The organism is Alloprevotella tannerae ATCC 51259 (assembly GCF_000159995.1).
Classification (GTDB): Bacteria; Bacteroidota; Bacteroidia; order Bacteroidales; family Bacteroidaceae; genus Alloprevotella; species Alloprevotella tannerae.
This window is the reverse complement of record NZ_GG700642.1, coordinates 752,746-865,158: the sequence shown is the minus strand read 5'-3', so window position 1 is coordinate 865,158 and position 112,413 is coordinate 752,746. Positions and strand designations below refer to the sequence as shown.

The window sequence follows — 112,413 nt, the reverse complement described above, 5'->3', positions numbered from 1 at the left end:
CCCACGCGAAGTAATCGCCGAAGTCTGTAGAAGATGTTGCACCAATATTGCAGGTTGCCCATAAAGTTCCGCTAGGCAATCCCATATCCACATATTCATGACCATCTATGACGTTTGTCTGCGCGTAAGAGGTTGAGATAAATATGGTACTTAGAATAAATGATAGATAAGATCTCATATCGTAATAAATTATTTATTGTACATTGTCAGACTAAAGTACACAACTGCAAATATAGTTGTTTTGATTGATATTTCATCATTTTATTTTGATATATTCTATTCTTTCTGACTTTTACTTTCCGGTTCTAGACGGTCTTCTGCTCCACTTTGAGGATCAAGTCAAGCCTAAACTCTCCGAGGAAATTTTAAAAGACCAACCCTAAGGGGTTGCAAAACGGCGTGGTCCACTAAACATGGTTAAAGCGTTACTCGCTTTAACCATGCTCTGCCAAAGGACCAACCTTAAAGAGTTGTTACTGTGTACATTGCCACGTATATCATTATAAATGAGAAACGAAGTAGGGACAATATGATATTGGTTTTATTAAATTACTATGTTGTCCGCTATCTCGCAGCGATAAGTACGCGACATTTGCAACCTCAAAATTCATCAATTACACCAAAATCTACCCGGAAATAGCCCACCTCTACCGACCACAATTGATTAAAGAGCATTTTACCACATTATTACGCCTCATTTCAACGCAATTTTACCCATAAACAACCCACTTTTTACGCCTCGCGTCTATAAAAATGACAACATCCCGCCCAAATTTCCATAACTTTCGACTAAATTCATTCACAAATATCCCTATTCTACACCTCTCGCCTGTGATAATGTCAATAACTCACCTAATTTCACGCAACTTCCGCCCAATTTATTCCGCCAATAACCCCATTGGGGTTAGTCTTTTGGCAGGGCAGTGTTGACGCACAGCGTCAACGCTGCCACGAATCAAGGGCTCAATGACAACCCCGTAGGGTTGGTCTTTCAAAACATCCCAATTCATACACGCAGCAAACCTTGAAAGACCAACCCTAAGGGGTTGCCCTCTCGCGACACACTATGGCAGGGTTGTCGCTCCGCTCCAACACCTGCCCTGCCAAATGACCAAGCCTAAGGGCTTGTTTTTGTACATTTTTCCTTACCGCTCAACTCTCTATACTTGCTATGGAATATGGCCAATTCTCCGCCCAAAATCACAATAATATCGTATAATCTTGCCCACCAATACCGCATCACCGTCCAAGTTACAGTGTCAAAATCCCCGATTCCATCGATGAAATCCAGATAATCCTTATACAATATCGCCCACAAATAACTTTATCGCAACCGGACACACCTATGAACGCGCCAATCTCCCGATTGAAACAACATAATCCTCGCGCATTCTCACCCGCCAATAACCCCATCGGGGTTAGTCTTTTGGCAGGGCAGTGTTGACGCACAGCGTCAATGCTGCCACGAATCAAGGGTTCAATGACAACCCCATAGGGTTGGTCTCTCAAGATACCCCAACTCATATACGCGTCAAACTTGAAAGACCAACCCTATGGGGTTGCAAAACGGCGTGCCTCATTAAACAGGGTTAAAGCACTACGCACTTTAACCCTGCTCTACCAAAAGACCAAGCCTAAGGGCTTGTTTGCATGTTTTTTCCGCACTCCCATATAAACTCGCAACGGAATATGGCCGATATTCCGCCTAAAATCACATAATCCTCGCGCATTCTCACCCGCCGATAACCCCATCGGGGTTAGTCTCTTGGTAGGGCAGTGTTGACGCACAGCGTCAACACTGCCTCGAAGCCCCGTAAAAATGCCAACCCCATAGGGTTGGTCTTTCATAAACACGCGAAAATGTATCAATACGAAAATAAAATTATTCAAAAAAACCGCGGTTTCATCGCATATTCGGCTATAAAAATGCCGAATAAACCACCCCGCCGCAACCCACTACGCACCTCCGCCAAACTATCACCTATGATCGAAAAAACTCTCCTATAAGACAATTTTAATTTGCTTATAAGAAAGTTCAAACTTTCACCTAAGAAACTTTTTCCGATCATAGGTGAAAGTTTCAACAAACCCTATCCCCGAACCACCGAAAAACGACCCATTTTCGACAAGATACGAAAAAACCGCGCTTTCATCGGTTGAAAACGCGGCCTTTGCTAAATGTAAATTGTTGCCGGCACTAAGCTGTGCCTCAATCCTCACCTACTTCGCATTCCGGATATCGTCCTGCGCACCGAAGATTAAGTTGCGCTTGTCGAGTGCCATACGCATCGTACTGCTTTTCGTGAACCTCACGCTCACGCGCTTAATGAGATTTGCCCCTTTTTCCTTTGCCTCTTTCGCCGTCGTTACGCCCTCGCCGTGCATCGTCAGGCGAAAAGAACCGAGGTCTCCTAAGCGAACCGAATTACCATCCGCAAGTGTTTGGAGAATTTCATATTGCAGGGCATCCAATACCGCCTTGACGGAGGCAGAAGATACGCCCGAACGCTTCTCGATGCGCCCGACAATCGTGCGCAACATCACGGGCACGCCCGGCGCCATCTGGGGATAAAATTTCACTTGATCTCTCTTGAGCGGATTTTTCTTCGCTCTGATAACAAATTTAATCATTGTGGTATAGATTTAATTGGTGAATAATTGAACCAAGAGCGCTCCTCGCCCTTGCGCATGCAAAGGTAAGCATTTCCGTTGAGCCGACAAAACGCGATATAATCCATTGATAATAAGCAAATCCACGGATGATTTTGAAAGACCAACCCTAAGAGGTTGCACATTGCGGCGAACTATGGCAGGGTTGTCGCTTCGCCCCAACGCCTGCCCTGCCAAAAGACCAAGCCTAAGGGCTTGTGTTGCGGGCGTAGGCATTGGTAGTTTGATTTATCAGCATATACAAACGGCTATATGCGGACGATTTTGAAAGACCAACCCTAAGGGGTTGCCCATTGCGGCGGATTGTGGCAGGGTTGTCGCTTCGCTCCAACGCCTGCCCTGCCAAAAGGCCAACCCTAGGGGGTTGTGGTGCGGGCGTGGGCATTGGCGGTTTTGTTTGGTATTACATTTGATATAATATAAATATGCGGCTAAAAATTGCCCGCCTAAAATCGCCAACTATCGCGCGTTGTCCGTCACAAATAACCCCTTAGGGGTTAGTTTTTTGGTAGGGCAGTGTTGATGCACAGCGTCAACGCTGTCTCGGAGCATAGTAAAATTGTCAATCTCTTAGGATTGGTCTTTCAAAACGACCCAACGCCCGCCGGAAGAAAGTGTAAACGACCAACCCTAAGGGGTTGTTTTGCGGGGGTGAGCTTTGGCAAATTGATTTATTAGCATATATAATCGGCGAAATGCAGTCGTAAACAAAGACCAACCCTAAGGGGTTGCACTTCGCGCTGGACTTAGGCAGGGTTAAGCCGCTTCGCATCTTAACCCTGCCCTGCCAAAGGACCAACCCTAAGGGGTTGTTTTTGAGGGTGTAGTTTTGTCGGTTTAATTTTGTGTTACCTTTGACATAAATAAATATGAGGCTAACATTTGCACGCCTAAAATCGTCAACTATCGCGCACTTTCGTTCACAAATAACCCCATCGGGGTTAGTCTTTTGGTAGGGCAGTGTTGACGTGTAACGTCAACGCTGCCTCGGAGCATAGGTTAATTGACAACCCCATAGGGTTGGTCTTTCAAAAACATGCCAATGCCCGCCAGTAGAAAGGGTTAACGGCCAAGCCTAAGAGCTTGCGTTGCCAGGGGGAGCCTTGTCAGATGAAGTTAGCAATTGCCTTGCGATCATTGACCTGAATGATAGTAAACTTTTTGGCCTAATAACTTATAAACCTATCGCAAGTTTGGTTGCACATTACTGATCATATCACGATTTACTACAATTCTTCGATAAAAAGTTTAGGTATTCGTGATGCGAATCTTCTGTTAAAGGAATTTTTAATGTGCGGTGAGGGGTTAAAGTCATTTTAATTTCTTTTTTTTGCAGGTAAAATTTCTTGTTTTACGGAGGGAGCTGTCGGGTTGCCTCTCTTTGTCGGCTTGAACTTATGTAGAAGTATGTGGTAAGTCGGCTGCTAAATATTGAAGAACTTACATGAAACAAAAGAAACGATTCGTGGCTTTCGCTTGGGGCTTATGCGCCCTGGCGGCCGCTTATGCACAGAGCAATGAGTTTGACCTAAGTAGTCAGCGCTTGGAGGTGCAGTGGGTCAATCCGGCTCCGGGAGAGAAGATGGACCATCACGGACTTGTGGTCAATCCCACGCCGCGTTATATGAAGCTGACGAATGAGGGAACGATCGATATTAGTGGCGGCGTAAAGTTGGAGTCGCCTCTACCGACGCTTAAAGAGGCTTGGGACTATCGGGGCGATATTGACTTCCTCGTTCATACGCCCAAGGGCTTCCCGCTGCGGCTGCAATTTGCAAAGATACCGGTGATTATAGAGAAAGGCTATGAGGGTAGTTCGGTTGCAGATGGTGCCTATTCGTTGCGCATTACGAAGAAGGGTATCAGCATTATGGCTGAGAACGATTTAGGACTCTTCTATGGCATCCAGACTTTGCGACAATTGATGGAGAGTCCGGCTGTGGAGGGTGGAAAGAAGCTTCCTTGCCTCGAGATTAGTGACGCGCCGGTTTTTCCTTATCGTGGCGTCGTGGAGGGCTTTTATGGGCCACCTTGGTCGCACGCTGTGCGTTTGTCGCTGATTGATTGGTATGGTAAGTATAAACTTAACACCTATATCTATGGCCCTAAAGATGATCCTTATCATAGTGCTCCGAATTGGCGACTGCCTTATCCCGTGAAGGAGCAACAGCAGATTAAGGAACTGGTTGAGGCCTGCCAAAAGAATCGGGTAGACTTCGTTTGGGCTGTGCATCCGGGAAAGGATATTAAATGGAACGAAGAAGATTATCAGAACCTCGTGCATAAGTTTGAGCTTATGTATGCTGACGGTGTGCGCTCGTTTGCCATCTTCTTTGATGATATTGAAGGCGAGGGCACTAATCCGAACCGACAAGTAGAACTGCTGAATCGTCTGACCAAGGAGTTTGTGAAAGCGAAAGGTGACGTGTCGCCACTTATTGTTTGCCCTACGGACTATTCCAAGTTGTGGGCAAAGGCCGGCGAAGATGGACCTTTGAGTATCTATGGCCGAACGCTCGACCCCTCTATTCGCGTGTTTTGGACGGGCGATGTGGTTTGCAGTGACGTGACAAAGGAGACGCTCGATTGGGTCGATAGTCGCATCAAGCGTCCGGCTTTCTTCTGGTGGAACTATGCGGTAACCGACTATGCCCGACATATTATCTTGCAAGGGCCGGTCTATGGCTTGGACAATTCGCTTAGGAACAATGATATGTGCGGACTTGTGAGCAATCCGATGGAGCACGGCGCGGCTTCAAAGCTGTCGCTTTATAGCGTTGCCGATTATACTTGGAATCCGAAGGACTACAATCCGATTGACAGCTGGGAGCGTGGCTTGGAGGTGATGATGCCGCGGGCTAAGGAGGCTTATCGCACCTTTGCGATTCACTCGGCCGATACGGAGACGGGCTATCGGCGCGATGAGTCGTGGGAGACGGTCATTTTCAGATTATCCAACTACACGCGCGGGAAACGTGACGATCTGTATCAAGAATTTGAGCGCGTGGCGAAAGCGCCGGCTGAGATCGAGGCCGGCTGCACGGACCCACAATTGCTGAAAGAGTTGAGGCCGTGGCTCATAGAATGTGGCAAACTCGGCGAGCGAGGTAAGAAGGCTATCGAACTTATGGATCTCTATCGCGCAGGACATACGCAGAATTTCTGGCAAGATTATCTGAAGAATTGTATGCGTTCGGAGGATAAGAAAGCCTACGAGGCGCACAAGTTGGGCACGATGAAGTTGCAACCCTTCTATGACTTTGCGATGGAGGATCTGGCTGATGTCTTCTACGAACAGCTTTCGGGGCAAAAAGCATTCAGGCTGCGCGGCATAGGAACATATAAAAGTATCAAGACGATGCAAAGCCGATTGATGTTTGATGCGGATAGCGTGACCCACTACACTTCAGGCGTGTCTCAGAAAGACGGCGACTGGATGGGCGTAGCGCTTCCTGAACTGACAGCCGTGAGCGATATACACATTTTGCAAGGTAGAAATTCGAAAGACGATTGCGACTTCTACGACCACGCGACTTTGGAATATTCTGTTGATGGCTATGCTTGGCAGCCGCTGTTGGCTGATTTGAAGAATTGCTATGATATTCTGTGGCAGGGTGAGCCGGTTATGGCGCGTTATATACGTTTGCGCCGATTGGATTCTGCGCGCAAGAATTGGGCGGCTATACGCTCTTTCGTTGTGACGCCGGCCGATGGTGCTTCCGTGGTATTGAGTGATAGCAAGGCTACGGCTGAGCGGGTCGTAAATGCCTTTGATCGCCAATTGAACACAGCTTATAAGAGTACGCACGTCGTTTTGTTTGAAGTGCCGCGTGCTACGAGTGCTTACACCTTCCTGCTTGATTTGCCCAAAGGTGGTTCTGTGCGCGTGTGTCAGTATGATAAGCGCAAACGGCTGAAGGCTGAGATGACTACTGATAAGTCGTTTTTCACCGTAGACGTAGCAAAGGGCGTGGATCATATCGAACTGGTCGGCAAGGCTGACGTCTATGAGATCATTCCAAAGCGTATGTAAGTAATAGGCAAGGTCCGCGCGTCGCCTTCGTCTGCGGCTACCTTTGCCGCTTAGCCTCGCCGGCTGCCTTTATGGCAGATGGCGCTAAAACGAAAAAATAGGGCTGACACCGTTCATAAGTGTCAGCCCTTTATTATATCCTTAAGACTTTTATTGGGTTGCCATAAAAGCCTTAGCAAGAGGGCAGTGGCCGAGCATTTGGCGACAGCCCCTTATGGTAGCGTTACTTCACAATCTTCTGCGAAACCTTAGAGCCATCCGTATAGAACGTTGTTTGCACGTAGATGCCTCTTTCCGGACAACTTACGCTGCGGCCGGATAGATCGTAGAACTCAACACGCTCGATGCGCTTTGTCGTAGCGGGCTTGAGGCCTGTATCAGATACGACATATTCCGTGATGCCTGAGCGGAGGCGCTGGTCGCCGTCAATGTAGACCGCTTCCATTCCGACTTTCTCCTTCGCGTCTTTATAGAAATAAATTGCGCGCGCATTGTCGTCATACTTGTAGAAGTGATATTGATCAGAGAAGGCGTAGGGAACGTCGGTCATCTCTTCCGTTAAACTCTTGTATGTGTCGGGTTTGAACGTAAATAGTTCGCCGTCGATGTAGAGATTGTAGTAGAGATGTGAGGGGTCAAGATAGTTGAAGTCGGCTGAGTAGTAGCTCAAGGTGAACTGCAAACCGCCGGGACCACCCCAAGGATTCGGATCGTAAGGCTGATAAGCCGTGAGTTTCGGCGGCATAGGCGCAGCCGGCTTCTTATCCCATTGATTGATGAGCGCATAACGATACACGTCGAAGATGTGCGTGCTGCGATCATCCTCCATACTCTTGTGAATCATTAAGATGCCCTTCGTGCTGAGCGCGTTTTTCTCTTCATCGTAAGTGAAGACGAGCGGATCCGGACTGATGCAAGCTTTCGCAAACTCTTCGCCCGATTCGCTCTTGCCCTTGCCCATATAGCCGGAAGAAGCATAGACGTAGCAAGCCGTCGTAGTGTCGATACCAACATAGGAGGTAGAGGGGAAAGTGACGGTCGTGCCTTCCTTCTTTCCCTTGATCCACAAGCCTTTCACGTTAGCCGACAGGTCGCCAATATAGACATCTTCACCATCCATAGCGTATTTCACGGGATACAACTGCGATTTGCCCTCCATATCCATATAGAGTATCAGTCCGTCCCAAGTCTTCGCCGAAGCTGACGGCGCTTCCGTGTTGTTGTCCTTGCGCACGCCCTCGTAAGTGGCTTCTGCATAGCTGGTCCAAGCACCCGTTTCGCGGCACATACCGATCATTTCTTCTCGACCAAGCACCATTATGAGCGAGTCGTTGCGCCATACGTATTTCAACACCTGATTGGCTTCGCCTTCGTTAGGCATATACGTTTGCTTACCATCTTTAGTTGCCGGATGAATGCGATAGAGATAGCCATACTTGTAATCGCCCGTAGAGAAGTCTTTCTCGGCAAAGATTGCTTGCGGAAGTTGGAAACTGATCGTGTCTCCCTCCGTGCGTTTACCTTTAATCCAAGTCTTCGTATAGAGCGAGTTGAGCGGGTTTTCGAGGTACACAGCGCCGTCGTCGCCAAAGACGATTCGATGCCAGTCGCCCGTGCTTTGATGGGGTACGCCATAGTAGTAGATCGACTCAAAGCCCGTCGTCGTACGGTAAAGGTTGATCGTTTCGCCCGCAGCCGGCTGCGTAATGACCGTCGGAGCGTCCTGTGCTACCGCCATACCTGCAAAGAGGGCGGAGAACAGGAAAGTTGCGAAAAATTTCTTCATAAGTAAATAGCGGTTTTTAGTTATACAAATACAGCTTTTCGCTGCCTGTGGTTACAAAATAGAAGGGTGCGCGCGTATGGATTATAGATTTGTTTAATTTTTGCACTTTTCCTCTTCAAGGCAAAGATACGAGGTCGAATCGACAATTGCAAAGAATACGATAGAAAACTTTCGCTATTTTTCTTTGTTGAGTCGGCGTAGCTTTCGTTTTCGAAGATTTGCGATAGTCTTTCCGACACTATCTCTACAACAAGCATCGCCCGTGATAACTGCAGACGGCCGCAAATGAAAGCGCCGGCAATGAGAAATCATAATCTCATTGCCGGCGCGTTATGTTAAGCGGGGCTTCAACCTCGTCGGTTTATTTTACCAACACCTTAAAGATTGTGCCATCAGAGAGTTTCACGATGTTTACGCCCTTTTGCGGCTGACTGATGCGGCGGCCATCGATCGTGTAGCGAGCTACTTCTGTGAGCTTCTGCGAACTTTCAATATCGTGGATGCCTGCGATCGGCGTTACCTGCGACTTCGCTGCATTCTCAATGCGGCCGTCGGGGGCGATAACCATTGCCACCACGTAGAGTTTGTTCGTCTGAACAGCAGAGAGCAGTTCCGCATCCGTCGGCATATCGATCGTGAAGGAGTGCTTCAAGGTTTTGCCGGCTTCGAGTGTGCCAATCTGCACTTGGTTCTTGCCGTTGTTGTCGTAAGAACTGCTGATCGCTACGTCATCGTAGTGCCACTCAAAGAATTTCGTGCCCTGCGCACCGCCCATGCAGAATTGCGCCATCTCTTCAGGCTGCGTCTCTCTGCGGCGTGCAGAGTAGTAGTTCATTTGGCGCCAGTTGTCTTTCGGGCAGAAAACCTCATCAGCTATCAAAACATAAGCCAACTTGAAGTTGCCGCTAACGAGCGGATTGATGTTAGCCGTAGCATAGACGTGCGTTTTTGCATCATCTATGGCGCCGGATACGCTCACTTCGATAGCCGAAGTGCGCTCCATTTCCTCCTGGAAGTCTTTCACAATGCCTTCGCCAGAGCCCTTGAAGGGGTCGATCTGCTTACCGCGATCAAGCATACATTTGGGTGCGCCCTCCCAAGCTAAGCGCTCATATTTCGTGATAAACATCGGGTCGCTGTCGTTATAGCGGTGGATGCCGATGCCGATAAAGCGGTCGCCGAAAGTATCGCGGAGCTTCATCATTCCGGCAATGCCGCGCGGGCAGTAGCCACAGCCTGTGCCTGTGTATTCTTCTACGACAACGTTGCGCACAATCTCTTTCTCCAGCACGACAAAGGCACCTTTACCCGTGGGGTGGATAGAACCATTGGCTTCTCCGTTAACCTTTGTGATCGTCACTTCTACGGGGAATTCGCCGGACTGCATAGGCGCGTTGACGGGAATATTTAAGAGTAACTCTTGGCCAAACAATGTGAGCGGCTGCGGCAGGTCCACCGTTTGCTCTTTCGATGGTTCGTGGTTGCCCACTTTCATCGTAAAGGCCAAGCTATTTACTTGCTTCGTGCCGGCCATCGTTGCCGTTACGGGCACGATCGCACGCTTGCCCGGCTTCATATATACCGGATCGAAGTCTTTTGTGTCGAGCGCGTTTTCAGGAATAGCGCCTTCACTCAACACTTGAATAGTTGCGCGGCCGAAGCCTTTGTTGGCTGCGTCTGCCCAGTTAGGTATGCGGACAGCCGTGCGTACCCAAAGCGAATTGTCAATGTCAGTGCCTCTGCCGGTCGTTACGATGGGCGAAGCGTTGATCGGATCAGAGAGCGCTTCGATCTCGAAAGTAACGCCAACGAATACGCCTTCAGCCGGAACCTCAAATGGTTGCGTCAGAACGATGTCGTTTGCAATACCCAGGTGGTTTTGATCTTGATCGCCGGCTTGTAGTTGGGTCAGGTCGCAAGTGACAGACACGTCAGCCTGCTTTGTATTGGCGGGCGGTTGTCCTGCTGCGTTGGGCTTTGCGAGCCATACGCGAACTTCGGAAACGTCCTTGAGCGAACGGAGGAAGAAGCGGATAGCCTGAATCTTCTTGCCGGCCATAAAGGGGTCGTTGCCTTTGATAAAGATAGCTTGCTCTACCGTTTCGGCGGTCTGCGTTCCGATGGCATCACGCATCATTCCATCGGTGTAATAGCCCCACCAAACTTGATTTGCACCGGGTTTGATTGTGCCTTTTGTTGTCGGTGTGAGAACCTTCACAAAAGGCGCTTCCATTGTTGGCTGTAAAGATTGTGCCTGAATGTTGCAGCAGCAAGTCAGGACAAGCGCCAATACGAGTAAAATCCTTTTCATTTTTAGACAATTTAGATTAGAATCAGTTGGAATAACATATTTGCCTCGCAAAAATAGGGCGTAATTTTGATTCCACAATACTTTTTTGGCTTTAAAAAGCATTGCGCCGAGCTTTTAACGTTTTAGGCCTTCATCGCCGCGGTCTGTTGCAGCCGATAATCGTCGCTGCCGCCGCCGCGCTGCAAAAGCGCGGCGGCGGTGTATAAAAAACGAGGCGGCAACTTCGATAAGCGTTGCGAGAGCGCTTACGAAATTGCCGCCATTCTCTGAATATTGAAAAGAGTGTCGTGCGAATTTTATTTGTTGTTGTCCGTTTCGGGCGCTTTGTCAATCAAGTCCATAAACTGATCCAACTTCGGCGTGATGATGATCTGCGTGCGGCGGTTGCGCTGCTTGCCCACTTCCGTTTCGTTCGTAGTAACGGGGTTATATTCTCCGCGTCCGGCGGCCGTCAAGCGTGCAGGGTTTACGCCATAATCGTTTTGCAGTGCCAATACAACGCTCGAAGCACGCAGACACGACAAGTCCCAGTTGTTGCGAATGTTTGTACGCGTAATGGGCACAGGGTCTGTGTTACCTTCGACCAAAACATCGTAGTCGCGATAGTCTTTTATGATCTTCGCAATCTTGCTTAGCGTCTCTTTGGCGCGACTATTGATCTCGTAGCTACCCGATTTGTAGAGCATATTATCGGCCAGCGAAATGTAGACTACGCCTTTGAGAACCTTAACATCGACTTCCCTTAACTCGTCGTTACTTAGTGAGCGCGTTAAGTTGTTTGTGAGCACCATATTCAAAGAGTCCGACTTCGACTTGGCTTCTACCAGTTGCTTAATAAATCTATTCGACGCGTTGATCTCATCTACCAGTTTGGAGATGTTGATACTGCCTTGCGAGTTCTGTTGCAGCGATTTGTCGAGTGAGCCTTGCAGAAGCTGGTAATCTTTTCTGAGATCGTCCACTCGGCGTTGCTCGTCAGAAAGTCGGTTGCGGAGGTTGTCCGTATTTGCATTGCATTCGGCCAATTGGATGCGGCCCTCCTCGTTGGCTTGACGCAGCGCCGCATTCTCGTTGCGTAGTGTTTCCAATTGTTTTTTGCTTGCACAACCCGTTGTCAGGAGCGCTCCACAAAGGAGCAGTGCAAAAAGAGATCCTTTGTTCATATCGTTATCATTGGTTTTTTATTGGTTCTTATGAGGTATAACGTCTAAAGCAGGGCGAAAGTTACGCAAAAGGGCCGATTTTTCTGTGTTTTTTGGAATGTTTAAGGCTTCCAGGCGTCGATATTCCTTTTCAGTCCTTCATATTTGGCTCTTTTAACGGCCGATCCTTTGAAAAGGCGGCGGTAAGTTTCTACGTCCAGCGCCCGCCAATCCTCGGTCTTCATTCGGAGCAATTCCGCTGAAGGCGCAAAGGCGGCTTCCTGCGTCGGACGGGCAAAACGGTTCCACGGGCAAACTTCCGCACAACGATCGCAGCCGTAGAAGCAATCGCCCATCTGCTCACCCGCCTCTTCGGGCAGCGGTCCGCGATGTTCGATGGTCAGATAAGAAAGACACTTGCGCGCGTCCATACTGCCGTCTCCGCAGAGTGCGCCGGCGGGACAGGCGTCGACGCAGGCCCGACAATTACCGCAAAGGTTGCGCTTCGGACTGTCATAAGCGTCAGCCGGATGCACCAAGATCAGTTCGCCGAGAAAAAAGTACGACCCCGCACGCGGTATGATCAGTTGGCCGTTGCGACCGGTCCATCCCAAGCCGGCTTTGACGGCCCAATAACGCTCATCGACGGGCGCCGTATCGACAAAGGCGCGGCCGTCTTCATACGGCTTCAGGTTTAAGCTTTGCATCAAGGCAAGCAGGCGTTCGCGCACCACGTCATGATAGTCCTTTCCATAAGCATAGCGCGCCAAAGGCGGCTTTTCGGGTAGATGAGCCGGCAGATAATTCATCGCCACTGCGACAATCGTCTGCGCACCTTCTACCAATAAGCGCGGATCCATGCGTTTTTCGATGTTGCGCGCCAAGTAATCCATCTCTCCGTGCTTACCCTCGGCTATCCACTTCCTAAAGCGCGCTTCCTGCGTCTGATCCACTCGCTCCGCACGCGCCAGTCCACACGCCGAAAAGCCGAGGCGGGCAGCCTCGGCTTTAATAGTTTGCGCTTGAAGTACTTTTTTGTCCAATGGTTACTTTAACTTTCGTCCAGGATACTATACCATTCGTCCTTTTCCTGCAAGCGTCGTCTGCGCGTGTATGCTGTAGGTCGAGCGAGCGTATAGATCTCCTGCTCGAATTCCTCGCGCTCCGCCGTCTCTCTTAGGCGAAAATCGTCTGAAAAGTCCTGTCTCATAACTCGTGCTCTTTAAATGGTAAGTATTGTTTGGAAGCAAAGTTATGAAATTTCTTATTTAATGGCAAGTTTATCGCTATTATTTTATTGTATTTTGGATAAAAAGAGTGATTTTAATATACTAACAGCTATTTTTGGCTTGATAGCACAAGCGAAAAGTACGTGCGGCGGTGATGAAGTCGGGCATAGCGCTTGCTTTCGATGCCATAAGCTGCAGCTTTCGCGCCCTTGGTTTTCGTTTGGTGGCAGCAAACTATTGTTTGGTGGGAGCATACTATCGTTTGGTGGGAGCAAACTATGGTTTGGCGGCAGCAAACGAAACGATGGCCCGCATCTGAAGGTGGGTAAAGCGAATGATCGGGCTGATTATTCAGCTTCAATTCGCTCATAATCAAAAGAAAATAAAAGGCTCTTCAATCGGCCTCGTTCGCTATCGGCCGCTCCGCCTTTTAAGTTGCCGCTTGGTGCAGCCGGTTTGCTGCTTTGGTATCAAAACTATGCGCCGTCAGGAAGAAAAATCAAGTCGAAGTCTGCCGGAAAATCTCATTTTTTTACGCTCCAATGGGCGAACTCGTATTATATAATGTGTAGCCCTCATTTTTTTTTTCTATCTTCGCGGCCGAAAAGTGAGCATCGGCAGAATCCGCTTGCGCCGTTGTCGCTGCCGGATAGATTCTTTCGGCCTATTTTGTCGGTGTAGTGGAAATAAGAAGAGGAATACGTAACATGACGGAAAGACAAAAAAACTTGGTCATTGTGGAGTCGCCCGCAAAAGCCAAAACCATTGAGAAATTTTTAGGACAGGACTACAAAGTAATGTCCTCTTATGGTCATATACGCGACCTGAAGAAGAAAGATTTCGGGATCGACTTAAAAACGTTTGAGCCTCAGTATGAAATACCCGACGACAAGAAGAAAGTTGTAGCCGACTTGCGGGCCGCAGCCAAGAAGGCCGAGACCGTATGGCTGGCTTCCGATGAAGACCGCGAGGGAGAAGCCATCAGTTGGCACCTTGCGAAAGTCTTAAAGTTAGACCCCGAGGCTACAAACCGCATCGTCTTCCACGAAATTACGAAGCCGGCTATCCTGTCGGCTATCCAAGCGCCGCGCCATATTGACCTGCGACTCGTAGATGCGCAGCAAGCGCGCCGCGTATTAGACCGTTTGGTCGGTTTCAAACTTTCGCCGATTCTGTGGCGCAAGGTGAGACCCAGCCTTTCAGCCGGTCGCGTGCAGAGCGTGGCCGTTCGCCTCGTCGTGGAGCGAGAGCGCGAAATCGCAGCCTTTCAGTCGGAGGCATCTTTCCACGTTGTCGCACTTTTTACCTTGCCCGAGGCGCAAGGCGAATCTGTCCTGCTGAAAGCGGAATTGCGCAAAAACTTCAAAACAAAAGCCGAAGCTCAAGCTTATCTCGAAGCTTGCAAGCAGGCCGTTTTTACGGTGGAGACCGTAACCAAGACGCCGGCAAAGCGGAAGCCGGCGCCGCCATTCACAACCTCGACCTTGCAGCAGGAAGCCGCACGCAAGTTGGGCTATCCCGTGGCGCTGACGATGCGACTCGCGCAGACCTTGTACGAAGCCGGACTCATTACTTACATGCGTACCGACTCGATGAACTTGTCGGGCCTTTGCTTGTCGGCTTGCAAGGAAGTTATCAATGCGTCGATGGGGCAAGGCTACCATAAAAGCCGACAGTATCATACGAATGCGCTGGGTGCGCAGGAGGCACACGAAGCTATTCGCCCGACGGATATGACGGCGCGGGAAATAGGCGGCACAAAACAAGCACAACGCTTGTATGAATTGATCTGGAAGCGGACTATCGCCTGCCAAATGGCTGACGCGGAACTCGAACGGACGACGATCGAAATCGCCGGCACGGGCTTGGCAGAACCATTTATTGCCACGGGCGAAGTCGTTAAGTTTGACGGTTTCCTAAAAGTATATCGCGAAAGCAGCCATGAGGATGAAGAGCGCGCAGAGAGTGGTCTGCTGCCCCCAATAGAGAAAGGAGCTACGCTGCAGCGCACGGAAATAACGGCCACAGAACGCTTTACGCAGCATCCGGCCCGCTATAATGAGGCGTCGCTGGTGCATAAACTTGAAGAATTGGGCATCGGTCGCCCGTCGACCTATGCGCCTACCATCTCCACCATACAGCAGCGCGAATATGTGGTAAAGGAGGATCGGCCGGGAAGCAAGCGTAAATATAATGTGCTCGCTTTGCGCGGCGAAAAACTGTCGGACACGACTAAAACGGAGACTTACGGCGCGGAGAAGAATAAATTGTTCCCGACGGATGTGGGCCTCGTCGTCAACGACTTTCTCTTGCACGCGTTTCCGGAGATTATGGATTATAATTTCACCGCGAAAGTTGAGAAGGACTTTGACCAAGTGGCTGAAGGAAACGAAGATTGGCAGGAATTGCTGCGTCGCTTCTATAGCCATTTCGATCCGCAGGTGGAAAAAATCTTGCAGGAAAAAACGTCGCATAAGGCCGGCGAACGAGAACTTGGCACTGATCCGGCCACAGGACAGCCCATCTGCGTCAAAATAGGGCGCTTCGGGCCGATGGCCCAACTCGGCGCAGCGGGAGAAGAGGAAAAACCGCGCTTCGCACGCCTTAAACCGGGGCAAAGTATAGAGACAATTACGCTCGAAGAGGCTTTGGACTTATTCAAACTGCCGCGCACGCTGGGCGATTTTGAGGGGTCGGCGGTCGTAATCAATGTGGGGCGCTTCGGACCTTATGTGATGCACGAGAAAAAGTATGTTTCCATTCCTAAAGATCAAGACCCAATGACGATCACGCTGGAGGAAGCGGAAGCATTGATTGTCGAAAAACGCAAAGAAGAGGCCGAACGACACATAAAGTCGTTTGAAGAGGAACCGGACTTGGAGGTACTTAAAGGACGCTTTGGCCCGTATATCGCCTTTCAAAAGAAAAACTATCGCTTGCCGAAAGCCGTGGCTGAGCGCGCCGCTGAATTGACGCTGGAAGAGTGTCGTAAGATTATCGCAGAAGAAAATAAGAAACCGGCGCGGGCAACGCGTCGGCGAACTACCAAAAAGACTTGATCAGAAAGACGTCTGTATGAGTAAGAGTATTGCTCTCATCGGCTATATGTGCGCCGGAAAGACCATCATAGGTCGCGATTTGGCGAAGGCAATAGGACGTCGCTTCTACGATCTCGATTGGTATATCGAAGAACGTTACCACAAGAAGATCACAGCGATGTTCGAGGATGAGGGAGAAGCCTACTTTCGCGACGTGGAATCGCGTATGCTGCGCGAAGCTGCGGCCTTTGAAGATATCGTACTCAGTTGCGGTGGCGGGACGCCTTGTTTTAATGAGAATATGCGCTTTCTGAATGAGGTCTCAGAAACGGTTTACTTGAAGGCATCTCCGCGCACGTTGTGCGATCACGTGAAGATGAGTCGCGGAAGGCGTCCCTTGCTGGAGGGGAAACCGACTGAAGAACTCGAAGCGCACATCGCCGCGCAATTAGAACAGCGTTCGCCCTTTTACGAACAGGCACAACACATTATCAATATAGACGTTTTAGACAGTTTCAGTAAGGTCAATTTCGTCGTAAACGAGATTCAACGATGTCTGGGTACGACTGAAGAGGCTGTTGATTTGAACTGCTGAGAGGAAAACGGCTCCGCGCCGCACGAAGTTGCGCCGGCACAGGCATCGCAACGTATAAACAAAAAGCTAAAAGCAAATATCTACACCGATTGTAGGCAATGAAGAAATGGAAAATTGATGATTCCGAGGAACTCTACGGAATAAAAGGTTGGGGCGTTAGTTACTTTGGTATAAATGAACAAGGCCACGTCTACGTGTCTCCGCGCAAGGATGGCGTAAAGGTTGACTTGCAGGACGTCGTTGAAGAACTTGCGAAGCAGGATATCACGGCTCCGATGCTCTTGCGCTTCCCTGATATCTTGGATAACCGCATTGAGAAGACGGCACAATGCTTTAACAACGCCGCAAAAGAATATAATTTCCAAGCAGAGCATTTTATTATTTACCCCATCAAGGTAAATCAGATGCGTCCGGTTGTTGAAGAGATTATTAGTCATGGCAAGCGTTATAATTTGGGGCTTGAAGCGGGTTCAAAACCTGAACTTCACGCCGTGATTGCCACGAATATGGATAGCGACAGCCCGATTATTTGCAACGGCCATAAGGATCAAAACTTCATTGAGCTGGCTTTGTTGGCGCAAAAGATGGGTAAGCGCGTCTTTCTTGTGATCGAAAAGTTGCCGGAGTTGGCTATTATCGCTCGCACAGCCGAGAAACTTGGCGTCCGTCCCAACTTAGGCATCCGAATAAAGCTTGCTTCCAGCGGCGCAGGCAAATGGGAGGAAAGCGGCGGCGATGCTTCAAAGTTTGGTCTCAACTCCAGTGAACTCCTAAAGGCACTGCAGTTGCTCAACGAGATGAATATGCGCGACTGCCTCAAACTTATCCATTTCCACATCGGCAGTCAGATTACCAAAATTCGCAGAATCTCCACAGCCTTGCGCGAGGCGGCACAGTTTTATGTGCAGCTGCGCTCATTGGGTTTCGACATACAATTTGTCGACTGCGGCGGCGGTTTAGGCGTGGACTATGACGGGACGCGCTCATCCAATTCTGCGAGCAGCGTCAACTATTCTATACAAGAATATGTCAACGACTGCGTTTATACTTTCGTAGATGCGGCCAACAAGAACAATATCCCCCATCCGAACCTCATAACCGAAGGCGGCCGATCACTTACCGCGCACCATTCCGTTTTGATTCTCGACGTTTTGGAAAGCGTGCGCCCCGCTCGGATGCCCGAAGATTTTGAGCCATCGCCCGATGATCACCAACTTGTAAAAGATTTGAGTGAGATTTGGGACAAGACTTCGCCGCGCTCAATGCTTGAAGACTGGCACGACGCCGAAGATATCCGCGAAGAAGCCCTCGATTTATTCCGTATGGGTATGCTTGACCTCAAGACGCGTGCACAGATCGAAGCCCTCTATTGGAGCGTTACCCACGAAGTCAGTGCAATGGTTCACCACCAAAAGCACGTGCCCGACGAGCTACGCGACATCGACAAGCGAATGGCAGATAAATATTTCTGCAACTTCTCTCTCTTTCAATCGCTCCCCGATTCCTGGGCCATTGATCAGATTTTCCCCATTATGCCTATTGCCCATCTCGACGAGCGGCCTACGCAATCGGCTACGATTCAAGATATCACCTGCGATAGCGACGGAAAAATCATCGGCTATGTTAACAACGGACATCAGACGAGCTACATCCCGCTCCACGATGTGCGGCAAGGCGAGCATTATTATATAGGTGTCTTCCTCGTTGGTGCATATCAGGAAATCTTGGGCAATATGCACAACCTCTTTGGCGATACTAATGCCATCCATATCTCGGTAAATGCCGAAGGATATACGATTGATAAGACCATCGATGGCGAAACCGTGGCCGACGTTTTGGAGTACGTCCAATACGACCCCAAGAGTTTGGTGCGCCGTCTCGAATCCTGGGTCCATAAGGCCGTGGGCGAAGGCCGCATCACCATCGAAGAGGGCAAAGAGTTTATCAGCAATTACCGCGCAGGCCTTTACGGCTACACCTATTTAGAATAAGGCGACCGATGGAAGTAAAGATAGAATCCGGATGGCAAGCCTGCTTAGCCGAAGAGTTTGCCAGCGATTATTTTGCGCAGTTGACCGACTTCGTGCGTGCCGAGTATCAATCCGGTCCTTGCTATCCGCCGGGGTCGCAGATCTTTAATGCTTTCGACTTGTGCCCTTTCGATCGCGTCCGCGTCGTACTTTTAGGCCAGGATCCTTATCACGAGCCCGGCCAAGCCGAAGGCCTTTGCTTTAGTGTGCGCGACGGCGTCCCCTTTCCTCCTTCTTTGCAAAATATTTTCAAGGAAATACAAGCCGACGTCGGTCATGCCATTCCCGCGAGCGGGAGTTTGCGCCGCTGGGCTGCCCAAGGCGTTCTTTTACTCAATGCTACGTTGACCGTGCGTGCCCACGCCGCCGGCAGCCATCAAGGGCATGGCTGGGAAACATTTACCGACGCCGTCATACGTCGGCTTAGTGCCGCTCGAGAGCACCTCGTTTTTCTCTTATGGGGCAGTTATGCGGGGCGAAAAGCCGAACTCATTGACGCTTCGCGCCATCTTATTCTGCGATCGGCCCATCCATCGCCACTTTCCGCCTACCGCGGCTTCTTTGGCAACCATCATTTTACCCTTTGCAACGATTATCTGCGCGCTCACGGCTTGGAGCCTATCAATTGGTAAAGGGATGCTGCTTTTCCACACGACATATTAGTATAAGATGCACACTTCTCGTCGAGAAATACCCATTTTGCAAGTAGGCAAAGTCTTATTGTCTACTGAAATCGTTACGGAATATTTCTGTTGCGACCTTTCTGCCTGCCACGGCCAATGCTGCGTAGATGGTGAGAGTGGGGCGCCGCTTACGCTCGACGAAGCCGCAGAGCTGGAGCGTCTGTTGCCGACGATTGAGGATAGTTTGTCGGCCGAGGCGCGCAAAGTCATTGCTGATCAAGGCGTAGCTTATGTTGACGTTGAGGGAGATTTGGTGACGAGCATCGTGAATGGGCAAGACTGCGTTTTCACCTGCTACGAAGCCGGTTGTTGCCTCTGCGCTGCTGAGCGTGCTTATCGTGAACAGCTAACGGATTGGTGCAAGCCTATCTCCTGCGCCTTGTATCCCATTCGCGAAAAGCGATTGAGCAATGGCTATATAGGACTCAATTATCACCGCTGGAGCGTCTGCGATCCTGCTCGCCGCAAAGGCCAAGAACTGCGTTTGCCCCTCTATCGCTTTTTGAAAGTCCCCTTGACTCGCCGTTTTGGCGAAGCGTGGTATAAAGAGTTGGAGGCTACCGTCGACGCACTTCAAGCGATGAAGCGATAAAGTCGCACGCAAGCATCGTTTGAGTATGCTTATTCTTACAGACTGCCGTGTCATATCCGACGCCGCAGTCTTTTTTAGTTCAAAGTTGAGGGTAGTTGCAGTTGCTTATCATAATAAAGCGTACAATTGGGATGCAGTTAGCCGCACTTAGAAAAGGCCGGACATTTCTATTACAATGCCCGGCCTCTTCGAGGAGAATATCACTTACTTCACTACTTTCTTTCCATTCACAATATACACACCCTTCGGCAAGTCTTTCACCTCACCGCCGAGCTTCACGCCGCTGAGCGTATAGATGCCACTGCGGGCTGTGGTGTCGATGGTCGGCGTGTTGATGCCGTCCGAACCTCTTGTGATTACAACCTCGCTCTTTACAATCTCTCCGTTGAGTACGACAGCACCTTGCGAGTTATCGACCACCGCTCCGGCAGGTTGCGTGATAGCGCAGTCTTCCAGTGTGATTTCCTTGAAGTTGCGGATAGAACCTTCTCTTCCCTCTGCTGTTACCGTAGCTTTGCTGATAAATAACTTCTCTTTTGAATCATTATATCCTGCAATGCCCCATTTTCCTTTGGCATTTACGATACAGTCCTTAATGGTAAGGTTTGTTCTCGCTGCGTAGATCGCAGCGTATTTCTCGCTCTTCATATTGAGCGTGCCACCGCCGGTAATCGTCGTTGGAGCGTCGACGATGGCGGCCGCGTCTACTGCATTCAGCTCGTTGGTGCCGCTCACCTTTATCGTTAGGCCGTCGATCTCTGACTCGATGCAATCAACCTCTCCTTCAATATTCAGTTTAGCATCCTCAAGCGTAAGCGTCTTGCTGTCCGGATCGTACTTTACCGTTCCCTCTACGCCGTCAATTACGGAAAGGTCTCCGCAATTGCCGGAAGTTACCTGTGTGCCGCAAATCTTGAGGTCGTACTTGGTTATAGGTTCAATCTTCACCTCGCTCGTTACTGTCTCTCCGTTGAGAACGACAGCACCTTGTGAGTTATCGACCACCGCTCCGGCGGGTTGCGTGATAGCGCAGTCTTCCAGCGTGATTTCCTTGAAGTCGCAGATAGAACCGGCTCGCCCCTCTGCTGTTACCGTAGCATTGCTGATAAGTAACTTCTCTTTTGAACCAACCTGTCCTGTAATGCCGTATTTTCCCTTGGCATTCACGATACAGTCCTTAATGGTAAGGTTTGTTTCCAGTGCGTAGATCCCACAGGATTCCTCGCTCTCCGCATTGAGCGTGCCACCGCCGGTAATCGTAGCTGGAGCGCCGATGGTGACGGCCGCCGAGTTTTCTGCTTTCAGCTCGTTAGTGCCGCCCACCTTTATCGTTAGGCCGTCGATCTCTGACTCGATACCACTATGATCCCCTTCAACATTCAGTTTAGCATTCTCAAGCGTGAGGGTCTTGTTGTAGGGGTCGTAGCTTACCGAACCCTTTACGCCGGGAATCACGGAAAGGTCGCCGCAGTGGTCGGAAGTTACCTGCGTGCCGCAAATAAAGAGATCGTACTTGGTTGGCACAATCTTCACCTCGCTCTCTACGATCTCTCCGTTGAGTACTATAGCATGCTTTGATTCATCAAATCTCGCTCCGGCGGGCTGCGTGATAGCGCAGTCTTCCAGCGTGATTTCCTTGAAGTCGCAGATAGATCCCCCCCATTTCAATTTCCCCTCTGCTGTTACCGTAGCTTTGCTAATAAGTAACTTCTCAGAACCATACTTTCCCTTAATGCCGTATTCTCCTTTGGCATTCACAATGCAGTCCTTAATGGTAAGGTTTGTATTCCATATCAAGATCACACAGTCTGCCAGGCTCTTCCCATTGAGCGTTCCACCGCCGGTAATCGTCATCGGAGCTCTGACGGAGATAGCCACCGCGCTTCTTGCATCCAGCTCGTTGGCGCCGCTCACCTTTATTGTTAGGCCGTCGATCTTTGACCAGATACAAATACTAGCAGTCAGTTTAGCACCCTCAAGTGTAAGCGTCTTGCTGTCCGGGTCGTACTTTACCGTTCCCTCTACGCCGTAAATCCCGGAAAGGTCGCTGCAGTTGTCGGAAGTTACCCACGTGCCGCAAATCTCGAGGTCGTACTTGGTCTGCGCCTGCGCCGTGGTGGGCAGGGCCATCATTGCAATGAACAGCGCGACGATCGCCGCGTAAGTGTTCTTAAGTAAATGTTGTTTCATAATTATAATGCCTCCCTGTTGAAACTCCTTTCGGAGCAATGCCGTATCGAAGGCCCGGGCGTTAGGATTGAATTGTTTTTATGTATTGACTTTCACCAATTGAGTTAAATGTCTTTTGTCGTTCTTGGGGAGACTCATCTTGTCGCTTGCCTTGCCTCGAAGAAGATTCCGACTGCGGTGTATCACTGTTCTCACATCTTATATAAATAATCTTGTAACTGCCGCGTGATTTTTCAGCCTGCCTCCCATTTTTTTCGCACTTCGCCTCTTGAAGTATTGTTTCTTTTTGCAAAGTTCGGACGATTTACCCCAAACCGACTTGCTCTAATCGGACAAAAAGTTGCTCTAATCGGACATTTTTCATTTTCCCGACTTGCTCTAATCGGACATGGGCATTTTCGTAAATCGCTGATAATGAACAAAAGTAGTTGAAAATATGGCTCATTCCCCAAAATATGTAAACAGTTGACAATTTCCCCTACATCGGTTTTTTGGATACTTATTTTCAATTTTCCTCCCTGCCGTTTTCAGTGCAAAGCAATCAACGAAACCGCCGCCGGAAAACCTACATTTTTTAGTTCTTACCCACATTCGCCCACGACCAACCGCATTGTCGCCCGAATTGCGTCTAAATATACGCAATTTACCGCATATATTCACATAAATAGCTCACAAATTATATAAAAACATCCACATTTCCACCAAAATTACATATTACAATTCAAAATTCTATCGTTTAGCTCGCACAAACGCCGCGCAGATTCGCTCGTCAATCCCTCCATCTCCACCCAAGAAACATATTAAAAACACCCGATTTCATCGATGAAATCGGCAAAAATAACGTACAATATCATTCACAAATAAGCTTATCACCATTACCTGCACCTGTTCATGCACCCACTCTCCGCCTAAAATCACATAATCTCCGCGCACTTTCACCCACCAATAACCCTCATTCTACGCTCTCTACTATAAAAATGTCAATAACTCGTCCAACTTTACGTAACTTTCGCCCAATTTACTCCGCCAATAACCCCATCGGGGTTAGTCTCTTGGCAGGGCAGGTGTTGGAGCAAAGCGACAACCCTGCCTCGGGACATCGGTTCATTGACAACCCCATAGGGTTGGTCTCTCAAAACTCCCCAACTCATATATGCAACAAACCTTAAAAGACCAACCCTAAGGGGTTGCCCTCTTGCGACACACTATGGCAGGGTTGTCGCTTCACTCCAACACCTGCCCTGCCAAATGACCAAGCCTAAGGGCTTGTTTTTGTACATTTTTCCTTACCGCTCAACTCTCTATACTTGCTATGGAATATGGCCGATTCTCCGCCCAAAACCACATAATCATCGCACACTTTCACCCACCAATAACCCTCATTCTATGCTCTTTACTATAAAAGTGTCAATAACTCGTCCAACTTTACGTAACTTTCGCCCAATTTACCCCGCCAATAACCCCATCGGGGTTAGTCTTTTGGCAGGGCAGTGTTGACGCCTGGCGTCAACACTGCATCAGCATATAGCGGTAATGACAACCCCATAGGGTTGGTCTCTCAAAACTCCCCAATTCATATACGCGACAAACTTGAAAGACCAACCCTAAGGGGTTGCAAAACGGCGTGCCTCATTAAACAGGGTTAAAGCACTACGCACTTTAACCCTGCTCTACCAAAAGACCAAGCCTAAGGGCTTGTTTGCATGTATTTTTCCCGTACACCCATATAAACTCGCTGCGGAATATGACCGATATACCGCCTAAAATCACAAAAACTCTGCACAATCTTGCCCGCAAATAACCGCATCACCGCCCAATGTATATCTCAAAAACACCCGATTTCATCGAATAAATCCGCAAAAACGTCGTACAATGGCGCCCGTAAATAACCCCTCGCAACCGTCCACACCTATGAACGTACTAACCTCCCACCTGAAACAACATAATCTCCGCGCACTTTCACCCACCAATAACCCTCATTCTACGCTCTCTACTATAAAAATGTCAATAACTCATCCAACTTTACGTAACTTTCGCCCAATTTACTCCGCCAATAACCCCATCGGGGTTAGTCTTTTGGTAGGGCAGGGTTGACGCATCGCGTCAACCCTGCATCAGCATATAGCGGTAATGACAACCCCATAGGGTTGGTCTCTCAAAACGCCCCAATTCATATACGCGACAAACTTGAAAGACCAACCCTATGGGCTTGCAAAACGGCGTTCCCCATTAAACAGGGTTAAAGCACTCCGCACTTTAACCCTGCTCTACCAAAAGACCAAGCCTAAGGGCTTGTTTGCATGTTTTTTCCGCACTCCGATATAAACTCGCTGCGGAATATGACCGATATTCCGCCTAAAATCACATAATCCTCGCGCATTCTCACCTGCCGATAACCCCATCGGGGTTAGTCTTTTGGCAGGGCAGTGTTGACGCTTTGCGTCAACGCTGCCTCGGATCAAGGGTTTAATGACAACCCCATAGGGTTGGTCTCTCAAAACGGCCCAATGGTTATATAGATAATACTTTATTTCCAATAGTGATGATCCGAATCAATACCGGCATTTCTTAATAAAGCTTCAAGTTCACTATATGTTGATCGCTTCTGATGATGTTCTTTTTGAGTAATAATATATTGATACACGGATTTTTTGAATTTACGGGAGACGGAGAAGCCGGCATAACCTGATTGCCAGTAAAAGTTGTGATAATATATGCTATCACATTCTTTGAGAAAACGAGATGAAAGACGTTTAATCTCTTTTATAAATGTCGATAAGGATATTTCCGGTGATAAAGTTGTAAGTAAATGAAGATGATCGCCCGGACCGTTTGCAATAATACAAGAACATCCATAGTTCTCACAGGTATCCTTTATAAATATGTTGAGTCGTCGTTGATCTATATCTCTAATGGTTGGAGCAGATACTTTTTTGTGAAATACACAATGGATAAGTAGATGACAAAGAGTTTGTGGCATAGTTATTTTTATGGTATGCTGCAAAAATACGTATCTTTAATTAAATAACAATTGGATATTAGGTGGTTTTATTCTCTAACTTATAAAAACAATGTAGTCTCATATATTTACTACGGCGAGAGCTAAAAGACCAACCCTAAGGGGTTGCCCTCTTGCGACACACTATGGCAGGGTTGTCGCTTCGCTCCAACACCTGCCCTGCCAAATGACCAAGCCTAAGGGCTTGCCTTTATGTGTTTTACCTTATCTCCGATCTTATAAACTTACTGTAGAGAAAGGCCGATTGTCCGCCTAAAATCACATCATCCTTGCGCACTTTCACTTGCTAATAACCCCATCGGGGTTAGTCTTTTGGCAGGGCAGTGTTGACGCAAAGCGTCAACGCTGTCACGAATCAAGGGTTCAATGACAACCCCATAGGGTTGGTCTTTCAAACACACGCCGATTTACGAGTAAAGGGCGCCTCATGCTTTTACGGGAATGCGCAAAAAGTAATGTAAAAACGGAGGAAATGTTCAAAAAAGCACGGTTTCATCGAAGATTCAGCTACAAAACAACACCGCCTTATGCACCCTGATCCACCCATCTCCGCACCCCGATTCACCCATCTCCGCACCCTCGCCAAACTTTCACCTATGATCGTTGAAACTTTCTTATAAGACAATTTTAATTCTCCTATAAGACTCTTCAAACTTTCACCTAAGAAACTTTTTCCGATCATAGGTGAAAGTTTGAACAATCCTTATCCCCGCACACCTGATCAACGGCCCATTTTCGACAAAGTACGAAAAAGCCGCGCTTTCATCGGGTGAAAACGCGGCCTTTGCTAAATGTAATTTTTTGCCGGCACTACGCTGTGCCTCCTCTTCACTTACTTCGCATTCCGGATATCGTCCTGCGCACCGAAGATTAAGTTGCGCTTGTCAAGTGCCATACGCATCGTACTGCTTTTCGTGAATCGCACGCTCACGCGCTTAATGAGATTTGCCCCTTTTTCCTTTGCCTCTTTCGCCGTCGTTACGCCCTCGCCGTGCATTGTCAGGCGAAAAGAACCGAGATCACCTAAGCGAACCGAATTACCATCGGAGAGTGTTTGGAGAATCTCATATTGCAGGGCATCCAACACCGCCTTGACGGAGGCAGAAGATACGCCCGAACGCTTCTCGATGCGCCCGACAATCGTGCGCAACATCACGGGCACGCCCGGCGCCATCTGGGGATAAAATTTAATTTGTGTACGGTTGAGCGGATTTTTCTTCGCTCTGATAACGAACTTAATCATTGTGGTATAGATTTATTTGGTGGATAATTGAACCAAGAGCGCTCCTCGCCCTTGCGCTTGCAAAGGTAAGCATTTCCGCCGAGCCTGCCAAAGGACCTTGAATACGTTGCTGTTACAGCGTAGTGTTGCTATCAAGCTTATTGAGAAGCGCTTCCTTTTCAACAAATATTGTTTGGGATTTTTCGCGTGTAAGTTCTTTAACTACTTGATGCTGATTGTTGACTAATCGGAAAGTTGAAAAGATGAATTTTGTTGTAAGTAAATATTTTCTCCTCATATCTTAAAAGACGATAAGTGCTTTAGGATAGTTGGCCTTCGCGTACAATGACTACTTTGTAATATTTGTGATTGCTCAGGGAATAGCTTGTCGAGGTTGGAGTTTCCTAAACAGTTTTTCAAGCAATCGTTTGAAAAATTAAATACGCTTAAAGTAGCTTAATCATAATGCTTGTTGTGTACTGAATATGAACACTATTTCGTACTATATGTTTCCTGCTTAATTTCAATTAAAAGCATATTTATGAAAATATTGCACCAAAACACGCAGAATATATTTGTGTTTTTAATATATTTAGAAAGGTTGGGGTTCCGGTGGCGTCTTTTCTAATTGTCTATATCTGTAAATATATTTTTGGCGGCGCAGGGGGTTTCTTGTATTTTCGCGCCCAAATACTCAATCTCTGCATGGCCTTGTGGTGAGCAGATTGGGGTGAAATTTTTGAGATATATGAAGAAGTTTTACAATTCAACGTTTGTTGTCTTCTTGCTATTATGCGGATTGATGACTACTTTGGCAGCTTGCAACCATGACGGAGGCGAGGATGGCCTTGATGTGCCTCAGCAGAAAGATGCCTCAGTCATAGTGAAAATTTCACCAGCGACAGGCGTGCGCATCGGGCAAGATATGAATGGCTTAAAGGTTGGTGATTCCATTTATTATAATCTTACGATTGAAGACCCCAAAGGACCTAAGTCGGCCACGTATGCGCTTGACCTCGAAGGCGTAGGTAGTACGAAGAATCACAGACGCTTCAATCAAGATTTTACGCTTCAGGTTGCTAAAATAGAAGAAGACGGTTCGACGAATGATTGGCATCAGATAACGGAATTTCCATATACTTTGCCGGAAAAGGGGCGCTATCGTCTAATGTATGTTGCTAAGTCGGATGGTACATTTATTCACGAATTCAAACTTCAACGGCAAGTAAATAATAAGCCTAATAGCAAGGTTACAAACTTTTCTGTTGTATTTAATGTCTTGGATGTGGATCTTGTTTATAACCTTGACATCTCGCGATTTGGTACTATAGCTTATTTTTTCCGGTATTCCTTCGGTATAAGTATAAAGTGTGGCGATTTTGCGACAGATAAGCTACTTGAAAAGTCGAATGGCAGTTCCTATGCTTATAGGCTCATTTATGATGGGAAGGAGTATAGTAGTTCTTTTGAACCCGGAGTTAAACAGGATTTTACGTATGGCAAAGATTATGTATACGATATAGGGCCGTATTTAAATGATAAGTATGTTTCAGAACTTGTTATTACAATTAAGCCATCTAATGGTGCGCCTCCTACCTACTTCCAATACAAGAATCTAAAGATGCGAAAAGTGGTTAATTGGAGAGGTGCATAGTATAAATACGCGCAAAAACACTATAACAAAAATTTAGTAACTCAAAAGAGCAACAAATGAAGAAGCTTTACAAATCTATATTTTCAGTAGCCCTACTATTGTGCGGCTTGACCGTGAGTTTGACGGCTTGCAGCCACGATGGGAGCGAAACACCTGAAAAGCCCAATACTGAAGATCCTTCTTCAGGTGGGACTAACCCCAATGAGCCTAATCCCGATACGCCTCAACAGAAAGGCGATTCCATCTTGGCGCAACTCGTGCCGACACCGGCAGCTAAGTCCGGTCAAGACTTGGAGGGGTTTTTGGTAGGCGATAAAATTTATTATGATCTTAAGATTACGGACGCTAAAGGTGCTGAGTCGAGTACTTATACGCTTGACCTCGAAGGGGCAGGTCGCGTCGAAAATCATAGGCAAATCGGAAAAGATTTTGCCCTTTTTGTTGCTAAAGTAAAAGCAGATGGCTCGGCAAAAGATTGGAATGAGGTGAAGAGCTTCCCTTATACGCTGCCGTCAAAGGGTGATTATCGCTTGATGTACAAGTCTAAGACTGATGGAACGTTTGATCATAAATACCAGCTTAAGCGTCAATCGAAGAGCAAATCTGATAGCAAGATCACAAACCTCCCGATCGTTTTTTATGTGTTGGACGTGGATATTGCTTATGCTGTTGAAACATCAACTATGTTCAAAGATGATGTAGTGAGATATTTGATGGGCATCAAAGTAAAGTGTGGCAGTTTACCGACAGATAAATTGTTAGAAACGTTCGATCCTAACTTCCCTAAAGGTCGCTCCTATACGTTTAAGCTTGTTTATAAGGATGAAGATTATACCGACTCTTTCCAGCCAAATGTTTATCAGCGGTTCTATCATAGCGGATATGTGGTCTATGATAAGAGAAAAGGAGAACCAGACCTTGATTATTTGTCTAGGGATATTAAAGATCTTATTATTACGATTAAGACAGCAGCCGATGCCGCTCCTCTCAAATTTCGATATAAGAAGCTGAGAGTACGAAGAGATGATAATTGGAGAAGAAAATAAAGAAATAGTATTAAAGCGCTTAATCTCGCTACGGCGCGTGGACGTCTTGGCGTAGTTTAGATTTCAAAATAATATATGAAGAAGTTTTTCAGTTCAATATTTTCAGTCAGTCTATTGTTGTGTGGCTTAATGGTGACGTTGTCGGCGTGTAGTCGGGATGGGGGCGATAACATTCCTGAAAAGCCTGCGACTGATGAGCCTACTCCGGATGATTCTAATTCGGGCGAAGCGCAACAGAAAGGTGACTCTATCTTTGCAAAGATTTCGCAGGCTACTGGTGTGCGTATAGGTCAAGATCTTAATGGCTTGTTAGTAGGCGATTCTATCTATTATAATCTTACGATAGAGGACCCAAAAGCTTCTAAGTTGACCGACTATACACTTGATCTTGAAGGTGTAAATAGTACGTATAATCATAGACGCTTCAATAAAGACTTTATACTTAAGATTGCTAAAATAGAAAGCGATGGCTCGACGAAAGATTGGCATCAAGTGAATAGTTTCCCTTATGTTTTGCCGGAGAAGGGTCGTTATCGACTGATGTACGTGGCTAATTCAGATGGTACGTTTATTCACGAATTCAAACTTCAGCGTAGGTTAAATAAAGAACCCCATAGCAAGGTTACAAACCTCTCTGTTGTATTTAATGTCCTAGCAATAAATCTCCTCTATGCTGTAGAATCGACGGAAGCTATGTATGGTGCTAATAACTATTTGGTGAGGTATTCTTTAAGTATAAGTATAAAGTGTGGCGACTTCGCGACAGATAAATTGTTTGAAAAAACTCCCGGACGCTCTTACTCTTACAAAATTGTGTGTGATGGGGTCGAATATAACGATACCTTTGAGCCCGGTGTATGGCAGACTTTTTATAATCAGTCTAAGTCTCATTATTATGGTAAAAATAGTGGACCGGAATTTCAAGACAAGTATATCTCAGAACTTGTAATTACCGTTAAGCCTTCAAACGATACGCCACCGACGCTCTTTCAGTACAAGAATCTGAGAATGGTGAGAGAAGTTAATGGGCGTAGAAAGTCACGCTGCTAAGCGTAATGTGATATAAACAAAATTGATTCTCAAAATATCCGATTATGAAAAAAATCTACAAATCAGGCCTTTCGCTCTTTCTGCTGATGTGCGGATTGATTATTAGCTTAACTGCCTGCAACAATAATAAAGGCGAAAACATGCCAGACGATTCTGAGCCAAGTGTGAGTACAAGTAGTGACTCTGTAATTGTGCGGCTCACTCCTGCTTCCGGTGTTCACGTCAATCAAGATCTTAACGGGATCTTATTGGGCGATACGATCTATTACGACTTTAGAATTGTTGATACCAAAGCACCAAAGAATACAACCTATGCCTTGACCTTTGAGGGAGAAGGTTCTATGGACTATCATCGGCGAATCAATCAAGACTTTAAGCTTATGATAGGTAAGGTTGAAGATGGAGATTCAGTTAAGGACTGGCAGACCATCAACGAGTTTCCTTATATATTGCCCTCTAGCGGCCTCTATCAAATTAAATACATAACGATGTCAGATGGAACGTTTATCCACGATCTGAAAATCCAACGTCGCGTAGATGGGAAACCCAAGGGTAAGATTACGCATCAACCTGTCTTGTTTAATGTCTTGCGTATCGAGCTGTGGTTCCAAGAGAATAAATACAAGAGAAAGCGCTACCGAAATGATTTCTATTTCAAAGTAAGATGTGGCGAATTTAATACAGACCAATTATTTAAGAATTCTGGCTCATCTTCTAATGGGCGATCTTATGGTTATCGGATTATTTATGACGAGAAAGAGCATAGTGGAACATTCCAAGGTGGGGAGGCGCAGTGCTTTCTTGAAGGCCCTGGACAAAAAAGGCGTGCTCCGGAGGTTAAGAATCTTTTTGTGTCCAACTTTGTCTTGAACATAACTTCAAAAGATAACCCGACACCGACATCATTCCAATACAAGAAGTTGAAATTAGAAAAACGATAAACAACATTAAGTATAACTCAACCAAACAAAACAATGAAAAGTATGAAATTATTTGGTAATGCAGCTTGCGCTCTGTTCTTGGGCCTTTTAGCTGCAAGTTGTAACAACAATGACACGCCCGATTCGCCTAGCTTGCCGGATATGAAGAAGGTCGAGTTCAAAACGCTAAAAGACGTCGTAGAAAGCGAAACGCCGACCGATAATGTGCAAGGCGACAAGCGCGAGTATATTCAAGTTGTTAGAAAACAGCAATCGCTTGACCCTGCTGAACTCATCCAGTCGAGATCAGAAATCTTCCCTGGTAGTGTACTGCGTGGAGGAGCACTTTTGAATGATGAATATACACCGCTCGTACTCAAAGAACCGAAAGAGATAACACTGTCTATGTCGTTGCCCGGAAAAGGTTTGACTGTGCACACTAAGAGTTTGCCGGTGATGAGTCAAGTGCGTCAGAAAGTCAACGATCTTGTTAATGATAATAGTGATCGTATTGACTATGAAAACGTGCCTACTTATCTAACCTATGTTTCGCACGAGGTAAATACAGAAGAGAGTTTTAATAAGACTTTCCGCTCTCACTTGAAGGCTAACATATTGGCTGGATTGATTAAGGCTAACTTTAATTATAGTTGGAGTAAGAATACGAGCCAAAAAAAGAAATATATATTGATCAAAGTGCGTCAGTTGTTTTATAGCATTAATGTCGATCCGGTAGCTGTCGAAGATTGGGGTACTTTTGTTAAACCCGGCGAGTATGAACCCGTTTATGTCAGCAGTGTAGATTATGGTCGCGTAGCCAATTTGCTTATCCAAACTGAGGAGAGTGCTGAAGAAGTTAAAAAAATGATAGAAGGAAGTATTAACTTTGCTTTTAAAAAGCTTGGTGGAGAAGCAGGTGCCTCTTATCAAAAGGAAACAAAACGCCTCTTCTCAGAAAATAAAATACAAGTGATGATAGCCGGTGGGCCGTTGAGCTTAGGTAAAAATATCACGAATTACGATGAATTTATTAACTTCCTCAAAGCGCCGAGCCCGGCTGACTTAATTCATTCTGCAGCGCCTATAGGTTATAAGATCCGTTCTGCTGTAGATGGCCACGATGTGGAAATTAAGGTAACTTACACTGAGGCTAATAAGATCTTTAAGTAATAAAGGATTCAATCCAAAAAGCGTTTGGGTATTGCAGCCACGTTTTGCTCCTGCCGTTCTTATCGGCTTGAAGCAGTGGGGGTGCACGGGAGTACTATAAGGAACTTGAGCAGGTAAAATTACCGCAAGAGAAGAGCACGGCTTTGTAAACGATTTCAACAGACTTCGTAGCGGACGAATACAATCAGTTGCTCGAAATCTATTCCGTGTAAGAAACGCTTGCTCCCATCCCAACCATAGACCTCGAAACGAGGATGTGTCAAAATGACGCATCCTCGTTTTTTTTGTACGCGTCGGGTCTTTTTCGATTTAGTTGTCTTAGGCCATAATGATTGCTGTTTTTCTTCCATTCACAAATACCCCCATCGGGGTTAGTCTTTTGGCAGGGCAGGGTTGACGCTGTGCGTCAACCCTGCATCAGAAAGTAGCACAATGACAACCCCATAGGGTTGGTCTTTAAATATTACGCGAAAATGTATTGATGCGAAAATGAAAAAAACTCAAAAAAACGGCGATTTTATCGCAGATTTAGGGATAAAACACCGCCCGGACCTCCCCGCCGCAACACACTCCGCGCCTCCGCCAAACTTTCTCCTATGACCCGAAAAATTCTCCTATAAGACAATTTAAATTCTCTTATAAGACTCTTCAAACTTTCACCTAAGACAATTTTTACGATCATAGGAGAAAGTTGGAATGATCCTTAGCCTTGTGTGAAAGATCAACCGCCCATTTTCGACAAAGCACGAAAAACCGCGCTTTCATCGGTTGAAAACGCGGCATTTATTAAATGTGATTTTCTGCCGGCACTACATTGCGCCGATTCTTCGCTTACTTCGCATTCCGGATATCTTCCTGCGCACCGAATGTTATGTTGCGTTTGTCGAGGGCCAAGCGCATCGCACTGCTTTTTGTGAACCGCACGCTCACACGCTTAATGAGATTCGCACCTTTTTCCTTGGCTTGTTTTGCCGTCGACGCGCCCTCGCCGTGCATCGTGAGGCGAAACGAACCGAGATCTCCTAAGCGAACCGAATTACCATCGGAGAGTGTTTGGAGAACCTCATATTGCAGGGCATCCAATACCGCCTTGACGGAGGCAGAAGATACGCCCGAACGCTTCTCGATGCGCCCGACAATCGTGCGCAACATCACGGGCACGCCCGGCGCCATCTGCGGATAAAATTTCACTTGATCTCTCTTGAGCGGATTTTTCTTCGCTCTAATAACGAATTTAATCATTGTTGGTATAGATTTATTTGGTGAATAATTGAATCAAGAGCGCTCCCCGCCCTTGCGTATGCAAAGATAAGCATATCCGCCGAGCTGACAAAACGACTCTGAAACCATTGATATCCCAGCGTAATACTGCCGTCAAGATCATTAAAAAGTTCTTTCTTTCAAAACAACCATCGTCTGTACCTCTTCACGTACAGATTCTTTACCATTTAAGACTAATTGTTATGTGACTGGAAAATTGTAAAACAGACTTTTTCATAAAGAAATATTTTCTATACGCTTTAAAAGTGACGACAAGAACTTTATAAATAATAGAAAACTGCATAGAATAGCTTTTCTGTACTATTTGTAGTTGTCCACGGAGTTGTTCGTCGAATTAAAAGTTTTCTAAATGATTTTTCGAGTGATTGCTTGAAAGATTAAATACGCTTAAAGTAGCTTAAGCGGAATGCTTATATCGTAGTAAATAAGTATATCACATTTTGTCATCTGTTTTCCGGTTTATTTTAATTTAAGGCATATTTGCGAAGATATTACATTAAAATGCGCGGGACTTGTTTATAAACTTTTGTATAATTAGAGGTGTAGATTTTTAACAGATTCCTCTTAATTGTCTATATCTGTAAATATATTTTTGGCGGCGCAAAGACTTTCTTGTATTTTTGCGCCCGAACGCAGTATTGCCGCATAGCTTGTAGCGATCAGAGATTGTTGAAGTTTTTATATATAACATAATGAAGAAGTTTTACAATTCAACGTTTTCAATTCTATTACTCTTGTGTGGATTGGTAAGCTTTATTGCTTGTAGCAATGACGGGGGCGACGATCCTGATGGCCCTCAGCTGAAAGGTGATTCAATCTTGGTGAGTCTGACGCAGGCATCTCGAGCAAAAGTGGGGCAGGATCTGAATGGCTTGTTGGTGGGTGATACCATCTATTATAATCTTGTAATAGAGGATCCCAAAGCTCCTGCCGAGGCTGATTATACGATTGCCCTCAAAGGAGCAGGCGAAGCGAGTTATCATAGGAGGCTCAATCGAGATTTCACGCTCTTGATAGGTAAGGTAGAGGAGGGCGATACGGTCAAAGATTGGCAGCAAATCAATGAATTCCCTTATACCATACCGAGTCAGGGAAAGTTTCTGCTGAAGTATGTAACAAAGATGGACGGAACGTTTATTCATGACTTCGATTTCCAGCGCCGGGTAAATGGAAAGCCAAACAGTAAGATTACGCACCAATTCTTAGGGTTTAATGTTTTGTTTATAGAAATGTGGTTTGAGGATTGTACGGTTCGAAAACCGAGCGGAGGCAACCATTCGATCCACCGAAATGACTTCTATTTCAGAATAAAATGTGGCGATTTCCCTACAGATAAGTTGTTTGAGAAGAATAGACCCGATTCTCCTAACAAGCGGACTTATTCTTATAAGATAGGCTATGATGGTAGAGTGTGTCCGGGTACATTTCAGGGTGGAGAACCGTGCTGCTTCTTTGAAGGCCCGCAAAAAAAGATAACGGCACCTGATGTGGAGAACTTAGTCGTGTCTAGTCTCGTGATTAACATTAATACGACAGATAATTCTATGTCTACTTCATTTCAATATAAGGATTTGAAGTTAGAGAATCGGAGGCCGGATGCACCCAAAAAGAAATCAACAAAACAATGAAAAGTATGAAATTAATTGCTAATGCGGCCTGCGCTCTGTTTGTGGGCATCTTAGCCGCAAGTTGTAACAACAACGACACGCCCGACGGACCTAACAAAGGCGATATGAAGCGGGTAGAGTTTAAAACGCTGAAAGACGTCGTAGAAAGCGAAACGCCGACCGGGAACATACAAGGCGACAAGCGCGAGTATTTGCAAGTTGTTAGAAAGCAGCAAACGCTTGACCCAGCTGAGCTCATCCAATCGAGAGTAGAGATCTTCCCTGGTAGTGTGTTGCGTGGAGGGGCACTGCTGAACGATGAATATACACCGCTCGTACTCAAAGAACCGAAAGAGATTACGCTTTCGATGACACTACAAGGAAAAGGCTTGAAGGTGCAGACTGCAACTTTGCCAATTATGAGTCAGGTTCGTCAGAAAGTCAATGACCTCGTGAATGAGAACAGAGAGAATATTGATTATGAGAACGTGCCTACTTATCTGACCTATACTTCGCATGAGGTAGATACAGAAGAGAGTTTTAATAAGACTTTCCGCACGCACTTGAAGGTTAATGTGCTGGCCGGATTGATTAAGGCGAACTTTAATTATAAGTGGAGCAAGAACACAAGCAACAATAAGAAGTATGTATTGGTTAAAGTTCGTCAGTTGTTCTATAGTATCAATGTCGATCCGGTAACTGCTGAAGATTGGGGTACTTTTGTAAAGCCCGGCGAGTATGAGCCTGTGTATGTCAGCAGTGTAGATTACGGCCGCGTAGCCAATTTGCTCATCCAGACAGAGGAGAGTGCCGAAGAAGTGAAAAGAATGATTAATGCAAGTATCAGCTTTGCCTTGAAAAAGTTTGGCGGAGAAGCAGGTGCCTCTTATGAAAAGGAAATGAAACGCCTCTTCAAAGAGAAGAAAGTACAAATAATGATAGCCGGCGGACCGCTGAGTATGGGTAAAGACATTACGACTTATGAGGAATTTATTAATTTCCTCAAGAAGCCGGACGCGTCTGACTTAGTTCAATCAGCAGCGCCTATCGGCTATACGCTTCGTTCTGCAATAGACGGACGTGAAATAGAAATAAAGACAACTTATACAGAATCTCGTAAAATTTTTAAATGATGAAGAAGTTAATAAACAAAGTGGCAGGCTATTGCAGCCTTGCCCTGTTCTTTCCGCTTTTAGCGGCTTGTAGCAGTGACACTCCTTCCGGACTGTACAAGGATCTCAAACAGGTAAATTTCCCGCAAGAGAAGAGTACGGTTTTGTTAACGAAGCCTACAGGTCACATTGTTGATGGCTATCATCAGTTGCTCCAAGTCTATACGGTGCAAGAGACGCTTGATCCCATTTCTACCATAGAGCGCACGTCGTACGGTGTCTATCCCGGAAAGCTATTGAACGGAGAAGACTTTATGAAAGCTAATCTGACGGAAGTTTCCAGAGCTACGCCTTATTCATCATTTACGTTCACCTTACAGCTTCCTGCCAATAAGTATGATAAAATACAGCTGCTTACCCCGAATGATAGGGATCTGGATGACAGTTTGCGCGTGATACTGCAAGCGAAAGCCGAAGACATATATAAAGAAAATGAGGCCATGAACTATATCGATCTCTTCGCGACAGATGTGACCACGGCTGAGAGTTGCAATAAGGTCTTCTATTACTTCTGTTCTAAAACAGTCTTAGACGACTGGTTAATGAGCGCTTTCGGACTTAATGAGAGTTTATACCATGCCGAAGGGCCACATTATGTAGCGCTCAAAGTACGTCAGAAATTCTTTAGCGTTTCGCTCCAGCCTGTGCGTCCTGCTGATTGGGGCACGGTGAAGAAGGATCTTGGCGCTTACGAACCCCTTTACGTGAGCGATGTAGACTACGGACGTGAGCTGAACCTCGTTGCTCGTACGGATATGAGCGCCGAACAATTCAAAGACTTGTTCCAAAAGGCTCTGCAGGCGAGTATGGATCCTAAATCGGGCCGCAAATACGATCAAGAAAGAAAGAAGCTCGACAAGATGTTGACAGAGAAAAAGATCTCTGTCGTCATCAATCAAACCTCAAAAAATCCTTTTAGCAGTATTCCAGACTATACAGCGCTTTTGGACTTCTTACGAATTCCTTCGGCGACCGATTTCTATAACTATTGCGCGCCTATTGCTTACAAAGTGAAGGCTGTGCGCGATAATCGTCCCATCGTCGTACGCGTAACCCGCACTGAGCAGCGATTGATCAAAGGCTCAAAGGCGAAATAAAGAGCTGTTTCAAAGTTTTTGTGTAATAGGAGTGATACAGGCAAGAATTTCCTCGCCTGTATCACTCTTTTTAGTAAAGACGCTCCGATCGTTAGGACAATGTCAACTTATTCAAAGACAACCTGCCCACGCCCGACAGGTTGTCTGCTTATAGTTCTGTGAGTGAGGGCGCGTTTTCATTCCTTACTGATCGGGCGTCTTTATTTTTTAATAAATCTCTTGCCTCCGGTGAGTCGTTGCTCTTGCTAAGTTCTCAGTCCCTGTTTTCACTTTGTCGTTATCGAGTTGTAGGCTGATGCGATGTGCGATTCTATGAAATGCGAAGTGAACGACTGTAAGGCTGCTGTCGTTCTATTAGGTCTTTTGGCAAATATATGGCGATTAAATATAAATCGCAACTAATTGGATGATTATTTCGTGTAAAATTGATGTTTTTCAACCTTTGATAGTCTTTAAGCCTAAAAGTAGGGCATTCTGATTGAGTTGTAAGTAAATCGGGAGACAATTCAACGATCGCATAGCTTTTCGCACGTTTTACGATGAGACGTAAAATGCTGCGTTTCACAATTCGCCCTCCAATTATTGCATTCATCGCTTTTGGGTTCTCCACGTTTCAAGCCTTCATTTAGATCGCTTCTGTAAAGACTTTTATCGCATCCTATCCCCCTTAAAATTTGCTTAGGCCGACTGATAATCAGGTGTTTACAAAATCAATTTTATCCCTTATGGGTGCTCATGCTGTCTGCATTGTGTGTTTTGTGAGTAAATATTTTTCATCTTTAAGCGTTAAGCGCCGATAGCGCCTTGCATAGAGTTTTCAGCCAAGCAAGCGAGTGCACTTTATGCGGTGTGTAGCTTGAAAATAGTTTTTCGCCCTGCAAAGGTATTTTCTTTGTTGTATTTTTTGGCGGTAACAATATCTTGTCGTGCATCCTTCCGCAAGTTGCGGCCGGAGAATTGCGGCGGTCGATTTGCAGATGCAGATGTATGATAAGCTTTGGCAATGAACGCCTTGCAATAGGATCATTTTCGGTGAGTTCAGTATAGGCGTGCGATTGCAGTTGTAGGGGATTGTCCTTGGTTGAGGATAGGGGGAATTTATTCTTTATATTTTGCCTTTTGCGGTTTTCGGCGTACATTTGCATGTTAAATAACGAATTGATGTCTATCCAGCTTAAGAAAGTTACTACTAAAAAAGAATTAAAGCAATTTATCCGCTTTAATTACGAACTTTATAAAGACAATCCTTATTCCGTCCCCGACCTCTACGAGGATATGCTGAAGACCTTCTCGTCGAAGAAGAATGCGGCTTTCGATTTCTGCGAAGCCGATTATTTTTTGGCTTATCAAGATGGAAAACTCGTAGGACGCGTGGCGGCCATCATCAATCATCGCGCCAACGAAACTTGGCAGTCGAAGACCGTGCGCTTTGGCTGGATAGATTTTATCGACGATAAAGCCGTTAGCCGCGCTTTGATCGATGCCGTAATTGCCTGGGGGCGCGAGCGAGGAATGACTACGCTGGAGGGACCTTTGGGATTTACCGATATGGATGCCGAAGGTATGCTGATCGAAGGCTTCGACCAACTCTCTACGATGGCGACCATTTACAATTATCCTTATTATCCGGAGCATATCGAGGCTTTAGGGATGGAGAAAAGCGCCGACTGGGTGGAGCGCAAACTGTTTGTTCCCGATGAAGTGCCTGAGAAGCACCTGCGCATTGCGAATATTGTCAAAGAGAAATATCATCTGCAGGTACGCAAATTGCATTCCGGCAAGGATGCTTATGCGGACGACACGGCACGACGGATTTTTCAATTGATCAACGAGGCTTATGCGCCCCTCTTCAATTATTCGCAGATGACGGAGCGACAGATTGATCAATATGTTAAGATGTTTATCCCGCTGCTCGATTTCCGCATGGTGACGCTTGTAGAGAATGAGGCCAAAGAACTCGTGGCTGTCGGCATCTCTATGCCCTCTATTGCCCGCGCATTGCAAAAGGCGCACGGCAAATTGTTCCCCTTCGGCTGGTATCACCTTTTGCGCGCCTTGAAATGGAAGCACAACGAGATTCTCGACTTGCTGCTCATCGCTGTGCGGCCGGACTATCAGGGGAAAGGCGTCAACGCTTTGCTCTTTACGGATCTTATCCCCATTTATCAAAAGATGGGCTTCAAATATGCAGAGAGCAATCCTGAACTCGAACTGAACGAGAAGGTACAAAACCAGTGGCAATACTTTGATCACGAAATTCATAAGCGTCGCCGCTGCTTCAAAATGAACATTGCCGACAAGTAGGCCTTAATAAATATGGCAGAAGAACTCAAGCAAACGATGTATAAGCGGGGGACGTATGACGAAAGCAAGATACGCCACCTCGATGATACGGAACATATCCGCACGCGGCCCGGTATGTATATCGGACGCTTAGGCGATGGCTCGCATGCAGAAGATGGTATTTATGTCTTGCTCAAAGAATCGATAGACAATAGTATCGACGAGTTTAACGAAGGCTTTGGCAAGCGGATTGAAGTAAGCATCGACAACGATCGCGCTGCCACGATCCGCGACTATGGCCGCGGCATCCCTTTGGGCTCATTGGTTGATGCGGTCTCGAAGTTGAACACCGGAGCGAAATACGATACTTCGGTCTTCACGGCCAGCGTGGGTCTTAACGGCGTCGGCCTGAAAGCCGTCAATGCATTGAGCTTGAAGTTTGTCGTGCGCAGTTATCGCGAAGGGCGGATGCACGAGGCAACGTTTGAACGCGGGCGTTTGCAAGAAGATCATTACGAAGACACGCACGAAGAGGACGGCACCTATGTTTACTTTGAACCCGACCCCGAACTCTTCCTCCACTTCCACTTTGAAGATGAGACGGTCGACACGATGCTGCGCAACTATACCTACCTCAACACTGGCTTGGCAATCTTCCTCAACGGCCGGCGCATTATCAGTAGGAACGGTTTGGAAGATCTGCTCAATGATAATATGACGGCTCCCGGACTCTATCCGATTATCCATCTGAAAGGAGACAATATAGATATAGCCTTTACGCATACTTCGCAATATGGTGAAGAGTATTATTCTTTCGTCAACGGGCAGCATACGACCTTAGGCGGCACGCATCAGAGCGCCTTTAAGGAGCACATTGCGCGGACGATCAAAGAGCATTTTGGCAAGAACTTCGACGTGCAAGACGTTAGAAACGGACTCGTTGCCGCCATCTCCGTGCGCGTCATTGAGCCTATGTTTGAAAGTCAGACGAAGATCAAACTCGGCTCGCTGATGATGGCGCCGACCAAGGATAAAGACGGCCATCCTTTCCCGCTGAGCGGCGTAAGCGTAAATAAGTTTGTAGGCGATTTCATCAAAGAACAGGTCGACAACTACCTGCATAAGAATCTCGATACGGCAGAAGTGATGCTGCAAAAGATTCAAGACAGCGAGCGCGACCGCAAAGCGATGGCCGGCGTCACGAAGTTAGCCCGCGAAAGAGCAAAAAAAGCCAACCTGCACAACGCTAAGTTGCGCGACTGCCGCATTCATCTTAACGAGGCACCCAAGAAGGGCTACAATAAAGACAACGACCCGCGCTTCGACTCCTCACTCTTCATCACCGAGGGCAACTCTGCCAGCGGATCTATCACGAAGAGTCGCGACGCCAACACGCAAGCCGTCTTTTCGCTTCGCGGAAAGCCGCTCAATTGCTTTGGTAAGACCAAGGAAGTCGTTTACAAGAACGAGGAATTTTCGCTCTTGCAGTCGGCGCTCAACATAGAAGACGGCTTAGACGGCCTGCGCTACAATAAAGTGATCGTAGCGACCGACGCCGACGTCGACGGGATGCACATCCGCCTGTTAATGATCACCTTCTTCTTACAATTCTTTCCCGAACTCATTAAAAAAGGTCACGTCTACATACTGCAAACGCCTTTGTTTCGCGTTAGAAACAAGGTGAAATCAGCAGGGCGCCGGAAACAACAGAAGCAAGTCAGCGACGACGCGGCCGGAGCCGCTATCCTCAAGAAGCAGAAAAGCGATAGTCGCTCCGATTACGAGACCATCTATTGTTATACCGAAGAGGAGCGCCTGAGCGCTATCGAGCGTTTAGGCCCTGATCCGGAGATTACTCGTTTCAAAGGCTTGGGTGAGATTTCGCCCGATGAGTTTAAGCATTTTATCGGCCCTGAGATCCGTTTGGAGCAAGTGACGTTGCACAAAAGCGACCAAGTAGGCGCTTTGCTCGAATATTATATGGGTAAAAATACGATGGAGCGCCAAGAGTTTATTATCGACAATCTCGTTGTCGAAGAAGACTTGCCCGATGAGGCCGACGAAACGGTGAGCAGCGAAGAATAAATCTCCATTTCCCCGCTTAGCATTCAACGTGAGCCTCCAAAGCTCTCTCTCTTGCAAACCATCAACGCTTATATTTAACACACCAAGGCTATGCCGACCGATAATAACGCAATAGCAACAGCCCATAAGGCGAACGACACAAAGAAGATCGCCATCTTCCCCGGTTCTTTCGACCCTTTTACCAAGGGCCACGCAAGCATCGTGGAGCGCGCCCTGCCTATGTTCGACCATATTGTGATAGGCGTAGGCGTCAACGAACGCAAGAAGCCGCTCTACCCACCTGCGGAGCGCGTTGCCTACATTCGTACGCTCTATGCCGAAGAACCGAAAATCAGTGTCGAGAGTTATACCGACCTGACGATTGATTTAGCCCGCCGCGTAGGCGCCCGCTTTATCGTACGCGGCCTGCGCAGCGTAAAAGATTTTGAGTACGAGCGCGATACGGCGGCAATGAATCAGCTTTTGGGTAACATCGAGACCGTTATGCTCTTCTGTGAGGCCCGCTTTGCCTCGCTTTCGTCGAGCGTTGTCCGCGAACTGATCGCCTTCGGCAAGGATGTTACCGAGTTTTTACCTGAAAAGAAACAATTATAATGAAACGATTACTGACTTTACTCGCGCTATCGTACGCTTTAGCGCTGACTGCCACGGCACAACTTCGGCAGGAGTTTCAAGATATAGACGTAAACCAATTGCGCAAACTGCAAATGGTGCACGTGGCCGTCACAGAATTGTACGTAGATACGGTTAATCAAGGCAAACTGACTGAAGCGGGCATACGCGGAATACTGAACAGCCTCGATCCGCACTCAAGTTATTCGGACGCCAAAGAGACGAAAGCGATCAACGAACCTCTGCAGGGCAACTTCGAGGGAATCGGCGTGCAGTTTAATATGCTTGAAGATACGCTGGTTGTGATTCAGACGATCCGCAAAGGGCCCAGCGAAAAGGTCGGCATACTGGCCGGCGACCGCATCGTAAAAGTCAACGATCAAGTTATTGCCGGCGTCAAAATGGAGCGCGATAGCATTATGCGAGTCCTCCGCGGTCCGAAGGGAACAGTTGTAAAACTGGGTATTATTCGCCGCGGCGTGCCCGACATGATCTGGTTCAACGTCACGCGCGACAAGATTCCGATGAACACGCTCGATGCGGCTTACATCATTCGTCCGGGTGTGGGCTACATCCACTTGGATCGCTTCGGTGCAACGAGCGGTGCGGAGGTGAAAGAGGCCATTGAAAAGCTGAAAGGGCAGGGTATGAAAGACCTTATCTTCGACTTAGAGTCCAACGGCGGTGGCTATTTGGGCGCCGCAGTCGAAGTGGCCAATCAGTTTCTCAATGCCGGCGACCTGATTGTCTATACTGAGGGGCGCGCAACGCCTAAAGAGCAACTTAAAGCTCAGGGCGGCGGACTCTTCCGCAAAGGAAAACTCATCGTTTTGGTTGACGAATTTACGGCCTCGGCCGCAGAAATTGTTTCCGGCGCTGTGCAAGATTACGACCGCGGTACGATCGTCGGCCGACGCACCTTTGGTAAGGGACTCGTACAACGCCCCATTCCGCTTCTTGATGGCTCTATGATCCGCCTAACCGTGGCTCATTATTATACGCCCTCCGGACGCTGCATTCAGAAACCTTATACGAAGGGCCGCAAGTCGGAATATGAAGAAGACTTTGAGAATCGCTTTAAGCACGGAGAGTTGATTTCGATCGACAGCATCCGTCTCGATTCGACGAAGGTCTATCATACGCTCAACAAGCGCCGTCCCGTCTATGGCGGTGGTGGGATTATGCCTGACGTATTCGTGCCTTTGGACACGACCACTTATACAAAATATTATATGGCTTTGCGCCGCGGCAACTATATCAACGATCAATCGCTGCGCTATATAGACCGCCACCGCGCCGACTTGAAAGCGAAGTATAAGGATATTAAAGCGTTTATCAAAAACTATGAAGTGCCGGCCGAACTTACGGATACGATCGTGGCCGTCGCCGGACGCAAAGGCGTAAAACCCAAAGATGACGCCGAACTTCAGAAGACGCTCAAAGACCTGCGCTTTACGCTCAAATCGCTTATTATTTATGATATTTGGGATCGCAACGAATACTTCCAATTCATCAATTCGCGCAGCGACATCGTCAAGAAAGCGCTCGAGATCTTAGGAACAAGCTGATCGCCGATTGCCGTGCGCACGCTGCTCACCTAAAAGCTGCCGGCTCGCGCTGAAAAAATGGGGCAGGAAGTGCGATGTGCTTCGCCCAATAACTTGTTTATGTTCTCAGATCAATGATAACATCCAAGCGGCAACGCTCCCTTGAGCCTCTTGCTGCTTGGATGTTTTCTCGTATCTGCGCTTGCGAAGAGCCGCGCCCCGATTGCGTCCTGCGATGGCTATGCTGTGCCCGCGGCGCATCGTATAACCTCCTTTCTTTGCTCTCTTTTTTACAGAATATGCCGCACTTGCGCGTTGCCGCGAGAGCACTATTTCGCATCTTCACAGTGCTCGCTTATGGTTTGCTGCCGCCAAACAATGGTTTGCCGGGAACAAACGATAGTTTGGTGGGAGCAAACGATGGTTTGCCGCCGGCAAACGACAATAATGCCGTATGCCGGTTGCGGCGAACCAACTGTGTGCGTCGATCCGTCAGGCGATCGTTTTCCGCCGGCTTATGAGATGCATCGCAGAATGCGCTTTACGCTTGCCAACGAAAGGGCTTGATCAGGCAATCCTTAGGGTCGGCGCGTAGATTTTGCAAGGAATATTTGGAAGAAAAGAAAAAAAACGCTACATTTGCAGCGTTCTTTTCACGAAGAGCAATGAGTTTGTTCCATGGTGTAATGGTTAGCACTAGAGTTTTTGGTTCTCTCAGTCCCCGTTCGAATCGGAGTGGAACAACGATGTAAGTCCTGTGTTATTGAAAAACATAGGACTTTTTTGTACATAAATATCTCGGCTGCGCCGTTAGCTGCTTTTGCTCCGATGACCGCCGTCCTGATTTAAAGCATAGATGTATGCGGCTAAACGCCGAATGTCGGGCGCAACAGACTTATATTTGCCGGTCGAGAACCGATTACAGATACTTCCGGGTCGCTTCAAAAGACGCATCACAGGACACATTATATAAAGTTAAGACCCGGCAAAAACTTAGCAGCCGCTATCGGCACAGTCGTAGAACAGAACTTTTCGCCCAAGAATAAGCAGCGCGCAACTTGCAGGCTGCTCAAGATTTGAAAAAACGTATTGTATTTATTTTTAATTCCGATTGCTTATGCGCATCGCAGGACTACCTCTAAAAATAACGCCCGACTTCAGGATCGCGACCGACGTTTGGCAGTTTCAATTTGAGCGCCGCGAACTGCCGCAAGCGCGCTTGCGGCGTGCAGATAAGCAGGTCACCGTCTTTTTGCCTAACGACGAAGGCTACACTTCGCTCGAAGGGCAAATGTGGCTGCGCAAAGTAGTCGTCGAAACCTTACGTAGGCAGGCGCATGCCTACCTTGCGCCGCGCTTGGCCTACCTTGCGCAGACTTATGGCTTTACGTATCATCGCCTAACCATTAAGAATCTTGGGGGACGCTGGGGGAGTTGCTCATCGTTGGGCAATATTAACCTCTCGCTTTGGCTTATGCTTGCGCCATCACATTTGATTGATTATGTCATCAAACACGAATTGGCCCATTTGCGAGAAATGAACCACGGGCCGCGCTTTTGGCGGGAAGTAGACCGACTCACTGATGGCCGCGGCCATCAGTTGGAATTGGAAATGAAAGCTTTCGCGCGTTCGTTAGGTGCGCCGAGTGAAAACGCCGCGCTTCCCCTTGCCGACTATTAGACCGGCCTATTCCCGAAATGCGTTGTTAGAAAGTGCGTGTTAAGTGTTGTCGGCTACGTCTTCAGCCTCTTGCGTCTGCTCGATGGTGCGCTGAATCTCCATCTGCATCGTTGGCGTAACGCTGCGCCCTTTGCTGATCTTCTGCTGCATATCTTTGATACGAAATGCCAGATATTCTTCTAATTCGGGCGAATCGAAGACGTCGATATCATCATATAGTCCTAACACAAATCGTCCAACGCCTTTCAAGCTGCACACGTCAGTCTCCAAAAAGTAGCGCCCATCGTCCAATACCACCATCAAGTCTTTCGCTTTAGGTGTCGACTGCACTAATAAGTCGGCCGCCAAGGGACCGAGAATCAACTTGACGCGCCACAGACGCTCACCTGAAAAGTGGAAGAGGTCGGTATAGAAGGCCGCATGCCGATCTTTGTGAGACCATTGCAAGTCGAGCAGCTCCACACTGCGTGCGCGGCTGATTTTAAACGTCTTGTTCGTGCCCGTAGCCAGTTCGTAGCATCTCACTTCGTTGTTGCCATTCAAGAAAAGAAAGGGTTCGACGATGCGGTCGCTCGTCTGCTTACTATTAGGCGAATAATAATCATGTAAAATGCAGACGCGCTCGGTCTGTACGCCCTCATAAAGGACGCTCAAATTCTTAGCTAATAATTCGTCGGTCTCAACGCGTGCGATGAAGTTCACATCGTAGTAGCGCGCCAACTTCTCTCGCAGATGTCGAATGCGCGGCGAATCGTCGTAGATCGTATTGAGGATTTGGTTCATCGTGACTGCTTCGTCGTCGGTGAAGTGTACGAACTGCGTCACTTGAGCAAAAAAGGGCGAATGATGGTCGATGAAATAGCGCGTGCCTGATTTTTTCAATATAAATCCGGCTTTGCGCAATTCTTCTATGTATCTGTAAGTCGAACGGCGGCTCATATGCAGCTGCCGACTGATTTCGTCGACCGAGAGTGGAGCATTGGTGGTTAAGAGTACAATTAAGCGCAACTGTTTCTTAAACTTCTCGGCATCTGAAAGGGTTTCTGTCATTGTTTACTCGATCTCTTTGGGGGATAATAAAGACGTAGGCAAAGTTACACCATTCCGCGTGCTTTTAGATTTTGATCCTCTTTTTCTTTGTTAAAAGCGTGATGAATTTAAACGATTTTTCTTTCGTTTGGAGCAAGACCTGCTTTCCGTTTTTCCTCTTATCGCTCAACAAAAATGCGTCTGCCGGCGCCGAGTATTTGTTAAAGTTTTCCGACCTTCAGTATAGGCGAGAAGCCCTGCTTTTATCGTGGAAATGAGACCAAAACAAGGCCCTTCCGGAAAAGTTAAAAGGGGAAAAAGGACAAAGAAAGGTTTGGCTAAACACAATAAAAGCCTTACCTTTGCGCCCATAAACATCACGCAGACCCGGCTCTCGTAGCCTGCTACAGCCTTCTCGCTGTAGGAAAACCTATAGTCTGTAAGCGCTCCAATTGCTTTAGGAGTGCTCATTTGAAAGAACAGCAGTCGACATCCTTTTTTGATATCCTCGTTCTTCTCTCTGTAGGCAGCGTCTCGTGAGAAATAATAGAGCATGTATATAAAAAAAGTAACAAAATTCACAATCGGCCTGCTCTTAGCCTTGACTGCTTTTACGCAAATCAACGCACAGAAGAGAGGCATTGCAAGTTATTACAGTAACAACGCGCACGGTCATCGTACAAGCGATGGATCGCGCTATCACAAAGACAGTTTGACGTGTGCACACCGCACGCTCCCTTTCGGAACGCTGCTTAAAGTGCGCAACCTTAACAACGATCGCGAGGTGGTTGTCCGTGTGACGGACCGTGGACCTTTCCGCCGTGGCGGTATCGTCGACCTTTCGATGGCAGCAGCCAAAGAGATTGGTATGGTGGCCTCAGGTTTGGCGCAGGTAGAGGTTACGAATGTAGGCTTTTCCGCCGGTCCTAACGGCGATGGCAATGGCAAGCTTACGCTGCCTGAACTTCAGTTGATTGACCCTGCATCCGGCGAATACTATTCCGTCTCTGAGTGGGCTGAAATCAGCCGTCAGAATCGTGAGCAGTTGCGAAAGAAAGAGGCAGATCGCCGCCGCGAAGCGCAGTTGGCTAAAGCGAAGCAGAATAAGCCCCGCTGGCGTATTCTTAACGACCGCTTAACGGCTAAGGTAAGCAAGAAATAAGAGTAATCTCTTCTTTATTTATAGAACACACCCGTTGAAATCTTCACGTTTCAACGGGTGTGTTGCTTTGTTTCGGATAGTGTGAATTCTCGCAATCGATTTGCCGGAAGATACGCGGCGTGTATGTTAAACGCAAAGGCCGACAGAAACCATAGAATCTATTATGCTTGCGTACAAGAGTTACTTCGGGCATCTTGGACGCTTATATATATGTCTATGCGACGAACCGGTCAATTCTAAGGGAAGACCGTTTGCAGCAACTATTTGATGAGAGTATAACAAATCCCGAAAGGCACAGAAAAGATAAGCGGGGCGAACGAATGCTGCGGCGTTTGCTGACCGATAATACTTAAGCATCCGTTCGCCCCGCAAAGGGGGAGGGGCGGTTAGAAGTTGATAACGCCGCCCGGTTCAGTGGTGGCCGACTCCGGCACGATGGCAACATTGCCCAGCGCCTTTGTCTTGATCTCGTTTAAGACCTCTTTGCTGCGCTTAAACGTCGGCGTGATCTCTACCATAGAGATAATTTCTTCATTGTCTAAATCGTCAGCACTAAAACAGAAAATTTTGGGACGCCGGCGCAGGCCGCCTTTCTTCTCGTCAGAGCCATAGAAGGCGTTGCGGCGCTCTTCGTTTTCTTCTTGCTTGTCGGCCTCGCGTTGGCGGCGAATTTCTTCTTCTGCATCCAATTTTTGCTTGACCTCTGTCACGTCTTTTACGCCAAAGCCTGTGGCAAGAATCGTGATTTTTACGCGCTTATCGAGCGAAGGATCGGTGGAGAGTCCCCACTTTGTCTCTACGTCACTGCCGAATTTAGACATAAATTCGTGTACCTCATTCATCTCTTCCATCATCAGCGTGTCGCCTTCTTTTTCCGCACAGAAAGAGATGGCTAACAATACCTTTTTGCTGCGGAAAATGTCGGTGTTGTTCAGCAGCGGACTGTTGAGTGCATCGTTGATGGCTTTTGTGACGCGGCCTTCGCCTTCTCCGAAGCCGGTAGACATAATGGCTACACCGCCATTGCGCAAGACGGTGCAGACATCGCGAAAGTCGAGGTTGATAATGCCGTGCATCGTGATAATTTCAGCAATGCTGCGTGCCGCCACACTCAGCGTGTTGTCAGCCTTTTCAAAGGCACTCAGGACGTTGAGGTCAGGATAGATCTCACGGAGGCGCTCGTTGTTGATCACGAGGAGCGCATCGACGTGGCGCGACATCTCATCTACGCCGTCGAGGGCTTGATCTATCTTTCTATTGCCCTCAAACTTGAACGGGATCGTTACGATACCGACGGTGAGGATTCCCATATTCTTCGCTTCACGAGCGATGACGGGCGCTGCACCTGTACCCGTTCCGCCACCCATACCGGCGGTAATGAAAGCCATCTTGGTGCCGTCTTGCAGCATACCGCGAATATCATCTACGCTTTCTTCGGCTGCTTCGCGCGCTCTTTCGGGGCGATTGCCTGCGCCGAGGCCTTCTTTTCCTAATTGAAGACGATGAGGAACGGGCGAGTCGCAAAGCGCTTTGCTATCCGTATTGCAAAGTACGAAATTGACGTCGTGAATACCTTCACGATACATATGATTGACCGCATTGCCGCCGCCACCGCCCACGCCGATGACTTTAATGATGGAGGGTGTCGTCTGCGGAGTGCCCATACCGACGTCGATTAGTAGGCCGTTGTTCGTATTGTTGTCTTCGTTCATTGTCTTTGTTTTGTTAGCAGGGCTTTTGCCTTGTAGTTGAACCTTGTTTTTCTATAGCTTATTCTTCTTCGCGATCGTCGTTGACCAAACTGCCGATCATATTCTTTATTTTACCAAAGAATCGGCTGCGTTTTTCGCGCGCTTCACGCTTCTTGCGCTCACGCTCTTCTTGTTTACGCTGCCGTTCAGCTTCTTCTGCCTCTTGCTGCTTACGCTCTTCTTCAAGACGAAGTTTTTCCTCTTCCAGTCTTTGTTTTTCAGCAGCATCAGCTGCAGTGCGCGTCTCCTGTTCGCGTCGGCGTTTCTCTTCCTCTTCTCTATTAAAGATTGTTGGTGCTTCCGCTCCAAGTTCCCCGCCGCAGCAGTTTATTTCACCCTTGTCTATGAGCGCAATAGTCGCATTGTAGTCACCTTCCTTGTTGAAGTTTTGCAAATGCTGAGCTAAGCGGAGTTGCGTACTGACACGCTTAATGAAACTAATCTTTTCGATGTTCGTCACCTTCCGGAAGGCTTCTTCCATACCTTTTAGGCGAGAAGCGCCTCCCGTAATGATGAGGCCACCGATGAGTTGCGACTTGTCGAGTTTTGAACATTTGATTTGCTCGTTGACGTTTTCAATGATTTCCTCCAAGCGAGCTTGCACGAGTCCACTAAAGTCGTCGTATTTAACGCTACGGCCGTCTTCCAAACTAATCGGTGCGTGGCTCTCATCGTCAGCTTCGTAGTAAGCTTTGCCATATTCGCGTTTTAACTGCTCTGCTTCGCGGTGCTCAATTTGGAGAGAGGCAATGTCGCGCGTGATGTTGTCGCCACCGAGCGGAATAACGGCGAGATGGCGCAATAGATTATTCTTAAATACGGCCACAGAAGTCGTTTCAGCACCCATATCGACAAATACGCAACCTGAGCGCTTTTCCGGGCCTGTCAGCATCTGATCTGCCAATGCCAAGAAGGTGATCGGGAGGTCAATAACCTGCAGGCCGGCTTCTCTAAAGCAGGTGTAGATATCTTCGCGTACGCGGCGATTGGTCACGATGTTGAGGAAATGTCCCTCTATCCCTTCAGCCTGAATGCCTACCGGATCGAGTTGCGTTTGTGCGCCGAGTTTGTATTCTTGCTGTACAGCTTCGAGGATCTCGCGCTCGCCGGGTTGCGACTGTAAGTTGTTGTCGCGAATCCCATCTACGACCTCGTTGGTGATTAGCATTTTGTCGGGGAAATGGCGCACAACAGTATTTTCTACCGTGTGCATTCCCATACCGCCAACCCCAACGTAGCAGCCGCTGATGGTTTTCTTCAGCGTCTTTTCTAATTTTTCTTTGATGAGCGTTGCACAAGACGTCATCTTATTTAGATTGTTAATGCGTCCTTTGCGAATAAAGCTGGCCGAAGGCTCTTGTATGCTGGCTAAAATCTGAATGGCGCCGTCGGGTTGCTTGCGCCCGACGAGCCCGGTCACTTTGGAAGAGCCCAACTCTATCGCTACGATGAAATTGTCTTCTGTTGCCATATCGTTTATCTTTTATTGTGCGTGTGAATGTCAGTCGTTCTTGTGCCTCGAAGCGCTTATTTCTTATTTGCTGTTCGCTTCGTGCAGACAATCTGATTCGTATTCTCAAGATTGATCCGACTATATTTATTCCAACCGACCTTAGGCATTACCTTCTCATAGAAAGCCCGAAGGTTATTGAATTTTTGTGCTATGTTGTCAGGCGAGCCAAAGAGGATAATTTGATCGCCGAGGCGTGGGATGAGCGTCAGTTTATGGTCTTCACTCACGTTGATTTGTTCTATTTGTTTATCCCAAAGCTCGTTGTCGCGCAAGAATATGCCGAGCGGAATCAAATGCTTTCTTATGAAGGCCGGATCTGCAAAACCCGTGACGACAACTAAGTCGGCCGCGTAGCCCATAGGTTTCATCATAAAACCGTGTTCATCGACGTAGCAGTTCATTCCATTGTTGCTTATGACCCGCATTAGCGGCAGGCGTTGTGCGATGAGAATATTGAGGCGCCCGTCAGGTGTTTTGTAGCAGGTAGCCTCTTTGATGAAAGGATTCTTTATCAAGAGCGTCTCAATTTTTCTGCTGTTGATAGCGTTCATCTCTTGTCCGATGGGATAATATCGAGCTTTGCGCAAGATATGTTCGACATCGGTTGAGGTCATAAAGGCTGCACGCGCACTGTCTGTGACAGCGATGTTCATTCCGACGCACTTCGTCCCGTAGCTCTCGCCCGTAAAGTGGGTGAAAGCAAAGACGAGGTAAACGATCAGCCCTATTAGTAGGAGCAACTTAAACAGCGTTTTCACCAGAGCAGTGGTTTTGTTCTCCTTTGCGCGGCGCACCGCACAGTGGATTGTGTCAGTCTTCTTATATAATATTGTATTTCTCTTTCAGCATTTGTGCTATCTGAGGCACCATTGCATCCACATCGCCTGCACCTAAGACCATTACGACGTCTGTTTCCTCCTGCTTGAGCAAAGGTAGAAGCGCCGACTTATCACATAAGTGCTTCTTCATATCCGCCCGGAGATGATCATAAATGAGTTTCGAACTGACGCCTTCAATAGGGAGTTCGCGCGCCGGATAGATGTCGAGCAAGATTACTTCGTCCAGCAACGACAGACTTTCGGCAAACTCACGATAGAAGTCGCGTGTTCGCGTATATAAGTGGGGTTGGAATATGCCTGTGATGCGGCGGCCGTCAAAGACTTCGCGCACAGAGAGGATGCTTTGGCGCACCTCTGCGGGGTGGTGCGCATAATCGCTGAGCAGCACAACCTTGTCCGATTTCATCTTAAAGTCGAAGCGTCGATCTACGCCTTGAAAGGTCTTCATCCCTTCGCGTATCTCGTCAGGCGTGGCGCCGGCAATTTGCGCCAAGGCAATGGCTGCAATGCCATTTTCTATATTGATGCTGACAGGCACACCAAGCTCTATCTCACTGATGTTGCCAAGCGGTGAGATTAAGTCGAAGCAAACCCTGCCTCCACCGATGCGAATGTTTTCGGCGTGGAAGTCGCCCGCATCTCTACCATAATCAAAGCGGCGCGTGCCGGTCGGAGGGGCCTCTTTAAACTTCAAATTTTTGTGCACGATTAGAGCACCGTCGGGGCGGATAAGGCTGGTGTAGTGTGTGAAACTCTCAAGGTAAGCCTCTTTCGTGCCATAAATGTCCAAATGGTCAGGGTCCGTAGACGTAATGACCGAAGCATAGGGCTGCAAATGGTGGAAAGAACGATCAAACTCGTCGGCCTCTATGACGACGAAGTCGCTGTCATTGTCGAGCAAGTAATTTGTTGCATAATTCTTTGCGATGCCGCCTAAAAAGGCGTTGCAGCCTACGTGGCTCTCGTGGAGCAGATGCGCCGCCATAGCTGTTGTCGTCGTCTTGCCATGCGTACCGGCTACGCAGAGACCTTTCATTTGGCGCGTTAAATAACCTAAGACCTCTGCGCGCTTCTTTACTTCAAAGCCCGCTTGACGGAACCAAGTCAGTTCGCGATGATCTTTCGGGACGGCCGGCGTATAGACCACAAGCGTCGTCTGCGGATCGCGGCACGCTTGCGGAATAGCGTCTACATCGTCGGTATAATGAATGTCAGCACCTTCGCGTATAAGTTCTTTTGTCAGGGGCGTTTCCGTGCGGTCGTAGCCGCCGACAAAGAGCGATTGCGAGAGGAAATAGCGCTCCAAGGCGCTCATTCCTATGCCGCCTGCACCTATGAAATAGACTGATTTAATCGTCTGCATCTTAATGTCCTATATCGGTCCTGTACGGCCTGCCTGCGTGAGGCCGGCGCGTATGCATTATTGTCGTGTGTGTTGTTCTGCTAAGCGTATAACCTCATCGGCAATGTCTGACGCCGCATTGGGGCGTGCCAGTTGGCGGATGTTGTCGCTGAGTTGCGCTAAGCGTTGCCTCTCTTTGACCGTATTGATGGCCAGCGGCAGGAGCGTTCGGCTCACTTCTTCGTCTTTAACGTAGAGTGCAGCATCTTTCTGCACGAGAGCCAAGGCGTTTTTCGTTTGATGATCTTCGGCCACATTGGGCGAGGGCACGAGGATAACCGGCTTGCCCAGCAGGCAAAATTCGGAGATACTGCCGGCACCGGCGCGCGAGATGATCAGATCGGCGGCCGCATAAGCGTGGGCCATATCCGAGATAAAGTCCGTTACCTTCAGGTTGTCGGGACATTTACGGCGCGAAAGTTCGGCTTGGATGGCCGCACTATAATAATTGCCCGTCTGCCAGATGAATTGCACCTCTTGCTGTTGGCGGATGAGCGGCAGGTTACCCAGAATCGTATCGTTCAAACTGCGTGCGCCAAGCGAACCGCCTACAATCAGCACCGTTCGCTTTTCGGGAGCCAAACCAAACTGCTTGATGGCTTCCTCTTTCGTGCAATCAACGTAGAGCAATTGTTTGCGCACAGGATTACCTGTGAAGATGATTTTGTCAGCCGGAAAGAAGCGCTCCATACCGTCGTAGGCTACGCAGATGCTTGAGGCTTTTTTAGCCAGCAACTTATTCGTAACCCCGGCGTAAGAGTTCTGCTCTTGCAGCAAGGTCGGTATGTGCATTTTCTCGCATTCGCGGAGCGTAGGCCCACTGGCATAGCCTCCGACGCCGACACCTACCATCGGGCGAAACTCGCGGATGATTTGCTTGGCCAGTTTGCTGCTTTTCCAAATCTTTAGCAGTACGCCGGCGTTGCGCCAAAGGCGTTTACGGTCAAACCCTGCAATAGGCAGGCCCTTAATCTCATAGCCTGCAGCCGGGACGCGTTGCATTTCCATACGCCCCTCTGCTCCTACGAAGAGAATCTCGGCATCGGGCCGCTTCTCGCGCAGTGCATTGGCAATCGATATAGCCGGGAAAATATGTCCACCCGTACCGCCGCCGCTGATAATCACCCTAAGTCTTTCGCTCATCTTTTTATATGTGCATACAATCAAGGCAAAAGTAATAAATAATTTTCTTAGAGACTAACAATAGGTTGTAAAATGTGAAAAGAGACATTTAGCTTTTGCTTTTGTTGTCGAAGTAGGGGTAATAAAAGCATTCGATATAATAAAAGTCGAAAGATGTGAAAAGGCGTCGTTCTTATTGAAGTGCGCTACTTCGATGTCCTTTAGCGCGCAACGACTACTCGTAAATCGTGGCGAAAGGCAAGTATGTGGGGCGATAAAGCGTAGGATAGTATTCAACTGTTGCACACTAAGTTTGAACAATCTGCGCATTGTGGGCAACGCTGACTCATTTTCAGAAATACGATCAATGCAATGCTTCAGTAAGATTTCATATAAGAAAATATGGAATCTTACTTCCTTTTTAAACTAGAATCACGTCTCATTTTATTTAGTTCTAATATCTTCATTGTTAATTACCTCCCCCACACTTTGAATCTTAAAATCCTTGCCGAAGCGCCACGTCAGCGAGATCCCCAAAAAAGAGGAAGGGGAGTAAACTTTCGAAATCTGAGTAAGGCCTTTCAACTTATACCTTACGCGTTGTTTTCTAAACAATCCGAACATATCATTATAAGAAAGCGAAAGATCTAAACGATCATTGCACAGCGATTTAGTTACAGTAAGATCCAAACGAATCTTGTTATGCACTGTCGAGTTCAAAGTTCTCTCATTATTACGGTGCATTAACATCAATTCAAGGAACCATTGTTTTGGTGCCATATAAGATAAGTTCATCGTACTTGTTAAGCCCCAGCCCTCATTGCCCTCACTTAAAGCTATTGCGGCAAAGGCTGGCGCAATTTTATACGCAGTATGGTCGGCAGTAATATTTAAGTTAAGGTTCAACGCATGCTTAAACAGAGGTTTACTATAACCAATGTTCAAGTTTAGTATCCTTCCTTTACCCGCATTTTCATAAGTAGATGTACTATAATCTGTCATATACACACCGCCTATCATATCTCCGATACGTTCATACACGACATTAGAAGTCAAAAAACCACTACCGATTTGCCGGGAGTAGTTCAGCGTATAACGATCAGCGTATTGCGGGCGCAAATGCACGTTTCCCTGACTCTTCTCGTATTCATTGATATAAAAGACTTCCGGATTCAAAAAATCTACACTTGGTCTTTCGATATGTCGGTTATACACAAAGGAAAACGAACCTATTTTCCCGTTATAATTTACTGAAATTGTAGGTAGTACAGCCAAACGTCTCGTACTGCCGGTTCGTTGGAAATTAAAGCCATACCATTCTCCGCGCAAGAGTAAAAAAACATCAAACCACTTATTCAGAGAAAATTGATCTTTCATATATAATTGTTGTACATCACTGCGGTAAGGTAAGCGGCTGGCGGTCAACAACGTATTTCGATAAATGCTTTTTATCCCAATGGCAATATTATGATAATCCCTCAAAAAACGAATGCTATCGGCTTCCAGTAAGATTTCCCCTGTCCATTCATTCATTTTACCTTTATATAAGGTGTAAGGATGTGCCGTTTCATTATTTGTCGCATAATTAAAATAGCGTGCCTTGAAGAATAAACGTTTGTTGGCGTTGATATCGTGTGCGATTACAGCGTTGACGAAATGGCTGAAATATGACTCTTTATTGTATTGCGCTGTTTGGTTCACGCCTTTTGAACGCCAAACGACATCTGCCGGAGCCTTATACCCAAAAATAGAATAATTCAAAGCTGTTTCCCATTTTGGAGAGAGGCGGATATTTGTTTTTAAAGCTCCACTATATTGCTGTAAGCGATTTTTATATTCCGAGAAGAGGAATTCTTCTTCATCTCTATATAGTATATTTTTTCCTTTTTGTCGATCCTGTGTGTATGAGGACCAGAAGATTAGGTCAATCTTTCCGGAACGATAAGTAGCAGAAGGTGATAAGTTGAACCCTGCTCTGGATAGCTGTGTGCCTGCTGCTATTTCTCCTTTCAAAAGATTGGCTCTGTTTCTTTTAAGGATTACATTGATTTCTCCGGAACTTGCTTCATCATTCAGGCCGATACGTCTCACTTCAACTTTTGCAATATCTCCTGCCATTATTTTCTCTAATTCCGTTTCGGTCGTCTCGATGCCATCTATCAAGAGCTTGGCAGCTTTACCGTTGCCAGCCAATTGATAGCCTTTGTCTGTATATATTATTCCCGGCACTCGCTTTAGGGCCAAATTTGCTTTGGCTGATTGCAACAAACCACCAAGATCTATATTGAATACTTGCTTTTCTGCATTAGTCTTAACTATCTTTTTGTAACCCACGACGCTTACTTCCCGCAGATCAGCAGGAGATAAGGATAGTTCAATATCTTTCTCCGCCCTTATGGTCAATAAAGTGTCGATCGGAGCGTAAAAAGGGCTCTCGGTTAGCAATCTGATACGCAGAGAATCATTATAAATGGGCATCTTAAACTGACATACGCCGGTGTTATCTGTTTTTCCTTTCAGCCTTGTTTTATCTATCTGAATACTGACAGTGATTTTCCCCACGGAATATCCTTCGGGAGCAATCATTCTCACCTTAAATTCTCCAGCTGGTTGCGAGAAAGCAAATAAAGAGAAGAGAAAAGAAACGAATAAAAAAGCCATTCGCAAGGCTGTATTCCTACAGTATAGAGAAGGTTTACGATCAGGTTTATAAAATGTCATTCTTTCCATTTTTCAATTAGATATGTTCCATTCATAGTTACGCCACAATGGCCATAATTTCCATAACAGCCACCACGCGTTGTATCTGGATGAGTCGTAGAACCAATAATAACAGTATTATCGGTTTTACTCTCATTCACAGAATACGCAGTTGTCAATGCGGCTGCCCCAATAACCACAAATAGTTTAAATCCTCTTTCCATAAGATATTTAATAAGTTGCTAATTGATTTCTTTTTCAAGGATTCTTAGCTCTTTTCTTGGAATAATCCTTCGAGGAATAATATTGCCCGAATATACAGACTATAATATGTACAAGCAAGTGTTTTTGAATTTTTCTTTCATTATCACTCAAGAATCAGGCTCGAATATTTTAGAAGATCTGTTTTGTTTGCAACTTTCAATAGCCTTCGAAAAATTCCAAGCTTGCGGATAAAAATTCCTAGCCTTGGAACAAAAGTCCGCTGCGCTTGGGAATAAAGTCCCAAGCCTTGGGAGCAAATTGGGACAGGTATGGATGAAAAAAAGAAAGCATCTTTTGCCCGCTTTGTTTACTGCTCATGCAGACTTAGATGCTTTTTCTTTTATTTCTGCCTTCGTTAAGGATGACGATATAAGTGTTTGGGAATGAGCTTTCGTAGCAAAATAACCCGACGAAGGAGGATCGTAAAATGCGACTCGTGGCGGGATAAGTGGACTACAAGTCGGCTATGACGGCTTCTAACTCTTCGATCGAACCGACTACTTTTAAGTAGGCTTTCGGCTGCTTGTCGATCAATCTGCGCTGGTGAAGATCTTCTAAGAGTGCGAGCAGTAGATCCCAACAGCCCTCTACGTTGTAGAGAATGACGGGGCGATGCTCAAACTGCAAGGTTGCGGCTGCCAGCACGGTGAATACCTCGTCGAGCGTACCAAGTCCGCCAGGCAGCGCGATGAAGACATCGCTCTCTTGAATCATCGTGGCCTTGCGATCGGCAAGGTCGGCTGTGGGAAAGGTGACGTGCAACAAAGGACTGACGCAGCCCATATCAAACAAACGCTGCGGCACTACGCCAAAAATGCGACCGCCGGAGCGGTTGACGGCTTCGGCCAAATGACCCATCAAACCTGACGTGTTGCCGCCATAGACGAGGGTGCGACCCGTCGATCCAATCCAAGTGCCTAAAGCATCGGCAGCCTTTAAGCAGGCTGCCGACAAATGAGGTTTGGAGGAAAGAAATACGCCGATTTTTTCCAACATAGTTTGACGAATCTTAGCGAGCGGCGATACACTCAATTTCTACCAAAGCGTTCTTAGGCAGGGTCTTAACGGCATAAGCGCAGCGAGCGGGGTAGGGAGCTTCAAAGAACGTGGAATACACTTCGTTCATCGCGCCAAAGTCGCCCATATCCGCCAAAAAGACCGTAGTCTTTACGACGTCGTTCATCGTGAGTCCGGCCTCGGCTAAGATGGCTTTCATATTCTCTAACGACTGACGCGTTTGTGCTTGTACGCCGCCTTCGGCAAATTCGCCTTTTTCGGGGACGATAGGAAGTTGTCCGGATACAAAAATAAGTCCGTTGGCCTCAATAGCCTGACTGTAAGGACCGATAGCTGCGGGTGCAGCTGCTGTTGCAATAGCTTTCTTCATAGTGATATGATTTTATGGGTGCACGGCTTGGGTGAAAGTGCGTGGCGCCCGGAGTTTGTATAGATGATACCTTATATATAATGAGTGGCGAACAAGGGAGCATCTTCGCTTGCCCATTGTTCGCCATTCACTCGTTATTTCAGATAATCTTCAAAGTAGCGCGTGATGCGTTCGTGCAGGTGTACCATATCTTTTCCCATCATATTGTGGCCTTGGCCCGGATAGGTAAAGAAGTCGGGCTGCGTACCGGCGTCTTCGCAAGCGCGCAAGAAAGCCAAACTGTGCTGCGGCACGCAGACAGGATCGTTATAGCCAATGATGATTTGTAGACGTCCTTTCAGGTCTTTGGCCTTATTGAGCAGCGAACTTTGCGCGTAACCCTCAGGGTTTTCCTGCGGCGTGCCCATATAGCGCTCGCCATACATTACCTCGTAATACTTCCAGTCGATAACCGGACCGCCGGCTACGCCAACTTTGAAGACGTCGGGATAATTGGTGATCAGACTCGTCGTCATAAATCCGCCGTAGCTCCAGCCGTGCACACCGATGCGGTTCGCATCTACATAGGGGAGCGATTTGAGATAATCGACACCGCGCATCTGGTCTTTCATTTCCTCTTGTCCGAGTCGATGATAAGTGGCCGTTTCAAAGGCGAATCCGCGTTCGCTTGAGCCGCGGTTGTCGAGCACGAAGATGACATAGCCTTTCTGTGCCATATAAATCTCCCACGAACGTGCAGCATAATTCCAAGAAGCGTCGACATTGCGCACGCCAGGTCCGCCATAGACGTAAACGACGGTCGGATACTTTTTGTTAGGATCGAAGTTGATCGGCTTAACCAAGCGATAGAACAATTTTGTGTGCCCATCAGCAGCCGTGAGAGAACCGGAAGAGATTTCCGGCACATTATAAGCCTGCCAAGGTGAAGCATCGGTTTGCAGCAGCGTAGCGTTTGCCGTCGCCGTATTGCGCACAGCTATTTTGCGGAATACGTCGGGCTCGCTCCAGCGATCAAAGAGCATCGTTCCGTCCGGAGACAGCATTGCGCGGTGTGTGCCTTTACCGTTGTCGAGCAATGTGCGCTTGCCGTTGTCGATATTTACGGCATAGTAATTATGGTGTAGCGGATGCGCTTCGTTAGATTGAATGATGACGCTCTTTGTCTTTGTGTTGAATCCTACTAAATCGAGTACGACAAACTCGCCCTTCGTGATTTGCTTGAGTTGGTTGCCCTTTGTGTCGAAGAGATAAAGGTGATTGTAGCCGTCCTTTTCGCTTTGGTAAATAAACTTGCTGCTGTCCCAAGGCAAGAAAGTGAGCGGATGCATAGGATGCACATACTTTTCGTGCGTTTCTGTGTAGAGTACGCCCTTGCGTTGGCCCGTTGCTACGTCGTAAGCTACGAGTTCTGTTTTCTTCTGCGAGCGGGGCATCTCAATCATATAGATAGTCTTCTCATCGGGCGCCCAAGATATGTTTGTGAAGTAACGGTCAGTCGGGTCGCCGGCTTGCAGCCAAACCGTCTGCTCCGTCTTGGGATTGTAAACACCTACGGTCACTTTATGACTGGTCATACCGGCCATTGGATACTTGATGGCATCAAGTTTGGCTTCGCGCGTGAAAATATCGACGAGCGGATAGTCTTCGACCATACTTTGATCCATACGATAATAAGCCAAGAGTTGGCCTGACGGACTGAAATAAGCGCCCTTTTTAATGCCAAACTCATCGCGGTGAACGGCTTGCCCGTAGACGATATCTTTTGAACCATCAGTTGTGATGCGATGCGCTTTGCTGTCGGCCGTGCGCAGATACAGATCAAAGTCTTTTGCATAAACTTCGCTGCGAGAGGGGATGTTAAACTCTTCGTTCACTCTAACGCTGTCGCGTTCTGCCTGCCAAACGATGGCTTTCTTCTTCCAATCGTAGAGCAGATTGCTTCGATTGGTATGGAGCAAAGCTAAAGTCTTGTTCGGATAAGGAAATGAAGCTTGCATCAAGTTGAGGCCGCGGCCCTTTGTCTCGTCTGTAATGAGCGCTTTCACATCAGCCGCCGTGAATAAGGTTTGCGCCTTTACGCGTTTTCCTTTTTCATCTGTACAGGTTTTGACTGCCTCTACTTCTAATTGCATAAGCTTAGAGCCCCAAAACGCAGTGTAGAGATTCTTGGGCTGAAGATTCCAATAATTGGATCCGCCCCACATTAAGTCGTCCAGCGTAAAGCTTTTCTTTGTCTGTCCCATAAGGGTTCCTGTCAAGAGCAGCAGACCTATTAGTAAGGAACTGCGCAAATTCATCTGTTTCATAAATGTGTTTTTCGTAAAGTTTCGCAGCTCAACCTTTCGTTCGAGCTGCGTAGATAAACGTCGTCGTTATGATTTGTTGCCGCGGCGGTTTTCGCGCCGGCCGGGCCGATTGTTGTCTGTGCGGCGGGCATTGTTGCGCGGACGATCACTATCGAAACGCTTGCTGCCTGCCCATTTGTCGCTGCGCCTTGTTTCTCTTCGCGGGCCAAAAGTACGGCGTTCGCCGCCGAAGCCCTCATTGCCTTCTCTTTCTCTGCGTTGGTAAGGGCGCTCCAAGCTTTCCGGCCGCGGGCCAAAGTGGCGTACTTCGCGCGTATCTCGAGCCTCATCGTCGCCTTTATTGGCAAAATCAAAGTTTGGCTTGTGCGGACGTCGCTCCGGTCGCCGCGTTGTGTGGCGTTCGCCTTTTGCCTCGTACTCTTCGCGCGACTTTCTTTCCCGCTTATTATAGATTCGGTCAAACTCTCGGTGCTTATTGCGGAGCAGCGCATATTCCGGACTCCAATCCTCATCCTCTTCTTCTGAAATGCGCGCTTTGAAATCCTCGCGATGCTGTTTCGGGCGGCGCTTCTCCGTCATATAGCTACGCTCCTCTTCTGTCTTTACCTTTCCGCCGCCGGCGCGGAAGTCATCAAGACGCCCTTCGAAGAGTTGATACTTTCTAAATTCGCAATCGATAGGTCCGTTATTGACCTGTATCTTTACGCTCGGTCGCAAACCGATTGTGTCGAAAAGTTCCTCTTTCGAACTGATAATCCAAGCATCTCCGCCGCCAAATTCGTGCTTCAACCGCTCACCGATGGCGCGATATAAGCCCAGCAAGTCGGGCGGCGTGATTCGTTGGCCGTAAGGCGGGTTGGTGATGATGATGGCGCGCTCTGCCGGCTTCTCAAATTGGCGAAAATCTTTTTGCTCAAACGTAATGAGGTCTGCCACACCGGCTGCTTTTGCATTTTCCAATGCACCGTCGAGCGTAGGGCGGTTGATGTCGTAGCCGTAAAAGCGATGAGCAAACTCACGCTCTTGGCTGTCGTCGTTGTAGATTTTATCGAGCAATTCGCGATCAAAGTCTTTCCACTTTTCAAAGCCAAACGATTTGCGGAAAATGCCCGGATAGATATTGCGCGCCATCAATGCGGCTTCAATCAATATTGTGCCTGATCCGCAGAAGGGGTCGATAAAGTCAGTGTCGAAGTTCCATCCTGACAACTTTATCAAGCCTGCTGCCAAAACTTCATTGATCGGCGCCTCACACGATGCTGTGCGATAGCCGCGCAGGTGCAGACTTTCGCCTGAGGCGTCAAGCGATAAGGTGCAATCGTTGTCGGCAATATGAATATTGAGCTTAAGATCGGGGTTGGCAATGCTGATATTGGGGCGCTTGCCCTCTTTTTCGCGGAAATAGTCGACGATGGCGTCTTTTGTCTTGTAGGCGACAAATTTAGAATGCCTAAATTCTTGCGAATAAACGACAGCATCTACCGCAAAAGTAGTCTGCAGATCAAGGTATTCGTCCCAAGCGATGGTCTTCACAGCTTCATAGACCTGATCAGCGTCTTCAGCCTTAAAGTGTTTAAGAGGCTTGAGCACCCTTACGGCCGTTCGTAAGCAGAAATTGGCGCGATAAAGCATTTCTTGATCGCCCGTAAAGGAGACCATACGTCGGCCGGTTTTGATGTTTTTAGCACCTAATTCGGTGATTTCTTGCGCCAAGACTTCTTCTAATCCTTGGAAGGTTTTGGCTATGATTTCAAATTCTTGCATTGAGTGTGATAAGGCTTCTATCGCTGTGACTATCTATTTGTCTACGTTTCGCCTATAGGCTGAGTGGCGTCGACATGAGCCGCAAAATTAAAACATATTTCCAAACTATGATGGCCGACGACTTGATATTTTCGCCTTGCTACTTGATTTCCGTTACTTTGATGAATCTGTGGCCGAACTTATTGATAGCCCCATACGGTTTAAGCAAGGCTTTGCATTCAGTTGTCAGTAGTGCATACCTCCCCTTTCGACCTTCGTTTTAGACCGAGAGGGACAGCATTTCAAGAATTGTGTCTTAGCACAAAGTTCTTTGCCAACAAGCCTCTTTTTAGGTTTTGTTGAAGCTGTCTTAGGATAAAGACAGACATAGCTTATCTCAATACGCAGGAAAAGGCTGAAAAGCTGATCTGAGCTTTGCCTGCGAAGTATAGATAGGCGGATGTTGATAGAGGGGGTGTCAAAAGGCCAAGCCTAAGGGCTTATTTGCATGTTTTTTCCCGCACGCCCATATAAACTCGCTCCGAAATATGGCAGATTCTCCGCCTAAAATCACAATAATATCGCATAATCTCGCCCGCCAATAACCGCATCTCCACCCAAGAAACATCTCAAAAATCCCCGATTTCATCGAATAAATCCACAAAACACCATACAACTTCACCCACCCATCCCCTCATCGTCACCGGCCGTACCAATGAACGGACTAACCTCCCGCTTGAAATCACATAACCTCCGCACACTTTCACTCACCAATAACCCTCATTCTACGCTCTCTACTATAAAAATGTCAATAGCTCGTCCAACTTTACGCAACTTTCGCCCAATTTACTCCGCCACTAACCCCATCGGGGTTAGTCTTTTGGCAGGGCAGGGTTGACGCTTTGCGTCAACCCTGCATCAGCAAGCAATAAAAATGACAACCCCATAGGGTTGGTCTCTCAAAAACACGCGAAAATGCATCAATACAAAAATAAAATTATTCAAAAAAAACGGCGGTTTCATCGCATTTTCGGCTATAAAAATGCCGAATAAACCGCCCCGCCACAACTCCCTGCGCACCTCTGCCAAACTTTCACCTATGATCGGAAAAATTCTCTTATAAGACAATTTTAATTCTCCTATAAGACCGTTTCAACTTTCACCTAAGAAACTTTTTCCGATCATAGGTGAAAGTTTGACTAATCCCTATCCCCGCATCACCGAAAAACGGCCCTTTTTCGATAAGGTACGAAAAAACCGCGCTTTCATCGGTTGAAAACGCGGCCTTTGTTAAATGTAATTTTTTGCCGGCACTAAGCTGTGCCTTAATCCTCAACTACTTCGCATTCCGGATATCGTCCTGCGCACTGAAGATTAAGTTGCGCTTGTCGAGTGCCATACGCATCGTACTGCTTTTCGTAAACCGCACGTTCACGCGCTTAATGAGATTCGCCCCTTTTTCCTTAGCCTCTTTCGCCGTCGTTACGCCCTCGCCGTGCATCGTCAGGCGAAAAGAACCGAGGTCTCCTAAGCGAACCGAATTACCGTCCGCAAGCGTTTGGAGAATCTCATATTGCAGGGCATCCAACACCGCCTTGACGGAAGCAGAAGATACGCCCGAACGCTTCTCGATGCGCCCGACAATCGTGCGCAACATCACGGGCACGCCCGGCGCCATCTGCGGATAAAATTTCACTTGATCTCTCTTGAGCGGATTTTTCTTCGCTCTAATGACAAATTTAATCATTGTGGTATAGATTTAATAGATGAATAATATACGCAAGAGCGCTCCTCGCCCTTGCGAATGCAAAGGTAAGCATTTCCGGCGAGCCGACAAAACGCGATATAATCCATTGATAATAAGCGAATCCACGGATGATTTTGAAAGACCAACCCTAAGGGGTTGCCCTTTTGCGGCGAACTATGGCAGGGTTGTCGCTTCGCTCCAACTTCTGCCCTGCCAAAAGACCAAGCCTAAGGGCTTGTCGTTGCGGGTGTGGGCTTTGACGGTTTTGCCTTATCTGCATATTCTAACGACGATTAGCGGATGTTTTGAGAGACCAACCCTAAGGGGGTGCACCTTCGCGACACATCGTGGCAGGGTTGTTGCTTTGCTCCAACACCAGCCTTACCAAGAGACCAAGCCTAAGGGCTTGTTGGGCATGTTTTGTAGGTTGACGTGTGAGTTTATAACCGAATCACGATCGTTGGTGTGTATGTGTAGGGCGATTGGACTTATAAATCTGTTAATGTAATATCGATTTTACGTTAGTTGATGAGCAGAAATAGCATCTATTCAAAGCTGAAGAGTGCATTTATAGTTCTATTCAAATTCTCAACCTATGGATAATCTTTCGTTTATATAAGAGCGGAGGTAGACCTTATGTTTGAAAGAAAATCACCCGCATAAGCAGTTTGTCGCGTGCTTATCCTCTCTTTCCTATTCGCTTTAGAGTAGGAGAGAACTCTTCTTAGTAGTCAAAGTTGATATTTATATGGAGTTTGCGTTAATTTGCTAAATTTGCATCGCAGATACAATAAAAACAAGTGGAGGAAGCAGGCTCCCGACTACCCTTGTTGCACTCTATTGAAACGCACAGTGATAATGCTATGGTTAACATGCACTACATAATTATTTTATTTATTAAATCTCAAATCATTTATCCCTAAATTTCAATATGAAGAAAATCGTTTTTCTCATGCTTCTACTGCTTCTGCAGACAGTCTGCTTGCAGGTAGATGCACAAGAGGCTTATGGATGGAATCGCTACAACTCGCAGCAGCCGGAGCAAATCGGCCCATGCAAGTTTGACGTGACTAACCCATCAGAGCTCCAAGTTCTGCGAACCCACGACTATAGTATTCGTGCCGGCGCATTTGCGGGTAAGAAGTATTATGTGCAAACGTGTGTGAAGACGGGCGATGATCCCGCTCCCTTGGCCTTTGGACTGTACGACTTCGCTACGGGTACGTTTACGAAAGTTGCCGATGCTACCGGCGAAAAGCCCTTCTATGATATGGCGTATGACTACAAGAATGGTATTATGTATGCCTTGGGTAAGGCCGGCCGCGTGAGCACGCTGCTCAAAGTAGATCTCGGCAGTGGCACTGTGATGGAAGTGACAGAACTTGCTCAGGAGTTTGTTGCGCTCGCCGTTGACCTGCAAGGGCAAATCTATGCGGAAAATCCCTACAGCGAGCTTGTGAAGCTTGCACTTGACGGCAACGAGGAGACGCTGAACAGTTGCGAATATTCGGCCAAAAGCGATTTGCAATCTATGGGAATTGACCACAAAAGTGGTAAGCTATGGTGGGCGATCCCAACGACTCGTGAGGGCACACAGCTCCTTGATATTGACGTGAACAATGGCTACAACGACAGTAACGTTGAACTTGTCGGTGAAAAACAAATTGTCGGTCTTGATTTTCCATACTCCACGCTTAAGGATGGTGCGCCGAGTATGGTGGAGAATTTCTCAGTAGAACCTACGAGTGCCGGAGCAATGACGGTGGACATCCGACTGAATGCTCCGCGACAGACTGTAGCAGGCGGCGCGCTCGGCGCTTGTTCGATTCATCTGCTACGCGGAGGCCGGGAAGTCTTTTCCAAAGACAATGTTGCGGCAGGTGAACTTATTACCTTTAGTGAGACACTGACGGCTGATGATCTTTACACCTATAAAGTCTATGCTTCCAACAGTGAGGGTAATGGCGAGGAGACGGTAAAAATGCTTTACGTGGGCGAAGATATTCCCGATGCCGTCAGCGATATTCAGCTTGAGAAGCAGCTTGATGGTAAGAGTTGCAAAATTTCTTGGACAGCACCCACCAAGGGTATCAACGGCGGCTATGTCCCCGCTCGGCTTCGCTACAAAGTTGTGCGCTTACCTGACAATGTAGTTGCGGGCGAAGATGTCGACGCAACTACGATAATGGACAATACTATTCCTCGTCTCGCCAATTATCAATATCGCATTACTTCCATCGGGCGTCAAGAAGGCAGGTCTGCGCTGTCGTCAACTATCGTGCTCGGTACTGCGCATACTACGCCCTATTCTTGTCGTTTCACAACTGACGACCTGCCTCTCTGGACATTCATCGATCGCAATCACGATGGTATTACGTGGAAGCAACGTATGGCGAAAGAAGGCATTTATTGCAGTTATAGTGAAAAACAAGCCGGCGACGATTGGGCTGTGTCTCGCCCCATTGCCTTAAAGGCGGACACAAAGTATAAGATTGTGGTTACTGCCGCAGCCGCCAACCTTGAGCTTGTTGAGAAAATGAGTCTCCTCTTCGGGCAGGGCGATAGGGAAGAAGATCTTGCACAATATAGAGAGGTCGCTGCGTTTGAGGTGTCTAATGAAGAAGGTGCGCGCGTCGACTACGTGGCTTACTATACGCCTACGACTGAAGGTAACGAGAACTTTGCCATCCGAATGAACTCCGATGCTAATAAATTCCAGCTTGAGGTTTTCAGTATCCTTATCAAAGAAGCCTCGGAAGGTTCGCTTTATGGCGTGGTGAAGCACGAAGGTGCACCACTTGCTGACGTCAAACTTTCCCTCAAAGGGACAGACTTTACCGCTACGACTAATATGCTGGGTGAATGGAATATATCCCTTGTTCCTGAAGCTAATTATACACTTGAAGCTCGTAAGGAAGGCTATGCGCTGCATAGGCAGACTGTGCGCGTGTCGGCTGATGAAACCGTCGCGATAGAAATTGCCTTGAAGAAGTTGGAGAAACTTACTGTGGGTGGTCAAGTCACTTACGCCGGCGGAACGGCATTGAGTGACGCTCGCATTGTCATGACTGCCGAGAACTCCGATGCCCACTACGTGGCTTACACGAACGGTGAAGGTAAATATGCGATAGAGGACGTCTATGAGGGCGATTATCAGTTTGAAACCTCTCATCTTGGTTTGCTGCCCAACCGGCAACGTGTGAAGATTGAGGCCGGTGCAACCACGCTGCCCACCATCGCGCTCAAAGACAAAGTCGTTGCCCCGCGTCTCGTCAGTGCATCGGAGCAGAGCGATGCGGCCGTCGTGGCTTGGGAAGCGCCCATCGATACCGATTCTATCTCCTATTATAAAGGAAAAGGTGTTGCCCATATTGGTGTCTTTGCTTACACGCCTTACAGCATCGTCGGCACAGTGTTCCGTAAGGATATGGCTATCACGGCCGTCAAATGGCAGACCGACGAGTTTCGCGGGCCTCACAAGAAAGTGGACTTGGTGATATTTGCGCTCGATAGCGAAGGGAAACCTACCAACAATATTCTTTACGAGCAGGCTAATCTACTCAATACCGATAATCAGTGGTGTCGCTACGAACTGCCCGAGCCGCTCGTTGTTAAAGGTGGTGCACTCGTGGCTTTCCGTTATGACGGTTATCTCAGTATGCTGGCTGATGCAGGTGAGTCCGAAGGTATCGACTTTGAGCCTAACGTTCATGTGATAAATACCGACTATCGCACCGCTGCTTTTGAGTATCTCGATCAGCACGATATGAAGAAGAATCTACTCATCGGTATCGATTATGCAATGCTTGCTCCCGATGGCTCTAAGATTGCTACCACTGTGCAGCGGCAGACGAAATATAATGTCTATCGCAAGCTTGAACAAGGCGGTGAAGATTGGAAATTCCTTGCATCAACAACTACCGATGTGCGCACTTACCGTGATTCTGAATTCGCTACGCTCCCGATGGGTTATTACCGTTATGCCGTTGCCAGCGTACTCCCTACTGATAGTGAGTCTGCTAAGGCTGCGTCTGCCTGTGTAGGTAGGAATCTGATAGCCAACCTCACGTTTAAGGTTAAGGCCAACGCCTCGTTGCCTGCCACAGTTCCGACAATCCGCTTGCAAGCCGATGACGATAAAACAGAAGTCTATACCGCTACGCAAATAGACGAGACGACTTGGAATATTCCGCATCTGACAAAGAAAAAATACCACTTATATGCCGAGCTTGACGGCTTTGATGATCTCAGTGCCGCACTGACAATTGATGGTGAGGAAACAGAATTTCGTCATGAACTGGATTTTAAAGAACGACTGTTGGCTCCCTATAATCTCAAAGTGGCGCAGCAAGGTGCCGATGTCGCATTATCGTGGAACGAAGACAACTTTATTTTCGACGACTTCGAGTCCTATGAGCCATTTACCCTTGAACCGGCTACGCCTGATAAGAACTGGATATATTGGGATATGGACAAGGCTCCGACCGTGGAGTTTGACAATATCTCTTTCAAATATATGGGTTCTCCGATGAGTTATATGGTGTTTAATCCTTACGCCACTACGCCGGCGTTGGTTTACTTCGATGCCGGATCCTTACCTTATTCCGGACGGCAGTGTCTGGCCTCTTTCGGCAATCGTGGCAAGAGTAACAACGATTTCGTATTCTCGCCCGTTCTTCATTTCACGGGAAAGGCCACCTTCCGATGCGTCGTGAAAAGTTTTACCAACGTACTTGGAGCAGCTTCCATCCGCGTCGGTTATACAAAAACGGATTATCCAAAGACAACGGCTGATATCGTTTGGCTCAGTGAGCCCTTGACGGTTTCCGACAAGATTTGGCAAGAGTTGTCTGTAGAAGTACCCGTCGATGCTCGGCGTATGGTGTTGGTAAATGAAACGCCGCGCGGCTTCTTCCTGATGGTAGACAATCTGTTTGTGGGAGAAGAATGCCCCTATGTTGATGGGAAGATCAAAAAGCCCTTGGTTGATCGTGCGGCGTATGAGGTGATGATAGATGGCCGGTTGGCTGCTAACATTGACCAATCGGCAAAGCGGGTTCTGCTAACGGGGCTTTCTGCCGGGGAACACACGGCAGAAGTCGCGGCGGTTTATCAATCCGGGCGGTCAGAAGTGAAACGTATCACGTTTGACGTGCAAGGCGGCACGGGTATTGACAAAGCAACTGCCGCTCCCGACTTCTTGGCACATTTCTCTGCCGATGGCCGTTTGCTTACCGGTTCTGCGGTGGATCGTTGGGAAATATACGATACCGGTGGTCGTTTTGTTTTGAAGGGCATGGCCCACAATACTGATGTTTCAATGCTTTCTGTCGCTTACTATGTGGTGCGGCTGCATAATATGACCCGCACAAAGAGTCTGAAGTTAATGAAGAGATAACCAACGCAGGGTTATCTCCTAATTCACACCATATTATTTAATAAGGAGCAGGATGACCATTAGCGTCCTACTCCTTATTTTTGCAAATAGGATGATATATAGATGAGCCTTCGTGGGGCCGGTCGCTCTATAATCTCAATTTGGGGTAAGCCATGTCTGTTTCTAACTTAAAATGGTATCAATAATAGCCCAAAAGGTTTTCTGATGATCAATTAAATAACGAAAAAAGAATCCTTATAAAACTTGCAAGTGGATTTTCCGAAATTCATTGTATGGACGATAATTAAGAATGGCAAGCCTAAAGCGTTGCATTTGGCATTTTTCGCCTTTTAGCGTATGCCATCTCAGTAATGCTCATTCATTTTCAAAGCTACAAAATGGTGTCTCTACGGGGAGATACTATCGTCCCTACTTGTTGAGACTTGCATCTCTACTTGTTGATACGCTCGTCTCTACACGTAGAGACTCTGAATATCCGCCTATCTGTGCCCGAAAAGCTTAGCTCAGACCAAGCTTTTCCGCCTTTGCGTATGTATCAGGATAAGTCTTGTTTGTTTTTACCTTAAGACTGCTTCAAGAAGCCCGGAGAGCGGATTGTCTTTCGTGTATTTATTGTAGATCATCAGCCTGACTATCTGTTTTCATAGAATAGTGTTCGTATGTTATATTTTTCAAGAAATGAAGAACATTTTGTTGATTAACTTTGTTGCTTAACCGTGATTGTTATATCTTTGTCTGCATCGAAAATTTCCTCTAAAACATCACAACTATGAGAAAAAGCTATCTATTTACACTACTTGTATCTGTGTTGTTCTGTTGCACTTTAAACGCACAAACAACGAAAACCGTAGATGTTACTCAACCGGGAACTTTGTCGGCGATGCTTGGCGAGGACTTAAAGACCGTTAAAGACCTAACCGTTACCGGGAAAATCAACTCCGCCGACATTGACGCACTTATGCAGGCAGATGCGCTCGAGGCATTAAACCTTTTAGATGCTGCCATCGTAGACGCTGAAGGAAAGGAAACGACAGTATTTCCAGGCTACACCTTGCGTAAGCATCCATCGCTAACGACACTTACTTTCCCTAAGACGGTAACGTCAATTGGGGCCGGTGCATTCTTCAAATGTCTTAAATTGAAGAAGGTTGTATTGCCGGAAGCTATAAAGAAATTGAGCGAGAGTGTTTTTATGAGTTGCTCTGCCTTGTCCGAAATTAACTTTCCTAATGGTCTGGAAAGTATAGGAAGGAGCGCTCTCTATATGACTGCGATTACAGATTTTATCGCTCCGAAGTCGTTAAGAACATTAGGTGATAACGCTCTATATGGTACACAAATTACGAAAGCCGTACTGAACGATAAGTTGGAGAAGATTGGACAAGCCTCGTTTGCCGCTTGTAAGCAACTTGAAAAGATAGAAATTGAGAACAACCCCAACTTCAAACTTGTAGATGGTGTGCTTTATAGCGCTGACGAAACCACACTCGTGGCTTATCCGTTGGCAGACAAAAGACCATTGTATAAGACGCTGTCAACCGTTACAACCATCTGTCAAGGCATATTCGAAGGTGCTGTAAATCTCAAGGATATTTACATTAACGAAGGAGTTACGACTATTCCTGTCAGTTTGTGTTGTAATGCTGAGGCGTTGGAACGTATGTATTGGCCGGCTACCATTACTGATGTGAAGGTTGGAGCGATAGATGCTTGCAAGAAGTTACGCGAGCTACACGTTACGGCTACTAAGGCTCCTGCCGCAGATACGGGAGCCTTTGGTGTTATGTTTAAGAACTATACTGCTTATCTTTATGTCCCTTTTGGAGCAAAGGCAAGCTACGAAGCAAATGAGGAATGGAACGAAAACTTCTTAGGTATCAAGGAGGAAAGCACCGAACCCAATACGATTGTACTCAAGACCAATAGAGCTATAGGAGATATCTTTTCTTTGAAGGTTGGTGCAAAGGAAGGAGAAAAGATTGGAATAAAAGGTGCATCGTATAACGAACAAGACCAGTTGATATTTACAGATACCGAGGTTACGCTTTACGGAAAGATAACGAAGATAGATTGTAGCAGTAATAAGCTTGCCTCAATTGTCATTACTAATCAACCGCAACTGCGAGAAATCTACTGCGACGACAACGAACTTACAAAGTTGGAGGTAAACTATGTCCCCGTATTAGCTACGCTTTACTGTGGCAACAATAAGGATTTGGCAGACATAGATCTCAAGTCGATGCCTGCACTCGCCGATTTGAGCTGTTACAGCAATAGTATAAAGCAACTTGATCTTAGCCAAAATCCTAAGTTGACCTCGCTCATCTGTCGCGATAACCTTATTGAAGGAACGCTCGACCTTAGTAAGAACCCGAAGGTAGAGCAGGTAAACTGTTACAACAATAAGATTTCAGAAATTAAATTAGCGGCAGAATCAAGTTTGCGACACATAGAAATGCAACGCAATAACATACAGGGTGAAAGTATGACCGAGTTTATGAAGGCGCTCCCCGTATATGTTGCTTATGGTACAGACGAGTGGGATGATTACGGCGGACTAAACTTGCAAGGGCTCTATGTTACCGAAACATCGGCTACGTATGAAAAGAACGTGGCATTTACAAGCGATGTCAAGATTGCAACAGACAAGAAGTGGCCTGTGTTCGCTTTGGATCTTGACAATTATGGTTCAACTGCGCCGGAGCCTTACGAAGGGGCTGAGCCGACCGGCATTGCTACCACGGCCACAATCGGTGAAGTTAAAGTTTATGCTGTTCACAATACGATCAACGTAGAAGGCCTTGCAGAGGGTGAAACGCTTATGCTCTATACTGCTAAAGGAATGCTCGTTGATAAAGCGATGAGCTACAAAGGCGCAGCTCAACTCGCGGCACAAGGCGCAGGGATATATATCGTGAAGTGGGCAAACAATACCGTAAAAGTTGTAGTTGCTGCTAAATAACGATTAAAGAAGTTCATCTATATAAAAGGTGGGCGTACAAACCGCCAAAATATAGCTACGAGCCGACCCTTTCCATAGGCGTTGGCTCGTTTTCGTATTTGTTTTTATTGCGGCGTGGAAATAAAGAACCTCGGCTAATTACATCAGAAAAATCTAAAGTATCTCCATAATAAAAATGTACTGTTAGAAGACGCGTGTCTCTCAGCCCTTATTGCTACCTTTGCCTTGTTATTTTGACTTTTTCTTTTTTTATTTGTAACGTTAAGGGGGCTGGCAAGGTTTTGTGTAAAATAAAGTAGAGCGAGCTGTTGTGGCGTTATGAGAGAAAAATAAACGTGTTAGATATGAATAGCAGAATAAGATTTCATAGCATCTTTTATAGGTATATATTCTCTATCATCTTGCTTTTCGGCATGACTTTCTATGTGATCTCAGGCAGTGGAGCATTGGAAATAAGACTATGGGACGATAAGCTAATCATAGGATGGGAAGAGTTGACGTATATTATAATTGCAGCCTTTGCGCTTGTTGCTGTTTTTTCTTTTCTAAATTGGAAGTTTTACATCAGCAAAGAAGGTTTTTATTTGAGAAAGATAGATCTGTCTATACCTTGGGATGATGTTGTTGCTGTCAGCCACATTTGGATCAATGAGTGGTCTCACGTTCGCCTCGGGAGCTATTTTTTATATAATCGCAGAACATTGGTGATATACAGGGAAAAATATAAACCGGTTTGTATTTACAATATTTCCTTATGGGCTTTATATGTAGCCAAATGCTATCATCCGACCATTAAAACCAATCTGGTATCTGCTACTTTAGCCACTGTTTTCAGTCTCACTTTAAGCGGATGGATTCTCTATGAACTTTGGTTTAATCATTTGAGGAATGTAACGCTTACTACTCTGTTTGTTTGGGCTTTTCTATATGCCCTAAAGTGGTTGTTACCACTGGTTATGGTTAAATATCAGAATAAAAGGTATGGAGACTATCTATTTCATGATACGATTTATAAGAAGAATGCCTCAAATGTGATTCATGTGTAAGGTGTTGGGCTCGCTGCAACTTTGCGGGGCACTTCAATTTTGGCACACCCTTAGGTGTTTTTGTGCGATTTTGAAGTTTACCTGACAGCAATAATTTCAAACTTTGATGGGGGTGTACTCGATTGAAAATAACGTGAGTTTGACAAATTCTGCGCAAAGCAAGCTGTGTATCGACAGTCCTTTGTACATAGCTACACGATTTCTTTGGAAATAGGCAATAGGTTGCAATGGCCCCTAATAAGTTGATAATGAAATCGTCGAAGGCATCTATATCTCAAGTGCTTCACTTGTGCAATTTTCTTTTCATAGCGTAAAAATAGCGTGTGTCCTCCCATCGCTTCCCGCCCTTGGTGACTGCGTGGCAAGGAGGCATCTTCGTTTAAATCTTTAGCCCTCTCGCGTCTTTGATTGACTGGCATCTAACGCATTAGCACGCAAGAGGACGATCCGCACTTCGCCTTGTAGGGCGTGGCGCATCGGTCATTGTTTTCCGTCCGTCTGTAGCGTCCCAAAATAAGCTTAGGAGAGTGCCAAAACTTTCTTAGGTGATCGCAAAAATTGTCTTAGGTGATCGCAAAAATTGTCTTATAGGATCGGAAAAATTCTCTTATAAGACAATTTTTCTTCTCTTATAGGAAAGTTTTGCGGCTCTATATAATGCTGATTATCAACTATGTATTCGGTTAGTTTTTTTATGCGTCATCAGCCTCGCTTCAACAGAATTGGGGCTATTTCGTTCTATCTTTTATTCCTTCGACCTTTTCAGTTAAAGTAAACCTGCCTTGATCATTAATATGGTAGGTACATTTTCCCTCAAATGTAGTTTCTAACTCATCAGAATAAAAGTTGGCCAATATAATATTTTTGTTGTTATCGATATAAAAATAACGTTCTGCTGACTCGTAAAGTCGATACACATAATAGTAACATACCAGATAGTCTATAATTCGCTGTTTCGTATCTAATGTAACAAGAACGATATAGTCAACAGGGTCAAACTTTTCATCAACTTTCCAGCTTTGGTATTTTGAACCATTCTTGTATATACTGAGCGTGTATGTCTTTGTGGAATACAAGGTCTTGCAATAGTAGGCAGAATCCACGAGATAGTAAGGGTCTGTAAATTCTTCCTGAGGTAATATGTCTAACTTTTGTTGAGGCGTACTTGAAAGAGATTCATAGTACCGAAAATTAGAAATGGATGTAAACCAATAAATAAAATCAATTGCGTTCTGCTCCCATTTTTGTGGGAAGGTGTGTCTCGTAAAGTCGAACAGACAAGTATCCGTTTCATCTGCTTTTACCGACGGGTTAATGGTCTGACAGTAGGCAGACATACAGATGAATGTGATTACAATAAAAGATGATAAATACTTCATAGCTTCTTGACGGTTACTTTACACGCTGGAATGTTTTTGTAAAATGGAAATGTATGCAAGCATTCGCTTCCTTTTTCCCATAAAAATGATTCTGCCAAGAGATTAAAGGATGCTGTTATCCGGCAGCTTCAGCAATTCTTTGAATATTTCCCGACTATAGGCTATAAACCGCTTGCCGATTTTTACGTCCGTAACATCGACTACGATAATGCTGTCGTCGAACTCAAAACGGAAGGATTGACTGGTAAGAGTTGCCGCTCGACAACCATTGTAGCAGACATCGCCATTACATTCAGCATATAATCCGTTGCTGTCGGCTTCCGGATCATCGTCTTTGTCCAATTTGATGGGCCGCTGAAACAGAATATACTTTTCGTAGTTGTATTCGTCATCGGCCAACCCTACCATATAATAGTTGTCTTTGCTGCTTTTTGTGGCCGTTATAACCTTGGCTTTAAACGCTATTTCTTCCATCGTCTTTTATTGTTTTAAGCGCACAATGCTATTGCGCTTTCGGAATGTGGCTCACCACGCTACTCGTTCTACCAATATCGACTGCTCGCTTTGCCAAAACAAATCGTCCGTAATATCAAGACCTAAGCGTGCGCAATAAGCTATGAGGATGCGCTTATCCATTCTTTTCCGAATCAATTTCTGTTGATACAAGTGCGCTTCTTCAAAGAATTGCTCGGCGCCCTGACTGTAAAATGTCCACTTGGGATCCTTCATAGTATAGACCGTTCGCAGGTTCTGCCCACGCTCTATGCAGCAAAAGGCATTCATCGTATCAGCTTGTTTGTCCTTCGCCAAACAGAAGCTGTACGCTTTTCCTCTTAAAGCCTCCGTTATTCGGTAGACCCACGAGGTCAGGCCGTCGGCATAATTAGAAACCATTATGCACTTGTCACGATGACGCTTAGGCACGAAGAAGTAGGCTTTCTCGAAATGGGCGCCGCCCTTTTGTGGGCTTTTATCGAAGAGGTCGAGCTTGAACGGCGTCTGCTTGAGTCGATATTTCTCGTTGTTTCCCCATTGTTGCTGCAAGAAGGCTGCGATCTGCTCGAAAGGGATGCAGAAATAAGAGAAGGTAAACAAATCGAATTCGTCGATACGCATAGCTTGTTTTATTGCGGCTTTACGTCTTGTTTAGCGCTACCTTGTACCATTCCACCCGATAGTTGTGGCCTATTTCTCTGAGCCTTTCCGATGCTACGTAGTGACTTCGGTGTGTTGCATCGTGCACAATATAGTGGTCATTGTTGGCCTTGTGGTAGACAAAAGGCACATCGGGAATCCACGAATCATCAGTAAGTTGCCTTTTCCCTGAGCTTTCAACATCCAAAATGGAGGAAATATTCAGTATGCGCCCCATATAGAAAGGCAGAATATCGTGTTTGCTCTGCACGCTGCACGGAAAGAAAAGTAAGTCGTCTTTCAGTGTTTCGGCATTCTTTTCAACAAATCTTTCAGAGAAAATAGGAATGGGTAAAATGCAGTTTAAGAAGTCAAGACGCTTAAGCTGACGAAGCGAATAGCCCACATCGGCTATCAGCAAGAGATTCACATATTCAGCGCGAACAACGTCTTCGTTTTCCACAAAGAATTTCCAATACCTATTTGCATCGGCTTCCGACTTGAAACTAACTGTTTGTTGAAGTCCTGTTCCAATCTGTTCTATTCTATACATAGCTTGCGTTATCGCTTCGTTCAGCTCCATCTGTTGTATTGCTCTCGCTGTTTAATCGCTTGCAAAGTCGGTCGTCGTGGTCAGACTTGCATAGCAAACAGAACATTTACGCTCCAATCAACTATTGCGCCAAGTCGTCAGCGTGTGTCCCCAATGCATCGTAACTTTTCGAGGGATGCCGACCGGTAGGCGCGGAGCGGGCACACCGCTACCTAAAGTAAGTGGCGAGAGTTCCTCGATGGCTTCATCCCAAAGTCCGCGCTCGATAAAGGCGCGCTGCGTTTGAGGGCCGCCCTCTACCAACAAACTCTGGATGCCCTGCTCTGTGAGCGATTGTAGCAACGTTGCCACATCAGCATAAGCCGTAAACCCAGCCGGCAACTCATCTTCGCCCACGTGCCCCAAGACTAAGCGTTGCGGATTTGAGCCTACCCAATCGCGCACATTGAGTTGCGGGCGATCAGCTTTCAGTGTCCCGTGTCCCACCAAAATGGCTTGATGATAAGCGCGCAGGCGGTGTACGTCCATCAAACTATGTGCGTTCGACAACTTGACGGGTGCAGCTGCTTCATCTTCGCGCCAACTGTCTACAAAGCCATCGGCCGAAGAAGCCCATTTCAGCGTAATATAGGGGCGGTGCTTCGTATGGAAAGTAAAGAAATGCCGATTGAGTTCGCGACATTCCTGCTCTAATACGCCGACCGTCACTTGCACACCCCCATCGCGGAGCATCGTAATGCCGCGGCCCTCCACTTTGTCGAAAGGGTCTTCGCAGCCTACAACGACGCGCGGTATGCCCGTATTGAGAATCAAGCGGGCGCAAGGCGGTGTGCGGCCATAATGTGCGCAAGGCTCAAGACTGACGTAGAGCGTGCTGTCCTGCAAATGCGGACGATCATCCGGGCGCACCGACGCTATAGCGTTAACTTCCGCATGCGCTTGGCCGCACTTCGCGTGATAACCTTCGCCGATGATGCGATCCTTATAGACGATGACCGCCCCGACCATCGGGTTGGGAGGTGCCGACAGGCGCCCATTTTCCGCCAAGCGGAGGCACCGATGCATGTATATATCTTTTATTTCCATTACTTTTGTAGCGTGAAAGATTTTTATCGCCAGTTGCTCGCCGTCCTTGCTGCTCATTATGAAGCGCGCGAGGCGCAGGCCATTGCTTTTCTAGTTTGCGAAGAAGCCTTTGGTTGGCGCAAAACGGACATTTATGCGGACAAAGTTAGCCAATTATCCACGGCAGAACAAGAAAGAGCCGCCTTTATGCTTCGTCGCTTGGGCGCAGGAGAGCCGGTGCAGTATGTTTTAGGGGCGACCTATTTTGATGGCCGACCATTTTACGTCTCGCCCGCCGTACTCATTCCCCGGCCGGAGACGGAAGAACTCGTGCGCTGGGCTGCTGAAGCGGCGCGCGGGCAGCATTTCTTAGACGTAGGCACAGGTTCGGGTTGCATAGCTATTAGCTTGAAACTGCGCCGCCCTGAAGCTTCGGTGCACGCTTGGGATATTTCACCTGAAGCTATCGACGTGGCCTGCAAAAATGCCGAATGCTTGGGCGCTGATGTGCAGTTTGAGGTGCAAGATTTGTTTACTGCGCCGCCGAAGTCCGCTACGGTTGTGGTGAGTAATCCGCCCTATATTTGCGAAAAAGAACGAGCAGAAATGGCCGCCCACGTCGTCAATTTTGAGCCGGTGCAAGCCTTGTTCGTGCCCGATGATGATCCCTTGCGCTATTATAAAGCCTTGGCCCAATTGGGGGCTGAAGAGGTCTTCGTAGAAATCAATGCCGCTCTGCGGCAAGCTACGGCCGACGCCTTTCGTGCTGCCGGTTATCAGCAGATTGTTTGCCGCAAAGACGAATTTGGTAAAGATCGCTTTATTTATGCTTGCTGAGGCGCTCCACTTTACGTGCTTTCTTCGTAACTTCGCCACCAATAGTCAAACACATATCTTTTTATGGAAACTGTAAAACATCTCCTCGCCGAAAAACTCTTGGCGGTAAAGGCAATCAAGTTGCAGCCGGAGCAGCCATTTACTTGGGCTAGCGGTTGGCTTTCTCCTTTTTATTGTGACAACCGCAAGACGCTGTCCTTTCCTGATTTGCGCAGTTTTGTGAAGCTTGAACTGGCGCGCGTCATCGCCGAGCGCTATCCGCAAGCGGAGGCAGTGGCCGGTGTGGCAACGGGAGCTATTGCGCAAGGCGCTTTGGTAGCCGACTTGCTCGGTCTGCCTTTCTGCTATGTGCGTTCCAAGGCAAAGGATCACGGCATGCAGAACCTGATTGAAGGAGAAGTGAAGAAAGGCGCTAAGGTCATCGTCGTAGAAGATCTGATTTCTACGGGCGGGAGCAGCTTAAAGGCCGTTGCTGCCTTGCGCAACTTTGGTTGTGAGGTGGTCGGAATGGTTGCTTCTTACACGTATGGCTTTGATGTGGCCAAAGAGGCCTTTGCGCAAGCCCAAGTAGATTTGACAACCTTGACCGATTACGAGGCAGTTATTCAAGTAGCCCTACAGACGGGTTACATTGAAGAGCGCCATTTGCCACTCTTAAATGCTTGGCGACAATCGCCGGCTACGTGGAAACCATAAGGGCTATACATTATTATATATAGGCGGCTCGCTGCTTGTAGGAACATTAAGAAAAAAACTTTCATCGGCGTCGAACATTCTGTATCGACGCCGATGTTTGCGTTCAGGCGCTGCACCCAATGGGCAGAAGTCTTCGTTAATCTAACGTGAGTTTGATATAAGAAAAGACCTCTAAATGCGATAAAAACATCGCTATCGCGTCTCTTGTAATCAGAGTGTGAGCACTGAAATGTCTCGAAATAGGTCAGGGAAAAGTCGCGCTTAGGGGAGTGATGAAATTTGCTTAGGAAAGTGTTGAAACTTTCTTAGGTGATCGAAAAAATTGTCTCCTATGATCGGAAAAATTCTCTCCTAAGACAATTTTTTCTTTCCTATAGGAAAGTTTTGCGCCGCCTATGGACTGTTCTTTGCACATAAGAGAGTGATTATTTCCAACTCGCTTTCCATTTATGTTGTATAGTGGTAAAATAGCAAAAATCCCCGCAACACTTGAAGCGTTGCGGGGATTTTGTCAATCAATAAGTATTTGCAAGCAGGCTTTGTGCGCATAAAGAAGCGCAGCATAGCCGGCTGCAACTTACTTGCGGAGGCCGAGAGCCTTAATCAAAGCACGGTAGCGCTCAATGTCGCGGTGCTTTACGTAGTTAAGCAGCGCACGGCGCTTACCTACCATCTTAACGAGGGCTCTTTCTGTCGTATGATCCTTACGGTTGGCCTTCACATGTTCCGTCAAATGGGCAATACGGTAGGAAAATAAAGCCACTTGGCTCTCTACTGAGCCCGTGTCCGAATTAGACTTTCCGTACTTGCCAAAGATCTCTTGTTTCTTAGCTGAATCTAAGTACATAGTGATATTGAATAAATAAAGATATATGTGCCTTCTTTCTGAAAAGGCGGTGCAAATTTAGGTAAAGGATTGGAGCTGACCAAATAACTCCTTGATTTTTCCTGCCTAATCTTCATTTCTCTGATGCTTCCAGCGCTTATGGCTCCACAGCCAAAAGGCCGGTTGGCGGCGAATGTTCGCTTCGAGTAACCGCATATAAGCTTCCGTCAACTCGTAGTCGGGGATAGTGTGCACATTGTCCGACATTTTTTGAAGCCGACAGCGATAACGCCCACGGCCTTCGCGCTGCATATCAGCAAAGAATACGGCAGCATCGACGCTCTTCGCGATGCGTTCCGTTCCGGTAAAGACGGGCGTGTCCTGATGTAGGAAATCGACCCAGTCGTGTATGTTAATGCGGCGTGGCGACTGGTCGGAGATGAAGCCAATCACAATTTTTTTATCTTCCCGCTTGAAACCGGCGATACGGCGTAAAATGGCATTTTTCGGGATGTTTTCTGCCCCAAAGCGCGAGCGTAAACGCAGGAAGATACGATCAAACATTTTATTTTCCAAAGGTCGATAGAGTTGGGCGCAATGCCATTCTTCAGGCGCCCAAAGACCAAGGCTGGAGACCCATTCCCAATTGCAGAAATGTCCAAGGTAGACAAAAGCAAATTGGCGTTGCTCCATCACTTGCTGCATCTCATCTAAGCCTTCAAAAATCATACGCCGGCGCATTTCTGATGCCGGCATCGAGAGCTGGCGTATGGTTTCGACGGCGTAATCGCAAAAGAAATGATAAAAATCGCTTATAATGCGCTCCCTTTCCTTTGCGGTCTTTTCCGGAAATGAGGCTGCAATATTGCGTTGTATGACACCGCGCCGATAACCTACGATGTAGCGCACTATGAAATAAGCAAAATCGGACAATATATAAAGCAGGCGCAGCGGCAACTTCGAGAGGAGGAGGATGAGGCCTGTCGCTATATTTTCTAAGAAGTGCTTCATAGGGTGCAAAAGTAGGCAATGGACGATTAGGTGCAAAATAAAGCGTCCGGAATTTAAGCTCTCAGTTGTCCTCGTCGCTCTCCTTTTGTAGCGTAATGCTCCGAGAAATCCAAAATTATAAATGTGTGTATTGTCGCCGCGAAACTTTTGAGAAACCTACTCTTTGTTAGGACCTTGGCACATTGATGGGCGGCAGCAAAGAAGAAAAACTAAAGATTCTTTTATTTTTTTGTGGGTAAAAAACAACTATGCCCAAATAGTTTACCCTGAGATATATTATCTTTGCGCCTGAGAAAAGTAAGACGAAATCAATGAGACAATTTTTACTGACAAGTTTTTTTGCCGCCTTGGCCTTATCTTTGAGTGCACAAACGGGGGCTTTTCAAGTGAATAACTCCGGCTTTGAAACGTGGAAAGACGTAAATGAGCCGGGCGACGGGTGGTATAGTTTCGTATCAGCCAATACTTCCGGTTTGGGCTTTTTAGGAAGCGTGGCTAAGAATAGTTCTAAAAAGAATACTGTCAAGATTGAAGGACGCACAGGTAATGCTGTTTTACTCAAATCAAGCAGTATTTGGGGTGCGAAAGCCAATGGCAATCTGACTACGGGCTGTATAAATATGGGCAGCAGTACGCCGGCCAATAAGGCCAACTATAATTATACGAATCGCTCCGGTGTTAATAGTTGCTTGTTCGCAGGACGTCCCGACTCCTTGGTTTTCTATGCGAAGTTTAAGCGCGGACAGGGCGGCAATGATACTTATACAGGTCGCTGCCACGCGGTTTTGCACGGCGACATTGATTACAAAGATCCCCACGAGACGGAAGAAAACAAAGCCAAATACTTGATTGGCGAGACGACGATCTATTCTACCGTTACAGACGAGTGGACGCGCTACGCCGGCGCCTTTACATATACGGGCACGACCGCGGAGAAAATGTATATGCTCGCTTCGTTTACAACCAACGAAACGCCGGGCGCTTCCTACAACGATGAATTTTCGATAGATGACGTGCAATTCATCTACAATTCCCAGCTTAAATCCATCGCTTATAAGGGGGCTGCCGTTCCGGTCAGTGCGCAGGTAGATTTGTCGACTGAAACTTATGAGCCGGCCTCTCTTGTGCTTGCGGCCGATGGAGCCGGCGCCATCATCGATACAACTTACAATGCGGAGACGTGCGTTTTAACTGTCACCGTAAAGGGCAACGACTTCAGTGTCTCTCCCGATAATGTGCATAGCTATGAGATCCAATTCGCCAAAGCCTCAGAGCCTGCGCTTGCAAGTGTAAAAATCAGCGGCGAGCCTTTTGCTGCCTTTACGCCGGACGTAAAGGAATACACGCTGCCTTACGCTTATGCGCCGGGCATCGTGATTGAAGGGACACCGACCGAAGGCTTTAAGATGGTCAACGACTCTTTAGAGACGACCTTTGGGAAATTTGCTGAGCCCGCTTTCTATGATAACGCGCAGAAGTGTATTACGCTGAAAGTAACTGATGGCAGCAAAACTACCGACTACACGTTTAAGTTTACCGACGCCGTAGCCGATACGAAGAGCGGCGACTATCCGGGCAGTCTCTCTGTCTCTCTGACGGCAGCCAACGACATCGCCGTACCCATTCCCTTGAACAATGCCGCCGTTCTCGTTACGAAGAACAGTAACGGCACGTATAATTTAGATTTGAAGCAGTTTAGCTTTGCCGGTATCCCCGTTGGTGACATTCACGTGGCTGATATTCCTTTGCAGAACGACACTTTGGCTGCTCAGCGCACCATCCGCCTTACCGCTTATCAGGCCGACGGCACGATAGACAATAGTAGTATGGGTTGGAGTTTAGGTCATTTACCCGTAAAGGTTGCTTTGCATCTGCTCAATGCTGATCAGCACTTGATCGAAGGCGGTATTGACATCCTGACGGAGGCTAATCCTACGCTGGCGGCTATGTTTAAGCGCATCCACGTCGACTTTGTCTCGCTCGTTCTTGCACCTACGCAGGCAGATACTACGAATAATCAGCGCAAATGTTATGCGAATCTCAAGGTGACGAAAGGCCTTTTGACGAAGTATGCCGCACGCTTCTTGGCGCTCAACAATACTTGGAGCGATGCAGCCGGTGTTTACAACCTCCCAATGAGTTATCTCGACTTGACCGGAGTAGCGATAAGCGCTGACGTGACGGCGGAAGATTTACGCCAAGGCCAGCCGGCGGTTAACAATACCTTGTATTATTTGCCGGCAACGACGACTCTGCGCGGCGACAACTTTATCGTCGGTGGACGCACGGCGCGTTTCGCGTTGCAAGATGCCGCTCCGCTCTTTATTCCTCAAGATTTCACGGCCGAAAGCGTCACTTACGATCGCGTATTTGATACGGGCGCCAACACGCTGTCTACGTCCTTTATCCTGCCCTTCGATTTTGACGTGCCGACAAGCAATATGAAGGTAGCCGGCTTTGCTACAGTTACCAACACGGCTGGTAATGATTACTTGCTCAACTTTAATGAGACGGCCCACGCTACGGCGCATACGCCCTACCTTTTGCAAACATTCGACATTCATCCTTTTGATCGTCTGACAAATGTTGATGTGAAGGCCACACCGCAGAAGACTTACAGCCTTAAGTTGGATCCGTTCACACACACGGGTGTTTATGCAGATTCCACGCTCGATGCTGCCGCAGAGGTTTACGTCTACGATGATCTGAAGTTCACGAAGATGACGACGAATGTTGTTTCTCCTTTCCGCACATTCTTTACTTCGACGAAACCTATCGGCGAATTGAAGTTGGATATCAACGGTGTACTCACGGGCGTCTGCGGTCCGGCGCGTAGCGATCGAGATGGAAAATCCGCATCGCGCTATGACCTGAACGGGCGTCGTACCAACGGCTCGGCGAAGGGCTTGCAGATCGTAGACGGTAAGAAAATCTACAGAAAATAAACAACAGACTTATGCTTAAACCTTATCAGACGCCGCGTTTGTGCCAACTTGAACTCCGTACAAGTCTACTGATGACTTCGGCGGCTCGCGGCGAGGCTCGTACGGAAAAGTCTCACTACGAGAAGACGCTCGAGCCGATTGTAAGAACCCATTTGGGCACGCCGCATCAAATGACTTTCACGGTCGAAGAAGCTGATTCGACAGAGGAAGGCTGAGTTTAGTGTTCTTATCACATATCCTTTATGCGCCGACTATCAATTGATGGTCGGCGCACATTATTTATTAGGGTAGTATAAAGATTTAGCGCCACTACGAGAGCGATTGCTTGTCTTCGTAGTGGCGCGTTTTGTTTGAATGCTCAGCCTAAAGCCGGCTTCTTTTCTTGAGGCTTAGAGATTTTAATGGCCTTTTTGTCTTTAATCAGTATCATATCGTCTCATACAGTACCAGCAACCATTATAGCCTCTTTTTACTGCTTCCTGAGGAGAGTCGATGAGAACCATGTTGTCTTCAGACATTTTTTGTACCCATGAACAACCAAATTGATGGAATTCTCCTGAATTTCTATTGCCAACAACTACTATTGGTTCGTCTAAATACAGGATATTGCCAATTGGACGGAATGGGCTTCCTCCTGATACAGGCGTATCGTACTCAACTTTGTGGCGAACAGCGTATTCATGTGCTTCTATTGCGGAAACTCTGTTGTCGCAGTTGTTATCTACACGACTTAAAAGACGTGAGCCGTCCGGCCCTTTGCCGGTCATGGCTGTAATCCACTGAAGCGCGTAAGGATCAAAGTTGGCTCCTCCCATAGATGATCGATTTGCCCTGCAGGCTGCAGCGAAGTGCGTTCTCTTTGCTGTTGAGTTTCTGAGGGTAACATCCATAAAGCCTCCCGAGAAGCATTGCTCCATCATAACTATTAGAGTTCTGTATTGAGGAAGAGCAGCTAATTCTGCACCCCACATGTCTGTCGTAAATGACTTCCAATTTGGCCAGCAGCATAAAACAGAATTTCCATTAACCCTATCACCGTGGTTGTTTGTGTGGATCAATAAAAGGTCGTCTTTCTTTAGCTTCCCTCTGAGATTGCGAATAGCATCGCGGAGAGCCTCCTTTGTGCCGGCGCCTTTTACTTTCATTCGATAGTTAGTATTATCTCCCGGCCATTTTTCTCCTGATATCCAGTCTGCATGATGTATGCTGCCGTTCTCATTCAGAACACAAATGTTCTCTTCTTTGAACTTGTAAATATCAACTAATGTGCGGTAGAGAAATTCAAGATCGTTGGTGTGTCTTCTATTAGACATACCGGAAAAGAGTATTGCATATCTTTCTCCTGTGGGGGAATTTGTCTCGATATTCAATAATCCGGAGCTATTTGCTTCAGAAGGCATTTGGAAGCTCTCCTTTTCTTCAAAATGAGTATTTTGTTGAATTGTTTCGAAAGCTTTCTTGTCTGTGTAAAATTCGCTAAGAGGAAGATTGGCGTCAACGCTGGCATATTCTTCGCCAGTCTCTGCATCGAATAATACGTGCTTACACGGGTGGCCCCAATTAAGCAGTGGCTCTAAGTCGATTGTTGCTACTGCAGTGTCGCGAGGTACGACAACTGATTCTTCCCTTTCCCCAATGTTTAACTCCGAATTTTTTGTAACAGTGTTTTGATAGAGATAGATGTTACTCCTATTCGCAGTCTTAAGTCTCCGGCTGTTTGTGGGAGAAGTCAAAGAGGAAGAAATCTTGCTGAGAATGTCTTTTTTTACTTTCATACTAAGTTCTTTTTATAGGTTAAACGGATTAAAGTCGTGTTCGTCATTAGGCTTGGAGCCATAACGGAGAATCAGAGAGTATGTCTCAGGGTAGTCCCCTTGATAAGGTGGCAGGGTTGACTTCACCTTGGTTAGTTGTGACAAGTCCGACTTAATGAATAGATACAGACAATCATGTCCCCAATTGAGTTTGGGCTTTAGATCGACAAAGACCATAAAACCATCGTAGGGGTACGTGAAGTTTGTCTTTGGGTAGGTGACTTCTGTACCCTCGGAATGGATCTTTGTGTCTATGAATATCATAGATTGTTTGATTGCATCCTTCGACAGTACATTTTGAAGTAGCTCTATTAGTGCAAGTTTGTTTATTGGCATGGCGCTTTCTTTTTAATTATTCCCTATTCTTATTGAAGGGTTAGTTCCTTAGTATCTGTTTTCAGCAAAGATATTTATTCTTTCCAAAAACCGCCACTTTTTATGAATAAAAATCGATTTATTTTTACAATGGAGATAAATATTGCGTTTTTTCTTCACTGTGTGTGATTTTTTTATCGCTTTCTTGCCGCGTAAAGACTAATTCTTTATTTAACGCGGAGCATAGAGAAGAATGGCTAAAAGCTAAGCAATATAAAATCCAACCTAAGCGATAGAGAAGTAAAACCTAAGTAATTTATATTTTGTGCGCAATAAATTAAATTTTCACCACGGTGAAACGAAAGTGTCTCCTTGGTGAAACAAATTTTTCACCACGGTGCTAATTATTTTTCACCATGGTGAAAATTCGACTGTCTGCGCATGAAGAAGCGAGTGGCTGCGGAGAAAAGAATGGCTAACTACGCATATAGTGGCTAAAATCTTAGGTGAGAGAGCAGAATGTCTCTAAGAGAAGCGGGACTTAAAAGCAGCGTACGAGGAAATAGAAGAGGAACGAATCGGAAATTCAAAGGAGGAGTAGAAGGAAAAGGGGTGTTAGATAATGTTTAAGGGAGCAAAGAACCGGAAAGAGAAAGGAAAAAGCAGACTGTGCGCAGCTCTGATTCTGCAAATACTTAAAAATATTCAGCAGAAAACGTAAGGCATAGCAGTAATTGAGGCCGTAATTTTGCGACATACAAATATAAAGACTATGATAACCAAACGTTTCTCCATAGAAGGCCTGCATTGTGCCAACTGCGCGCTGCGGGCGGAAAAGGTGCTCAATAAGCAGCCCGGCGTGGCGGCAGCTGTATGCAATTTTGCCAGTGCGGAGGTGCAGATAAAATATGATCCGAAAGCGACGAACGCAGAGCAGTTGGCGGCGGCCATAGATCAGGCCGGCTATCGTCTTATCATAACTCAACAAAACAAAACAGAGACGGAGACGCGTCAGCGGAGCGAGTATCGCACAGCCCGGCGCAATGCTGTGGCTGCAGCCTTGCTTAGTGTGATCGTCACTTACCTTTCGATGACCGCCGGCGGTGCTTGGCGCGGCTGGGCGTTGTGGCTGCTCGCCACGCCCGTAGTCTTCGTGGCCGGCCGGCAATTCTTTCGTAACGCTTTGCGGCAAGCTCGTCAGGGGGCTGCCGATATGGATACGCTTGTAGCCTTGAGTACGGGCATCAGTTATAGTTTTAGCGTCTTCAATCTCTTGTTTCCCGAAGTTTTAGGCCGCGATGCCCACCTCTATTTCGATTCTTCCTGCGGCGTGATAACCTTTATCTTGATCGGACGCTTACTCGAGGCGCGCGCCAAATATGGGACGGCCGCTTCACTTCGCAAACTAATGGGCTTGCGGCCGCAGGAAACCATCCGTTTAAAGGCCGATGGGACGCAAGAGACCATTAAAATCGCCGAAGTGCAGAGCGGTGATGTCCTCGTAGTGCGCCCCGGCGAAAAAGTGCCCGTGGATGGGACGATTACGGCCGGTAGTTCGTATGTCGATGAAAGTCTTTTGAGCGGCGAACCCGTACCGGTGGAAAAGCAAGTGGGCAGTAAGGTTTTCGAAGGTACGATCAACCAAAAGGGAAGCTTTAACTTCCGCGCCGAAAGTGTGGGCAATGCGACGATACTTGCCCGCATTATCGCCTTAGTGCAGGAAGCGCAGAACAGCAAAGCGCCCATTCGCCGACTCGTAGACAAGGTGGCGGGCGTCTTTGTCCCAACCGTGATGCTCATTGCTTTGATTTCCTTTTTTGCCTGGCTGCTTTTCGATAATATACCCGGCGACAGTGCGCTGACGCGCGCCCTTTTGAGCGCCGTAACCGTGCTTGTCGTGGCCTGCCCTTGCGCTTTGGGCTTAGCTACGCCTACTGCGCTGATGGTCGGCATTGGGCGCGCGGCCGAGAAAGGTATTCTCGTGAAAGATGCTGAGGCTTTGGAGCGCGCGAAGAGCATAGATACGATCGTTTTGGACAAGACCGGTACGATTACTGAGGGACGTCCGGACGTCGAAGCGGTACAAGGGGCGCTGACTGCGGAACAAATGCGCATCCTCGTCGGCTTAGAGCAAAAATCGGAGCATCCTTTGGCCGACGCCGTCGTGCGTCATTTTGCCGAAGTCGAAGCTGCCGTGATCGAAGCCTTTCAAAGCAAGACGGGAATGGGCGTTGAGGGCACCTATCAGGGGCAAACTTATCGCGTCGGCAATCGAAAATGGATGGCGGAATTGAACTTGGCGCTGCCGGCAACGGACTTTTCAGCCGAGTATACCGTAATATATTTTGCCGATGCAGCGCGCGTGATCGCCGTGATCGCCATTGCGGATCGCATCAAGCCCACTTCGGCCGCAGCGGTCAAGGCTTTTCGCCGCGAAGGCTTGGCTGTTCACCTCTTAACGGGCGATAGCGAGCGCACGGCTGCGGCTTTGGCGCAGCGCTTGGGGATTGAAACTTTCTGCGGCGGGGTTTTGCCGGCCGACAAGGCAACTTACGTGAAGCAACTTCAGGCGGCGGGCCACCGCGTCGCGATGGTCGGCGACGGCATCAACGATTCGGCGGCCTTGGCTGCGGCCGATTTGAGCATAGCTATGGGCCGCGGCAGCGACGTCGCGATGGACGTCGCGCAAATGACGATTATTCGCAGTGATTTGTCGCAAATTCCGGCCGCCATTCGCCTATCTCGGCGCATCGTTCGCGTGATTCGGGAAAATTTGTTTTGGGCTTTTGTTTACAATCTCTGTCTGATTCCGCTCGCAGCGGGCGTTCTGATTCCGGCTTTCGGACTTTCGCTTTCGCCGAGCTTGGCCGCCGCCGCGATGGCCTTGAGTTCGGTGAGCGTAGTCGCAAATAGCTTGCGCTTGCGGCGGGCTTGAGTGTACTTAGGCCCATTATTGCCGCCGTTTCTTCAAATTTCTTCGTACTTTTGCCCATCGTGAATAAACCCCAATAAGCTATGATGACAAGAAATACAGATGCCGCGCCGATGCGCTCCGGCTTTGGTTTCCCGCAGTGCCTTTTGCGGCTTGGCAGATTCCTTCCTTTGCTCCTTTTAGTCTTGATTTTTGCGGCCTGTGCTCCGAAAAAGAAATCGCAGGACGCCACTTCGTCGCCCTCGCTCACGATTGGCGCGATGAGTTCTATGGATTTTCTGCCCTTTGCTGTGGCCCAAGAGACCGGCATCTATGATTCGCTCGGCCTAAAGTTGGAAATTGTCCACTTTTTCTCTGCCAACGATCGCGATGCGGCGCTTCAAGCCGGCAAATTGGATGGGACGGTGACCGACTATACCGGCGCTGCGCTGCAGGTAGCCGGAGGGGTGGACGCCGGACTCGTCATGAAACTCGACGGCGACTTTAGTTGGATGGCCTATGGTGCAGAATCAGATGATTTTCCTTCATCTTTCGGCGTCTCCAACAATACCGTGATCGACTTTCTCACGGATCGTTTTACGCAGCCCGCAGTTGCGAAAGGCGCCATCGTACACCGCGTCGAGGTGCAAAAGATTCCGCTGCGCTTAGAACTTTTGCTGCAAGGCAAACTTGGCGCCGCCGTTCTTCCGGAGCCTTTCGCGACGATGGCAGAAGCCTCCGGGCGCTGTGGCCGACGCGATGTTTCTTCCGCCCATCAATGGGAGGCGACAGGACTTTTGGTGAAGCGCGAACTGGCGCAAGAGGGCAACAACAAAGCCTTGGCGCTGCTTTTACAAGGCTATAATTTGGCCGTGCAAAAGTTGCGCGATGCAGATACAGAGACCTTGGCGCGTTGGATCAAAGACTATGCCGGCGCGCCCGAGAAGTTGGCTACGCACATCCCCGTCCCCGATTATACGCCGGCAACGCAGCCTAAGACTGAGGAGCTTCAAGCTGCCATCGCTTGGCTCAAGCAAAAGAAGGCCTTGAAGAAGGATTTGACGCCCCAACAGCTCATTGTGCCGATGCCGGCCTTGCCCTAATCCACGTCTTCGCCGCACGAATCCATGTCTTCGCCCGCTTCCTTTCTCACCGTCTCCGATTTGCGAATCAATCGGCCGCCGTCCGGCGGTCGGCCGGCTGAAGATGCGCCGATCATAGCCCATCTTTCTTTCACGCTGGCACAGGGCGAGTTTCTGCAAATCAATGGTGCGTCCGGCATTGGCAAGTCTACGCTGCTCAATGCCTTGGCCGGCCTGCTGCCAGCTGCAGCGGGAAGCATCATCATCGGTGGATACGCCGCCAATGATAAGCATCTCGCTATCGCCTACGTGCAGCAGGGCTACGGACTCCTGCCTTGGAAGACCGTTGGCGCCAACATAGTGCTGCCCGGGCTGCTTGGTGGACGCATGCGCTCGGAAGCGGCGCAACGACATATTATAGAGACGCTCCAACTGACTGATCTTTGCACCCGCTATCCGCAAACGCTGAGCGGCGGACAGTGCCAGCGCGCCGCCTTGGCCCGTGCTTTTTGTCAGGATGCCCAACTCCTTTTGCTCGATGAGCCGTTTTCTGCGCTCGATGCTGATAAAGCGGCCGAGGCCTTCGAACTCCTGCTTGCTTTGCGCGAACAATATCCCGTGACGACCGTGATGGTGACGCACCACGCGCTGCCGCGCCGATTGGCGGCCCATAAGCTGCTCACGTTGTTGCCCGATTTTCAATACACCTTAGAAGATGTTTAGCCCCCGTCTGTTGCGCGGCCGCACGCGTCGCACCGGCCATCAATTGCGGCGCTTTCTCGTCGGCTTTCTTACGCTGCACCTCCTATGGATCTTCGGCGCCGAAGCTCTGCGAAGCGATTTGCTGCCCGCTCCTTGGGTCGTTTACCAACACCTGCCCACGCTCACCGGCGAAGCGTCCCTTTTCCATCATTTAGCCGAGAGTTTGCTGCGCTTAGCCATAGGTTTGGCCCTCTCCGTATTGTTAGCGCTGGCCGGCGCAGTCGGCATGTATTTTTTTAAGTCCTTCCGCTACGTGCTCGACGGCCTTTTATATTTTGTCTACCCCATACCCAAACTTATTTTGTTGCCTATTATCATGGTCCTGTGCGGACTGGGTAACGCCTCCAAGGTGACGATGCTCGTCTTGGTCCTTGTTTTCCAATTGATGGTCAATATCCGCGACGCCCTTGCTGCCGTTCCGCAGCGCTATGTGGCCGTTATCGTTTCCCTCCGCGGTAATCGGCGCCAACTTTTGCGCCACGTACTTCTGCCGGCCATTGCGCCCACGCTCTTTTCCTCTGTGCGCGTAGCGCTGGGCACTGCCATTTCTGTCTTGTTTGTCACGGAAACTTACGGCACCGACGCAGGGGTGGGTTACTTAATCGTAGATCTGTGGATGCGAATGGACTATACGGCGATGTATGGCGCAATTGTGATGCTGGCCCTCACGGGTTTTCTTCTCTTTATCTTGTTCGACTATCTCGAGCGCTTCGTTTCTCCGCAGCCATCGTTGTAAGCAAAACGCCCGCGTGGCTTTTGCGCTGCCCGATGATGGGAAATTTTAGCGCGAAAAGTTGGAACAATTACGCCCCATCACAGCTTTTTAGATTGCAATACTTGGCTTGACAAGTTTACGCTCGTGAGCGTAGACCTTTTTTATCGTGAGATGAAGATCTTTTCATCGTGAGCGTACACCTTTTTTATCACGATGAAAAACTAAAAGATCTATCCTTACGATGTTCGAAATAGGGCGCTGAGGGTGGAGAAAAGCAAGTGGTAGCCCGAAAAATAGGAGCGTTGCAAAATTATTTTGTGAATTTCTATCCTATTTCTTTTTTTTTCTTTATATCTTTGCGGTCGAAAACAACTTAAAACATTTAATCCAAAACAATGAAAAAGCAAATTTTGTTAGTCTTAAGTACGTTGTTCTTTATTTTTTCTTGTTCAACGGAAAACGAACTAAAACCGAACCTGCAAAAACCACAAGAGAACGTTAGTGTTTTATCGCAAGCTGCGTTGAGTTTTGCAAAATCTTTGAATGAGGGGCACCCGACTCGGTCCGCTCATAGTGGGCAATTGGCTGTGAAAAGTATCTTGAAGTTAGACATCAAGTCGGGAATTATGACTCGAAGTATGGATCAAAATGATTCATTACTCAGTGGTATATTCGCGGTTAATTTGACTGACAGCCAGGGCGTTGTGTTGGTTTCGGCTCAAGGTTCGGGTGTTCGGCCTATTGCATACCTGCCTGATGAACGTGAGTTTGACAATATCGTATCATTAGATTCGGTATCAGAAATTGCAGGAGTGGTGCACACAGCTATAGATGAGAATGGAAAGGTGCCACCTCCGAGTAATGATGTTGACTATAATATGAGACGGAGATATGAAATAGAAGAGAAACTTGAACCTAAGTGCCAAGTGGTTTGGCATCAAGGAGAACCTTATAATATCTATTGTGATACTAAAGATGGGAAGCAAGCTCTTGCAGGCTGTGTTGCAATAGCGGGTGCGCAAGCCCTGACTGTATTACGCCCTAAAATGGATATGATTACTTCATGGGATGAGATTGTTGCAAAGGACCCGAGCTATGATGCGACAATTGAGATTGCTAAACTTATCAGTTTTGTCGGTAAAAGCGTTGATACAGATTATGGTGAGAAGAGTTCTGGTGGTAGGGTGGAAAAGCTTGTACCTCTTTTTGCAAAATATGGAATTAGAGACTATGATGCACCTCATGCAATAGATGTGCTTAAAACTCGTCATGGAGCTATTGTTGTGTGTGCTTATCTCAAAAAAATAAAAAAATTTCTCGGAGGATCTAAATACAAAAAGGGACATGCATTTCTTGCTGATGGATATATAAAGTATAAAGATCGAAGTCACCCTTATTATTTGCATCTTAATTATGGATGGGGAGATAGTAAAAAGGATGGTGAATACACATATAGGAAAAATGCCTATATCCTTTGCACGAATAAGACTTGGGACGATGCTTTTGTGCGAAAAGGGGAAGATTGGCAGGAAAAATATCCCTATCGTATCCGTTTTTATTCCTTTACCTATGAGACAGAGAAGAATTGGTAATGTTTAAAAGGTAATAATATGAAACTTCAAAAATCTAATTTCGGGCTTGTTGCTCTATTTCTTTTACTTACTATCGCGTGTTTGGGTGCATGTAATCGCTTTGAATTAGTTGGTGATAAATATATTGTGACCAATAAAAGAGGCAACGATACGATATTTATCCAAGAAGGGATGCAGCCGGATACATTTTACGCCCTCGGATATAAAACGTTTGATATGAAAAGCGTGGCTATTTACAAAGGCGAAAAGCTCCTAACCCGAGTGACGCAGACGGCAGGCGTCTATTCAAAAGACTTAGGGGAAGCAGAATTTGAGAAAGATGGCAATATCCGCAAGTTGGTCATTTACAATTGGTGTATGGTAGAAAGGATTACGATGAAGAAGGGGAAGATTGGCTATAAAGTCTCCGCCTTAGGCCCTTCGAAGGGGTATACGATGGCTTGCCGCGTTACCGCCCCGGAAGCGTTCGTTATGGGGACACATGTTATGATAAAATAAACAGCAATAAAGCATTTATTTATGCGAGCCCGCTTGCGCCGATTTTACCTCAATGGGCGCAAGCGGGCAATATTTTTCTTTGCGGCACAAGTGAAAATTACCTAAAAAGGGGGGATGCTCAACAAGGGCGGAAGGCGTGATTATTTCCATCGAAGATTGTGACGAATCGGCCGTAATCCGTAACTTTGTCGATGATCCTACGCGGCCGCCCGAGCGGCGGCTACGCAGCGAGATGAAAGCAAAGAAATAAGACAAAAGCAGGTATGATAGACGTTTCAGATATTTTGGAAAGTTCCCTTTTCCTTGGCACTTCCGCTGAAGAGCTCCGCGATTTTTTATCCGTTGCGCCCAATAACATGCGTCATTACGTCGCCGGCGATATCATCGCTCGCCGCGGTGAAGCGTGCCGCTCGGTTAGTGTGATTGCGTCGGGCGTGGCTGAAGCCTTTATGGTGAACCCTGAAGGAAAAGAATTGAAGATGGACGAATTGCACGCTACGGATATTTTGGCGCCTGCTTTTATTTACGCTTCGGTGAATACGTTTCCCGTAACCGTGATGGCGAAAACGCCCTGCGAGATCTTGGTGATCAATCGCGATGCCTTTTTGACCTTTATGCAGCGCTCGCCGGAAGTGTTGCGCAACTTTCTGCGCATCATTTCCGATCGTAGTTTGTTTTTAGCCAAAAAGGTAGATGAATTTGCCTTGCAAAGTTTGCGCTCACGCGTGCTAAAATATCTGCAAACGAGTGGTCGGCTTGAGAATGTGCAAGCCGTTGCCCTGCGGATGGGCGTGCAGCGTCCGTCGCTCTCACGCGTCTTGAGCGAGTTGGTGGCTGAAGGGCGCGTGGCGCGTCAGGGCAATGTATATATATTGTGTGAAAGATCTTAAGCCTGAATCGAGGAGATGTCGACCAAGCCGTTGACGATGGCATAAATGGTCAGACCGGCCGGCGTATGGATCTGCAATTTTCGAGCGATGTTGCGTCGGTGCGTAATGACGGTATTTGTCGAGATACACAAATGCTCAGCAATTTCCTTGTTGGACATCCCCTGCACGATGCTGATGATGACGTCGCGTTCGCGCGCACTTAGTTCCTCTTCCTTATTGCTTACGAGCGAAGAGATCTTCTCTGTGAGTACGTTTTTGCGCTTTGATTTCTCCAAGAATTTGATCGCGGGAATAAAAATCATATCCTCGACCTTGGAATGTTGACGCAACCACTCCTCGTTGTTGTAGATGTCGTAGAGCGTAGCCATCAAGCGATTGTTGTGCATATCATCGGTGGGCAGATATTTGATGATAATGTCCTTCAATTCGCGAAGTTTGCGGTCCACTTGACTATGATGTTGCGAGAAAGTGTCGATGTCGAAGTTCTTTGATAAGTCGCCTTCGAGCAAAGCCGTTACATACGGAAACAATTCCTTCTCCTCATACTTCATATGCCGATGAATCTCGGCCGAGTAATTGTCGTAGAGTTTGAGAATCAACTTGGCCAAATTATCTTCCGCCTCCAAAGCCGCTTCCAGTTCGCGCCGAATGGTGGGCAATTGGAAGCCGAGATAATATTGATGGCTCGCCTTGAGATAATGTAGCAAGGTGGGCATAGAAATATGCTCATCAATTTTGACGCCAAGGTAATCATTGATCACCAAATTAACAACTGCAAGGAAGGTATAAGTATCTACGCCTTGTCTTTGGCAGACTTCGCTAACCGTGCGGTCGCCAAAACCAATTTTTATCCCAAAACTGCCGAGGCTTTGCAGGATATTATAGTTGTCTCTAATCAGAGAAAACATTTTGTCGTCCGGCTCGTAGATTTTCTGGCTTTTCATTTATGTCCCTAAATTTGAGAAGCAAAAATCGAAAAAAAAAACGAAATAAGCAATTGGTTTGCATTTGTATTTAGCTGTAAAGCTTTAATTTACCTACTTTTGAGTATTGATAAACGGCATTTACGCAAGTATCTTTGCAATATGAAAACAGACAGTGAGTATGGTTGGAAGATACCAAAGGTACTTCTTTCATAGATGCGCATAAGGTGACCTCCTCCATACAAACTGTTTGCTTTCTTTTCGTTTATCTTGGTAGATGGTATTTTTGCGGAAGATAAAGGCTGCAAAAGTCTTTATGGTAGCAAAATAAGCCGTGTGATTTTCCAAGAATACTGCAGTTTCAAGCTCTCTCATACTTTATTAGTTTGTTTTCATCGCTACTTGCGAGATGCTTATTGCCTTGTTAGAAGGCGTGGTTGCTGATATACATTAAGAAACGAGACACTAAAGATGAAGCGTATTTCATTTCGCTCGATACATTTACTGTTTGTTCCGGTTTTTACCGCTTTGATGTTTACTATAAAGAGGCCTTGATGCGCCTTTTCCCTTATTTGTTGCGCGCCGGTGCAGATGGAATCATAAAAAATAGTGATCTGTGAATCGTCAATCTTGGCCTTCGCGATAGAAACGTAGGAGAATGTGCTTTTAATGAGCATATTCTCCTACGAATAAGTGCATCCGGCGATGCGTAATAAGTGTGTAGGTCCTGAAAGGCCGATTTGCGTCAAGGCAGATCCCTTTGCGCTTTTCTCATTGCCGCCTCTTTTGATTACTATTCTGCAAGCTGGTAGGCGGCAACAGGCGCCGGCGTTATCCCACTTGCGAACCCGGCGCTACGGGGCGGTCGATCGTGAGCACGGAGAGCGAGCCGTCTAAATTTTGAGCGCTCAGAATCATTCCTTCGCTGACGATGCCGCGCAATTTTCGGGGCGGGAGGTTGGCAATGAAGACAACTTGCTTGCCGACCAACTGTTCTGGTTCGTAGAACTTGGCAATGCCGCTAACGATTGTGCGACCGCCGAGCCCGTCGTCAATCTTGAATTGCAACAATTTGTCGCTCTTCGGCACGCGCTCACAGCTTAAGACCGTGCCTACGCGCAAGTCCATCTTCGCAAATTCGTCGATCGTTGTCTCCGCACTGATGGGTTCGGCCTTCTTTTCAGCAGCTTCGTTGGCTGCTTCCATTGCTTTGAGCTTCTCTACCTGAGCCGTCACCACCTCATCTTCAATCTTTTCGAAGAGGAGTTCGGCTTGGTCGATTTGATGACCGGCCGGAAGGAGATCCGTATGGCCCAGTCTGCTCCAATCGAGCGTTTGGAGCTTGAGCATGCGGCGCAAACGCTCGCTGCTGAAAGGCAGGAAGGGCGCGAAAGCCGTAGCCAGATTGGCCACGAGTTGGAGTGCAATATATAAAATCGTCTTTACGCGTTCGGGATCCGTCTTGATGACCTTCCAAGGCTCAGCATCAGTCAAATATTTGTTGCCGATGCGGGCGAGATTCATAGCCTCCTTCTGCGCATCGCGGAAGCGGAAGTGGTCGAGCAAGTATTCAACCTTATCTTTTACATCCTTAAACTCAGCAATCGTAGCTTCGTCTTCGGGCAGGAGCGTCCCGCAGGCCGGCACTTCCCCACCGTAGTATTTGTGGGTCAATACGAGTGCGCGATTTACAAAGTTTCCGTAGACGGCTACCAACTCGTTGTTGTTCCTGGCTTGGAAATCCTTCCACGTAAAGTTGTTGTCCTTCGTCTCCGGAGCGTTGGCCGTGAGCACATAACGCAAGACGTCCTGCTTGTCCGGGAAGTCGGTGAGATATTCGTGTAACCAAACGGCCCAATTGCGCGAGGTCGAAATCTTGCGATCCTCGAGATTCAGAAATTCGTTGGAGGGCACGTTGTCGGGCAAGACATATTCGCCGTGGGCTTTCAGCATCGCGGGGAAGACGATGCAGTGGAAGACGATGTTATCCTTGCCGATAAAGTGGACTAAACGCGTGTCGTCTGACTTCCACCACGTCTCCCAATCGTTGGGAAGCAGTTCGCGCGTATTGGAAATATAACCAATCGGTGCGTCAAACCAAACGTAGAGCACCTTACCCTCAGCGCCCTCGACGGGAACGGGGATGCCCCAATCAAGATCTCGACTGACGGCGCGCGGTTGTAGGCCCATATCAAACCAACTCTTGCATTGACCGATGACATTGGAGCGCCAATCGGCGTGCTCGCCCAAGATCCATTTCTCTAACCACGGCTGATGTTTGTCTAAAGGCAGATACCAGTGTTTCGTGGTGCGCAGAACGGGTTTTGAACCGCTGATGGCCGATTGCGGATTGATGAGTTCGAGGGGCGAAAGCGCCGTGCCGCAATTTTCGCATTGATCGCCGTAAGCGCCGGGCTTATGGCAGTGGGGGCATTCTCCCGTGATGTAGCGGTCGGCCAAGAATGTCTTGGCTTCTTCATCGTAGTACTGCTCGCTTTCTTTTTCTATAAACTCGCCTTTATCGTAGAGCGTTCTAAAGAACTCGGTGGCCGTTTTTTCGTGTACGGCACTCGTCGTGCGACTATAAATGTCGAAGCTGATGCCGAAGGCTTCAAAGGAATCTTTAATCAGTTTGTGATAGCGATCTACGACGTCTTGCGGTGTGCAATGCTCACGGCGGGCGCGAATCGTTATGGGTACGCCATGCTCATCTGAGCCACAGATGAAAAGGACCGGCTTGTTGCGCAAGCGCAGATAGCGGGCGTAAATATCCGAAGGGATATAGACGCCGGCCAAATGGCCGATGTGGACCCCGCCATTGGCGTAGGGCAATGCAGCTGTGATCAGCGTACGATTGAAGGTCTTTTGCGTCATGTAGAAAAAAGAATTAAGGCGAGAAGAGCGGCCTAAGCGGTCGTCTTCTCGCTTTGTTGTTAACTTTCAATACGCAAAGGTAGAGAAAATATCAAAATTATCCGCCAATACGTTGAATTTGTTTTATGTGTTCCCGCCCGATGGGGGCGCATAAGTTTGTCTGTATGCGCCTCGTGAAGCGGCAAAATCTTTTCAAAGAGGAATGCTACAGCTTTACGACTTTCTTTCCGTCGACGATATATATACCCTTTGGCAGATCTTTCAACTCGTCGTTGAGTTTCACGCCACTAAGGGTATAGATACCTGGTCTTGCCGGCGCTTCAGTAGTCAAGTGGCTTACGCCCGTTATGTCGCCATAGACTTTTACATCGTCAATGTTGATGCGGAACTTATCCGTGGTATTAAAGTGACGGAAGGCAATATATTTCGTGCCGGCCGGCAAGCTAACATCGTAGAGCTTCCATTCGCCTTGGTCTAATCTGTGGGCACCCGGTGCCGGTGCAGCTTCTTCGCCGGTAGTCCATTCTTGCACAATCGTGAAGTCGTCCTTTTCGCGTCCTGTTGAAGAAGCACAAACGGCAAAGTGATCGCCTACGACTTTCTTATCTTGTGCGCAAGCATAGAACGTGACACGCATCGCCCCGTAGAGTTCCGGCGTGATCAAGAAGTTGTCCGGCGTAAGCCCTTTGTTCTTCCACGATGCAGACGTAGCGCAGTTACCCCCATTGAGGCCATCGCCAATAGTTACCCAAGTAGCCAAATCGCCGTCGGCGTCGATTGTAGTCCAGCCATAAGGCATATTGAAAGAGAAGAGTCCGTCTTCCTGGTCTAAGGTTACGCTTTCAAAGTCTTCTTCGAAGATGACACCGTCCGGGCCAAGATTTTGTATGATAATTTCTTCGCAGGGCTTATTGTCGAAAAGGAATGTTTGGTATTGAGCCGTGGCTTCCCCTTTTTTGCCTTCGTAAGTTCCTATTTTCGCTTCCTTACCTTGATAGTAAGCTTTGACGTTTCTCAGGCTTATATTGCCTCCGCCGTTTAATTCCGAGGCTATTGCTAAACCACTGTCTTCGTTTTTCGCATGAATATAAGCGTCGTCGACGTAGATTTTTCCGCCTTGTTCAGTCAGGATAGGCATTGCACCAATGACTTTAGATTTATCGCTAAAATACAAATCGCCTTGCGTCATAATACCCTTGAGCGAGTCAGACATGATAACGATCAATTTGCCCGGCCCTTTGATGTTCAGTGCGCCTTTCTGCCCGCGAATGGCCCAGCCGCGCGTAGTCAGGATTTGGTTGTTACCTTCCAGCTTGATCGTGTAAGCTTGATTTCCCAAGAATTCCAGTCCGGCCTCTTCGCTTTCAGTGGGGAGCGCAATCGTAGCATCCTTTAGTGTCAGCGTTTTAGATGCATCATCGTAAGTAAGTTTGCCTTTTGTTACCACGGAGAATCCACCCACTTGAGAAATGTTTAGGGCATTGCCTGAAGTTACCTCCATACCGCCCACTTTGAAGCCGTAGGTAGTTATAGCCTGATTACCATAGACCGTTACATCGTCTATGTTGACACAATATTGGTCTGTACTGTTATAGTGTCGGAAGGCGATGTATTTTGTGCCTTCGGGCAGATTTATGTCGAAAAGCTTCCATGCCGTCTGATCTTTCAAGTGCTTGCCCGGCGCTGATGTTGGAAGTTCGCTGATAGTCCATTCTTGTATAATTTTAAAGTCGCCGGCTTCCATACCTGTCGTAGAGGCGCAGATGGCGAAGTGCTCTTTCGAATAATCCGCGTCCTGCGCGCAGGCATAGAAAGTTACGCGGACGGCGCCTTTCACCTCCGGCGAAACAAGATAATTGTCCGGATGGATCGCCTGCTGCGTAGCCTTGTCAAACGAAGCCGATGTGGCACACTTTCCGCCGTTGTGTCCTTGCCCTACACCGCCGGGTTCGGTATAGTAGATGAACCAATTTTGTCCATCCTTATCGGCGTCGATCTTCGTCCATCCGGCCGGTAGCGTTTGTGTACTCTCTCCTTCGTTTTCATCGAGTATGACGTTCTCAAAGTCCTCTGAGAGCAGAACGTTTTGCGCCTGAACAGGTAGGGCAAACATAGCGATAAACAGCCCGATGATGGCTATGTATCTACTGCTGAATAAATGGTTTCTCATAATTGTAGCGTATTGTGCAACGTAGGAAAGCGTTGCGAGTAAGTAGTTGGGTTGCGTTTTTGTCAGTGGTGTGCTTTTCTATTTATTATTGCGTTAATGCCTCTACGATAGTGCGGGTAAGGCTTAAAAGCACATGTGTGTTTCAAATTCCATTCTCTCTTGTTGTTGGTCGTGCTTACGGCTGACTTTCGACGCTTTCTTTTTAGAGCGTATCTGTGCCTTTGTAAGGCCGGATGGCAAATGCAAAATTAGTAATAAACAATTTGTTAAACCATAAATATCTGTTTTTTTATGGCAAATCAGTTGGCGTTTTCATCCTTAAGCGCGGGGGCGTAAGCCTCCGAAGTGTTTTGTCGATTCCGGCTTCGCTTCTTTGCGCGGCAGAAGTGTGAAGAGTTTCACTAACTTCTTTCTGTTGATCATGTATCTTCTTTTAGATTGATCTTTCACCTTGCCGTTAAACTTTACGCAAATGAGCGTATGGAAGCTTCGCCGGGCTGTGGCGGTTGTTTATCTTTCACTAAACATAACCAACCATCAGCCACTTCCCCAAAAATAGATTGAAAGCATACGAGAAGAATTTAATATTGAAGCCTGCAGATCCGGACATTATCAGCCGAAAGCTTTGCGGCGGGCGTGTGTGCTCACGAGCGAAAGTACTTTTTATCGTGAGCGCAAAGGTTTCATCTCACGAGAAAAAAGGTTTGTTCTCACGATAAAAAACATCGGAGGCAGATTTTGGTGGTTAAATTGGGGCGCGTAGTGTATAGATTTCTTAAGCATAAAGCGTTAAAAATAAGCGAGAAAGGAAGCGAAACGAATGCGCGTAAGACGATAAAAAGAAACGGTAGAATTGGTTACAATCGAAATATTTACGCCGCGGGGCAGAAGAATAAAGAATGAAGTATGTCGAAAATATCACACAAAAAATAGCAGCGTCACAGCAAGAAGCAGAGCGCTATAATTGGAGCAGAAGCACGCTGCAGTGGGATTTGCGGCTCAATAATTGCGTAAGCCTCTTGTAGTATCCGCACACGAAAATGCACATTTTGCAAACAACGGCATACAGTTGAGACCAATCCACGCCTAAAGTCTGGCATTGTACGCGAATAGAAAGGGGAAATTAACATTATATGAGGCTCTTTTTTTAATATAAACGCAGTATACGGTTGTCATTTTGTACTTTTGCCGGAGTTTTTGGGAGAGGGGACATCCGGTGCCTGACTTACGCGATCAGTATCTTGTGAAAAAACAGTCCTTGCTCCTCTTTAGGATATATTGATAAAATGATATTGAAATGAGATTTAGATTTTTAAAAGCAGCATTTGCGGCCTTGTGCTTGTTTAGCGCTACTCCGGCTGCTGCACAGTTTAACGTTGGAAAAGCGGCTACAGGCGCAGTGAAAGCAGGTCGCGCCTTGACTCTCACGGATGCCGAGATGGCCAACTATGTAAGGGAATATGTCCAGTGGATGGACGAACATAATCATGTTTGTCCGGAAGATAATCCTTACACAATCCGCTTGCGGAAGTTGACAGAGGGCTTGACGAGCGTAGAAGGCATACCCCTCAACTTCAAAGTGTACTACGTGACAGACGTTAACGCCTTTGCCTGCCCCGATGGCAGTATCCGCGTATTTTCATCTTTGATGGACGTGATGTCAGACGACCAATTGCGCGGCGTGATCGGTCACGAGATCGGACACATTGCACACAAAGACTCTAAAAAGCGTTTCCGCACGGCTCTACTCACGTCGGCTTTGAAAGACGGTATAGCGTCAACGGGCGGAAGAGCGAGCGCGCTGAGCGAATCGCAACTCGGCGAACTCGGTCAAGCCTTGCTTAATGCCTCTTATTCAAAGAAGCAAGAGAGCAAAGCTGATGAGTATGGCTATGATTTCTTGAAAGAGAACGGCAAAAACCCTTGGGCTATTGCTCTTTCCTTTGAACGCCTCAAGCAGTTGGAGGAAGAGGCCGGCTACAAGCAAGACAGCAAGTGGCAGAAGATGTTCTCATCTCACCCTGACCTTGACAAGCGTATTAAAAAGATGAGTCGTATGGCCAAGAACGATGGTTTTGAGAGACCGACTCAAGTAATTCCGCCGAAGCCTGTGATCGTAAAGAAAGAGGAGCCGGCGAGAAGAGACCAAACCACCGTTACGCAAACTGAAAAGCCGCAACAACAACAAAAAGCACGCCCTGCAGGTAAAAAGAAACCGCAGGCTAAGCGTCGCCCGCAAGGCAAAAAGCGCCGTAGATAAGAATAAGCCCTCATAACTATGAGGTGATAATAATAACAAAGCGAAGACTCGACGGTCTGCTTTGTTGTATGTAATAAGAAGTGGGATAAAGGCGCGAATTTGTAGGGAAATAATCGTAAATTCGCTGGTCGAAATAGTGCGAGAAAAGGATCTTAGCTGCACAAGATAAGGCCTTGGTAGGTGCAAATAGACTTTCAAAGACCTGTCTGTTCAACTCCGGCTGTGTGTAACAAGATTTCAGACGCAGCGAACAAGGTACCGGAGGCGAGAGCGGAACTTTTGTTTTAACTTAGTCGATATTAGAAATATGCTGATCAAATCGCGCGGCATTGTACTGCACACTTTAAAATATAACGATGCGGGCTGCATCGTCGATGTTCTGACACGCGAAGAGGGATTTCAATCTTTCTTCGTCCGCATCTCGCGCGGGAAACGCGGGGGCTTGAAATCGGCATTTTTTCAGCCGCTGACGGCCGTCGATATTGAATGGAATCATAAGCCTACATCGAACCTGCAAACGCTGCGGAGCGTTAGTCCGCACCCGATGTTGGGCTTAGAGCGCCCCGAAAAAATTACGCTGGCGCTGTTTCTTGCCGAATTTTTACGCACGGCTTTGCGTAGCGAGCCTATTGCCGCGCCGCTTTTCGACTATACTTGGGATTCGATTGAGTGGCTCAACTTAAGTGAGCAGCATTTCAGTAATTTCCACCTCGTTTTCCTCTTGCGTATGACGCATTTCTTAGGTTTCTACCCCAATCTTGCGAACTACGCCGACGGAATGTATTTCGATTTGGAGAATAGTTCGTTCGTGGCGCATCAACCCTTGCATTCGCATTATCTTGATCCGACGGATGCGGCTTTTCTCCCTACTTTGATGCGTATGCAACCGGCCACGATGCATTTGTTTAAGTTTTCCGGCGCTCGGCGCACGCGCTTGCTGCGCTTCATCGTGAGTTATTATCAACTACATCTGCCTGCTTTTGGCGAATTAAAGTCGCTGAATGTTTTGGAGGCCGTCTTTCAGGATTAGAATCTGCACTTGATGCGTAAGGAGTCTTGCTTTAAGTGCTTAAAACAGACTGCTGCGCGCCGCAACGCATAATTTGTGCGCCGCCAAAGCAGCGGGCATACTCCATATATAATATAGCGCCATCCGCTCCTTGATTCTTTTGGAGCGGATGGCGTAATTCGTTTGCAGCCTAAGCGGATATTAGTCTTCCGGAAAGGGCAATTGGGGGCCGCGATCGGCTAAAAGGCGGAACGAACGGCGATGATAAGGCGTCAGACCGTGTTGCTCAATCCCGCGGCGGTGTTCTCGCGTAGGATAACCTGCATTATGATCCCAGCCATACCAAGGATACTGTTCGTGCAAACGGCGCATCTCGTCGTCGCGAAAAGTTTTGGCCAAAATACTTGCGGCCGCGATGGACAGATATTTGGCATCGCCTTTCACAATCGTGGCAAAAGGCGTCGAACCATAAGGCTTAAAGCGATTGCCATCGACCAAAATAAAGGCGGGCCGCACTTTTAATCCGTCTAAAGCGCGATGCATGGCCAAAATGGAGGCGTTTAGGATATTGATTTCATCGATTTCGGACGCCGAAACCGTACCTACTGACCACGCAACGGCATCTCGCAAAATCTCTTCGCGCAAGTGATAGCGCCGAGTGGGCGAGAGTTGCTTCGAATCATTGAGCCGCGCATTCGCATACCCTTCCGGCAACACCACGGCTGCGGCATAGACGCTGCCGGCCAAGCATCCGCGCCCGGCTTCGTCGCATCCGGCTTCCGGCCGCTGCGTGCTGTAATGCGCTAAGAGCATATTTTAGATCACGACAGCCGTACCGCTGGCCGTAACCATCAACATAGAGCCGTTGGCGCCTACTGTTTCGTAGTCCAAATCAATACCTATGACGGCGTTAGCGCCCATTGCGGTTGCGCGCTCTTGCAATTCTTGCAGCGCAGTGTCCTTTGCTTTTTTCAAAACCTCTTCGTAAGAGGACGAGCGCCCGCCGAAGAAGTCGCGAAGTCCGGCCATAATATCGCGGAACACGTTCGCGCCGATAATCGTTTCAGATGCGACAACGCCAAGATACTGCTTGACGGGATAACCTTCGATTGTAGGAGTTGTTGTAAGTATCATAATGGTTTAAAACATTGTTACGACGCGCTCAAGTCCGGCGACTAAGGCGTCAATTTCTTCCTTTGTTGAATACAGGCCAAAAGATGCGCGGCACATTCCCTCGACGCCATAACGCTGCATCAAAGGTTGCGCACAATGGTGCCCGGTTCGGATGGCGATACCCAAACGATCGAGCAACGTGCCCAAGTCTAAATGATGTATTTCTCCGACATTGAAAGCCACGACTGCATCTTTTTCCGCCGTAGTGCCATATAAAGTCATTCCGGGTATGGTGCGCATTTTCTCCATCGCGTAAACCGTGAGCTCACGTTCGTGCTGCGCGATATTAGCTAAACCTAAATGCGTCACATAATCCAAAGCCACGCCCAAAGCGTGCGAACCTACGTAATCGGGCGTACCGGCTTCAAACTTGTAGGGTAAGCGCTCGTAAGTCGTGTGCTCAAACGTGACGCGCGCAATCATTTCTCCGCCGCCTTGGTACGGAGGCATTTTTTCCAGCAAGGCTTCGCGGCCGTACAAGACGCCGATTCCGGTCGGCCCGTACACTTTATGGCCGGAGAAAACATAGAAATCGCAATCCAAGTCCTGCACATCCACGGCAAAATGCGGCGCACTCTGCGCACCATCCACCAACATCAAGGCGCCATGGGCGTGAGCTATTTCCGCCATGCGCTTGATGGGGTTCACCGTACCCAAGACATTGCTCACGTGCATCGCACTAACGAGTCGCGTCTTCGGCGTAAAGAGCGCTTCATACGCATCTATATCCAAGGCGCCCGCATCGTCGGTGATCGGGATCACTTTTAATTTTATTCCGATCCTATCTCGCAGCAACTGCCAAGGCACAATATTGGAGTGATGCTCCATTTCGGAGATGATTACCTCGTCGCCGGCTTTCAGGAAGGTTTGCCCGTAAGCCGTCGCCACAAGATTGATGCTCTCCGTAGTGCCGCGTGTGAAAATGATTTCCGACGTACTGCCCGCATTGATAAAGCGGCGCACCGTCTCGCGCGCATTTTCGTGGAGCGTAGTCGCTTCCTGCGACAAGAAGTGTACGCCGCGGTGCACGTTGGCATTGACGGAGCAATACTCCTCCGCGATAGCATCGATCACGACCTTAGGTTTCTGCGTCGTAGCCGCATTATCGAGATAGACCAACGGGCGTCCGTAGACCTCGCGCGCCAGAATCGGGAAATCTTGTCTGATTGCTTGAATATCGTACATCGCTTTTGTTCTCCTATTTTCTACAATAATCAACCATTCGGCAACCTTTGCAATGAATAGAGTTGCCGCGGAAACGCTGCTCTATCAAATACGAGAGGCGATCTCGCAATGTTTCCATCTTAATGCGCTGCAAAACGTCGTTAATAAAGGCGTGTTGGAGCAAGAGGCTCGCTTCTTTTTCGGGCACGCCCCGTTGTTGCATATAAAACAAGGCGTTTGCGTCAAGTTTTCCCACGGTTGATCCGTGATTACATTTAACATCGTCAGCGTAGATTTCGAGCATCGGTTGCGCAAAGGCCCGTGCGTGCTGACTGACGCAAAGATTATCGTTCGTCTGTTGCGATTGCGTATGCTGCGCTCCCGGTTCTACGAGCACTTTTCCCGCAAAGGCGCCGACGGCATTGTCATCGAGCACATATTTGTAAAGCATATCGCTCGTACAACCCTCGCCGACGTGGTCAATCAGCAGATTATTATCGACGCGCTCCTTACCGTCAGCCACGACAGCCCCGTAGGTGTTCACTTCGGCCTGTTCGCCATTGAGGCGGACGTTAACCGTATTGCGCGAGACGCCATTGTGGAGCGTCATATTGCAATAAGTCACCTTACTCTTCGAAGCCTGTTCGATATAGACGTTGCAGAAGCGCGTGTTGACAAAGTCTGTTTCCTCCACGGCGTACATATCAAGTTCTGCGCCTTGCTCGGCAAAGACTTCGACCACTTCCGTCGTCAGGTAATGGCGTCCTTCGAGTGCATGATCGCAGAAGAGCACCGTAGCCTTTGCATTTTCTTCGAGTACGATCAAGACGCGGCGATTCGACATAAAGTCTATCGTCGAAGCCGACACGTTAACGATCTGCACCGCCCGCTCTGCCTCTACGCCCGACGGAATATAAATCAACAAGCCGTCTTGTGCGAGGAGCGTATTCAGTGCCGTCACGCCATCATAGCTCTTTCCGGCCGCCTGATGATAGAATTTTTCGAGCAATTCGGGGCGTTTGGCCGCCACGTTCACCAAAGAATCGACGATGATGCCTTGCGGCAAAGCCGCCGAGTCGTGAGAAGCGGGCGCCACGGTATCATTTACCACATAATAATTCCACGCACCAAGATGCTCAATCGTACAGCGGTAAGTCTCATACGGATCTATTTCCAAAGGAATCCGTTTAAGATTCAAGCCGAAGTCGGGCGCGAAAGCCGCCTCCACATCTGTATATTTATAGCGCTCCGTCTTCGCCGTCGGCAGACCTTTTTCCGTCAGCAAGGCCGCCGCTTCTTCGCGCCGGTTATTCATCGGGGCGCACGAGCCGGCGCAGATCAGCGTCTTCTGCTGCTCATAGAGCGACAAGTATTGTTTTTCGCTCGCCATAATCAAGCCTCCTTCAGACTTTCAAGTATCCATTCGAAGCCGCGGTCTTCAATCTCATAACCCAACTCGGCCGTACCGTCGCGCACGATGCGTCCGCCGACAAGCACGTGCACAAAATCGGGGCGCAAGTAGTCAAGCATACGTTGGTAGTGCGTGATCACAAGCGCGCTGGTTTTCGGCGAGCGTAGTTTGTTAAAGCCTTCAGCCACGATGCGTAGCGCGTCGACGTCCAAGCCTGAGTCGGTCTCGTCGAGAATGGAGAAAGTAGGCGCCAAGACGGCCATTTGGAAAATCTCGTTGCGCTTGCGCTCTCCGCCGCTAAAGCCTTCGTTGACGCCGCGACTCATAAAATGGGCATCCAATCCGACAAACTGCCGCTTTTCGCGCAGCAATTTCAGAAAATCTGCGGCCGGCATCGGCTCGAGGCCTTGATAAGCGCGCTTAGCGTTGACCGCGGCACGCAGAAAGTTGGTCATAGATACGCCGGGAATCTCCGTGGGCGCCTGAAAACTCATAAACACGCCTTCGTGGGCGCGATCTTCGGGCGAAAGTTCCAAGAGATTTTTGCCATTGAAGGTCACACTGCCGGCCGTCACCTCATATTTCGGGTGGCCCACCAAGACATTGCTGAGCGTACTCTTACCGGAGCCGTTCGGGCCCATCAATACGTGTACCTCGCCATCGTTAATGGTGAGATTCACGCCTTTTAATATTTCTTTGCCCTCCACTGCTGCGTGGAGATCTTTTATTTCGAGCATAGTTGATGTTGTTTTTATTCTAAATACGAGGCGCTATCTGCCTCGTTGTGTGTGCTTTTTCGTTGTCTCTTATTGATTCCGACTGTTTGAGTCATATTTTTCAGCGGGCAAGTTGGCTGTTGCCACAACCGAGGTGCCGCCTATCTTATGCAAAGATAGTGCAAACTGAGTGCCATGAAAGCAATTTCAATGGCCGAGGTACCGCCTATCTTATGCAAAATTAGATAATTCCATCAGAACAACAAAGATTTTTTACCACGTAGCGCCGACTAACTTTCCGCCCCACCCATTTAGTGACAACATCACCCCGACATTTGGCCACCTAATCGCAATTCGAGGCCGTCCACATAGGGGATTTTTTTGCGACTATCCCAACCCCAAACGCGGCAGATCGTCCACCCGCCGCCAAGGGTCGGCACGGCACGAAGAGGGTAGCCACATCGCATCCTTCCGCTGCGTTCCGCCCTTCATTTTCTCCATTTTAAGTGCGCCCAATCGGCTGTTTTTGTAGGCCTCGTTTGGAAACTTTTTTGGTTTGCTCCCACCAAACGATAGTTTGCTCCGACCAAACGATGGTTTGCTGCCGCCAAACAATGGTTTGCTCCCGGCAAACGAAACGCAGAAGCCTTGTTCGGCCTAAAAAAGTAAGCACGGCAAGGCCATTGCGCAAAACAAAAATCAAACATTTCCGATGATTACGCTCACGCTTTCAGACCGACACCGCCGCCGGTTCGACGTCAATTTGCTGGCGCCGCAAAGGCCGACAGTCCACTTCTGACTAAGTAGACCCGACATAAAGCACTGTGGGGCCAAAAGTGCGAAAGGGAAAAATACGTACAGACCGGCCGCGCATTGTATGAAGATTTTGTATCTTCGCGGCAAATACGTATTTTAAGAAAGATGAAGCGAACTATTCTCATCGTGCTACTCACGCTGCTGTATGTGGGGACGTCGCGGGCACAAAGCGGCATCCGCTACGGCTATATCCATTACAACGCATTGCTACGCGAACTGCCGGAATATGCAGAAGCGGAGGCGCAATACAAAGCCCTACGCAAAAAATATGCTGCCGAGACCGAGTACAACGAAATGTCGTTTAAGCGACTTTTTGCCGAATACTTGCAAGGGCAAAAGGAGTTTACGCAAAACATTCTCTTGAAGCGCCAACGCGATCTTCAAGAGGAGATGGAAAAGAGTTTGGCTTTCCGACAAGCGGCCGACAGCCTCTTGGCGAAAGCGCAGACCGACTTGCGCGCACCGGCTTATCGGCGACTCAACAGTGTATTGCAAGCCGTCGGCAATGAGCGCGGCTACGAACTCATCATTAACCTGGATGAGCGCAACTTCCCCTTCTTTAATCCGCGCTACGCTGAAGATGCTACGCCTTACGTGCGTGAACGACTAAAACATTGAGCGTATGAGCGCCCAACCCATTCCGGCCACGGCTCCGATAGGCGTCTTCGACTCCGGCTACGGGGGGATGACCATCTTGCGACAGTTTAAGCGTCTGCTGCCCCAATATGATTATCTGTATTTGGGCGATAACGCGCGCGCTCCTTATGGTTCTCACTCGTTTGAGGTGATCTACCAATACACGCTTGAGGCGGTCGAAGCGCTCTTTAAGCGCGGCTGCCCATTGGTCATATTGGCCTGCAACACGGCTTCGGCCAAAGCGCTCCGCACCTTGCAGCAGAATGATTTGCCTGCACGCTACCCGGACCGCCGCGTACTGGGCGTGATCCGCCCCACGGTCGAAACCGTGGCGGGCTTGACGCAATCGCACCACATTGGACTCTTGGGCACGGTCGGGACGATCAGCTCGGGCAGTTATACGATGGAGTTTGCCAAGATTGACCCTTCGGCGAAGCTGACGGGAATGGCCTGCCCGATGTGGGTACCCTTGGTCGAAAATTATGAGTTCGACTCGCCCGGAGCCGACTACTTCGTGCGGAAACGCTTGGACGCACTCTTCGAAAGCGACCCGCAGATCGACACACTCATACTCGGCTGCACGCATTACCCGCTCCTGTTAGAAAAAATCAGCCAATTTACGCCGCCAAACGTAAAAATTGTGGAGCAAGGAGCGTATGTGGCAGAGAAATTGCAAGACTATCTTCAACGCCATCCGGAGATGGAAGTACGCCTGAGCCGCCAAGGCCGCAGCAAATATTTAACGACGGAGAGCGTAGATAAGTTTGACGAAGCGGCGCATTTGTTTATGAACGAAAAAATCGTCGACGTCTCTAAGATAAGTTTGCCGGAAGCGAGCGCGTAAGCCGCCAAAACTTCTGCCGGCAAGAGTCAATCGAGGCGCAGCGAAAGGGCAAAGCTCAATAATCCGTCCTGCACCGCCCTACACAATATATATATAGACCTCATCAAGCCTTAGGGCATCATTTCTAATGAATCCACTTCAACAAACTCCGCCCATCACGAAAAATCTGTTGATCATCAACAGCATTGTCTTGCTCGCGCAATACGTATTGCAACAGCGAGGCATCGCAGACTTGTCGCAGATGTTCGGCCTCCATTTCATCTTGGCGGACGACTTTAGGCCGTGGCAGCTCGTCACGTATATGTTTCTCCACGACGGACTGTCGCACTTGTTCTTCAATATGTTCGCGCTCTGGATGTTTGGCATGGTGATCGAACGCACGCTGGGCTTCAAGCGCTTCTTGATCTACTACTTTGTCTGCGGCATCGGCGCCGGCCTTTGTCAGGAAGCGTGGCAACTGGGCCAATATTACATCGAAGGACTCCAAAACTACACAATCGTAGATACGGGCATGGCGGTCATACCTATGAGTGCCTACCTCAATACGTGGACTACGATCGGTGCTTCCGGCGCTTGCTACGGCGTGCTTCTCGCGTTTGGCGTGCTCTATCCGAACGAGCGAATTATGCTCTTGATTCCGCCCATTCCGCTCAAGGCTAAATATATGGTGGTGGGCTATGCAGCGATCGAACTTATAGCAGCCTTTGCCACGAATGGGAATATCGCGCATTTTGCGCACCTCGGAGGTATGCTTTTTGGATGGTTGCTACTCATTATTTGGCGCAACAAGGCCGGAGGGCGACGCAGCAACTTCTCGGGATGGGAAACTTATACGCCGAAAAAGCCCTCACGCTGGCAAAAATGGCGCGAACAGCGTAAAAAAAACAGTCAGCAGCCGAATGCACACAAGACAAAAACGTCGACAAATGCGGACCACAATTATAATATGCAAAAGAAAGCAGACGAGGAACGCATCGATAGAATCTTAGATAAGGTGAAAAAATCGGGCTACGCGAGTTTGACGGACGAGGAGCGCGATGAACTCTTCCGCAACAGCCAACAATAAACGCGGCAATGGGAAACAAACAGCGAGCAAAGGCCGGCTGGGCTGAAGTAGCCGCGTGGATCTGCGTCTTACTCTTGTGGGCGAGTGCGGCGTCTGCCTACATTGATCCGCGCATCTTTGGTTTTGCGGCCGTTATGGGGCTTGCCTTTCCCGTCTTTCTTGGCCTCGTCGGCTTGATCACCGTTGTCTTGCTCTTCTTTGCGCGACAAA

At 47.6% G+C, this 112,413-nt stretch carries 82 protein-coding genes and 1 pseudogene (1 of these 83 only partly in view); 42 read left to right on the top strand and 41 right to left on the bottom strand.

Annotated features, from left to right (window positions below; genetic code table 11):
- Window positions 1-2,220 precede the first annotated feature (2,220 nt).
- Window positions 2,221-2,631 (bottom strand): HU family DNA-binding protein, encoded by a 411-nt coding sequence (locus tag GCWU000325_RS03520; RefSeq protein ID WP_006254013.1) that lies wholly within the window; start codon window positions 2,629-2,631, stop codon window positions 2,221-2,223.
- 1,483 nt (window positions 2,632-4,114) lie between these two features.
- On the opposite strand from GCWU000325_RS03520, the gene GCWU000325_RS03515 reads away from it, so the two are divergent.
- Window positions 4,115-6,703: a beta-N-acetylhexosaminidase family protein gene (locus GCWU000325_RS03515; RefSeq protein WP_006254739.1), complete on the top strand. Its 2,589-nt coding sequence runs from the start codon at window positions 4,115-4,117 to the stop codon at window positions 6,701-6,703.
- Between the two features lie 223 nt (window positions 6,704-6,926).
- Here the strand turns inward: GCWU000325_RS03515 and GCWU000325_RS03510 are convergent, their stop codons facing one another.
- The 5 genes from GCWU000325_RS03510 to GCWU000325_RS11920 form a co-directional block, all read right to left on the bottom strand.
- Window positions 6,927-8,489 (bottom strand): hypothetical protein, encoded by a 1,563-nt coding sequence (locus GCWU000325_RS03510; protein ID WP_006254738.1) that lies wholly within the window; start codon window positions 8,487-8,489, stop codon window positions 6,927-6,929.
- Between the two features lie 361 nt (window positions 8,490-8,850).
- Window positions 8,851-10,800 carry a hypothetical protein gene (locus tag GCWU000325_RS03500; protein WP_154646569.1) on the bottom strand — a complete coding sequence of 650 codons (1,950 nt, stop codon included), beginning with the start codon at window positions 10,798-10,800 and terminating at the stop codon, window positions 8,851-8,853.
- 296 nt (window positions 10,801-11,096) lie between these two features.
- The gene (locus GCWU000325_RS03495; protein WP_006254735.1) at window positions 11,097-11,963 is read right to left on the bottom strand and encodes an OmpA/MotB family protein; all 867 of its coding nucleotides are present in this window, start codon (window positions 11,961-11,963) and stop codon (window positions 11,097-11,099) included.
- Between the two features lie 101 nt (window positions 11,964-12,064).
- Window positions 12,065-12,985 carry a tRNA epoxyqueuosine(34) reductase QueG gene (gene queG, locus GCWU000325_RS03490; protein WP_006254734.1) on the bottom strand — a complete coding sequence of 307 codons (921 nt, stop codon included), beginning with the start codon at window positions 12,983-12,985 and terminating at the stop codon, window positions 12,065-12,067.
- Between the two features lie 8 nt (window positions 12,986-12,993).
- The gene (locus GCWU000325_RS11920) at window positions 12,994-13,152 is read right to left on the bottom strand and encodes a hypothetical protein (protein ID WP_006254733.1); all 159 of its coding nucleotides are present in this window, start codon (window positions 13,150-13,152) and stop codon (window positions 12,994-12,996) included.
- 16 nt (window positions 13,153-13,168) lie between these two features.
- Here GCWU000325_RS11920 and GCWU000325_RS11915 point away from each other — a divergent pair, with 16 nt between their 5' ends.
- The 6 genes from GCWU000325_RS11915 to GCWU000325_RS03465 all read left to right on the top strand — a co-directional run bounded on the left by GCWU000325_RS11915 (window position 13,169) and on the right by GCWU000325_RS03465 (window position 20,109).
- On the top strand, window positions 13,169-13,543 hold the full coding sequence (locus GCWU000325_RS11915) for a hypothetical protein (RefSeq protein WP_006254732.1): 375 nt from the start codon (window positions 13,169-13,171) through the stop codon (window positions 13,541-13,543).
- 335 nt (window positions 13,544-13,878) lie between these two features.
- Window positions 13,879-16,230, top strand: coding sequence for a type I DNA topoisomerase (gene topA, locus GCWU000325_RS03485; protein ID WP_006254729.1), 2,352 nt, complete (start codon window positions 13,879-13,881; stop codon window positions 16,228-16,230).
- Between the two features lie 16 nt (window positions 16,231-16,246).
- Window positions 16,247-16,804: a shikimate kinase gene (locus GCWU000325_RS03480; protein ID WP_006254728.1), complete on the top strand. Its 558-nt coding sequence runs from the start codon at window positions 16,247-16,249 to the stop codon at window positions 16,802-16,804.
- A gap of 98 nt (window positions 16,805-16,902) precedes the next feature.
- A complete protein-coding gene (gene speA, locus GCWU000325_RS03475; protein ID WP_006254727.1) occupies window positions 16,903-18,795 on the top strand; it encodes a biosynthetic arginine decarboxylase in 1,893 nt (630 codons plus the stop codon).
- Between the two features lie 8 nt (window positions 18,796-18,803).
- Window positions 18,804-19,466 carry a uracil-DNA glycosylase gene (gene ung / locus GCWU000325_RS03470; protein ID WP_006254726.1) on the top strand — a complete coding sequence of 221 codons (663 nt, stop codon included), beginning with the start codon at window positions 18,804-18,806 and terminating at the stop codon, window positions 19,464-19,466.
- 37 nt (window positions 19,467-19,503) lie between these two features.
- Window positions 19,504-20,109, top strand: a complete 606-nt coding sequence (locus GCWU000325_RS03465; protein ID WP_006254725.1) for a DUF3109 family protein — start codon at window positions 19,504-19,506, stop codon at window positions 20,107-20,109.
- Window positions 20,110-20,313: 204 nt separating this feature from the next.
- Here the strand turns inward: GCWU000325_RS03465 and GCWU000325_RS03460 are convergent, their stop codons facing one another.
- The 3 genes from GCWU000325_RS03460 to GCWU000325_RS03455 all read right to left on the bottom strand — a co-directional run bounded on the left by GCWU000325_RS03460 (window position 20,314) and on the right by GCWU000325_RS03455 (window position 26,561).
- Complete coding sequence (locus GCWU000325_RS03460; protein WP_154646568.1) at window positions 20,314-22,299, bottom strand: hypothetical protein; 1,986 nt, start codon at window positions 22,297-22,299, stop codon at window positions 20,314-20,316.
- A 2,527-nt stretch (window positions 22,300-24,826) separates the two neighbouring features.
- On the bottom strand, window positions 24,827-25,303 hold the full coding sequence (gene tnpA, locus GCWU000325_RS11300; protein WP_006254719.1) for an IS200/IS605 family transposase: 477 nt from the start codon (window positions 25,301-25,303) through the stop codon (window positions 24,827-24,829).
- A gap of 847 nt (window positions 25,304-26,150) precedes the next feature.
- On the bottom strand, window positions 26,151-26,561 hold the full coding sequence (locus GCWU000325_RS03455; protein ID WP_006254717.1) for an HU family DNA-binding protein: 411 nt from the start codon (window positions 26,559-26,561) through the stop codon (window positions 26,151-26,153).
- A 727-nt stretch (window positions 26,562-27,288) separates the two neighbouring features.
- On the opposite strand from GCWU000325_RS03455, the gene GCWU000325_RS03450 reads away from it, so the two are divergent.
- From GCWU000325_RS03450 to GCWU000325_RS03430, 5 genes are all read left to right on the top strand, one after another.
- Entirely contained in the window at window positions 27,289-28,194 is a 906-nt protein-coding gene (locus tag GCWU000325_RS03450) for a hypothetical protein (RefSeq protein ID WP_006254714.1), read from the top strand.
- A 56-nt stretch (window positions 28,195-28,250) separates the two neighbouring features.
- The gene (locus GCWU000325_RS03445; protein WP_006254713.1) at window positions 28,251-29,240 is read left to right on the top strand and encodes a hypothetical protein; all 990 of its coding nucleotides are present in this window, start codon (window positions 28,251-28,253) and stop codon (window positions 29,238-29,240) included.
- A 75-nt stretch (window positions 29,241-29,315) separates the two neighbouring features.
- Window positions 29,316-30,290 carry a hypothetical protein gene (locus GCWU000325_RS03440; protein ID WP_154646567.1) on the top strand — a complete coding sequence of 325 codons (975 nt, stop codon included), beginning with the start codon at window positions 29,316-29,318 and terminating at the stop codon, window positions 30,288-30,290.
- Between the two features lie 44 nt (window positions 30,291-30,334).
- Window positions 30,335-31,231 carry a hypothetical protein gene (locus GCWU000325_RS03435; RefSeq protein ID WP_006254711.1) on the top strand — a complete coding sequence of 299 codons (897 nt, stop codon included), beginning with the start codon at window positions 30,335-30,337 and terminating at the stop codon, window positions 31,229-31,231.
- Window positions 31,232-31,273: 42 nt separating this feature from the next.
- Complete coding sequence (locus GCWU000325_RS03430; RefSeq protein WP_244832873.1) at window positions 31,274-32,380, top strand: thiol-activated cytolysin family protein; 1,107 nt, start codon at window positions 31,274-31,276, stop codon at window positions 32,378-32,380.
- 831 nt (window positions 32,381-33,211) lie between these two features.
- Here GCWU000325_RS03430 and GCWU000325_RS03425 read toward each other — a convergent pair.
- Complete coding sequence (locus tag GCWU000325_RS03425; RefSeq protein WP_006254707.1) at window positions 33,212-33,622, bottom strand: HU family DNA-binding protein; 411 nt, start codon at window positions 33,620-33,622, stop codon at window positions 33,212-33,214.
- A 731-nt stretch (window positions 33,623-34,353) separates the two neighbouring features.
- Here GCWU000325_RS03425 and GCWU000325_RS03420 point away from each other — a divergent pair.
- The 9 genes from GCWU000325_RS03420 to GCWU000325_RS10930 all read left to right on the top strand — a co-directional run bounded on the left by GCWU000325_RS03420 (window position 34,354) and on the right by GCWU000325_RS10930 (window position 45,745).
- Window positions 34,354-35,289 carry a hypothetical protein gene (locus GCWU000325_RS03420; protein WP_006254704.1) on the top strand — a complete coding sequence of 312 codons (936 nt, stop codon included), beginning with the start codon at window positions 34,354-34,356 and terminating at the stop codon, window positions 35,287-35,289.
- A gap of 5 nt (window positions 35,290-35,294) precedes the next feature.
- Complete coding sequence (locus GCWU000325_RS03415) at window positions 35,295-36,401, top strand: thiol-activated cytolysin family protein (RefSeq protein ID WP_244832872.1); 1,107 nt, start codon at window positions 35,295-35,297, stop codon at window positions 36,399-36,401.
- The gene (locus GCWU000325_RS03410; protein WP_211205523.1) at window positions 36,401-37,537 is read left to right on the top strand and encodes a thiol-activated cytolysin family protein; all 1,137 of its coding nucleotides are present in this window, start codon (window positions 36,401-36,403) and stop codon (window positions 37,535-37,537) included. Before GCWU000325_RS03415 ends, GCWU000325_RS03410 begins: the two co-directional genes overlap by 1 nt.
- A gap of 1,161 nt (window positions 37,538-38,698) precedes the next feature.
- Window positions 38,699-39,841: a hypothetical protein gene (locus tag GCWU000325_RS03400; protein ID WP_040599273.1), complete on the top strand. Its 1,143-nt coding sequence runs from the start codon at window positions 38,699-38,701 to the stop codon at window positions 39,839-39,841.
- A gap of 12 nt (window positions 39,842-39,853) precedes the next feature.
- Window positions 39,854-41,905, top strand: a complete 2,052-nt coding sequence (locus tag GCWU000325_RS03395) for a DNA topoisomerase IV subunit B (protein ID WP_006254698.1) — start codon at window positions 39,854-39,856, stop codon at window positions 41,903-41,905.
- Window positions 41,906-41,995: 90 nt separating this feature from the next.
- Window positions 41,996-42,499: a pantetheine-phosphate adenylyltransferase gene (coaD, locus tag GCWU000325_RS03390; protein ID WP_006254697.1), complete on the top strand. Its 504-nt coding sequence runs from the start codon at window positions 41,996-41,998 to the stop codon at window positions 42,497-42,499.
- A complete protein-coding gene (locus GCWU000325_RS03385; protein WP_006254696.1) occupies window positions 42,499-44,085 on the top strand; it encodes a S41 family peptidase in 1,587 nt (528 codons plus the stop codon). Before coaD ends, GCWU000325_RS03385 begins: the two co-directional genes overlap by 1 nt.
- 113 nt (window positions 44,086-44,198) lie before the next feature.
- Window positions 44,199-44,585 carry a hypothetical protein gene (locus tag GCWU000325_RS03380; protein WP_040598854.1) on the top strand — a complete coding sequence of 129 codons (387 nt, stop codon included), beginning with the start codon at window positions 44,199-44,201 and terminating at the stop codon, window positions 44,583-44,585.
- 596 nt (window positions 44,586-45,181) lie between these two features.
- On the top strand, window positions 45,182-45,745 hold the full coding sequence (locus tag GCWU000325_RS10930; RefSeq protein ID WP_006254693.1) for a M48 family metallopeptidase: 564 nt from the start codon (window positions 45,182-45,184) through the stop codon (window positions 45,743-45,745).
- 39 nt (window positions 45,746-45,784) lie between these two features.
- Here the strand turns inward: GCWU000325_RS10930 and GCWU000325_RS03370 are convergent, their stop codons facing one another.
- Window positions 45,785-46,795, bottom strand: coding sequence for a helix-turn-helix transcriptional regulator (locus tag GCWU000325_RS03370; RefSeq protein WP_006254692.1), 1,011 nt, complete (start codon window positions 46,793-46,795; stop codon window positions 45,785-45,787).
- Between the two features lie 532 nt (window positions 46,796-47,327).
- On the opposite strand from GCWU000325_RS03370, the gene GCWU000325_RS10925 reads away from it, so the two are divergent.
- Complete coding sequence (locus GCWU000325_RS10925) at window positions 47,328-47,936, top strand: septal ring lytic transglycosylase RlpA family protein (RefSeq protein ID WP_006254690.1); 609 nt, start codon at window positions 47,328-47,330, stop codon at window positions 47,934-47,936.
- A gap of 386 nt (window positions 47,937-48,322) precedes the next feature.
- Here the strand turns inward: GCWU000325_RS10925 and ftsZ are convergent, their stop codons facing one another.
- The 12 genes from ftsZ to GCWU000325_RS03295 form a co-directional block, all read right to left on the bottom strand.
- Window positions 48,323-49,648, bottom strand: coding sequence for a cell division protein FtsZ (gene ftsZ / locus GCWU000325_RS03355; RefSeq protein ID WP_006254687.1), 1,326 nt, complete (start codon window positions 49,646-49,648; stop codon window positions 48,323-48,325).
- 58 nt (window positions 49,649-49,706) lie between these two features.
- The gene (gene ftsA, locus GCWU000325_RS03350) at window positions 49,707-51,158 is read right to left on the bottom strand and encodes a cell division protein FtsA (RefSeq protein WP_006254686.1); all 1,452 of its coding nucleotides are present in this window, start codon (window positions 51,156-51,158) and stop codon (window positions 49,707-49,709) included.
- Window positions 51,159-51,214: 56 nt separating this feature from the next.
- Window positions 51,215-51,958 carry a cell division protein FtsQ/DivIB gene (locus tag GCWU000325_RS03345; RefSeq protein WP_154646566.1) on the bottom strand — a complete coding sequence of 248 codons (744 nt, stop codon included), beginning with the start codon at window positions 51,956-51,958 and terminating at the stop codon, window positions 51,215-51,217.
- Between the two features lie 61 nt (window positions 51,959-52,019).
- Window positions 52,020-53,408 carry a UDP-N-acetylmuramate--L-alanine ligase gene (gene murC / locus GCWU000325_RS03340; protein WP_040598852.1) on the bottom strand — a complete coding sequence of 463 codons (1,389 nt, stop codon included), beginning with the start codon at window positions 53,406-53,408 and terminating at the stop codon, window positions 52,020-52,022.
- 51 nt (window positions 53,409-53,459) lie between these two features.
- Window positions 53,460-54,584, bottom strand: a complete 1,125-nt coding sequence (gene murG, locus GCWU000325_RS03335; protein WP_006254683.1) for an undecaprenyldiphospho-muramoylpentapeptide beta-N-acetylglucosaminyltransferase — start codon at window positions 54,582-54,584, stop codon at window positions 53,460-53,462.
- A gap of 423 nt (window positions 54,585-55,007) precedes the next feature.
- The gene (locus GCWU000325_RS03330) at window positions 55,008-57,293 is read right to left on the bottom strand and encodes an outer membrane beta-barrel family protein (protein ID WP_083787956.1); all 2,286 of its coding nucleotides are present in this window, start codon (window positions 57,291-57,293) and stop codon (window positions 55,008-55,010) included.
- Window positions 57,281-57,487 (bottom strand): hypothetical protein, encoded by a 207-nt coding sequence (locus GCWU000325_RS11910; protein WP_154646565.1) that lies wholly within the window; start codon window positions 57,485-57,487, stop codon window positions 57,281-57,283. The genes GCWU000325_RS03330 and GCWU000325_RS11910 overlap by 13 nt, the downstream gene beginning before the upstream one ends.
- Window positions 57,488-57,980: 493 nt before the next feature.
- Entirely contained in the window at window positions 57,981-58,523 is a 543-nt protein-coding gene (locus GCWU000325_RS03320) for an LOG family protein (RefSeq protein WP_006254677.1), read from the bottom strand.
- A gap of 13 nt (window positions 58,524-58,536) precedes the next feature.
- On the bottom strand, window positions 58,537-58,914 hold the full coding sequence (locus GCWU000325_RS03315; RefSeq protein ID WP_006254676.1) for a RidA family protein: 378 nt from the start codon (window positions 58,912-58,914) through the stop codon (window positions 58,537-58,539).
- A 134-nt stretch (window positions 58,915-59,048) separates the two neighbouring features.
- Window positions 59,049-61,211, bottom strand: coding sequence for a S9 family peptidase (locus tag GCWU000325_RS03310; RefSeq protein WP_040599259.1), 2,163 nt, complete (start codon window positions 61,209-61,211; stop codon window positions 59,049-59,051).
- A 75-nt stretch (window positions 61,212-61,286) separates the two neighbouring features.
- Window positions 61,287-62,984 carry a THUMP domain-containing class I SAM-dependent RNA methyltransferase gene (locus GCWU000325_RS03305; protein ID WP_006254674.1) on the bottom strand — a complete coding sequence of 566 codons (1,698 nt, stop codon included), beginning with the start codon at window positions 62,982-62,984 and terminating at the stop codon, window positions 61,287-61,289.
- Between the two features lie 1,315 nt (window positions 62,985-64,299).
- On the bottom strand, window positions 64,300-64,710 hold the full coding sequence (locus tag GCWU000325_RS03295; protein ID WP_006254669.1) for an HU family DNA-binding protein: 411 nt from the start codon (window positions 64,708-64,710) through the stop codon (window positions 64,300-64,302).
- Between the two features lie 931 nt (window positions 64,711-65,641).
- On the opposite strand from GCWU000325_RS03295, the gene GCWU000325_RS03290 reads away from it, so the two are divergent.
- The 3 genes from GCWU000325_RS03290 (at window position 65,642) to GCWU000325_RS03280 (ending at window position 74,116) form a co-directional block, all read left to right on the top strand.
- Window positions 65,642-70,108 (top strand): carboxypeptidase-like regulatory domain-containing protein, encoded by a 4,467-nt coding sequence (locus tag GCWU000325_RS03290; RefSeq protein WP_006254667.1) that lies wholly within the window; start codon window positions 65,642-65,644, stop codon window positions 70,106-70,108.
- A 769-nt stretch (window positions 70,109-70,877) separates the two neighbouring features.
- Window positions 70,878-73,070, top strand: a complete 2,193-nt coding sequence (locus GCWU000325_RS03285) for a leucine-rich repeat protein (protein WP_040598849.1) — start codon at window positions 70,878-70,880, stop codon at window positions 73,068-73,070.
- Window positions 73,071-73,414: 344 nt separating this feature from the next.
- Window positions 73,415-74,116 carry a hypothetical protein gene (locus GCWU000325_RS03280; RefSeq protein WP_006254664.1) on the top strand — a complete coding sequence of 234 codons (702 nt, stop codon included), beginning with the start codon at window positions 73,415-73,417 and terminating at the stop codon, window positions 74,114-74,116.
- Window positions 74,117-74,270: 154 nt separating this feature from the next.
- Here the strand turns inward: GCWU000325_RS03280 and GCWU000325_RS12375 are convergent.
- The 6 genes and pseudogenes from GCWU000325_RS12375 to ribD form a co-directional block, all read right to left on the bottom strand.
- Window positions 74,271-74,418, bottom strand: a pseudogene (locus tag GCWU000325_RS12375) (IS982 family transposase); the annotation flags it as partial.
- A gap of 426 nt (window positions 74,419-74,844) precedes the next feature.
- Window positions 74,845-75,495: a hypothetical protein gene (locus GCWU000325_RS03275; RefSeq protein WP_040598848.1), complete on the bottom strand. Its 651-nt coding sequence runs from the start codon at window positions 75,493-75,495 to the stop codon at window positions 74,845-74,847.
- A gap of 102 nt (window positions 75,496-75,597) precedes the next feature.
- On the bottom strand, window positions 75,598-75,969 hold the full coding sequence (locus tag GCWU000325_RS03270) for an Imm10 family immunity protein (RefSeq protein WP_006254661.1): 372 nt from the start codon (window positions 75,967-75,969) through the stop codon (window positions 75,598-75,600).
- 51 nt (window positions 75,970-76,020) lie between these two features.
- Window positions 76,021-76,611 (bottom strand): hypothetical protein, encoded by a 591-nt coding sequence (locus GCWU000325_RS03265; protein WP_006254660.1) that lies wholly within the window; start codon window positions 76,609-76,611, stop codon window positions 76,021-76,023.
- 19 nt (window positions 76,612-76,630) lie between these two features.
- On the bottom strand, window positions 76,631-77,182 hold the full coding sequence (locus GCWU000325_RS03260) for a hypothetical protein (RefSeq protein WP_154646564.1): 552 nt from the start codon (window positions 77,180-77,182) through the stop codon (window positions 76,631-76,633).
- Window positions 77,183-77,299: 117 nt separating this feature from the next.
- Window positions 77,300-78,268 (bottom strand): bifunctional diaminohydroxyphosphoribosylaminopyrimidine deaminase/5-amino-6-(5-phosphoribosylamino)uracil reductase RibD, encoded by a 969-nt coding sequence (ribD, locus tag GCWU000325_RS03255; RefSeq protein ID WP_006254658.1) that lies wholly within the window; start codon window positions 78,266-78,268, stop codon window positions 77,300-77,302.
- A 12-nt stretch (window positions 78,269-78,280) separates the two neighbouring features.
- On the opposite strand from ribD, the gene prmC reads away from it, so the two are divergent.
- Both prmC and pyrE read left to right on the top strand, forming a co-directional pair.
- Complete coding sequence (prmC, locus tag GCWU000325_RS03250; protein WP_040599256.1) at window positions 78,281-79,084, top strand: peptide chain release factor N(5)-glutamine methyltransferase; 804 nt, start codon at window positions 78,281-78,283, stop codon at window positions 79,082-79,084.
- 63 nt (window positions 79,085-79,147) lie between these two features.
- Window positions 79,148-79,780 (top strand): orotate phosphoribosyltransferase, encoded by a 633-nt coding sequence (pyrE, locus tag GCWU000325_RS03245; RefSeq protein WP_006254656.1) that lies wholly within the window; start codon window positions 79,148-79,150, stop codon window positions 79,778-79,780.
- A gap of 577 nt (window positions 79,781-80,357) precedes the next feature.
- Here pyrE and rpsO read toward each other — a convergent pair.
- The gene (rpsO, locus tag GCWU000325_RS03240; RefSeq protein ID WP_006254654.1) at window positions 80,358-80,627 is read right to left on the bottom strand and encodes a 30S ribosomal protein S15; all 270 of its coding nucleotides are present in this window, start codon (window positions 80,625-80,627) and stop codon (window positions 80,358-80,360) included.
- A gap of 105 nt (window positions 80,628-80,732) precedes the next feature.
- Window positions 80,733-81,617: a lysophospholipid acyltransferase family protein gene (locus GCWU000325_RS03235; protein WP_006254652.1), complete on the bottom strand. Its 885-nt coding sequence runs from the start codon at window positions 81,615-81,617 to the stop codon at window positions 80,733-80,735.
- Between the two features lie 311 nt (window positions 81,618-81,928).
- Between GCWU000325_RS03235 and GCWU000325_RS10920 the strand changes: the two genes are divergently transcribed.
- Window positions 81,929-84,562, top strand: a complete 2,634-nt coding sequence (locus GCWU000325_RS10920) for a calycin-like domain-containing protein (protein ID WP_006254650.1) — start codon at window positions 81,929-81,931, stop codon at window positions 84,560-84,562.
- Window positions 84,563-84,573: 11 nt separating this feature from the next.
- Window positions 84,574-84,777 (top strand): hypothetical protein, encoded by a 204-nt coding sequence (locus tag GCWU000325_RS11905; protein ID WP_006254649.1) that lies wholly within the window; start codon window positions 84,574-84,576, stop codon window positions 84,775-84,777.
- 201 nt (window positions 84,778-84,978) lie between these two features.
- Here the strand turns inward: GCWU000325_RS11905 and GCWU000325_RS03225 are convergent, their stop codons facing one another.
- Together GCWU000325_RS03225 and GCWU000325_RS03220 are read right to left on the bottom strand one after the other, a co-directional pair.
- The gene (locus GCWU000325_RS03225; RefSeq protein WP_006254648.1) at window positions 84,979-86,337 is read right to left on the bottom strand and encodes a caspase family protein; all 1,359 of its coding nucleotides are present in this window, start codon (window positions 86,335-86,337) and stop codon (window positions 84,979-84,981) included.
- 12 nt (window positions 86,338-86,349) lie between these two features.
- The gene (locus GCWU000325_RS03220) at window positions 86,350-86,640 is read right to left on the bottom strand and encodes a hypothetical protein (RefSeq protein WP_154646563.1); all 291 of its coding nucleotides are present in this window, start codon (window positions 86,638-86,640) and stop codon (window positions 86,350-86,352) included.
- 823 nt (window positions 86,641-87,463) lie between these two features.
- Between GCWU000325_RS03220 and GCWU000325_RS03215 the strand changes: the two genes are divergently transcribed.
- The 7 genes from GCWU000325_RS03215 (at window position 87,464) to GCWU000325_RS03180 (ending at window position 95,141) form a co-directional block, all read left to right on the top strand.
- Complete coding sequence (locus GCWU000325_RS03215) at window positions 87,464-89,626, top strand: heavy metal translocating P-type ATPase (protein ID WP_006254645.1); 2,163 nt, start codon at window positions 87,464-87,466, stop codon at window positions 89,624-89,626.
- An 80-nt stretch (window positions 89,627-89,706) separates the two neighbouring features.
- Window positions 89,707-90,705, top strand: a complete 999-nt coding sequence (locus tag GCWU000325_RS03210; protein ID WP_006254644.1) for an ABC transporter substrate-binding protein — start codon at window positions 89,707-89,709, stop codon at window positions 90,703-90,705.
- A gap of 24 nt (window positions 90,706-90,729) precedes the next feature.
- Complete coding sequence (locus GCWU000325_RS03205; RefSeq protein WP_006254643.1) at window positions 90,730-91,407, top strand: ATP-binding cassette domain-containing protein; 678 nt, start codon at window positions 90,730-90,732, stop codon at window positions 91,405-91,407.
- Complete coding sequence (locus GCWU000325_RS03200; RefSeq protein ID WP_006254642.1) at window positions 91,400-92,182, top strand: ABC transporter permease; 783 nt, start codon at window positions 91,400-91,402, stop codon at window positions 92,180-92,182. Before GCWU000325_RS03205 ends, GCWU000325_RS03200 begins: the two co-directional genes overlap by 8 nt.
- A 374-nt stretch (window positions 92,183-92,556) precedes the next feature.
- Complete coding sequence (locus tag GCWU000325_RS03195) at window positions 92,557-93,753, top strand: C10 family peptidase (protein ID WP_006254640.1); 1,197 nt, start codon at window positions 92,557-92,559, stop codon at window positions 93,751-93,753.
- Between the two features lie 18 nt (window positions 93,754-93,771).
- Window positions 93,772-94,251 (top strand): hypothetical protein, encoded by a 480-nt coding sequence (locus GCWU000325_RS03190; RefSeq protein WP_006254639.1) that lies wholly within the window; start codon window positions 93,772-93,774, stop codon window positions 94,249-94,251.
- 263 nt (window positions 94,252-94,514) lie between these two features.
- A complete protein-coding gene (locus GCWU000325_RS03180; RefSeq protein WP_006254637.1) occupies window positions 94,515-95,141 on the top strand; it encodes a Crp/Fnr family transcriptional regulator in 627 nt (208 codons plus the stop codon).
- On the opposite strand, the gene GCWU000325_RS03175 is transcribed toward GCWU000325_RS03180, so the two are convergent.
- The 3 genes from GCWU000325_RS03175 to GCWU000325_RS03160 all read right to left on the bottom strand — a co-directional run bounded on the left by GCWU000325_RS03175 (window position 95,138) and on the right by GCWU000325_RS03160 (window position 101,108).
- Complete coding sequence (locus GCWU000325_RS03175) at window positions 95,138-96,085, bottom strand: LuxR C-terminal-related transcriptional regulator (protein WP_006254636.1); 948 nt, start codon at window positions 96,083-96,085, stop codon at window positions 95,138-95,140. The genes GCWU000325_RS03180 and GCWU000325_RS03175 overlap by 4 nt on opposite strands.
- An 810-nt stretch (window positions 96,086-96,895) precedes the next feature.
- A complete protein-coding gene (gene metG / locus GCWU000325_RS03165; RefSeq protein WP_006254633.1) occupies window positions 96,896-98,938 on the bottom strand; it encodes a methionine--tRNA ligase in 2,043 nt (680 codons plus the stop codon).
- 205 nt (window positions 98,939-99,143) lie between these two features.
- Complete coding sequence (locus GCWU000325_RS03160) at window positions 99,144-101,108, bottom strand: choice-of-anchor J domain-containing protein (RefSeq protein ID WP_006254631.1); 1,965 nt, start codon at window positions 101,106-101,108, stop codon at window positions 99,144-99,146.
- Between the two features lie 1,297 nt (window positions 101,109-102,405).
- Between GCWU000325_RS03160 and GCWU000325_RS03155 the strand changes: the two genes are divergently transcribed.
- Complete coding sequence (locus GCWU000325_RS03155) at window positions 102,406-103,368, top strand: M48 family metallopeptidase (RefSeq protein WP_006254625.1); 963 nt, start codon at window positions 102,406-102,408, stop codon at window positions 103,366-103,368.
- A gap of 307 nt (window positions 103,369-103,675) precedes the next feature.
- On the top strand, window positions 103,676-104,398 hold the full coding sequence (gene recO / locus GCWU000325_RS03150; protein ID WP_006254623.1) for a DNA repair protein RecO: 723 nt from the start codon (window positions 103,676-103,678) through the stop codon (window positions 104,396-104,398).
- 180 nt (window positions 104,399-104,578) lie between these two features.
- Here recO and GCWU000325_RS03145 read toward each other — a convergent pair whose 3' ends face one another.
- Genes GCWU000325_RS03145 through sufC form a run of 5 tightly spaced genes read right to left on the bottom strand, consistent with a single transcriptional unit; the run spans window position 104,579 to window position 108,862 of the window.
- Window positions 104,579-105,190, bottom strand: a complete 612-nt coding sequence (locus GCWU000325_RS03145) for a ribonuclease HII (protein ID WP_006254622.1) — start codon at window positions 105,188-105,190, stop codon at window positions 104,579-104,581.
- 3 nt (window positions 105,191-105,193) lie between these two features.
- Complete coding sequence (locus GCWU000325_RS03140; protein ID WP_006254621.1) at window positions 105,194-105,511, bottom strand: heavy metal-binding domain-containing protein; 318 nt, start codon at window positions 105,509-105,511, stop codon at window positions 105,194-105,196.
- Between the two features lie 6 nt (window positions 105,512-105,517).
- Window positions 105,518-106,735 carry an aminotransferase class V-fold PLP-dependent enzyme gene (locus GCWU000325_RS03135; protein WP_006254620.1) on the bottom strand — a complete coding sequence of 406 codons (1,218 nt, stop codon included), beginning with the start codon at window positions 106,733-106,735 and terminating at the stop codon, window positions 105,518-105,520.
- 13 nt (window positions 106,736-106,748) lie between these two features.
- Complete coding sequence (sufD, locus tag GCWU000325_RS03130) at window positions 106,749-108,104, bottom strand: Fe-S cluster assembly protein SufD (RefSeq protein ID WP_006254619.1); 1,356 nt, start codon at window positions 108,102-108,104, stop codon at window positions 106,749-106,751.
- Between the two features lie 2 nt (window positions 108,105-108,106).
- Window positions 108,107-108,862 (bottom strand): Fe-S cluster assembly ATPase SufC, encoded by a 756-nt coding sequence (gene sufC, locus GCWU000325_RS03125; RefSeq protein WP_006254618.1) that lies wholly within the window; start codon window positions 108,860-108,862, stop codon window positions 108,107-108,109.
- Window positions 108,863-109,762: 900 nt separating this feature from the next.
- Here sufC and GCWU000325_RS03120 point away from each other — a divergent pair.
- The 4 genes from GCWU000325_RS03120 to GCWU000325_RS03105 all read left to right on the top strand — a co-directional run.
- Window positions 109,763-110,275, top strand: a complete 513-nt coding sequence (locus GCWU000325_RS03120; protein ID WP_006254616.1) for an OmpH/Skp family outer membrane protein — start codon at window positions 109,763-109,765, stop codon at window positions 110,273-110,275.
- Window positions 110,276-110,279: 4 nt separating this feature from the next.
- The gene (gene murI, locus GCWU000325_RS03115; protein ID WP_006254615.1) at window positions 110,280-111,137 is read left to right on the top strand and encodes a glutamate racemase; all 858 of its coding nucleotides are present in this window, start codon (window positions 110,280-110,282) and stop codon (window positions 111,135-111,137) included.
- 127 nt (window positions 111,138-111,264) lie between these two features.
- Window positions 111,265-112,203, top strand: coding sequence for a rhomboid family intramembrane serine protease (locus tag GCWU000325_RS03110; RefSeq protein ID WP_006254614.1), 939 nt, complete (start codon window positions 111,265-111,267; stop codon window positions 112,201-112,203).
- 8 nt (window positions 112,204-112,211) lie between these two features.
- Window positions 112,212-112,413, top strand: the start of a protein-coding gene (locus tag GCWU000325_RS03105; RefSeq protein WP_006254613.1) for an endonuclease/exonuclease/phosphatase family protein. 878 nt of this gene lie beyond the right edge of the window; the window shows 202 of its 1,080 coding nt (coding positions 1-202); it begins with the start codon at window positions 112,212-112,214; the stop codon falls past the right edge of the window.

Coding starts and splice junctions, on each gene's coding strand:
- GCWU000325_RS03520 (WP_006254013.1), bottom strand. CDS start 2,631: ATGATTAAATTTGTTATCAGAGCGAAGAAAAATCCGCTCAAGAGAGAT.
- GCWU000325_RS03515 (WP_006254739.1), top strand. CDS start 4,115: ATGAAACAAAAGAAACGATTCGTGGCTTTCGCTTGGGGCTTATGCGCC.
- GCWU000325_RS03510 (WP_006254738.1), bottom strand. CDS start 8,489: ATGAAGAAATTTTTCGCAACTTTCCTGTTCTCCGCCCTCTTTGCAGGT.
- GCWU000325_RS03500 (WP_154646569.1), bottom strand. CDS start 10,800: ATGAAAAGGATTTTACTCGTATTGGCGCTTGTCCTGACTTGCTGCTGC.
- GCWU000325_RS03495 (WP_006254735.1), bottom strand. CDS start 11,963: ATGAACAAAGGATCTCTTTTTGCACTGCTCCTTTGTGGAGCGCTCCTG.
- GCWU000325_RS11920 (WP_006254733.1), bottom strand. CDS start 13,152: ATGAGACAGGACTTTTCAGACGATTTTCGCCTAAGAGAGACGGCGGAG.
- GCWU000325_RS11915 (WP_006254732.1), top strand. CDS start 13,169: ATGGTAAGTATTGTTTGGAAGCAAAGTTATGAAATTTCTTATTTAATG.
- topA (WP_006254729.1), top strand. CDS start 13,879: ATGACGGAAAGACAAAAAAACTTGGTCATTGTGGAGTCGCCCGCAAAA.
- GCWU000325_RS03480 (WP_006254728.1), top strand. CDS start 16,247: ATGAGTAAGAGTATTGCTCTCATCGGCTATATGTGCGCCGGAAAGACC.
- speA (WP_006254727.1), top strand. CDS start 16,903: ATGAAGAAATGGAAAATTGATGATTCCGAGGAACTCTACGGAATAAAA.
- ung (WP_006254726.1), top strand. CDS start 18,804: ATGGAAGTAAAGATAGAATCCGGATGGCAAGCCTGCTTAGCCGAAGAG.
- GCWU000325_RS03465 (WP_006254725.1), top strand. CDS start 19,504: ATGCACACTTCTCGTCGAGAAATACCCATTTTGCAAGTAGGCAAAGTC.
- GCWU000325_RS03460 (WP_154646568.1), bottom strand. CDS start 22,299: ATGAAACAACATTTACTTAAGAACACTTACGCGGCGATCGTCGCGCTG.
- GCWU000325_RS03455 (WP_006254717.1), bottom strand. CDS start 26,561: ATGATTAAGTTCGTTATCAGAGCGAAGAAAAATCCGCTCAACCGTACA.
- GCWU000325_RS03450 (WP_006254714.1), top strand. CDS start 27,289: ATGAAGAAGTTTTACAATTCAACGTTTGTTGTCTTCTTGCTATTATGC.
- GCWU000325_RS03445 (WP_006254713.1), top strand. CDS start 28,251: ATGAAGAAGCTTTACAAATCTATATTTTCAGTAGCCCTACTATTGTGC.
- GCWU000325_RS03440 (WP_154646567.1), top strand. CDS start 29,316: ATGAAGAAGTTTTTCAGTTCAATATTTTCAGTCAGTCTATTGTTGTGT.
- GCWU000325_RS03435 (WP_006254711.1), top strand. CDS start 30,335: ATGAAAAAAATCTACAAATCAGGCCTTTCGCTCTTTCTGCTGATGTGC.
- GCWU000325_RS03430 (WP_244832873.1), top strand. CDS start 31,274: ATGAAATTATTTGGTAATGCAGCTTGCGCTCTGTTCTTGGGCCTTTTA.
- GCWU000325_RS03425 (WP_006254707.1), bottom strand. CDS start 33,622: ATGATTAAATTCGTTATTAGAGCGAAGAAAAATCCGCTCAAGAGAGAT.
- GCWU000325_RS03420 (WP_006254704.1), top strand. CDS start 34,354: ATGAAGAAGTTTTACAATTCAACGTTTTCAATTCTATTACTCTTGTGT.
- GCWU000325_RS03415 (WP_244832872.1), top strand. CDS start 35,295: ATGAAATTAATTGCTAATGCGGCCTGCGCTCTGTTTGTGGGCATCTTA.
- GCWU000325_RS03410 (WP_211205523.1), top strand. CDS start 36,401: ATGAAGAAGTTAATAAACAAAGTGGCAGGCTATTGCAGCCTTGCCCTG.
- GCWU000325_RS03400 (WP_040599273.1), top strand. CDS start 38,699: ATGTCTATCCAGCTTAAGAAAGTTACTACTAAAAAAGAATTAAAGCAA.
- GCWU000325_RS03395 (WP_006254698.1), top strand. CDS start 39,854: ATGGCAGAAGAACTCAAGCAAACGATGTATAAGCGGGGGACGTATGAC.
- coaD (WP_006254697.1), top strand. CDS start 41,996: ATGCCGACCGATAATAACGCAATAGCAACAGCCCATAAGGCGAACGAC.
- GCWU000325_RS03385 (WP_006254696.1), top strand. CDS start 42,499: ATGAAACGATTACTGACTTTACTCGCGCTATCGTACGCTTTAGCGCTG.
- GCWU000325_RS03380 (WP_040598854.1), top strand. CDS start 44,199: ATGATAACATCCAAGCGGCAACGCTCCCTTGAGCCTCTTGCTGCTTGG.
- GCWU000325_RS10930 (WP_006254693.1), top strand. CDS start 45,182: ATGCGCATCGCAGGACTACCTCTAAAAATAACGCCCGACTTCAGGATC.
- GCWU000325_RS03370 (WP_006254692.1), bottom strand. CDS start 46,795: ATGACAGAAACCCTTTCAGATGCCGAGAAGTTTAAGAAACAGTTGCGC.
- GCWU000325_RS10925 (WP_006254690.1), top strand. CDS start 47,328: ATGTATATAAAAAAAGTAACAAAATTCACAATCGGCCTGCTCTTAGCC.
- ftsZ (WP_006254687.1), bottom strand. CDS start 49,648: ATGAACGAAGACAACAATACGAACAACGGCCTACTAATCGACGTCGGT.
- ftsA (WP_006254686.1), bottom strand. CDS start 51,158: ATGGCAACAGAAGACAATTTCATCGTAGCGATAGAGTTGGGCTCTTCC.
- murG (WP_006254683.1), bottom strand. CDS start 54,584: ATGAGCGAAAGACTTAGGGTGATTATCAGCGGCGGCGGTACGGGTGGA.
- GCWU000325_RS03330 (WP_083787956.1), bottom strand. CDS start 57,293: ATGGAAAGAATGACATTTTATAAACCTGATCGTAAACCTTCTCTATAC.
- GCWU000325_RS11910 (WP_154646565.1), bottom strand. CDS start 57,487: ATGGAAAGAGGATTTAAACTATTTGTGGTTATTGGGGCAGCCGCATTG.
- GCWU000325_RS03320 (WP_006254677.1), bottom strand. CDS start 58,523: ATGTTGGAAAAAATCGGCGTATTTCTTTCCTCCAAACCTCATTTGTCG.
- GCWU000325_RS03315 (WP_006254676.1), bottom strand. CDS start 58,914: ATGAAGAAAGCTATTGCAACAGCAGCTGCACCCGCAGCTATCGGTCCT.
- GCWU000325_RS03310 (WP_040599259.1), bottom strand. CDS start 61,211: ATGAATTTGCGCAGTTCCTTACTAATAGGTCTGCTGCTCTTGACAGGA.
- GCWU000325_RS03305 (WP_006254674.1), bottom strand. CDS start 62,984: ATGCAAGAATTTGAAATCATAGCCAAAACCTTCCAAGGATTAGAAGAA.
- GCWU000325_RS03295 (WP_006254669.1), bottom strand. CDS start 64,710: ATGATTAAATTTGTCATTAGAGCGAAGAAAAATCCGCTCAAGAGAGAT.
- GCWU000325_RS03290 (WP_006254667.1), top strand. CDS start 65,642: ATGAAGAAAATCGTTTTTCTCATGCTTCTACTGCTTCTGCAGACAGTC.
- GCWU000325_RS03285 (WP_040598849.1), top strand. CDS start 70,878: ATGAGAAAAAGCTATCTATTTACACTACTTGTATCTGTGTTGTTCTGT.
- GCWU000325_RS03280 (WP_006254664.1), top strand. CDS start 73,415: ATGAATAGCAGAATAAGATTTCATAGCATCTTTTATAGGTATATATTC.
- GCWU000325_RS03275 (WP_040598848.1), bottom strand. CDS start 75,495: ATGAAGTATTTATCATCTTTTATTGTAATCACATTCATCTGTATGTCT.
- GCWU000325_RS03270 (WP_006254661.1), bottom strand. CDS start 75,969: ATGGAAGAAATAGCGTTTAAAGCCAAGGTTATAACGGCCACAAAAAGC.
- GCWU000325_RS03265 (WP_006254660.1), bottom strand. CDS start 76,611: ATGCGTATCGACGAATTCGATTTGTTTACCTTCTCTTATTTCTGCATC.
- GCWU000325_RS03260 (WP_154646564.1), bottom strand. CDS start 77,182: ATGTATAGAATAGAACAGATTGGAACAGGACTTCAACAAACAGTTAGT.
- ribD (WP_006254658.1), bottom strand. CDS start 78,268: ATGGAAATAAAAGATATATACATGCATCGGTGCCTCCGCTTGGCGGAA.
- pyrE (WP_006254656.1), top strand. CDS start 79,148: ATGGAAACTGTAAAACATCTCCTCGCCGAAAAACTCTTGGCGGTAAAG.
- rpsO (WP_006254654.1), bottom strand. CDS start 80,627: ATGTACTTAGATTCAGCTAAGAAACAAGAGATCTTTGGCAAGTACGGA.
- GCWU000325_RS03235 (WP_006254652.1), bottom strand. CDS start 81,617: ATGAAGCACTTCTTAGAAAATATAGCGACAGGCCTCATCCTCCTCCTC.
- GCWU000325_RS10920 (WP_006254650.1), top strand. CDS start 81,929: ATGAGACAATTTTTACTGACAAGTTTTTTTGCCGCCTTGGCCTTATCT.
- GCWU000325_RS11905 (WP_006254649.1), top strand. CDS start 84,574: ATGCTTAAACCTTATCAGACGCCGCGTTTGTGCCAACTTGAACTCCGT.
- GCWU000325_RS03225 (WP_006254648.1), bottom strand. CDS start 86,337: ATGAAAGTAAAAAAAGACATTCTCAGCAAGATTTCTTCCTCTTTGACT.
- GCWU000325_RS03220 (WP_154646563.1), bottom strand. CDS start 86,640: ATGATATTCATAGACACAAAGATCCATTCCGAGGGTACAGAAGTCACC.
- GCWU000325_RS03215 (WP_006254645.1), top strand. CDS start 87,464: ATGATAACCAAACGTTTCTCCATAGAAGGCCTGCATTGTGCCAACTGC.
- GCWU000325_RS03210 (WP_006254644.1), top strand. CDS start 89,707: ATGATGACAAGAAATACAGATGCCGCGCCGATGCGCTCCGGCTTTGGT.
- GCWU000325_RS03205 (WP_006254643.1), top strand. CDS start 90,730: ATGTCTTCGCCCGCTTCCTTTCTCACCGTCTCCGATTTGCGAATCAAT.
- GCWU000325_RS03200 (WP_006254642.1), top strand. CDS start 91,400: ATGTTTAGCCCCCGTCTGTTGCGCGGCCGCACGCGTCGCACCGGCCAT.
- GCWU000325_RS03195 (WP_006254640.1), top strand. CDS start 92,557: ATGAAAAAGCAAATTTTGTTAGTCTTAAGTACGTTGTTCTTTATTTTT.
- GCWU000325_RS03190 (WP_006254639.1), top strand. CDS start 93,772: ATGAAACTTCAAAAATCTAATTTCGGGCTTGTTGCTCTATTTCTTTTA.
- GCWU000325_RS03180 (WP_006254637.1), top strand. CDS start 94,515: ATGATAGACGTTTCAGATATTTTGGAAAGTTCCCTTTTCCTTGGCACT.
- GCWU000325_RS03175 (WP_006254636.1), bottom strand. CDS start 96,085: ATGAAAAGCCAGAAAATCTACGAGCCGGACGACAAAATGTTTTCTCTG.
- metG (WP_006254633.1), bottom strand. CDS start 98,938: ATGACGCAAAAGACCTTCAATCGTACGCTGATCACAGCTGCATTGCCC.
- GCWU000325_RS03160 (WP_006254631.1), bottom strand. CDS start 101,108: ATGAGAAACCATTTATTCAGCAGTAGATACATAGCCATCATCGGGCTG.
- GCWU000325_RS03155 (WP_006254625.1), top strand. CDS start 102,406: ATGAGATTTAGATTTTTAAAAGCAGCATTTGCGGCCTTGTGCTTGTTT.
- recO (WP_006254623.1), top strand. CDS start 103,676: ATGCTGATCAAATCGCGCGGCATTGTACTGCACACTTTAAAATATAAC.
- GCWU000325_RS03145 (WP_006254622.1), bottom strand. CDS start 105,190: ATGCTCTTAGCGCATTACAGCACGCAGCGGCCGGAAGCCGGATGCGAC.
- GCWU000325_RS03140 (WP_006254621.1), bottom strand. CDS start 105,511: ATGATACTTACAACAACTCCTACAATCGAAGGTTATCCCGTCAAGCAG.
- GCWU000325_RS03135 (WP_006254620.1), bottom strand. CDS start 106,735: ATGTACGATATTCAAGCAATCAGACAAGATTTCCCGATTCTGGCGCGC.
- sufD (WP_006254619.1), bottom strand. CDS start 108,104: ATGGCGAGCGAAAAACAATACTTGTCGCTCTATGAGCAGCAGAAGACG.
- sufC (WP_006254618.1), bottom strand. CDS start 108,862: ATGCTCGAAATAAAAGATCTCCACGCAGCAGTGGAGGGCAAAGAAATA.
- GCWU000325_RS03120 (WP_006254616.1), top strand. CDS start 109,763: ATGAAGCGAACTATTCTCATCGTGCTACTCACGCTGCTGTATGTGGGG.
- murI (WP_006254615.1), top strand. CDS start 110,280: ATGAGCGCCCAACCCATTCCGGCCACGGCTCCGATAGGCGTCTTCGAC.
- GCWU000325_RS03110 (WP_006254614.1), top strand. CDS start 111,265: ATGAATCCACTTCAACAAACTCCGCCCATCACGAAAAATCTGTTGATC.